Annotated in this window: 97 protein-coding genes, 1 tRNA gene and 1 riboswitch (1 of these 99 running past the window's edge); of the genes, 43 read left to right on the forward strand and 55 right to left on the reverse strand. The window is 57.2% G+C overall.

The genetic code is table 11. The features are described from left to right. Positions 1 to 773 (reverse strand): DUF6270 domain-containing protein (locus ACMXX3_RS08610; protein WP_421084316.1); only part of this gene is annotated, 773 nt, incomplete at its 3' end. A gap of 838 nt (positions 774 to 1,611) precedes the next feature. Here ACMXX3_RS08610 and ACMXX3_RS08615 point away from each other — a divergent pair. From ACMXX3_RS08615 to ACMXX3_RS08625, 3 genes are all read left to right on the forward strand, one after another. After that, positions 1,612 to 3,345, forward strand: a complete 1,734-nt coding sequence (locus ACMXX3_RS08615; RefSeq protein WP_421084317.1) for an alpha/beta hydrolase-fold protein — start codon at positions 1,612 to 1,614, stop codon at positions 3,343 to 3,345. 328 nt (positions 3,346 to 3,673) lie between these two features. Next, positions 3,674 to 6,475 carry a bifunctional glycosyltransferase/CDP-glycerol:glycerophosphate glycerophosphotransferase gene (locus tag ACMXX3_RS08620; protein ID WP_421084318.1) on the forward strand — a complete coding sequence of 934 codons (2,802 nt, stop codon included), beginning with the start codon at positions 3,674 to 3,676 and terminating at the stop codon, positions 6,473 to 6,475. Continuing rightward, positions 6,468 to 7,616 carry a glycosyltransferase gene (locus ACMXX3_RS08625; RefSeq protein WP_421084319.1) on the forward strand — a complete coding sequence of 383 codons (1,149 nt, stop codon included), beginning with the start codon at positions 6,468 to 6,470 and terminating at the stop codon, positions 7,614 to 7,616. The genes ACMXX3_RS08620 and ACMXX3_RS08625 overlap by 8 nt, the downstream gene beginning before the upstream one ends. Positions 7,617 to 8,218: 602 nt before the next feature. Here ACMXX3_RS08625 and tagD read toward each other — a convergent pair. Genes tagD through ACMXX3_RS08640 form a run of 3 tightly spaced genes read right to left on the reverse strand, consistent with a single transcriptional unit; the run spans position 8,219 to position 13,765 of the window. Further along, positions 8,219 to 8,608 (reverse strand): glycerol-3-phosphate cytidylyltransferase, encoded by a 390-nt coding sequence (gene tagD, locus ACMXX3_RS08630; RefSeq protein WP_421084320.1) that lies wholly within the window; start codon positions 8,606 to 8,608, stop codon positions 8,219 to 8,221. Continuing rightward, positions 8,601 to 11,774 carry a bifunctional glycosyltransferase/CDP-glycerol:glycerophosphate glycerophosphotransferase gene (locus ACMXX3_RS08635; protein ID WP_421084321.1) on the reverse strand — a complete coding sequence of 1,058 codons (3,174 nt, stop codon included), beginning with the start codon at positions 11,772 to 11,774 and terminating at the stop codon, positions 8,601 to 8,603. The genes tagD and ACMXX3_RS08635 overlap by 8 nt, the downstream gene beginning before the upstream one ends. A gap of 2 nt (positions 11,775 to 11,776) precedes the next feature. Then, on the reverse strand, positions 11,777 to 13,765 hold the full coding sequence (locus ACMXX3_RS08640; RefSeq protein WP_421084322.1) for a glycosyltransferase family protein: 1,989 nt from the start codon (positions 13,763 to 13,765) through the stop codon (positions 11,777 to 11,779). 265 nt (positions 13,766 to 14,030) lie between these two features. On the opposite strand from ACMXX3_RS08640, the gene wecC reads away from it, so the two are divergent. The 3 genes from wecC to ACMXX3_RS08655 all read left to right on the forward strand — a co-directional run bounded on the left by wecC (position 14,031) and on the right by ACMXX3_RS08655 (position 17,864). Continuing rightward, complete coding sequence (gene wecC / locus ACMXX3_RS08645; RefSeq protein ID WP_421084323.1) at positions 14,031 to 15,290, forward strand: UDP-N-acetyl-D-mannosamine dehydrogenase; 1,260 nt, start codon at positions 14,031 to 14,033, stop codon at positions 15,288 to 15,290. A gap of 3 nt (positions 15,291 to 15,293) precedes the next feature. Continuing rightward, the gene (locus tag ACMXX3_RS08650; RefSeq protein WP_421084324.1) at positions 15,294 to 16,973 is read left to right on the forward strand and encodes a heparinase II/III domain-containing protein; all 1,680 of its coding nucleotides are present in this window, start codon (positions 15,294 to 15,296) and stop codon (positions 16,971 to 16,973) included. A 156-nt stretch (positions 16,974 to 17,129) separates the two neighbouring features. After that, the gene (locus ACMXX3_RS08655) at positions 17,130 to 17,864 is read left to right on the forward strand and encodes a hypothetical protein (protein WP_421084325.1); all 735 of its coding nucleotides are present in this window, start codon (positions 17,130 to 17,132) and stop codon (positions 17,862 to 17,864) included. A gap of 278 nt (positions 17,865 to 18,142) precedes the next feature. Here ACMXX3_RS08655 and ACMXX3_RS08660 read toward each other — a convergent pair whose 3' ends face one another. The 4 genes from ACMXX3_RS08660 to wecB all read right to left on the reverse strand — a co-directional run bounded on the left by ACMXX3_RS08660 (position 18,143) and on the right by wecB (position 23,422). Then, the gene (locus ACMXX3_RS08660) at positions 18,143 to 18,646 is read right to left on the reverse strand and encodes a transposase family protein (protein WP_421084326.1); all 504 of its coding nucleotides are present in this window, start codon (positions 18,644 to 18,646) and stop codon (positions 18,143 to 18,145) included. 633 nt (positions 18,647 to 19,279) lie between these two features. Next, positions 19,280 to 21,484 (reverse strand): glycosyltransferase, encoded by a 2,205-nt coding sequence (locus tag ACMXX3_RS08665; RefSeq protein WP_421084327.1) that lies wholly within the window; start codon positions 21,482 to 21,484, stop codon positions 19,280 to 19,282. Between the two features lies 1 nt (position 21,485). Further along, on the reverse strand, positions 21,486 to 22,139 hold the full coding sequence (locus tag ACMXX3_RS08670; RefSeq protein ID WP_421084328.1) for a hypothetical protein: 654 nt from the start codon (positions 22,137 to 22,139) through the stop codon (positions 21,486 to 21,488). Positions 22,140 to 22,273: 134 nt separating this feature from the next. Beyond that, positions 22,274 to 23,422, reverse strand: coding sequence for a non-hydrolyzing UDP-N-acetylglucosamine 2-epimerase (wecB, locus tag ACMXX3_RS08675; RefSeq protein WP_421084329.1), 1,149 nt, complete (start codon positions 23,420 to 23,422; stop codon positions 22,274 to 22,276). A 300-nt stretch (positions 23,423 to 23,722) separates the two neighbouring features. Here wecB and ACMXX3_RS08680 point away from each other — a divergent pair, with 300 nt between their 5' ends. The 3 genes from ACMXX3_RS08680 to ACMXX3_RS08690 are packed head-to-tail and all read left to right on the forward strand — an operon-like array spanning position 23,723 to position 26,929. After that, entirely contained in the window at positions 23,723 to 24,130 is a 408-nt protein-coding gene (locus ACMXX3_RS08680) for a hypothetical protein (protein WP_421084330.1), read from the forward strand. An 8-nt stretch (positions 24,131 to 24,138) separates the two neighbouring features. After that, entirely contained in the window at positions 24,139 to 26,277 is a 2,139-nt protein-coding gene (locus ACMXX3_RS08685; protein WP_421084331.1) for a glycosyltransferase, read from the forward strand. 22 nt (positions 26,278 to 26,299) lie between these two features. Continuing rightward, entirely contained in the window at positions 26,300 to 26,929 is a 630-nt protein-coding gene (locus ACMXX3_RS08690; protein WP_421084332.1) for a hypothetical protein, read from the forward strand. Between the two features lie 103 nt (positions 26,930 to 27,032). Here ACMXX3_RS08690 and ACMXX3_RS08695 read toward each other — a convergent pair whose 3' ends face one another. The 8 genes from ACMXX3_RS08695 to ACMXX3_RS08730 form a co-directional block, all read right to left on the reverse strand. Continuing rightward, the gene (locus ACMXX3_RS08695; RefSeq protein ID WP_421084333.1) at positions 27,033 to 29,951 is read right to left on the reverse strand and encodes a hypothetical protein; all 2,919 of its coding nucleotides are present in this window, start codon (positions 29,949 to 29,951) and stop codon (positions 27,033 to 27,035) included. Positions 29,952 to 30,067: 116 nt separating this feature from the next. Continuing rightward, entirely contained in the window at positions 30,068 to 31,021 is a 954-nt protein-coding gene (locus ACMXX3_RS08700) for a Stealth CR1 domain-containing protein (RefSeq protein WP_421084334.1), read from the reverse strand. A gap of 8 nt (positions 31,022 to 31,029) precedes the next feature. Then, on the reverse strand, positions 31,030 to 31,863 hold the full coding sequence (locus tag ACMXX3_RS08705) for an ABC transporter ATP-binding protein (protein ID WP_421084335.1): 834 nt from the start codon (positions 31,861 to 31,863) through the stop codon (positions 31,030 to 31,032). Beyond that, on the reverse strand, positions 31,847 to 32,743 hold the full coding sequence (locus ACMXX3_RS08710) for an ABC transporter permease (protein ID WP_421084336.1): 897 nt from the start codon (positions 32,741 to 32,743) through the stop codon (positions 31,847 to 31,849). The genes ACMXX3_RS08705 and ACMXX3_RS08710 overlap by 17 nt, the downstream gene beginning before the upstream one ends. An 85-nt stretch (positions 32,744 to 32,828) precedes the next feature. Continuing rightward, positions 32,829 to 34,400 carry a glycosyltransferase family 4 protein gene (locus ACMXX3_RS08715; protein ID WP_421084337.1) on the reverse strand — a complete coding sequence of 524 codons (1,572 nt, stop codon included), beginning with the start codon at positions 34,398 to 34,400 and terminating at the stop codon, positions 32,829 to 32,831. A gap of 188 nt (positions 34,401 to 34,588) precedes the next feature. Then, the gene (locus ACMXX3_RS08720; protein ID WP_421084338.1) at positions 34,589 to 35,827 is read right to left on the reverse strand and encodes a glycosyltransferase family 4 protein; all 1,239 of its coding nucleotides are present in this window, start codon (positions 35,825 to 35,827) and stop codon (positions 34,589 to 34,591) included. Between the two features lie 156 nt (positions 35,828 to 35,983). Next, positions 35,984 to 37,183: a GtrA family protein gene (locus ACMXX3_RS08725; RefSeq protein ID WP_421084339.1), complete on the reverse strand. Its 1,200-nt coding sequence runs from the start codon at positions 37,181 to 37,183 to the stop codon at positions 35,984 to 35,986. A 5-nt stretch (positions 37,184 to 37,188) separates the two neighbouring features. Beyond that, the gene (locus ACMXX3_RS08730) at positions 37,189 to 38,247 is read right to left on the reverse strand and encodes a phosphodiester glycosidase family protein (RefSeq protein WP_421084340.1); all 1,059 of its coding nucleotides are present in this window, start codon (positions 38,245 to 38,247) and stop codon (positions 37,189 to 37,191) included. A 284-nt stretch (positions 38,248 to 38,531) separates the two neighbouring features. On the opposite strand from ACMXX3_RS08730, the gene ACMXX3_RS08735 reads away from it, so the two are divergent. From ACMXX3_RS08735 to ACMXX3_RS08750, 4 genes are all read left to right on the forward strand, one after another. Next, positions 38,532 to 39,128, forward strand: a complete 597-nt coding sequence (locus tag ACMXX3_RS08735) for a DUF4956 domain-containing protein (RefSeq protein WP_421084341.1) — start codon at positions 38,532 to 38,534, stop codon at positions 39,126 to 39,128. Between the two features lie 207 nt (positions 39,129 to 39,335). After that, a complete protein-coding gene (locus tag ACMXX3_RS08740; RefSeq protein ID WP_421084342.1) occupies positions 39,336 to 40,208 on the forward strand; it encodes a polyphosphate polymerase domain-containing protein in 873 nt (290 codons plus the stop codon). 55 nt (positions 40,209 to 40,263) lie between these two features. After that, positions 40,264 to 41,769: a carbohydrate-binding domain-containing protein gene (locus ACMXX3_RS08745; RefSeq protein WP_421084343.1), complete on the forward strand. Its 1,506-nt coding sequence runs from the start codon at positions 40,264 to 40,266 to the stop codon at positions 41,767 to 41,769. 313 nt (positions 41,770 to 42,082) lie between these two features. Then, a complete protein-coding gene (locus ACMXX3_RS08750) occupies positions 42,083 to 42,289 on the forward strand; it encodes a DUF3073 domain-containing protein (RefSeq protein ID WP_237185107.1) in 207 nt (68 codons plus the stop codon). Positions 42,290 to 42,452: 163 nt separating this feature from the next. Here the strand turns inward: ACMXX3_RS08750 and ACMXX3_RS08755 are convergent, their stop codons facing one another. After that, a complete protein-coding gene (locus ACMXX3_RS08755; protein WP_421084414.1) occupies positions 42,453 to 43,394 on the reverse strand; it encodes a Sir2 family NAD-dependent protein deacetylase in 942 nt (313 codons plus the stop codon). Positions 43,395 to 43,619: 225 nt separating this feature from the next. Between ACMXX3_RS08755 and ACMXX3_RS08760 the strand changes: the two genes are divergently transcribed. Further along, the gene (locus ACMXX3_RS08760; RefSeq protein WP_421084344.1) at positions 43,620 to 43,841 is read left to right on the forward strand and encodes a hypothetical protein; all 222 of its coding nucleotides are present in this window, start codon (positions 43,620 to 43,622) and stop codon (positions 43,839 to 43,841) included. Beyond that, on the forward strand, positions 43,832 to 44,167 hold the full coding sequence (locus ACMXX3_RS08765; RefSeq protein WP_421084345.1) for a type II toxin-antitoxin system PemK/MazF family toxin: 336 nt from the start codon (positions 43,832 to 43,834) through the stop codon (positions 44,165 to 44,167). Before ACMXX3_RS08760 ends, ACMXX3_RS08765 begins: the two co-directional genes overlap by 10 nt. A 99-nt stretch (positions 44,168 to 44,266) precedes the next feature. Here the strand turns inward: ACMXX3_RS08765 and clpB are convergent, their stop codons facing one another. Further along, entirely contained in the window at positions 44,267 to 46,855 is a 2,589-nt protein-coding gene (gene clpB / locus ACMXX3_RS08770) for an ATP-dependent chaperone ClpB (protein ID WP_421084346.1), read from the reverse strand. Positions 46,856 to 47,078: 223 nt separating this feature from the next. On the opposite strand from clpB, the gene ACMXX3_RS08775 reads away from it, so the two are divergent. Beyond that, positions 47,079 to 47,795: a glutamine amidotransferase gene (locus ACMXX3_RS08775; protein ID WP_421084347.1), complete on the forward strand. Its 717-nt coding sequence runs from the start codon at positions 47,079 to 47,081 to the stop codon at positions 47,793 to 47,795. Here ACMXX3_RS08775 and ACMXX3_RS08780 read toward each other — a convergent pair. Both ACMXX3_RS08780 and ACMXX3_RS08785 read right to left on the reverse strand, forming a co-directional pair. Then, a complete protein-coding gene (locus tag ACMXX3_RS08780; protein ID WP_421084348.1) occupies positions 47,792 to 49,021 on the reverse strand; it encodes an ATP-binding protein in 1,230 nt (409 codons plus the stop codon). The two genes, ACMXX3_RS08775 and ACMXX3_RS08780, sit on opposite strands and share 4 nt — an antisense overlap. 132 nt (positions 49,022 to 49,153) lie before the next feature. After that, on the reverse strand, positions 49,154 to 49,747 hold the full coding sequence (locus ACMXX3_RS08785; protein WP_421084349.1) for a hypothetical protein: 594 nt from the start codon (positions 49,745 to 49,747) through the stop codon (positions 49,154 to 49,156). 51 nt (positions 49,748 to 49,798) lie between these two features. Here ACMXX3_RS08785 and ACMXX3_RS08790 point away from each other — a divergent pair, with 51 nt between their 5' ends. Then, positions 49,799 to 50,449 carry an HAD family hydrolase gene (locus tag ACMXX3_RS08790; RefSeq protein WP_421084350.1) on the forward strand — a complete coding sequence of 217 codons (651 nt, stop codon included), beginning with the start codon at positions 49,799 to 49,801 and terminating at the stop codon, positions 50,447 to 50,449. 85 nt (positions 50,450 to 50,534) lie between these two features. Here the strand turns inward: ACMXX3_RS08790 and ACMXX3_RS08795 are convergent, their stop codons facing one another. Then, a complete protein-coding gene (locus tag ACMXX3_RS08795) occupies positions 50,535 to 51,038 on the reverse strand; it encodes a Dps family protein (RefSeq protein ID WP_421084351.1) in 504 nt (167 codons plus the stop codon). Between the two features lie 535 nt (positions 51,039 to 51,573). Here ACMXX3_RS08795 and ACMXX3_RS08800 point away from each other — a divergent pair. After that, positions 51,574 to 52,707, forward strand: coding sequence for a VIT1/CCC1 transporter family protein (locus tag ACMXX3_RS08800; RefSeq protein WP_421084352.1), 1,134 nt, complete (start codon positions 51,574 to 51,576; stop codon positions 52,705 to 52,707). A gap of 170 nt (positions 52,708 to 52,877) precedes the next feature. Here ACMXX3_RS08800 and sucD read toward each other — a convergent pair whose 3' ends face one another. From sucD to pcrA, 4 genes are all read right to left on the reverse strand, one after another. Beyond that, complete coding sequence (gene sucD, locus ACMXX3_RS08805; RefSeq protein WP_421084353.1) at positions 52,878 to 53,795, reverse strand: succinate--CoA ligase subunit alpha; 918 nt, start codon at positions 53,793 to 53,795, stop codon at positions 52,878 to 52,880. 33 nt (positions 53,796 to 53,828) lie between these two features. Continuing rightward, positions 53,829 to 54,995, reverse strand: coding sequence for an ADP-forming succinate--CoA ligase subunit beta (gene sucC, locus ACMXX3_RS08810; protein WP_237195058.1), 1,167 nt, complete (start codon positions 54,993 to 54,995; stop codon positions 53,829 to 53,831). A gap of 215 nt (positions 54,996 to 55,210) precedes the next feature. After that, entirely contained in the window at positions 55,211 to 55,822 is a 612-nt protein-coding gene (locus ACMXX3_RS08815) for a hypothetical protein (protein ID WP_421084354.1), read from the reverse strand. Positions 55,823 to 55,963: 141 nt separating this feature from the next. Further along, entirely contained in the window at positions 55,964 to 58,657 is a 2,694-nt protein-coding gene (gene pcrA, locus ACMXX3_RS08820; protein WP_421084415.1) for a DNA helicase PcrA, read from the reverse strand. Between the two features lie 146 nt (positions 58,658 to 58,803). Here pcrA and ACMXX3_RS08825 point away from each other — a divergent pair, with 146 nt between their 5' ends. Both ACMXX3_RS08825 and ACMXX3_RS08830 read left to right on the forward strand, forming a co-directional pair. Further along, on the forward strand, positions 58,804 to 59,493 hold the full coding sequence (locus ACMXX3_RS08825; RefSeq protein WP_421084355.1) for a hypothetical protein: 690 nt from the start codon (positions 58,804 to 58,806) through the stop codon (positions 59,491 to 59,493). 58 nt (positions 59,494 to 59,551) lie between these two features. Continuing rightward, a tRNA-Arg gene (locus ACMXX3_RS08830) sits at positions 59,552 to 59,624 on the forward strand. 339 nt (positions 59,625 to 59,963) lie between these two features. On the opposite strand, the gene ACMXX3_RS08835 is transcribed toward ACMXX3_RS08830, so the two are convergent. From ACMXX3_RS08835 to ACMXX3_RS08845, 3 genes are all read right to left on the reverse strand, one after another. Continuing rightward, positions 59,964 to 60,206, reverse strand: coding sequence for a hypothetical protein (locus tag ACMXX3_RS08835; protein ID WP_421084356.1), 243 nt, complete (start codon positions 60,204 to 60,206; stop codon positions 59,964 to 59,966). 210 nt (positions 60,207 to 60,416) lie between these two features. After that, complete coding sequence (locus ACMXX3_RS08840) at positions 60,417 to 61,019, reverse strand: C40 family peptidase (protein ID WP_421084357.1); 603 nt, start codon at positions 61,017 to 61,019, stop codon at positions 60,417 to 60,419. A 5-nt stretch (positions 61,020 to 61,024) separates the two neighbouring features. Beyond that, positions 61,025 to 61,172, reverse strand: a riboswitch (cyclic di-AMP (ydaO/yuaA leader). A 446-nt stretch (positions 61,173 to 61,618) separates the two neighbouring features. Next, positions 61,619 to 62,311 (reverse strand): iron dependent repressor, metal binding and dimerization domain protein, encoded by a 693-nt coding sequence (locus ACMXX3_RS08845; protein ID WP_421084358.1) that lies wholly within the window; start codon positions 62,309 to 62,311, stop codon positions 61,619 to 61,621. 359 nt (positions 62,312 to 62,670) lie between these two features. Here ACMXX3_RS08845 and serC point away from each other — a divergent pair, with 359 nt between their 5' ends. Further along, positions 62,671 to 63,765 (forward strand): phosphoserine transaminase, encoded by a 1,095-nt coding sequence (serC, locus tag ACMXX3_RS08850; RefSeq protein WP_421084416.1) that lies wholly within the window; start codon positions 62,671 to 62,673, stop codon positions 63,763 to 63,765. 90 nt (positions 63,766 to 63,855) lie between these two features. Here the strand turns inward: serC and ACMXX3_RS08855 are convergent, their stop codons facing one another. Both ACMXX3_RS08855 and ACMXX3_RS08860 read right to left on the reverse strand, forming a co-directional pair. Further along, a complete protein-coding gene (locus ACMXX3_RS08855) occupies positions 63,856 to 65,217 on the reverse strand; it encodes an MFS transporter (protein WP_421084359.1) in 1,362 nt (453 codons plus the stop codon). 6 nt (positions 65,218 to 65,223) lie between these two features. After that, a complete protein-coding gene (locus ACMXX3_RS08860; protein ID WP_421084360.1) occupies positions 65,224 to 65,718 on the reverse strand; it encodes a DUF3027 domain-containing protein in 495 nt (164 codons plus the stop codon). 109 nt (positions 65,719 to 65,827) lie between these two features. Here ACMXX3_RS08860 and ACMXX3_RS08865 point away from each other — a divergent pair, with 109 nt between their 5' ends. The 4 genes from ACMXX3_RS08865 to ACMXX3_RS08880 all read left to right on the forward strand — a co-directional run bounded on the left by ACMXX3_RS08865 (position 65,828) and on the right by ACMXX3_RS08880 (position 68,946). After that, complete coding sequence (locus ACMXX3_RS08865; protein ID WP_421084361.1) at positions 65,828 to 66,067, forward strand: hypothetical protein; 240 nt, start codon at positions 65,828 to 65,830, stop codon at positions 66,065 to 66,067. Positions 66,068 to 66,180: 113 nt separating this feature from the next. Beyond that, positions 66,181 to 66,891, forward strand: coding sequence for a response regulator transcription factor (locus tag ACMXX3_RS08870; RefSeq protein WP_421084362.1), 711 nt, complete (start codon positions 66,181 to 66,183; stop codon positions 66,889 to 66,891). An 84-nt stretch (positions 66,892 to 66,975) separates the two neighbouring features. Then, on the forward strand, positions 66,976 to 68,361 hold the full coding sequence (locus tag ACMXX3_RS08875) for a sensor histidine kinase (RefSeq protein WP_421084417.1): 1,386 nt from the start codon (positions 66,976 to 66,978) through the stop codon (positions 68,359 to 68,361). Positions 68,362 to 68,655: 294 nt separating this feature from the next. Beyond that, entirely contained in the window at positions 68,656 to 68,946 is a 291-nt protein-coding gene (locus ACMXX3_RS08880; protein WP_421084363.1) for a WXG100 family type VII secretion target, read from the forward strand. Here the strand turns inward: ACMXX3_RS08880 and ACMXX3_RS08885 are convergent. Next, on the reverse strand, positions 68,943 to 69,941 hold the full coding sequence (locus ACMXX3_RS08885; RefSeq protein WP_421084364.1) for an RNase H family protein: 999 nt from the start codon (positions 69,939 to 69,941) through the stop codon (positions 68,943 to 68,945). The two genes, ACMXX3_RS08880 and ACMXX3_RS08885, sit on opposite strands and share 4 nt — an antisense overlap. Before the next feature lie 104 nt (positions 69,942 to 70,045). Between ACMXX3_RS08885 and ACMXX3_RS08890 the strand changes: the two genes are divergently transcribed. Further along, positions 70,046 to 70,861: a 4'-phosphopantetheinyl transferase superfamily protein gene (locus tag ACMXX3_RS08890; RefSeq protein ID WP_421084365.1), complete on the forward strand. Its 816-nt coding sequence runs from the start codon at positions 70,046 to 70,048 to the stop codon at positions 70,859 to 70,861. On the opposite strand, the gene ACMXX3_RS08895 is transcribed toward ACMXX3_RS08890, so the two are convergent. From ACMXX3_RS08895 to ACMXX3_RS08920, 6 genes are all read right to left on the reverse strand, one after another. Beyond that, complete coding sequence (locus tag ACMXX3_RS08895; RefSeq protein ID WP_421084366.1) at positions 70,858 to 71,934, reverse strand: isochorismate synthase; 1,077 nt, start codon at positions 71,932 to 71,934, stop codon at positions 70,858 to 70,860. The two genes, ACMXX3_RS08890 and ACMXX3_RS08895, sit on opposite strands and share 4 nt — an antisense overlap. A gap of 95 nt (positions 71,935 to 72,029) precedes the next feature. Then, positions 72,030 to 73,160 (reverse strand): 23S rRNA (uracil(747)-C(5))-methyltransferase RlmC, encoded by a 1,131-nt coding sequence (rlmC, locus tag ACMXX3_RS08900; protein ID WP_421084367.1) that lies wholly within the window; start codon positions 73,158 to 73,160, stop codon positions 72,030 to 72,032. Between the two features lie 126 nt (positions 73,161 to 73,286). Next, entirely contained in the window at positions 73,287 to 73,439 is a 153-nt protein-coding gene (locus tag ACMXX3_RS08905; RefSeq protein ID WP_421084368.1) for a hypothetical protein, read from the reverse strand. Between the two features lie 217 nt (positions 73,440 to 73,656). After that, positions 73,657 to 75,282: a chaperonin GroEL gene (gene groL / locus ACMXX3_RS08910; RefSeq protein ID WP_421084369.1), complete on the reverse strand. Its 1,626-nt coding sequence runs from the start codon at positions 75,280 to 75,282 to the stop codon at positions 73,657 to 73,659. A gap of 353 nt (positions 75,283 to 75,635) precedes the next feature. Continuing rightward, on the reverse strand, positions 75,636 to 76,610 hold the full coding sequence (locus tag ACMXX3_RS08915; protein WP_421084370.1) for a LytR C-terminal domain-containing protein: 975 nt from the start codon (positions 76,608 to 76,610) through the stop codon (positions 75,636 to 75,638). A gap of 91 nt (positions 76,611 to 76,701) precedes the next feature. Then, positions 76,702 to 76,992: a DUF3263 domain-containing protein gene (locus ACMXX3_RS08920; RefSeq protein ID WP_421084371.1), complete on the reverse strand. Its 291-nt coding sequence runs from the start codon at positions 76,990 to 76,992 to the stop codon at positions 76,702 to 76,704. Between the two features lie 97 nt (positions 76,993 to 77,089). On the opposite strand from ACMXX3_RS08920, the gene ACMXX3_RS08925 reads away from it, so the two are divergent. Next, the gene (locus tag ACMXX3_RS08925) at positions 77,090 to 77,740 is read left to right on the forward strand and encodes a uracil-DNA glycosylase (protein WP_421084418.1); all 651 of its coding nucleotides are present in this window, start codon (positions 77,090 to 77,092) and stop codon (positions 77,738 to 77,740) included. On the opposite strand, the gene ACMXX3_RS08930 is transcribed toward ACMXX3_RS08925, so the two are convergent. The 11 genes from ACMXX3_RS08930 to ACMXX3_RS08980 form a co-directional block, all read right to left on the reverse strand. Continuing rightward, positions 77,696 to 79,240: a threonine/serine ThrE exporter family protein gene (locus ACMXX3_RS08930; protein WP_421084372.1), complete on the reverse strand. Its 1,545-nt coding sequence runs from the start codon at positions 79,238 to 79,240 to the stop codon at positions 77,696 to 77,698. The genes ACMXX3_RS08925 and ACMXX3_RS08930 overlap by 45 nt on opposite strands. Then, positions 79,230 to 81,284, reverse strand: coding sequence for a threonine/serine exporter family protein (locus ACMXX3_RS08935; protein ID WP_421084373.1), 2,055 nt, complete (start codon positions 81,282 to 81,284; stop codon positions 79,230 to 79,232). The genes ACMXX3_RS08930 and ACMXX3_RS08935 overlap by 11 nt, the downstream gene beginning before the upstream one ends. A gap of 63 nt (positions 81,285 to 81,347) precedes the next feature. Further along, positions 81,348 to 82,448: a lipid II:glycine glycyltransferase FemX gene (locus ACMXX3_RS08940; protein ID WP_421084374.1), complete on the reverse strand. Its 1,101-nt coding sequence runs from the start codon at positions 82,446 to 82,448 to the stop codon at positions 81,348 to 81,350. Positions 82,449 to 82,767: 319 nt separating this feature from the next. Further along, positions 82,768 to 83,046: an HPr family phosphocarrier protein gene (locus tag ACMXX3_RS08945; RefSeq protein WP_068169273.1), complete on the reverse strand. Its 279-nt coding sequence runs from the start codon at positions 83,044 to 83,046 to the stop codon at positions 82,768 to 82,770. 126 nt (positions 83,047 to 83,172) lie between these two features. Continuing rightward, positions 83,173 to 84,870 (reverse strand): phosphoenolpyruvate--protein phosphotransferase, encoded by a 1,698-nt coding sequence (gene ptsP, locus ACMXX3_RS08950; protein ID WP_421084375.1) that lies wholly within the window; start codon positions 84,868 to 84,870, stop codon positions 83,173 to 83,175. Positions 84,871 to 84,898: 28 nt separating this feature from the next. Then, positions 84,899 to 86,902, reverse strand: a complete 2,004-nt coding sequence (locus tag ACMXX3_RS08955) for a PTS fructose transporter subunit IIABC (protein WP_421084376.1) — start codon at positions 86,900 to 86,902, stop codon at positions 84,899 to 84,901. Between the two features lie 56 nt (positions 86,903 to 86,958). Beyond that, positions 86,959 to 87,921: a 1-phosphofructokinase family hexose kinase gene (locus ACMXX3_RS08960; RefSeq protein WP_421084377.1), complete on the reverse strand. Its 963-nt coding sequence runs from the start codon at positions 87,919 to 87,921 to the stop codon at positions 86,959 to 86,961. After that, positions 87,918 to 88,709, reverse strand: a complete 792-nt coding sequence (locus ACMXX3_RS08965) for a DeoR/GlpR family DNA-binding transcription regulator (protein ID WP_237188829.1) — start codon at positions 88,707 to 88,709, stop codon at positions 87,918 to 87,920. The genes ACMXX3_RS08960 and ACMXX3_RS08965 overlap by 4 nt, the downstream gene beginning before the upstream one ends. A 101-nt stretch (positions 88,710 to 88,810) precedes the next feature. Next, on the reverse strand, positions 88,811 to 89,296 hold the full coding sequence (locus tag ACMXX3_RS08970; protein WP_421084378.1) for a VanZ family protein: 486 nt from the start codon (positions 89,294 to 89,296) through the stop codon (positions 88,811 to 88,813). Further along, positions 89,296 to 90,411, reverse strand: a complete 1,116-nt coding sequence (locus ACMXX3_RS08975) for a histidine phosphatase family protein (RefSeq protein ID WP_421084379.1) — start codon at positions 90,409 to 90,411, stop codon at positions 89,296 to 89,298. The genes ACMXX3_RS08970 and ACMXX3_RS08975 overlap by 1 nt, the downstream gene beginning before the upstream one ends. Positions 90,412 to 90,484: 73 nt before the next feature. Further along, positions 90,485 to 91,399 (reverse strand): Abi family protein, encoded by a 915-nt coding sequence (locus ACMXX3_RS08980; protein ID WP_237188826.1) that lies wholly within the window; start codon positions 91,397 to 91,399, stop codon positions 90,485 to 90,487. Positions 91,400 to 91,674: 275 nt separating this feature from the next. Here ACMXX3_RS08980 and ACMXX3_RS08985 point away from each other — a divergent pair, with 275 nt between their 5' ends. Both ACMXX3_RS08985 and ACMXX3_RS08990 read left to right on the forward strand, forming a co-directional pair. Beyond that, the gene (locus tag ACMXX3_RS08985; RefSeq protein ID WP_421084380.1) at positions 91,675 to 92,415 is read left to right on the forward strand and encodes an HAD family hydrolase; all 741 of its coding nucleotides are present in this window, start codon (positions 91,675 to 91,677) and stop codon (positions 92,413 to 92,415) included. A 27-nt stretch (positions 92,416 to 92,442) separates the two neighbouring features. Then, positions 92,443 to 92,967, forward strand: a complete 525-nt coding sequence (locus ACMXX3_RS08990) for a hypothetical protein (RefSeq protein WP_421084381.1) — start codon at positions 92,443 to 92,445, stop codon at positions 92,965 to 92,967. Positions 92,968 to 93,289: 322 nt separating this feature from the next. Here the strand turns inward: ACMXX3_RS08990 and ACMXX3_RS08995 are convergent, their stop codons facing one another. The 4 genes from ACMXX3_RS08995 to ACMXX3_RS09010 form a co-directional block, all read right to left on the reverse strand. Beyond that, positions 93,290 to 93,946 carry a methionine ABC transporter permease gene (locus tag ACMXX3_RS08995; protein ID WP_237188945.1) on the reverse strand — a complete coding sequence of 219 codons (657 nt, stop codon included), beginning with the start codon at positions 93,944 to 93,946 and terminating at the stop codon, positions 93,290 to 93,292. A gap of 3 nt (positions 93,947 to 93,949) precedes the next feature. Beyond that, the gene (locus tag ACMXX3_RS09000; protein WP_421084382.1) at positions 93,950 to 95,005 is read right to left on the reverse strand and encodes a methionine ABC transporter ATP-binding protein; all 1,056 of its coding nucleotides are present in this window, start codon (positions 95,003 to 95,005) and stop codon (positions 93,950 to 93,952) included. Positions 95,006 to 95,254: 249 nt separating this feature from the next. Further along, positions 95,255 to 96,106 carry a MetQ/NlpA family ABC transporter substrate-binding protein gene (locus ACMXX3_RS09005; protein ID WP_237208658.1) on the reverse strand — a complete coding sequence of 284 codons (852 nt, stop codon included), beginning with the start codon at positions 96,104 to 96,106 and terminating at the stop codon, positions 95,255 to 95,257. 208 nt (positions 96,107 to 96,314) lie between these two features. Continuing rightward, a complete protein-coding gene (locus tag ACMXX3_RS09010; protein WP_421084383.1) occupies positions 96,315 to 97,124 on the reverse strand; it encodes a FadR/GntR family transcriptional regulator in 810 nt (269 codons plus the stop codon). Positions 97,125 to 97,424: 300 nt separating this feature from the next. Here ACMXX3_RS09010 and ACMXX3_RS09015 point away from each other — a divergent pair, with 300 nt between their 5' ends. From ACMXX3_RS09015 to ACMXX3_RS09045, 7 genes are all read left to right on the forward strand, one after another. After that, the gene (locus tag ACMXX3_RS09015; protein ID WP_421084384.1) at positions 97,425 to 99,032 is read left to right on the forward strand and encodes an ABC transporter substrate-binding protein; all 1,608 of its coding nucleotides are present in this window, start codon (positions 97,425 to 97,427) and stop codon (positions 99,030 to 99,032) included. Positions 99,033 to 99,287: 255 nt separating this feature from the next. Then, positions 99,288 to 100,241 carry an ABC transporter permease gene (locus tag ACMXX3_RS09020; RefSeq protein WP_237201940.1) on the forward strand — a complete coding sequence of 318 codons (954 nt, stop codon included), beginning with the start codon at positions 99,288 to 99,290 and terminating at the stop codon, positions 100,239 to 100,241. Positions 100,242 to 100,243: 2 nt separating this feature from the next. After that, positions 100,244 to 102,304, forward strand: a complete 2,061-nt coding sequence (locus ACMXX3_RS09025; RefSeq protein ID WP_421084385.1) for a dipeptide/oligopeptide/nickel ABC transporter permease/ATP-binding protein — start codon at positions 100,244 to 100,246, stop codon at positions 102,302 to 102,304. After that, positions 102,301 to 103,185, forward strand: coding sequence for an ATP-binding cassette domain-containing protein (locus ACMXX3_RS09030; protein WP_421084386.1), 885 nt, complete (start codon positions 102,301 to 102,303; stop codon positions 103,183 to 103,185). The genes ACMXX3_RS09025 and ACMXX3_RS09030 overlap by 4 nt, the downstream gene beginning before the upstream one ends. 29 nt (positions 103,186 to 103,214) lie before the next feature. Beyond that, positions 103,215 to 104,135, forward strand: a complete 921-nt coding sequence (locus ACMXX3_RS09035) for a dihydrodipicolinate synthase family protein (RefSeq protein WP_421084387.1) — start codon at positions 103,215 to 103,217, stop codon at positions 104,133 to 104,135. A 27-nt stretch (positions 104,136 to 104,162) separates the two neighbouring features. Beyond that, entirely contained in the window at positions 104,163 to 105,098 is a 936-nt protein-coding gene (locus tag ACMXX3_RS09040) for an ROK family protein (protein WP_421084388.1), read from the forward strand. Positions 105,099 to 105,113: 15 nt separating this feature from the next. Further along, entirely contained in the window at positions 105,114 to 105,800 is a 687-nt protein-coding gene (locus ACMXX3_RS09045) for an N-acetylmannosamine-6-phosphate 2-epimerase (protein ID WP_237201945.1), read from the forward strand. Between the two features lie 67 nt (positions 105,801 to 105,867). Here the strand turns inward: ACMXX3_RS09045 and nagB are convergent, their stop codons facing one another. Then, positions 105,868 to 106,668, reverse strand: coding sequence for a glucosamine-6-phosphate deaminase (gene nagB / locus ACMXX3_RS09050; RefSeq protein WP_421084389.1), 801 nt, complete (start codon positions 106,666 to 106,668; stop codon positions 105,868 to 105,870). Positions 106,669 to 106,784: 116 nt separating this feature from the next. Here nagB and ACMXX3_RS09055 point away from each other — a divergent pair, with 116 nt between their 5' ends. After that, positions 106,785 to 107,984: an N-acetylglucosamine-6-phosphate deacetylase gene (locus tag ACMXX3_RS09055; protein WP_421084390.1), complete on the forward strand. Its 1,200-nt coding sequence runs from the start codon at positions 106,785 to 106,787 to the stop codon at positions 107,982 to 107,984. Here ACMXX3_RS09055 and ACMXX3_RS09060 read toward each other — a convergent pair. Continuing rightward, positions 107,961 to 109,682, reverse strand: a complete 1,722-nt coding sequence (locus ACMXX3_RS09060; RefSeq protein WP_421084391.1) for a long-chain-fatty-acid--CoA ligase — start codon at positions 109,680 to 109,682, stop codon at positions 107,961 to 107,963. The genes ACMXX3_RS09055 and ACMXX3_RS09060 overlap by 24 nt on opposite strands. Before the next feature lie 46 nt (positions 109,683 to 109,728). On the opposite strand from ACMXX3_RS09060, the gene ACMXX3_RS09065 reads away from it, so the two are divergent. From ACMXX3_RS09065 to ACMXX3_RS09090, 6 genes are all read left to right on the forward strand, one after another. Beyond that, positions 109,729 to 109,878, forward strand: coding sequence for a hypothetical protein (locus ACMXX3_RS09065; protein ID WP_237201948.1), 150 nt, complete (start codon positions 109,729 to 109,731; stop codon positions 109,876 to 109,878). Positions 109,879 to 109,880: 2 nt separating this feature from the next. Next, positions 109,881 to 110,522 (forward strand): sugar O-acetyltransferase, encoded by a 642-nt coding sequence (locus tag ACMXX3_RS09070; RefSeq protein WP_421084392.1) that lies wholly within the window; start codon positions 109,881 to 109,883, stop codon positions 110,520 to 110,522. Between the two features lie 30 nt (positions 110,523 to 110,552). Continuing rightward, positions 110,553 to 111,392, forward strand: a complete 840-nt coding sequence (locus tag ACMXX3_RS09075; protein ID WP_421084393.1) for a hypothetical protein — start codon at positions 110,553 to 110,555, stop codon at positions 111,390 to 111,392. A gap of 189 nt (positions 111,393 to 111,581) precedes the next feature. Then, positions 111,582 to 112,280 carry a LuxR C-terminal-related transcriptional regulator gene (locus tag ACMXX3_RS09080; protein ID WP_421084394.1) on the forward strand — a complete coding sequence of 233 codons (699 nt, stop codon included), beginning with the start codon at positions 111,582 to 111,584 and terminating at the stop codon, positions 112,278 to 112,280. Positions 112,281 to 112,436: 156 nt separating this feature from the next. Then, positions 112,437 to 113,660: a sensor histidine kinase gene (locus tag ACMXX3_RS09085; RefSeq protein WP_421084395.1), complete on the forward strand. Its 1,224-nt coding sequence runs from the start codon at positions 112,437 to 112,439 to the stop codon at positions 113,658 to 113,660. After that, positions 113,650 to 114,666: a hypothetical protein gene (locus tag ACMXX3_RS09090; protein WP_421084396.1), complete on the forward strand. Its 1,017-nt coding sequence runs from the start codon at positions 113,650 to 113,652 to the stop codon at positions 114,664 to 114,666. The genes ACMXX3_RS09085 and ACMXX3_RS09090 overlap by 11 nt, the downstream gene beginning before the upstream one ends. 388 nt (positions 114,667 to 115,054) lie before the next feature. Here ACMXX3_RS09090 and ACMXX3_RS09095 read toward each other — a convergent pair whose 3' ends face one another. After that, a protein-coding gene (locus tag ACMXX3_RS09095; protein ID WP_421084397.1) for a dihydrolipoamide acetyltransferase family protein crosses the window boundary here: on the reverse strand, positions 115,055 to 115,343 show its end. The gene runs 1,196 nt beyond the window's last position; 289 of the gene's 1,485 nt are visible here — the last part of the coding sequence; its start codon lies off the right edge, out of view; it ends in the stop codon at positions 115,055 to 115,057.

The following is a 115,343-nucleotide window of genomic DNA, read 5'->3' on the forward strand; positions in this document are numbered from 1 at the left end:
ATTTGCTCCTGGTAGGGTTGCGTTTGTCCTTGGATCGTGGGGGTATCGAGGTGGTCGATGATGTATTGGTAGACGCCCTTGGTGTAGTGGAAGGGGGCTAGGCCCCATTGGTGGTTGGGGTCTGCGGTTGTGATGCTTTGGGGCACTTCGATGGTGGGGACGCCGAGGTTTTGGAGGTGTTGGTAATAACGGCTGTAGAGCTTGTTGGCTTTGGCAGGGCTGAGGCCCATGGAGTAGGGGGTTTTGGTGCCGTCGGGGGTGGTTTCGGCCCAGTAGATTTTGATGAGCCGAGTTTTTGGCAGGAGGCCGGTTTCTTTGAGTTTTTGGACGAATTCGGTTGTTTTTTCTGCCCAGCCCTCGTAGTGGGTGTCGGTTCCAAAGGGGATTCGGGTGTTGGGTTCGAGGACGTCGAGGGCTGCTTCTGAGCGTATGAGGTCTACGGAGCGGGTGATGATTTCACCGGTGAGGAACCAGTGGACGCCGATGCGTTCGTCCATGAGGTCCCAGAGGAGAAGATCTAGGGTATCGGCTTGGGCGAAGAGTTGGTCTAGGGGGTTGCCTGCCCAGTCTTGACGGACCATGCGGGTTTGGAAGGCTGATGTGAGGCCGAGGTCGGCGGGGAGTTTGTAGGAGGCGTCGGTGCCTTCTGAGAGGATGGAGTGGCGGGCGGTGTAGCCTGCAATATTGGCTTGTTCTTGCCCTAAAGCAGTTGCAGTATCCCGGGCTACGCAGGAGCCGTAGACATAGACGTTGAGGCGTTTCTGGTGGGCCATGGTCATACTTTCAGCCGGAAGTGAGTAGGATTTGAGAAGTAGGGGCGTGTCTGAAATATGAATCAGATTTTGTGCAATTATCAGGGACCTAGAGGGGTACCTATTCAATGGTATCTATTATAGTGCTTGTCTTTTGAACATCTCCCCGAGGAGGACAATGGCAGTTACTGATAGCTGTTTATCATCCCCTTAGGAATAGTCATTGATACCTACAAGGTAGTTGTAGAGCAGGCTACAGATACCAGGTACGTTGATAAACTGCAACTGGATGATTGAAACTCACACCAGGGTTATAGGTGTTATAGCAGTGCCAGCCGGCCATATTTCGGATGATAAGGGCTGATTGTACAACAAATATTGCTGAACCCCAGACAGTCAAAGGTTGAGGCTAATTTCAGACAGTCAGCGGTGGAAGCCAACGAACACTACCGGCCATAGACGATCCTATTCAGGCGGGCTATTGAATCTAGTGGCTGTTACTAGTGGAAAAGGGTGAAAGTCATCCAATACCTCCATACTCAGGCTTATGAAGGGAAAATGGTTTCAAATGAGGCATCAACCTACAAATCCAGGATAATGACAGCGCGGGGACGGTAACGGCATAAGAGATTTTAAATATAGCAAAGAAGAGAAATAACTGGAATAAACGATCGAGGGTACAAATAAGGAAATTCAATCAAAGCTGACAAGAAACATGTTGGCATCTATACCCGAATTGCGAGAGAATAGCATTTGGAAATCATTTTCAAGTCAATAGAAACCGTATTTGCACAATCCTCAAAATGAGTGATTTAGCAATTTTTATTAAACGATACTTATATAAATCGAAGGAAATTTTATGAACACATTATACGGCAAACAAACAAAAACAATCGACAATATAAAAATTAGCTACACATTACTTCCAAACACACGAGACGTAACACACCTCGTAGTTCAACTAAATGGCTATAGGTTTGGCGGATGGGATTTTGAGAATGCGATAAAGTCCATAAACGCAACTATTTTAGTGATAGACGATAATCTAGACGGCACTCAAGTTTGTTACCTTGGAGAAAACGGAAATCTAGATTTTGCAGAAGCAACTGGAAAGCTGATCAACGAGGTACTTACCGAATTAGGATTAACCTCGGATGACTGCACCCTTATTGGCGCTTCTAAAGGTGGATTTTCCGCCCTCTACCTTGGCCTTACACATGGCTACCGAAATGTAATCGCCTCATCTTTTGTAGGCTATATTGGAACTTGGATGCATGACTATAACAAAGATATTGCAGAAAAAGTCATGGGGCAAAATTACGACACAAAAACCATAGCGCAATACGATGATTTGCTATTTAACGCAATGGAAAACCACCAAAAACAAACAAACATATATTGTGCCATCTCGAACCGAGATAATTTCTTTCTTCAATACGGCCAGCACCAAATTCTTGAAAGAATGAATAAACTTAAGATGAATTGTCAAATATTATATTCAGAAAGTGAAACAATCTATGGACATAACGGAGTGGCAGTATATTTTCTACCCGAAGTACTGTCCTTAGTAAATCTTTTATCCAGGGGTGCAAATATAAATATTTCTAACGACAATATTGGCTATAAACATATAGCAACCCTCGAGTTCCCCAGCAAGCGGGGACAAAGAATTCTATCTGATCGAAAAAGACAGGGTTCAAAGAGTAAGAACATTCCGCACCGTTCAATCTCAGCAATATCCATCGATGGAAGTACTCTAATAATTGAAGGAAAAGCTTATCTAGGGCACAAAGACCTTCCAACGTACCACCACCTAGAACGGGCACTTGTCCTCAAATCAGTACCCCCAAGAACAGAGGAATATCAATACCCGCTAGGCGCAGTTCCCTCAGATGATTTAAACCGAAAATTATATAATGAATATTTTGTAAATTACCGTGCAGCCGAGTTTGCAACTATGGGTAAAAAGGGCATCGATTTAAGTTCTCTTGAAGAAGGCTATTATAGCTTGAATATTCTAATTCAAGAACCAGGAGGGAAAGCAGATATTGGAGCTCCTGATTCATTCCCTGAACCAATAGATTATAGATCCATCAAAGACGGATATCAATATAGAATTTTTGAAGATAATGGTCAAGTTATTCTAGTTAAAAATGACATAATATCTTGGGTAAAATCAGAAAAGATTAATCGGTACTTTAAAATCACAAACACCTGGACTAATCGCTCAAAATTTCATATAGAAGGCTATTTCGTAAACAGAGGGCTAAAATTGAATCACTACACTTCTGGAGACTTCTATCTGGCGATTCAAGAAAAAAATACAAGATATAAAGAAATATTTCAATTAGGCTGCGTCAAGAAAACAGGAACTGGTAAATACATAAAAGAAATGACTTCTGAATATGACTCTGCATATTTTGCCACTCTAGGACTAAAAGGAATCGATATGGGAGAGCGCCCAAATGGAGTATACAAATTAACGATTATTCAGACCGTTGGATCCGAAACAGCATATGAAGATTTGCAATTAGAACTTCACTGGGACGGCACAGACGCCTGCTTGAAAGATGCAGATCCAACAGAATACTAGAACTGCGCGGTAGATCAACACATGGAGCCTGGAGGATATGCACTTAAGGAAAATAATCATGTAAATTAATGACAATTTTGATCATAGTGAATCTAAAGCAGGTAATCCTTTTCCTGAAGTCCACATAGGTGGACGGGATTTTCACACTCTTAGTGCTAGAAAATAAAACTTTGCACGTGCAATGCGTTGAAATTGTAAATTAACTCAACAAAGATACAATCGTAAAATATTACAATCAGCCCACGCAGAGTCCACCCATGGTATAATAATACAACAAAAAATTATAAGACCAAGGCAGATAGCTGCTTGACAGAAATTCCAGCCCATAATGTCATGGTTTACTTTACAACAGGGGGAAGATAAACTCGTGAAACCAAAAATATCAGTAATCATCGCATGCTACAACAATGAAGAGACAATCAGAGATGCTGTAGAATCAGTTCTCAATCAGACTCTAGACAACATCGAAATTGTAGTGGTAGATGATTGCTCTACCGACAACTCTCGAGAGGTAGTAGAGGATATCGTTGCTGAACACCCAACCATCAAGTTTGTATCTACTACAGAGAACTCAGGTTGTGTCGCAACTCCTCGTAACACAGCGCTGCCCTATATTACTGGTGAATATGTACAGTTTCTAGACGGCGATGACACTATTGATCTGAATGCTTGCTTTAACCTTTACTGGAATGCAGTTCAGCATAAAGCTGATGTTTGCACCGGCCATATCGTACGGGAACAGGTAGCCAACGGAAAGCGTGTTGGCTGGCATCGCTGGCTTTTCAAAGAATCAAGAACCATCATGGGAGCGAACGAATTTCCTGATTTGGTTTATGATTCTACAGCAACCAACAAAATTTATAAGGTCGATTTCCTGGAAAAACACGGACTTAAATTTACTGAAGGTGTTTATTTCGAAGACATTGAGTTTACTTCCAAGGTCTATTCAGTAGCATCAGTAATACGAATGATTCCTGATGAGGTATATACCTGGAAGGTGTACCCAGCAGAAAAGCGTCTCACAATGACCGCAGACTGGAAGAATATCAAGTCTTACCATGATCGCGTTCGTGCTTTTCTTTCTGCTTACGCTGCATACACTGAAAATAATGAAAAGCAAATTGCCAGCAAATTAGTTGAAAAAACACTAAAACACGACCTCTGGCTCTTCCTTGACCAAGCTATCGAGGCTAAAGATAACGGAACAATAGTCAAACTCTGGACGGAAGCACTCCCCGTTCTCGATTACGCTACACCTGAAATTCTTACCAATGTTCCTATGCGGCAACGGTTTATGATTGCTTCCCTTCTTGCTGGTGATTTGGATGCCTTACGGCATGCCCAAAAAATCACTAATTCTAATACGTTTGTGGGCAGCATCGAATCAGGCCACTGGTTAGCTCCAGGATGGGAAAATAAAAGCCTCGACCAAGATTTGATTTCTAAATATACTGAAGTTAAACCCCACGAATACCATGACCTAATAAATGCAAAGAAGAACTGGGCACATATAGCAACGAAGATTATTGCTACTGGTCCTTCTGTAGAAATATATGGCCAGACAAATGACTCACTAGGTGTCTTTGACCGCGATTATCCAATTCAGGTAATTGCCAGAATTCGTCGTCATGGAGATGAATATACAGAAGTAATCAAAGGTGAATTCTACAAATGGGTTGGTCCAGAAGCACAGTGGAAGATAGAAATCAGTGACATTCAAAATCAGTCCTGGATTCGCAATAGTCAATGGAGCATCGAGCTCTGCCTCATCCAAGGTGAGCGCGTAGCTCAGGCTCATATCAAGAGTCCAAAGAACTTCAAGACGGTCTATTTTGTACCTGAGAACTCCGGAATTCTCAGCTTGACTCGTGACCGTCTCGGTTTGTTTACAGACAAGGGTTTTATCGTCGTTAAACGAGCGGCTAGAGAAAAAGTCTTGGCATTACCCAGTAAGGCACTTTCGACTCTAGAGCGTAAACAAAATGAGGTAAAACAAAAAGTTCTAACCCGTTTCAGTAAAGACGACCAAGTCAGATTAATTGCAGGGTTGAACCGTCGCCTCCCTCTTAACAAGAATCTGGTACTTGTCGAGTCACATATGGGTAAGCAGTATTCTGACAGCCCACGAGCCATCGCAGAGGCTCTTCGAGCGGTAAATCCAGATGTAAAAATAGTCTGGTCTTTTGCAAATAAATTCTTCGCTAATAATTGTGAAGAGGATGCTGTTGTCCGGCACAGTTTCAAATACATTGCGCTCCAGGCCCGTGCCGCTGTTGTGATTGATAATCAAGGATTCCCTGGATATTTTAAACGGCGACCAGATCAACAGTATCTCCAGACCTGGCATGGTGTGCCCCTCAAAGCTATGGGTAAGGATGCGCCGTTCAAGTCAGCATCTGAACTTGCAACAATGAAAAAGTCAGTTCAGAACTGGTCCTATACATACGCCCCGACAGAATATTATAATCTGCGACTTAATAAGGCTATGCAGTATAACGGCACTGCTATCAGAGCTATGTTGCCTCGAAACGAATCCCTCTTAAACTACTCTGAAGATTACGTTAAGATTCTAAAGAAGAATTATGGTCTAAGTGAAAATATTCGTTACGTCCTCTGGGCACCAACTTTCCGAGAATCTGCCCAATCCAAAGCAAATTATGGCTTCGATTTTGCACAATGGGTCCAAGACCTCCCAGATGACGTTCATTTACTAGTACGGCCCCATTACCTGACTAAGCTTACTATTCCGGCTTGGGCAAAAAACCGTGTGATTGATGTAAGTTCAGTACAGGATGTTTCTACCCTGTACATGATTGCGGATCTTTTAATTACTGACTACTCATCAGTAATGTTTGATTACGCTTACACTCAAAAGCCCATTGTAATTTTTGCCCATGACTATGCTGAATACAGAGATAATCAAAGAGGCCTAAACTTTGACCTTTCGGAAGAAGCCCCTGGTGCATTCGCGCAATCTATGCCTGAACTTATCCAGGCAGTTGCTGAAGCGCTAGATACTAAGGAACCAGAGAAACGGTACTTTGACTTCCTGGAAAAATATTGTGGGGTAAACCTTTCTAGCGGTGTAGAAGCAGCTGTCAGTTCAATCCAGAGGTGGATCAGTGAATAAGAAAATTAATAAAGTTATCCTATGTGCGAATGATGTAACTCAAATTGGAGGGGTCTCTCGAGTTATTCATACCTTAGCCCGTGAGTTTATGAACCAGGGGTTCGATGTTGAGCTACTTGGTATGAATACAGTAAGCCAAGAAATCTCGTTTGATCTTCCTGATGATATTAAAAATCTCCCTGTAACTGTTGCATATTCAGCTCAGCCTCCTGCTAAAAGCGCTAATCTAGAGCTTTGGAGTAAGTTGCGGGGAGAAGCTGTTGGTTACCTCCGCAGATACTTTGAAGAGCAGGACCCTGAAACCACACTTGTTATCGTCCTGCAGGTATATGTAATGGAACATCTTCTAGAAACTGGAATTGATTTTAGCGCGACAACAGGCTTTAAAGTCATCGGTGCTTACCACAGCTCATATATCGGTTGCAAAGCTTCTAACGATTTGAACAGAATAAAAAGAGCTTACAGTGACATTACGCGCTTCATCTGCCTTACAGAGAAAGATCGTGACCTTTTCGCGCTAGAAGGGATGACTAACGGTTCATATTTGTATAACCCGATTGAACTAATGTCAGACGTAGAAATTCCTGACTGGGCTGAGAGAGATACAAAACTAGTATTTGTCGGTCGTCTTTCGAGGGAAAAAAACATTCCTGCAATCATTGATGCTTGGTCTAAGGTGGCACCGGATTTTCCAGAATGGTCCTTTGAAATTTATGGTACAGGCCCAGAAGAGTCCAAGGTCTCAGAAGCTATCCTTAAAAGCGGTCAGGTCAAACGCACTCATCTCATGGGATCTACCCAGAACCCAGAACAGGTCTTTGCTTCAGCCAGGCTCAATGTAATGAACTCAAACTTTGAAGGTTTGCCAGTTTCGATTGTAGAAGCTGGATTAGTGGGTACTCCAACCCTTGTTACGAATACTTTTCCGGGAGCTGAAGTGCTTGTGGAAGATAACGTAACTGGCTTTACCCCTCCCCAAAATGATCCTGATGCCTACGTTTTAGCCCTGCGATCTGCACTTTCAGATCAAGAACAGCTCGCAAAAATGGGTAAAGCATCTCAGACTAAGATGGAACGCTTTTCGCCAAACAGAATTATGCAAGACTGGGATTTTCTATTGAAATCTCTATCGATAATCTAACCAAACGTATGGGGAGGAATGGAATCTTCCATTCCTCCCCTTTATCAAATTTGGAATTACAAGGTGCTCCACCAACGCACCTGCCACTACCGAATATTCAGCTGTCGGCCGTCTTAACACAATTTGCTAAAGTAGCCAGCAACTTAATTTGAGAATGTGAATTTTCAGCTGCCCTCCTTAATCGCTACATGTGCTGCCCGGTCTTATCATCTATTTCAAAGCTACTTCTAAGTTATAAGATTAACATGGGTGGATCGCTCCAAGCCTACTTTGACTTGTAGCAAGAGTTGGAGCAAGCAGATAACGATCTAGACAGCGATTCTTATCAGAATCGATGACTAGCTTAGCCGTTCGCTGTTATTATCCAAATTGTACTTTGCTGCTACTGCGAACGAGCTAGGCTTTATCCTAAATCTCATCGATTTCACAGACCAAAAGCGCTGAAATTTTCTTCATCAATTTTGGATGGAAAGCATTTATATTTTTTATTCACTAATAATTAATCGCTACTTATTCAATTCCCTACCAACGCAACTGAAATACTCTATTAATAGGAATATAAACAAATCACAGCTCAATATAACTTTTTAAATTATATATATTTAATTTTTAAGGAGGGTTTTGATATCAGTTGTAGAAATATTAGGAGTTCGAGGTAAATAAACAATTTCGCACAGATTCTTTAACTGATCATCAAATTTTCCGGCCCAGTCGTCACCCATAACAAAGACATCAATATTCAAATTTTTGATATCGCGTGGCTTCTGCTCCCAGTCGTCTTCAGCTATAACGAGATCAACGTAACGCACTGCTTCCAGCATGCGTCGGCGGTGCTCGAAATCAAAGAAAGATTTCTTACCTTTAATTGCGTTAAACTCATCTGAAGAAATCGCTACTACCAAGTAGTCCCCCAATGAGCGAGCACGCTTCAACAGCTCAATATGTCCATAATGCAACAAATCAAAGGTGCCGTATGTAATTACCTTACGCATCTGTTTTCCCCCTAAAATTGCCCTCAATGAAATCGCAGACCCCATCTAGAAGTAAATCTAGGTTCTCGAGTCCTGCGCTTTCTGGAACAGTATGGTGTGTTTTATGGCCTACTATACCAGCAACAAGGTCTTCTTTATTCCTGTACACACTCCCTACCTCGTCAGCAAAAGGCCACACCTTGTAGAGTCCCCTATCTGTCTTCGAATAGTACTCAAAATCAGGTACATAGAACACCAGATCACCGCCGGTCAACTGGTAGTCATAAGCCAGGGAGGAATAATCAGTCACCAGTACATCAGCAATGGCCAGTAAATCCTCAACAAAACCATACTCTGTACAATCAAGTGCACCGGGAACATCAAGATTCGACATATGGTGACCCCGCACAAGCACCACATACCCTAAATCTTCAATCAGTTCCTGAGCTGGAAACCCCAGCTCCTGGTCCACGTACCGCCACGTAGGAGCCCAAAGCAAGACCTTACTTTCAGGGTTAATCCCCAATGCTGCCTTGATCTCTGACTTCCGCCCTAAAGATTCAACAAGCCGAAAATTTCGCGGGTACTCGCCCACCACAACGTCCCCCTCATACCGCATGGACTGGCATAGTAGTTCAGCTGCCTGCTTATTCTGGGCTAACAGCAAGTCCCACTCAGGCACCTGACGGGCCATCAGCCTACGGTAAACCAAACCAATAAAAGTCTTCTCGGCATCCCATAAAAGTTTCTTAATCGGCGAACCATGCCAGGTCTGGACCCAGGTTTGCCCCATAGCCTTCCTAAACCACACCGGAAGATTATTATTGGTAACCAGTACCTTGGAGGAGCTTAAAACCTCAAACCAAGTGTCAGAACCGTAGAGCACAGGAATAATCCCCGGGGGAACATGCTCCAGCAGCCCCTCATGGGCAACAGACATATAAAGCGGGACTTCATTACAGATATCATTTTCAACCATGAACCGGGCTATCGCACCAGGGTTATCCCAAGCCGTCTTGCCTTCAAAAGACTCAAATAAAACCGCTTCCCGTACAGGGCGCTGCTTCTCAATCAAACGCTGGCCCCACCGCGTCCTTAAAGCAAAGTTCTTGGGTTCTCGAACAAACAGTACTAAGTTATTTTCACGAACCCTCACATCCAGAGTGCGATATTCTCCAAAGATCAAACCAGAAGCTATGCCACTATCTACTGCAATAGATTTGCGCTCACCGACACCTGACACTATCTGCAAAGAGTAGGCAAGATTAGTCTGAAGATCCTCAGCCCTGAAAACTGCCTCAAATCGGCCATCAGGAAGAACGCTCAAAGGTGCCCCTACTGAGTTTTCGCTATTGTAAAACACCAATTTGCTCTCACCAGGCAGGGGGTAAGACGATTGGCGTATTACACCAGAAAACTTAAAATCATTAGATCCCACCAACCTAGAGTCGCCCAGAGCCTCAATGCCATCAATGACACAACAACTCTGGCTCCCAGCCAGAGCAGACGTCCGAGGCAAGACGGCCTTATAAACGGAAGAACCCCAGGAACGAATCGTGCTTAAGCTAAACTTTCGCCTTGTCTTCTGTTCAGCTCTGGACAGTGATAACAAGCCAGCTTGTTCTTTGAAAAGGGTAAGCTTTGAGGCGTCAATATCATTGATAAAGTCAGCAGACCTTTTTACCTCTGTAGAAACACCAAACCCTAGGTTCTCTACGAATTCGTCATTTAAGGTAACACGAATGATATGAGGGTTCTCGCCCAAAGCCTCAGTAGGTACTTCAACTACAAAGCAAGAGTAATCGTAGTCCCACCATTTACTCTGAATTTTCCATTTCAAGAACGGAGATGAAGATACAAAAAAATTTAAAGGGATAACGCTGCTCTGTGATACCAAAGATACCTTAAAATCCCTGAGTGTAAGCTCAGGAGCATTAGCCAGCCAAATATAAGTCTGAACCTCAACGAAACCGTCCTTGCCCGGTTTACAGCTAAAAGCTTCAGCATGCAGTACAATATCTTGAGGCATGAGGCTCACCATGCTACTCACCGACGTTGCCCCCTTTGCTTCACGCAGAAATGACTCAACCTCAATATCAAAGAGAGAAGAGATTGAGCCACTCTGTACGTCCAAAGGAATATTGAACTTTGCTTCACGGTAGACGCCTAAGAGGTCCTCTACCTGTTCTGGCTCACCTAAAGCCGCTACACAAACATTCAAACGTTGACGTAAAGAGGCGAAAGCCCAAGGATCCTCGCAAGAACGAGCAACCTCGATTATCAGACGAGCCCACTCTGAAAGGTGCTCCAGGTAAGGATCCTCAGCCTCCTTTCTGCTGAAGTAATCAACATACATGGGGAAGTCTCGATACACCCAACGTTGGACTAAAGCAGACCTTAGGCAACGGAAAGACTCTCCCTCAAGTAGAGCTGCCAACAACTTCGAAACAGATAACCTAGATTCTGCGTCCGCAAGACTCCCCTTAAAACCTGACCTGGAAGTCTCCTCCTCAGCGATACGCCATGAGTACACCAGATCAGTAATAAAATCACAAGATTCTGCCTGCGTCAGGGCCTTTACAACAGGTGGCTGGTCCTCGTAGTTAATTGTTTCGGGTATGGGAGCACAAGCCTTCTTCCAAAAATCCATACGGAACATCTTGTTCCACAACACTGGTTCCCATATGCCTTCAACAGCCTGCGGTCCAGGAACACCTAGCTTTTCAGCCTTATGAACCCTTATGCTGTCCTTGACCTCAACGCTATTGCCAGATGCGTCGTGTCGTTGGTAGGCGCCAACCACAAAATCGCTACCAGTCTTTTCAAGGGTGGCAAGCATTTTGCCGTAAGCACCAGACAATACAAGATCATCAGCATCAGCAAAAACAAGAAAGCGACCTCGAGCAGACTTTACACTAAGGTTTCGAGCAGCCCCGGGCCCCCGCCCCTCTCCTCTTAGTAGCTGTACCCGGGCGTCCTGTTCCTGTACCTGCTGAACGTACTCCACACTGCCATCTGACGACCTATCATCCACAACAAGAACTTCGAGATCAACCGCTTGAGAAAGAACGGACTCTAACAACCCCTCTAGCCAAGGCAAGGCGTTCTTACAGGGAATAACAACTGAAACTGCAGGAGGAGGCTGTGAGGGGGAACCCCCTGTCCAACTGCCTGATGCTGAATTCATTTCTAGACCTCAGCTCCTTCAAGATTCTTACCCTTATACAAGAAATTAGAATTAGCAAGGAGCTCGTGGGCATCGATGGTCCAGGTATGCTTATTCGAGGAATCTTTAGACTTATCAGCTCTCATTTGCACAAAATTAAAACGATCTGAAGCATAAATTGTGAACCCTTTTGCACGTACTCGGTTCAGAAAGTCAGTATCCTCACCAATTGTAAGCTCCTTAAAACGAACCGATCTGAATACCTCAGCACGTCCTGTAATCGTTGGTCCCGCCACGAAATCAGACCACATATGCTCAGTTCGTGGAGAGTAAAGTAGCATCAACGCATAATCATCAATAAAGATATGCCTGGCATGTTTACCAGTGACATCTGCACCTGTAATTCTTAGAATATTGACCAAATCATAAAGATAATACTTAGCATAATAATCATCATCGTCCATTTTGGAGAAAATTTCACCATGCGCATTATCAATTAGAAAATTCAGACACTCACCAAGGGATTTTGACCCATCAACACTGATAAATTTAACAGGTTTACCCGGCAATAAATTCTGAAATTTATTTATCTCTTCATCACTTAGAGTAAACCCGTGCGTTGCGACAAGAAGCTCTACGTTCGAATACTCCTGCCGAGCTACATTTTCAACAAGATTTTCAATTTGATGAGGGCGAATCGTGGAGCACAGTATCGATACCAGCGGTTCACAAGTAGCACGTTCCTGCACTAAAGAATCAAGCCCAACCGATTTTAATACCTTAGTAGCCCGCTGCGTATATGTATGCTCTTGCCAGATTCTCCGTTGAGCCCGATGAACGAACCTATCTCGAAGCAAACTTGAATTAAGCAGGGCCCGTACAGAAAGCTCCGTATCACGTTCATCATGCACAACTACAAGCTCATCCTCACGGAAAAACTCACCAACCGCTGCCGAAGGAGCCGTCACTACAGGCGTTCCGCTAGCAAGAATCTCAAAGATACGACGGGCACACATAGACGGGGAATCAATAACCGAGTTTACGTTAAGAAAGACCTTATGAGCCTTATAAGCAGTTAAAATCTGCTCATATGGTACAGCCCCAACAACATGTTCTTTATATTCATCGGGGAACTGATACTTATCATCCGAGCCAATAAATCTAGAATAAATCTCGAAATCCATATAAGATTTTCCAGCAGCAACAGAAGCCCCCTTGAGTATAAAATCCATCTGTTGTTTACGTTCAGGGTATTTGTGAGCAAAGTACGAGCCAGCGAATGCCACACCCCTGTCTTGGACACCTGCAACAGGGCGGACAGGGTTGTGAACTGCTGGTTGCGCCGCAAACGGAAGAACGTCGATGTTCTCGTGCCCAAGCTCTTCTACATACCGTGGCACCATCCTCACATCTGTAGTAAAAACCTGATCAAACAATGCTGCGGTCTGAAGAAAATCGTTGAAATGCGGGGGGTCTTCCTTATTCCAAAAGACGGTTGGAATACCTTTTTTCTTGCAATATTCCACCAAAGCAATAATTTCTGATGAAGGAGCTTTAGCGCCTGTGAGGCGACCTCTCCACTTTCCGTTTTGCCCAGCCCATGCAGATTCAACGAACAACAGATCTACTGAAACCTCCGCAAGGGTCTCCTCCCAAGTAGCAGGTTCCAAGGGGATTGCGTTAAACTCATACCCCCAGGCCATCTGTGAGAAATCATCGAGAATAGTAGCTACAGTAACGTGCCCGTAAGGTTTAGGACGATTCAAAGGAGCTGACGGAAGGTAGTCAAGAGCGTAACCTGCAGGTGAGTTAATAGGAATTCGAGCCGGTACAGCAGCAAACGCTTGATCGCTAAGTGCCACACGACCGGCTTCAAGGCTTTTACGATACTCGGTAAGCTGAGGTGAAACTTTATGCCCACTCGCAAGATACCTTCGCAACTGCCTCAAACCACCCTGGCGAGCATGCCAAGCAGCCCTACGGTAATGCTGGAAGATACTGGACATGCTCATGAGTAATGCCTTCCTAAACAAGCTGGCAGTATGATGGAAGAAACCTGGATGTAATGAAAATACTACTCTGTTTCTAACGCATACTGACTATCTGTCCAAAATATTAGACGAAGGATTTCAGAATCATCTAGATATCTCTCTAGGAGTTACAGCTTCACCGACATCGTAGTTATTACCTGCGTAGCTAACACTCAAACTGATGATTTCAGATAAAATAAATTCAAGGTAAACTCTACCCCTCTCGTAGTTTAACCCAAAAGGAACCATGTCTCCCAGATCTGTCGCCTTCGTAGGCCTCGGCTACATCGGCCTGCCCACCGCCGTCATCATGGCCAACCACGGCCTCAAAGTCACCGGCGTTGATATCAATGCGGCCAACGTCGACCGCATCAACCGAGGTGAAGTAACCATCGTCGAGCCCGGCCTCGAAGACCAGCTCAAACAGGCCATCGCCTCCGGCAACCTCACCGCAACCACAGACATGGTCCACGCCGACACCTACATCATCGCCGTGCCCACCCCCTTCAAAGACAACTACGAAGGCGACCTCTCCTACATCATGGCAGCCGCCGGCAACATAGCGCCCCAGCTCCGCGGCGGTGAACTCATCATCCTCGAATCCACCTCACCCCCCAAAACCACCCAAAAGCTAGCAGACTACGTCCTGGCCCTCCGCCCCGACCTCGTAGCCGACGGCGCCCCCAACCCCGACGGCAAGCCCGTCCTCTACTTTGCCTACTGCCCCGAACGCATCCTTCCCGGCAAAGCCATGGAAGAGCTCATCACCAACGACCGAATCATCGGCGGCCAAACCCCCCGCGCCGCTGAACTCGCCACCGAAATCTACGCGAGCTTCTGCAAGGGTGAGCTGCTTCCTACCGACGACGTCACCGCAGAAATGGCAAAACTCACCGAAAACTCCTTCCGCGACGTCAACATCGCCTTCGCCAACGAACTCTCCCTCATCTGCGACAACCTCGGCATCGACGTATGGGAGCTCATCCGCCTTGCCAACCACCACCCCCGCGTCAACATCCTCCAACCCGGCCCCGGCGTCGGCGGCCACTGCATTGCGGTAGACCCCTGGTTCATTGTCTCCACAGACCCGGTCAACTCCCGGCTCATCCGCACCGCCCGCGAAGTCAACGACAGCAAACCCGAATGGGTGCTCGGCAAAGTAGCCGCAGCTGTTGCGGAGGTGGGTAAGCCTGCCCCTGTAATTGCAGCCCTTGGCCTTGCTTTCAAACCGGATATTGACGACCTGCGAGAATCCCCCGCCATGGATATCACCGCCAAGCTCTCATCAGCGTTCCCCCACGCCCAGGTACTCGCTGTAGAACCTAACGTCACAGCCCTGCCTGCAAAGTTGGAGCCACTTCCCAACGTAAAATTCGCAGATGTTGTGACAGCACTTGAGCAGGCAGATATCGTTCTGCTCCTTGTTGACCACAAGGAATTTAAGCAGATTCCCCCTTCTCAGTTATCAGCCCATAGGATAATCGACACCAAGGGCATCTGGGGCTAAAACATGAAGCCTACTGACTACTCTGGTTATCTGGCTGGACGGGCAAAAGACTTCAATCCAGCTTGGACAATTTCCCAAGTTGATGAAACAACCTACACTGCGCGCACTCCTAACCAGGTCCCACTGACCTTAACCACCCCAGATAACTACACCTACGTGCCGGAAAACCAGTATCAAAGTACGATGCTCTGGTATCACTCACTAGCCTGGCTCAAAGTTATTGCCACCCAATATCAGGACTACGAATTCATAAACAAGGCGCTCAAAGACTACTACCTGTTTGTATTTTCAGATGCCTACGAAGAAACACTAGCTACCCTTACGTCTCGAGACCACCTAACTGCTGAACAAATCAGATCTCTAACCTACCTACTTGCTACAGAAAAGGTAGAAGAACCCTGGCTATGCCATCAGATGCTCCTCAAGCTCACCGGGTGGGCAATGGACTCGCAAAACGTCAAAAACAACAACCACGGCATGATGATGATGGCCGCTTTGCTTCATGTGCCCCTCTTCATTGACCTAGACTCACCCAAAGAACTACGTGACTACGCCACACGACATCTCATAAACATCGTTGAGAACGCATTTGATTCTTCGGGGCTCTGCCGTGAGAACTCCCCCATATATCATCGCTTTTACATCACTTACCTCACACGCCTAATCGAAGAACTTCAATTCATCTTCCCAGCAGATGCAGAAGCAGACGTTACCGATACCCTCAAAGGCATCCTAAATCGCGCTGAACGCTCGATACAAGAAATTGCTCTTCCCGACGGGACGCTACCTCCATTTGGAGATGGAAACACCTCTCCTGCCTTCTACGAAATCGCTTCGGGAACAAGTAGCTTTTACTCAGCTGAGAGTGGATTTTTTTGCAGCAAAAAGGGCACAGAGAAGCAAAAATATTTTTCAATCAAATCAGGGTACTCCTCTATAACACACAAACACGCAGATGATACCTCGATTTTCTACTGGTATAACGGAAAACCAATAATCACTGATGCTGGTTTTTTCAACTATGACTGGCAAGACCCCCGCACATTAGCTGTGAAAACCCAGCTAGGCCATTCTGGAGCATTCTACCGTCGCTACGACCATCTGTACCCAGCCGCACTCTACCCCCTAAATAAAGAACCGAGAGTCAGATCAAATCTTTCGCATATAATTGAAGGAAACCTTAATATTCTTACCGCCAATTCTATAGTTGACGACACCTATAGGGTTGAACGGACAGTAAGATTCTCTCATCTAAATAATATTTTGATTGAGGATAAGTTCAGCGTAAAAGATGAATCTGCTGAAAAAGTTGTCCGTTTTCTAATCAACAAAGATTTTGGTCTACAAAAAACTGATACAGGATTACAGGTCACTGGACCTGACTTCACGCTAGATATTATTGTCAAGAGATCTCAAAATATCAGCTATGACTCGGGTGTTGTCGACGATGACCAACCTATCAAGGGTTGGGTCACGGACCGTCCCTTCCATACCCTTAAGCCATGCTGGATTATAGAGATAACACCCCAGGCCAACAGCGTGCTGACCAATCTCATTCTTCAAGAACATCAACCCAATGATTCTCAGTCACAGACGCGTGAAGAGTCCAGAAAAGGTAACGCCTTCGACGAGCTATTCAAAACTTCGCAAATGATTCAGAACATCACACAATTCTATAGCTAAGTAACAAGCTCCTACAGATCTGGACGAAGCATGACCACTGATAACACCACAGAGCAACTCCTTGCAGCAATTGCTCATCTGCGCCAAGAGGTAGAGTAGCTACAGGGTAAAATACTAAAGCACCAAAAAGCTGAAGAACATGCTTGGAAGGATTTTTTGTCTCGTACTGTGCCTTCACAGCACGAAATAGATTCTATCCGAGAAACCATAACTGCCTGGCAGAATGAAAAGGATAATCTTCAAAATGGCATCTGGAACCTTACTCCGGGTCGAGCCACCAACCATGGCTGGGATCAGCTAGTTGATCCTTGGATTGAGTTTTTCCCCACCATCGGTGACAAAATCCCAAGTGCCTACCGTATCTGGCAATCTGCCCACCGTTACTATAAGGCAGGAGACAAAGACCGAGCCGATCGGTGCGAACGCCTCAATTACATCCTTCATAACAGCTACATCCCTGCAGCTCTACAGTTGAGGGGAGAAGTAACTTTTGCCTACGGTGGAATTGGCGTCATTCTCCACCAAGATGCAGATATTTTCCCGCATGTCACCATAGGGGCAAACACCACTATCGATGGTAACGGAAGCCAGGTAAGAATTGACGAACGCACCGGCAGAAAAACGACGGTACCGCTGATTGGTACCCTGTCCACTATTGGTGCTGGAGCAAATATTACTGGAGGAATTGAAATCGGCCCTCTCTCAATTATTGCCCCTAACACGGTAGTTACTAAGAGTCACCCAGCAGGGTCTATCCTTGCAGGTGCGCCTGCCCGCCCCATCGCTCAAATCACCCTAGAAAATTGCCTCCGCTACAAAGCAAAATTCCTCCCAGCTCGGTCTTGGAGCAACGAGCAATTTATCGATTTCACTAAAAACCACTTAGTTTAACGTACTTCACGGGAAAAAACATGACCACACCTTTCATCCCTCACGATGGCCCGCAAACAGATTTTCTCATCACTACAGCAGACTCCCCTCAAACTCGAGAAATACTTACCAGTCTTGGAGCTCATGCTGTCGTACATGCTAATTACACTGCCTACGTATGGGACTCCAGATTCCAGAACATCTTTATCTCGGGAGCCGGTGTTCTAGACTCCCGTTTCTACCTTGGCCCAAGACCGCTAGCAGCAATGTTCTACCCCTCGTAGAAGAAACTATGAGGCTTATTCAAAAGTCCCACCCGCAGCCAAAAACACCAACCCCCGCACCACCGCAAACACCCGCCCATACAACCCCAACGGCCGCCTAAACCCCGTATGAAGAATCCGCCAAGTCTTGATATGAGCGATAACCCGCTCCACCACCGACCGCAGCCGATTCAGCACCCGATTATTCCGCCTCTGCTCCCGACTCAGCCGCTGACCCGGCTTGCGCCTGGCCGGGGTAGCCAACCCCAACCCGATATAGCCCTTATCAGCCACAGTGCTCTCATCAAGATATCTTTCCAAGCCATGATGTTTGAAGGCGTAAGCATCATGCCTGGCCCCGGGCACCGAGTCTGTGATAGCCAGCAACTTTCCATCCAAGGTGCAAATGACTTGGTGGTTGAATCCGGCTCGTTTGTGCTTTCCAGAGAAATTTGTTTTACCAAGTGAACGCCAATTCCACGTGGGTATCAGAGTCCCGTCAACTACTAAGGACCCGGGTGCTTTGAGGCTTTCTTTCAAAGGCTGAGTCAGCGGAGTGAGAATCTTCTCCAGGGCCTTTTCGATGGTGTTGATAGCTCGTGAGACTGTCGATTGAGAGACAGCAAAAAGTTCTGCGAGGAGTTGACGGTGAGGTTGTGGCGGTGGTAGAGCAGGGTGATTTTGAGGGCTTGGTTGAGGGTTAGCGCTGGTGGTCTTCCGCCTGGTTTTGACCAGGTGAGGTGATGGGTGAGGGCTGTGTGTAGTGTGGCGAATTGCGTGGCTGTGAGGCCGGTTGTACGCTGGTGTAGCAACGGTCTTGTCCGGTATGGCTTGAGGTTATTTGTAGAGATTTAACGCTCATATTTTTGCCGCGGGTGGGGCCGTTGTCTAGTTGGTGGGTGTGGGGTGCGTGTCTACTTTTGAATAAGCCTCATTCTAAAAATGATCCCAAGGCTAATCGCAACCTTGAAAAAATCATTACAGCTAAGAAACTGGTTAAACACGCATCAGATGCAGCACACGGGGCAACTTTGCTCTCGAATTGGGATGAAATTTCAGAAATCATCCAACAACAGCACCCGTAAAAAGGGCCTTCCTTAACCTGCATACCAGCACGATTAAGGAAGGCCAATTTATCGGTAGTAGTCTGTACCGTTGCTAAGATCGCTGTAGCTACGAGATCCCCTTGAGGGAGACCATCTCTTCCAAAGCTCGTATCATGCTTGGAACATCTCCTACAGATACTTTATATTTTGTATTCATTTTTGACAGGGGGGAACCCTCATCAACTAACGATAGAATATCCACACCTGCGCCAAGGTAATCTGAATACTTCGAGGGGAGGAAGGGGTTAATAGGAAGATTAGCATCTCGTTGTACATCGTTTACCAGCAAGACATCAAAAAGCTTTGAAGCGTTCAAAAACTCTAGATACGACAAGTAAGGATTACTATATACATTAGGGCCAAGTCCCATCTGTATTACTGCTTCCGAGACTTCATCTGGCTTATTACTAAATACATGCAACCTAATATTTTGGCGAACTCCCTGCGAAGCATTTGCCAAAGCTTGTAATACGTCTCCAATTCCCCGATTACTATAGAAACTTCCAAAATATGCAATATTCACTACATCATCTGGGACCTCGTAAGAAGTCTCTACCAAATCATATGCATACGCAGGCGGGGTCGGGTGATGCCTTACAGTAGCTTTACTTTTAACTAGTGACGTCAGAGAATTATCTTGGTAGAGAGACAGCATATAGTCCATCTGATTCTGGTTCGTAAAAATAAGTTCATCTGCCAGTAAGAACGTCACCAGTTCAATTAAGTCAAAGAAAGTCTTTACCGGTAGATGGCTATAGCCGCGTGCTGCAACACACGACTTCAGATATTGGACCGTTGCATTATCGGTCATCTCAGCGGGGCGTTCCCTACCCTCAGCATCACGTCGCAGGGGATCAGAAAACTCTGCACTCCACCGAACACCCCAGTGCTTATTCTTAAAGAGTGCGGCCGCTACATGCGAACCAACCCATAAAGCCCTGCTATAAATATTCTGATAAGAACCATTGAGAGCATTTTTACGTTCCGCAATCGCCAAAGCTTTCTCAGCGAATTCACAAATCGGATCACAGCCTGCAAAAGATGGTGGACTAGAAACAATATCCCGATCAGCAATCCAACGATCAGCAAGTGCAGACACAGCATAGTCATAACGCCGCACCTTAGACATATCGTTAGTGATAATGTCAGTTACTCGTCCACGTTCTACAATCGCTTTAGCAGCTACAACAGCACTAGTATCGGAGAAAGGCGCAAAGCAATAGACGAACGCCAAGTCTCGAGCTGGCTCCATCTGAACTAACTTCCAGGGGAAAGACTTTACACCGCTTTGCTCAATTGCAGAATAAACACGATCTTTTTCTTCAGGGTTTTCTTTGAGATACCTTCCAACGAAACCAGCCTGTGCAGCCAATAGCTGGTTGAGGGCTACCCTCTGCTTACTTTCAGGGGCCACCTCTATCTCTTCCAAAGACCGCATACACTGCAGACGCTGTTCAACTGCAAAGTTGAAAGTCATAACCTGACGAGAAACCGATTGATCCCTTAGCTGTCTCAGATAGGCGGCCTCATCAAGATCCTGAGGAACAGTGACCTGCAGCTCAGGGTACCTCAAAAGGTTCGAAAAATATACCAGGTCTTCCCCGCTTGCAAGATCGTGCTGATAACTAGAACGACGTGCATATTCCCGAGGGAAAAGCTTGCAAGCGTTAAAACCCAAAGCCCAAGACACCTCTGCCAACGGCAGACTCCGGCCCCTGAGCTGAAGAATACGCTGGTTTAATGTATTGAACTCATCCTGCTCGCCCTCTGAAGTAACATTCACGATAGGGGAAAGGACAAGATTCGTACCAGTTGAATTAGCCAAAGCTACTTCAAGGAACCTAGGTTGTACCTGATCATCATCATCTACAAAGGTAATCCGAGAGTACCTAGCAATATCTAGCCCAAGGTTCCTGGCGCCCCCTGCAGACCCTTCTTCAAGCCAGAACTTCCTGATTCTAATAGTCGGGTAGGCTCTCTGATACTCAGTGATTACCTCAGTTGTCCCATTATCAAGGCCATTGACTACACAGATAATCTCATATCGGGCAGGATCAAGAGTTTGTTGTACAAGAGAATCTAGGGCTCCCCTAATGCGACTAGCCCCGTCATAGGTTGCGATAATGACAGACACCCCTGATTCGAGGTCCCTATCAATTCCTTGGAAGTCTTTTGCCTCCAACTCCCCGATTTTTGCCTGATGTTCAGCTAATAAGGAATGACGTAGCTCTTTGTCTAGCAGGAGTTTACGGCCAAAATCTAAATCCATCATCCTAGTGCGCTCCTGACGTTGTGTTGCGATTCCTATCCCAACGGCCAAGCACAAGCTTCCCCACCTTTGAGTTCGCAAGGGCATCATATTTCCGCTGTAAGGCATCGAGTTTACTTTGGAGAGTCACGATTCTCCCCTCAAGCTCTGCTATATAAAGTTTATTCTTATGATTAAGAGCTTCCGCTGCTTGAGTTGCCTGCGTCTGCTTGGAATTTTTCGGCTGCTCGATAGCTAAAAGATCAACATTGCTGAGCAAAGCCACCAGCTGGTTACGAAGCTCAATCTCTCGGCTGTAGTCAGTGGCTGTGGCAGTTATATCTGTACCAGCAAGAACCATGCCGAACCTCATACCTTGAAAATAAACCTCAGCATCGAGGTCATCAACCTGACAAAGCCCAATTTCCACGGCAATAACCCGGTGAGTCACGATAATATCGCGAACAGCATATCCCTGCACTACAGGCTGGTTAAGTATCCAGCTGATTAGATGGGCTTGGTTCTTTGGAAACACACACCATACCGTATGAGAAGATAGATACCCCTCTAAATCCAGCGCTGCTAGATGATCTTCAAAAGCCTCTGGCCTGGAATCAACAATAGCTAGGGCATGCGCAGGGTGTGTATGTAGGTCGCTAGGGACCTCATGGCTAATCACACAGGAATCGGCTAAGTAGTCAAGCCCTAGATTTTTTCGATGGTAGTCATCAATGATGACTAGGGAATTAATCAGTCCCAGTGTGCCTGGTCCGGTTGGGGTCCTTGTTATTTTCATCGTCAGTTTTCCAGTAGCTAGAGGGTGGGGCTAAAGTCTTCAGTTCTCTGGCCAGCCCCAAAGAAGTGTTCTAGGGCAGCTACAGTTCGTTCAGCGGCTTTTCCATCGCCATAGGGGTTCGTAGCGTTAGCCATACGTTTATAGTGTTCCGGCTGTTCTATCAGGGCAACTACCTCTTCGATGATACGATCCTTAGCTGTTCCAATTAGACGTACAGTTCCTGCAGTGACAGCTTCTGGTCGCTCCGTGTTTTCTCGCATTACAAGCACGGGCTTCCCCAAACTCGGTGCTTCTTCTTGAACGCCACCTGAATCAGTTAATACAATTCGGCTAGCCTGGAGCAGATGAGAAAACTCGGCGTAGCTCAGAGGTTCAATTGTAAGAACATTGCTAAGTCCTTCTAGCTCAGGCATTACTGCCTCACGAACAAGCGGATTCAAGTGAGCAGGAAAAATGAAGGTGTAGTTTGGGTAGCGACGCGCTAATTCAGCGACAGCTCCTCCAATCCTCTTCATAGGGTCCCCTAGATTTTCTCTCCTATGAGTAGTAATGAGAACAATTGGGGCTTGGCTTTCAATGAGGCTACCGAGTTGGGGGTTATTGAAGGTGACCTCTTTTTCAATGGTGGCCAGTAGCGCATCAATAACAGAGTTACCTGTCACGACAATTGATTGCTCATCGATATTTTCAGCTAGCAGATTAGCTTTTGATTCTGCAGTAGGGGCAAGGTGAAGAGCTGTAATCTGGCTGGTAAGCTTTCGATTTGCTTCTTCCGGGAACGGTGAATAGAGATTCCCTGATCGAAGTCCTGCTTCAAGATGAACGACAGGAATGCCTCGGTTGAATGCCGCAATAGCAGCTCCCAAGACAGTAGTGGTATCCCCCTGTACGACAACTGCGTCAGGCTCATACTTCTCGTAGACAGAGTCCAATCCAGAAATAACTTTAGCGACTATACCGTTGAGTCCCTGGCCAGTGGCCATGATGTTCAGGTCTTCAGCAGGTTCAATACCAAAAAGAATATTGACCTGATCAAGCATTTCTCGGTGTTGCCCGGTAACAATGGCTATCGACTCAAAATGAGGGTTCTCTTCAATCGCCTTGATAATAGGCGCGACTTTAATCGCCTCGGGACGTGTGCCGTAGACGGTCATAATTTTTTTCATAGCATGGTTCTCCAATATGCCCTCATTCCCCCCTGAAAATGGGTTGATCCAGAGCAAGCATTAACACCCAACTATTCTACCGGCAGGTTACGCCAAAATAGCAGTAGAATGAATGGCTTAAGGAAAGCCTGTATAGTCACATTATTTCCTGTTCTAAGGTCAAGCGGGTAACCGCTTGATCAATCCTGTCTATTGTGGAGCACCACAAGCAAGAAAGCCACACTTAACCATACTCATGGATAAAATTGAGACAGAGCTTCACAACGCAGTCTGCATGAACCATAGATGAGGAGAAAGCCCATGGAATTTACCTTTACCGTTCCTGCTGGAACTAGTAAGGTACAACCCGCACTTGAAATCATTGAAGCGGCCCCTGAAAAAACTCTTCTCATTGCACTGGAGCTTCCAGGGCTCACCCAAACTGAAGCGAACAATGCTTTCCGGCTCTACGCTTGGTCGCAGAAACTCAACTCCCACTACCATTATCTTGCCCAGACTTCTGAGTTACCCTATATCTCTGACTACCCTGAAATCGCTCTGCCTGACACAGGTCAGCCCTTGACTCTTCGTCTTCAGATAAAGTCTTGGGGTGCTAATGGGCCTAAGCCTCATAAAGTTATCGGCCGTGTGGCCATCAGCTACACGTCGCCCTTCGGCGAAGTTCTTATCTACCCTGATTTTTCCGCCCCTGCTTCAAGCACTAACTAGGTTGTCTCATGCATAACATTGATATCTCCGTCGTCATTGGCTTCCGTAACTGGGGGGCAGAACGTATCAGAATGTCCGCCCGCTCCATCATGGCTTCATTCGGTAACTACAGCGGTGAAATAATTATCTCCGACTACGGCTCAGACGACCCAGTACCCGTCAAAGCAGTAGCCGATGACCTCGGCCTCAAATACATCTACACTCCCGGTGACAAGGTCTGGTCCCGTTCCCGAGCCCTCAACGCTGGGTTCTCGATTGCCGAAGGTAATGTTCTCGTCTCAACCGACGCAGACATGTTGTTTACCCCTGAATCCTTCTCAACGATTTACGAGACCATTTCCCATCAGCCTGGCTCGGCCCTTTTCCTACAGTGCCGGGACCTACCAGAAACAATGAGCGCTGAAGCTCTCAGCCGACTCGACGCCATTAGCTGGGACGCCCTAGAAGACGCAGGACGTCTTCGTCCCCGCTGGGGCATGGGAGGCATGATGGCGATCTCCCGCAGCGGCATGAATGCCGTCAGAGGGTTTGACGAACGGCTGCATACCTGGGGTGGTGAAGACCTCGACTTCGCCCTCCGCGCCAGACGAGCAGGCTACAAAACCGTATGGATTGACGACCCCCGCGTCCGCATGTACCACATGTGGCACCCCTCTTCTAGCGTGAAAGCTAGTCAAGACGAAGTCGGCCGTGAAGCCGTCGCATTTAACAAAAATGTGGTGTACAACGACACCACTACCCTAAGGAACACCCGCCACTGGGCCCACCGCCTCTCCGATGCAACACCTCTTGTCACCGTTGCTCTCGCAACCCATAACCGAGCTGACCTCATCGGAGAAACCATCCAATCAGTCCTGATGCAAACCATGCCAGATTTTGAGCTACTCATCGTTGACGATGGCTCCACTGACGGCACCCGCCAGGTTATCGAATCCTTTGACGACCCCCGTATCCGTTATATCTATCAGGACAATGCTGGAATCTCAGCCACCCGCAACCATATCCTACGAGAATCACGTGGCCTCTACACCGCCGTCATTGATGATGACGATCTCATGCACCCCCGCCGTCTTGAATGGCAGCTAGAAGCCCTCACAGAAGGTGTTGACGGAGCAGTCGGAGCCTTCATCAACTTTGACCACTCAACCGGCGCTTTCAAGCTCTTCTACGGCCAATCCCCCAGCCAGAACCAGCTCACATTCAACAAGACCGCCCCCGGTCACGGCACCTGGCTTATCCGCACCTCCCTCCTTAAAGCAGTCGGCTACGATGAAACCATTAGCTCCGGCATCGACTTCAACGTCTTCACACGTCTAATTCGAATCGGGGCCAACATCAAGCACATCGGCCAGGCAATCCTGCTACGCCGAATGCACGACGGACAAATCACCACAGCTGAATCCTCCAAACAAGAAGAAACAGCCAACCAAACCTGGCGCTTCTACAACTACACCATGCGCCAGGAATCAAAAACCTACCTAGAAAGCACCAAACCTGGCTCTTACTACACCCCCAAAGCAGAAAACTGGGCAGAGGAAGCCCTCCTGGCTTTCCTACCCGATAGTCTCATTACCCGGGACGCCCAGGTAATCGTCACCCCCGAAAACCTCGATGCTGCCCAGGCCCTGCAAACAGATGGCCGCAAGTCTTTCCTCGCCGTGGAAGCCACTGCCCAGCAAGCCTCGCCCCGTCCTCTCACCGTTCACGGTGCAACCTATGCTGACCTCGTCAAACTAGCTTCATTAGGCACCCAAGTTACTGCTACCCTCACAGGCTTCACCGAGCAATCTCTCCAAGCCCAAACCGCAGCGGCAGACCTCCTCGATGGTGTCGCTTACCCCCAGGTGTGCGAGCCCTTCTCTGAAGCAGGTTCCGTCAACAGCTACCAGCTGCTTGTCGATGAGTATAGGGCTCTCTACCCGAATGTCTCCGCAATCAACATCTATACCTTCGCCACGACAAACGACTACCTTGCCTTCAAATCTGCATACGCAGGCTCCACCGTGCCAGGCCTTGGTATCGCCTCAGCAGAAAACTACTATTATGCCCTGCCCACCGACCAGGAACTCCCCAAGAAACACAAAGCCCACCTTTGGATTACCCTTGGCCGCAGCGCAGAAGACCTCTGGAAAGGAGGGGCCTCCTAACTGCTAGGCAGGAAACACCACCATGAAAATTAGAACTGAAACTAACACTTTCTCCCCATTCAGCCTCATCGCAGAACGCGGCGAGTACGATGCCCTCCCCCCGCTAGATACACTCCACATCGATTTCGCCCCTACCAAGGTGAATGCAGACAGGCTTGCGATAGCCAGCTACCTGGTTTTTGGTTCCTATGCTTCAGGCACTATCGAAATGCCAAAGAAGTTCTGCCCGGCTACAGCTGAAGCTATGGAACAGGACGCCCGCCCTGTGCAGCTCCGTCCCTCCCCCATTGAGTACTATCCCCAGCCTCTAGCCATTGGTCAGCGTACCGCCAAAGTATATTTCGGGCTCCCCGGCGAATCCCCCGAGGGCCAGTTTGGAATCCTACCCTCAGATAGCTACAGCGGTATCATCACAGGCCCCAACAAACTCCTGTTAGCTTCAAACGCCTTTGTGTTTGATGCCCTCACGAACTCAGGCCAAGACATCCGAGCCCGCTTAGCCGTAGCCGTCCTTTTCGCCGAAGATTTCAGCATCGACACCTTCATCCTGGACGGAACCGCTATTGACCGCACAGAGCAAAGAACCCTCATCAATCTGCTGGCTTCATGCCGTCTAGGGCTTCAATTCTTGCTCCCGACCACAGACCAATAGCAGGAGCCCAACCGACCTCTTACCTCTCTGGGCAACCCACCCAAAAAGACTCTGGCCTGTAGCACCACACGCTACAGGCCAGAGTTATTAAACCCTCAAGAAACTAATCTTCGAACCGTTCAGGGAAAGTACGGCGGTACCACTGCTCCGCAAAAGGATCAGGCTTGTCCATCAGCGGATCAAAATCTCGTTCCTCATAGTCAAACGCTGCCGTCTTATCACGCCAGCCCAAGTGAGTACCACGAATATGACGCGCCAGCACCTGCTTTGTCAGATCCTGCTCTGTCATAGACACAAGATGGTTCTTAATCTGAGCCTTCAAAGGAATCCGTTGCGGACTGTAAGCAACCTTTGAAGAGAACGGACCCTCAACAATATCCAGGTTCAAATAATCCGTGCATAGACGCTGCTTACGCTCAGGATCCAGACCAGGGCGAGCAACCGGCGGGGCGTCATTCACCTGATAACGCACCACAGCAGACGGTGCCTCATCAATATAATCGGTGAGCGAGCGCCCATCCTCAGTCATCACCATTTCGTCAACGTCCCCCTGCAACACGTGGGCAGAATTGTGGCAAAAACGCCAACGCGCATGTTCCCAGGCAATGTACTGGCCAAAGTCAGACTTCCACCCATTACGCAGAGGACCAAATTTCTGAGGCCAATCCACAATAAATCCAACCTCTAGCCCCTCGATACCCCTAAGCGCATTCAGCAACTGCTCATGGGTATACAGGGTTGACCCGTTATCGTAGATAATGGCCGCAGTCGCCTTATGGTTAACCACCAGGTTTCGGAACCAATCCTGAATCGCCTGCAAATCATTATTACGGTTCATCGTCACAGCTACAGTACGGTCAGCGAACACATCGCGGTAACCCCGGCCAGGATGAACCGTCCAGCGCTCGTCATCTACACGCACAGTCACGGTATCCGGGTACACTTCAACCGGAATGAACATACGCGAAGCCCGGTCAAGCTCTTCCCAAGTATCGTCAGTCAACTCAAGGGGCTGACCATCAGCAAACAAACCGAACTTGCCGATATCTTCCTTGAGGTTTAGTCGCGGCGGACCTACTGCAATGACCTTGCCGTCCTCGCAGAAGATATCCGTGAGCAGCGTCAAACTATCGAACAAAGCCATATAACGCGGATTCAAATCAGCTGCGGGAATTCCCGGCATCCTGAAGTATTCCTTATGAGCGGGCAGAGTCACCATAGCGGGCTTCAGAATCTTCCACAGTCCCCCCTTCTTAAGCGGAACCTGAGAAACGAGAGTAGCACCCAGCTCTTCTGGGTTTGTTTCCTCTTCCTGCTCATTCCGAAGGTCAAGGAGACGAGCAGCTTCCTGATAAACATCCTGAACAACCTTAACCAGGTCCTTCAAGACCTCCTCTAAGGTGCCCTGGTCACGGCCAATCTTAATAAGGAGGTGTTCCTTGTTATAGGGGGCATAAGCAGGAACCGGGTAACCAGCAGACTTCACGGCCTGCCAAATCTCGTCGCTAGAAATCTTCGACGATGCAAAGAGCAGAACTTCCAGGGAACGGAAACGATCCGGGTTCACATGCAAACGGAAACGAATAATTCCACGGTCAGTCGTCAGTTCCTTCGTCTCATACATCAGGGCAGAGAACTGCCACACAAAGACGTTGCTCCACCGGTAACCACTCAAGGCACGAGTCACGTACCCCCGCGCAAACTCACGAGGGTATTCCTTACTCACCTCAGCGCCAAAGGTATCTGCCCAGAGCACAGCAGTGTTAACTTTCCTCATTTCATCTGGGAAAGCCAGTTTGAGGTGGTCAATCCATAGGGGATCTACCCAAAGCTTGTCAGTAACTTCAACAGGGGTTAGCCGCCCCTTGCGATGGCCCCAGCCAGTAGTCAGCGGATGAGCATGGGCAAAACGGAATCGCTCATCTAGGGGCGCAGAAATACCCTGCAAGCCAGCCTCGTTGAGATAGGCAGCTGACTTCTGTCGCAACAACTGAGGACTAAAGACCAAACGCGGTTGCGCACCAATTTGAGGGTCAGCGTACGGCAACTGCCATAACCGGGTTGACCCACCAGCCTCAGAAAATTCCTTGAACTTGGCATTGACGAGCGGGTAGCCAGGAACTCGAACACTAGGCTGATCTTCATCCAGAATTTCGGCCAGGTTATGCTCAGCAGCCAGAAGGTACTCATCAATATTGAAATAAAGGACTAACTCAGAATCAGCTAGAACCGTTGTGCGAGCATGTTCCAGCATACAGGCAGGGCTGAAATAGGACTCCCACGGAGCACGAGCAGGGCCAAAAGGATAATCCCATGTAGCAACAGCACACACGCCCTTAAGGGACTCAGCATCAACACCAGTGCGTTCTGCATAAGTTTTCAGACCATCAGCAAGACCAGTTTCAAGTGCGCTTAGAAGTTCCTGTCTGCTATACAAGGTACTGGCGTTGTCATACAGCAAAATGCCTTCAATGCCATGAGCGGCACCGTAAAAACGAGCCCAGTCTTCAACCCAGCCCAAATCATTGTTTAGGTTCCAGGTCACCAGGACCTTTCGGCCAGCAAACCTATCAAGATAGTAGGAACGCGGCTGAATCTCGTAGCTTTCAGAACCAACCTGAACAGATAATGAACCATCTGCGTTCAATAAAGATGTATCGAGGAATATCTTATGAGTTTTGGGGGAAGACCAGCCCTCTATGCCCTTTTCAGGTTCAGCTCCGGTACGCACACGCGGTAGGGTGGCGTCCTTAGCTAGCTCCTCAGTGAAGAAACCCTCCATAAGGTCGGCTAGCAAATACCCGTCAGGCCCAATGCGTACCTCATCTGCAAAATTCAAGAAAGGAGGGGCTACTACCACTACCTGCCCAGGCTCAGTATGAGCCACATCGTAGAAAACAGTCGCAAAATCATACTCATTTTCGTACTCACGAGGCCGTACCTCTGGTGCGCAGAGATGGTTACGAAGTAGAGAGGCGCTACGCAGCCCCTGCAATTCAATCAAAAAAGAATCAATAGTCATCAGGTACTTCCATCAGGCGAGTTTTTATTTAAGATGAAGTCTACTGCCATCGTGCTCCTACGCCAGGGAATAACCTGAGAAGAAGCACATCGTAGCAAGAGATTACTGGAAGAAAACTAGCGTTCAAACATTGATCGCTGAGGTAGCTTTGCTTCAAAGGCGTCACGGTAAATCTTCTGAAGTTTCTCGTAGTCGCTAATAACCCCTTGGTCATTAATGCAGAGCATCTTCACTTCAGGGTCCTGCAGAAACTCCAAGGCAAGACTCATGCCAGACTCAATATTTACCGTACGGCTTGAGTTGGTTCTAGTATTTGAGAACTCGCCCGAAGCTAACTGCCAATATCTCACTAACCAACTTGTAATGTTAGCTGCTGACCGGAATGGGTGTTTCTGAGTCTGCCGTACCTCAAAAGTACATTTCTCTTGAGTTACCAGATGAAATACAGACCGTTTATAGGGGACCGGGGCATGATGATCCCAGAAACCGTACACCGGTGTTCCCTGCGGGCAAGAGTCTCGTTCTACAATCTCACCAGTCTCTGGATCCTTACAGAAGAACCGATTAATCTGGTACATATTCATCATCTGCATTGCTGCCAGATGAGCGCCCCGAGGATTTATATAAGTCTCTTTGAACATCTCAACAGGTAGACCATCGACAAAGAAATACTCAGGGTCGATAGGCTGATTGATGAAAGTATCATCGTTAAAAAGCACAAAATGCTCAGATAATCCCGGAATACGAGAGACAGCTAGCTCAATGGCATTGGTATTAAAAGTCGGCAGAAACTGGGAATCAATAATCTGGTCATGCCTAACATGTACAAGCTTCTCGCACTCCAGATTAATCCAGTCAGGTAGCTGGCCGTCGGTCACCAAATACACCTTATTGACCCACGGGGCATACTCCTGCACTCCCCGGAACCAATACTTGAAAATCCCCCAATCACGGTAGCGGTGCTCATAAGCAAAGTCGCTCCCCGACTCTGCAACAGCTTTGTTCTTCTTCTCGACCCACTCCGGATCAGAACCATCGACCCAGGTCACAACAAAATCAATGGGTTCCATTGAACTTCCTAATCAACATCAACATCCCCATCCTTGATATAACCGCCCTTGCCTAGCTCCCTGGCTTCAACCAGCAGGGCCGCGGCCTTGGCGTCATTGCCCAGGGCTAGGTTATGCGCAAACCAGCGGTACTTGCGGGACACGACCCGGGCGTCGCCGTCCATAATCAGCTCCCCCTCATCAATCCAGAGGGCCCGCGTACACATCTGCTCAATCGTCTGCGCCGAATGGCTCACCAAAAAGACCGTACCAGCCCGCTCCAGCAGGCCGTCCATAGCCTTCTTCGCCTTCTCCGCAAAAGCCACGTCACCGGCACTCAGGGCCTCATCAATCAACATAATATGCGGGCTGGCCGCCATCGAAATCGCAAACCGCAAACGCGACCCCATACCCGCCGAATAAGTATTCATCGGCCGGTACACCGCGTCCCCAATACCAGAGAGCTCAATGACGCCTTCCCGGGCCGCCTCCACCTCGGCCAGGGACATGCCCATGGCCAAACACCCCAGCGTGATATTGTCATCGCCCGAAAGATCAGGATTCAAAGCAGCCGAAATACCAATCAAGGTCGGCTGATCTGAGGCATACACTGCCCCGGCTGTTGGAGTCTGCAAACCAGCAATGACCCTCAACAGGGTAGACTTACCCGACCCGTTCTTACCGACCAGGCCAATAAACTCCCCCTGACGAGCAGTAAAGGACACGCCCTTCACAGCCTGCAACAGCTTCCGCTGCTGCCGCATACGCCCCCGCTTATAGCGGGTCACATAATCAACCGAAACCCCATCAACAATCACGTTCGGGGTGCGCTCAGCCTCAACCTCACTACTGAACCGAACCATAGCGCTCCTCAGCCTTCACAAAATACATAAACCCAAAGATCAGCAGGCCAAACGCCCAAGCCCCCAGCCCCAGCCACAAGCCCGGCCCAGGAACAACCCCATCAATCAAAATCTGCCGGTACAAGCTCAAAGCCATAAACAAGGGATTTACCTCCACCAGCGCCAGCAAAACCGGGTGATTCACAAACTTCTCCACCGGAAAAATCACACCCGACCCATACATCAAAAACCGGGACGCAAAACTCAACACTGCAGACATATCCGGAATAAACCAGCCCAAACGGGCCACAATCAAGGCAATACCCGTATTCATCATCGACTGCAAAACAAACACCGGAAGCACCAACAGCCAGCTCACCTGCGGCCAGGCATGAGGCGGAATCACCATAATGCCCACCAGCATAATCACCAGCATAGGAACAGCCTCCAACAGAAGCTTCATCGACAAAGACGCCACCGGCAAAACCCTCGGAAAATTAAAGCCCTGAATCAGGCCCTTACTCCCCCGCATAACATTCGCGCTAGCAGTCAGAGACGACGAGGTGTACTGAAACATCAGCACCCCAATAATCACATAGGCCGGGAAATTCGCCATCCCCCGATCTGCTTGGAGCACCACCCCAAAAATAAACCAGAAAAAGAGCACATCCAACAGAGGCTTAAGCAACAACCAAGCAGAACCCAGCCGATTCACACTATTGGTGGAATACACCTTAAACCGGGACTGGTGCCACACAAACCAGCGGTACTTCCAAGCCCGCTTCAGGTAATCCCGGTAGGACCCGGGCACACCAACCTTATGCAACTGCCCCCAAGCCACCAGGTGCTCAAAAGCCCTGAACTGGTTACTCAAACCAATCGGACGCTTCGCCTTAGCCAATCCTGCTCCCTTCACAGGCTCGCATCAACAACGCTGTTTTCGCGCCGTATTCTAGGTCTAGCCTAAGCCTATTTATACCCAATACCTACAAACCAAGAGACCGATAAACGTCACGCACAATCTTGGCGTTGTGCGCCCACGTCCGGGTAGCTGCGAACTCCCGCCCGGCAGCGGCCAAGGACGCGGCGGCGTCGGCGTCCTCGGCAAGAACCTGCAGGGCCTGGGCGAAGCTCTCCACCGAATCAGCCTCAGCTACCAGGCCGGTAGGGGCCGTCACCCCGTTCTGCACCAGCTCAACCAGGGGCGGGACGTCCGACACCACAACCGGGCGGCCTACCGCCATCGCCTCAATGGGCTTGAGGGGGGTGACGGTACGGCAGACAATATCGTCGGTTCGTGGCACCACAAACACGTTGAGCGCCTGATGGGCAATCTTTGCCTGATCAGGTGAAATCCGCCCCAAGAAGACAGCTTTCTCCCCCAGGCCCAGCTCCTGGGCAAGACGTTCCAGCCGGGGCCGGTCGGTGCCGTCACCTGCCAGGAGGACGCACACGTCCTCCCCCCGCTCCCGCAAGAGAGCCGCAGCCCGCAGGAGGGTATCAAACCCCTCATAAGGCACCAGGGAACTCACAGACCCCACCCAGAACCCGTCAGCAGGCAGGCCAAAGCGGGCGCGGGCGTCCTCGGGTGCTAAATCTTCAGCCAGCAGGGCCTCATCAACAGCATTCGGAACCACCGTGATTTTCTCAGCCGGAATACCGCGCTCCACCAGGGTCTTCTTCATGGTGCCCGACAGGGTCAGCACCCGGTCAGCTAAATGCATCAGCTGGTTTTCCCGGGCCCGGGTGCGGGTAAAGCGCTGGCTCAACCGGGCCGTCTCCTGCTGGCTTGCAGGCTGCTTACTCAGCCACGTCTCCTCAAGAACCCCCCGCACCTCATACACCCACGGCACCCCCCAGGCTTTCGCCAGGGCAGAAGCAACCAGGCCATTATGGTAGTGCGTCGTCGTATGCACCAGGGCAGGACGGCCCCCAGGCAGCGCCTGCACTACCTGGGCAGCCCTCTGCGCCCACAGGTTCAGGCGGCCAGTCTGGCTAGACGGCAAAGCCCAGGGCAAGAGGCGGCGGTACGCAATCGACCCAACACGGGCCTCGTCCCGGCCAAAGAACTTACCCACAGCCACCGGGTAACCCACCCGGGTCACAGCCACCACCTCAGTGCCAGCATCAGCAAGCGCCTGCAAGAGCCGCTGGGTACGCAGGGTATACCCAGACTGGGTTTCAGGCAGGGAATTCGTCAGCACATGCAGGACGCCCTTGCCCCGGGGCCCTGCCCCAGGGCCGGTAGCCGGGACTTCCACAGACCAATCGGGGTTGAGGAGATCAGCTTCAGAAGCGAACTTCGCCGCAAACCGCCTACTGCCGGTGGCACGGGCAGCGGCAACAGCCGCGTCCACCATCCCCCGGGACCAAAGAGCCCTAGCGCGTGTTGCAGGGGGCATCTTCTCTACCAATTCGTCAGGAAGAGCACCCGACGAGGCTGCCACCTCCCAGGCTAAACGCACACTCGGCGACCGGGAACCGCCCCCGGTGTCAGCTGCGAGTACAGCAGTAAGCTGGGCATCGACGTCGGCAGTGCCCAAGAGTTTGCCGCCCAAGGCCCTACCCCCAACCCAGGGTGAGCCTTCCAGCACCCGCCCCAGAGGCCCCCGCACCTTCGCCGGAGCACGCTGGGCTAATTGCACCAAAAAAACAGCCGGGTCAGTCACCGCCAAACCAGCAGCAACTCCCCCAGCCAACACAAGATTACGGATCACTTGAACCGCACGAGCCAAGCCCACAGACGCTACCTCCGTGCCAGGCCAGCCAGTAGCTCCAGGTAACGCTCGGCCAGCTCATCAAAATTGAAATTCTTTAAGGCGTACTCCCGGCCCCGCTGGCCCACCGCCAGCCGTGACCTGTCTTGGGCCAGATCAACCAGCACCCGTGCCAGGGCCCGAGAATCCCCCGGCTTGACCCGGATACCAGCACCCGACTGGTCCAAAATGTTCGCAGCTTCACCAGCCACCAAACCAATGACCAAACGCGGAACCGACAACAGCTCAAACAGCTTTGAAGGTACAGTCCACTCAAAAGCAGGGTTCTCTTTCAGGGAGACTAAGGTAGCGTCAGCCCACTCATAGTGCTCCGCTACCTTTTCACGAGGTTGCAGGGGCAGAAACTCCACGGGTAGGTCGTGGGCCTGGACATACTCCTGCAACTTCGGCTTATCAGCACCCTCGCCTACAATCCGCAAACAAACCTGGGTCTCAGGTGCCATCTCCCGGGCCTTCAGCACAGCCTTGACAACCTCATTCAGGCCCTGGGAACGCCCAATAGTGCCCATATACAGCACCTTCAGGGGCTCACCCTCCCGACCATTCAGGGGGGCAACACCTGCAAGGTCGCTCCGTGCCGTCGTCCCATTCGAAATCGTCTCAACAGGGGTTAGCCCCCGCTCACGCAAAACCGTCGCAAAACTCTCAGTAGCCGAAACCAACAGGTCAGCCTTCTGCTGCATGGCCTTCACCGACGGGGCAAAAATCTTCTTCGAAACAACCTCAAGCACCCGGTTTTTACGCTTAACACTTGTAATAACATCGGGCCAGGCGTCCCGCATCTCAACCACCAGGGGAACACCCAGGAGCTTCTTCAAGGCCACGCCAGCGAACAGGGTCGGCACGCCGGGAACCGTAGCCACCATGGCATCGAACTGGTGGCCCCGGCCCTTTAGAAACAGGGAGGCGCCCACTGAACCGGCAGCCACAATCGCCTGATCCACCAGGCGAATCCAGCCGGAATAACCGTGCAAGAGGTAAGGAACCCGAATAACCTGCTCGCCAAACTGGCCGGTCTCAACCTTCATGACGGTGCGTCGCCCGTCCCGCAGATTTGAGGTAGCCTCCACTGCCGGGTAATGCGGCCCAGGGCAACACACAGTCACCTGATGGCCAGCCGCCTGCCAGCGTCGAATCAAAGCAGACCAACGACGCTGCGGGGCTCCGACCTCAGGCAAGTAATAATGCGTGATGACCAGAATCTTCATAAACGTGTGCGAGTGATGTGTGTGATGAGATAAATACTCACACTAACTTTACACTCGCTTCACGCAATTCTGCACACTGGGGGCCAGTTTGCGCCCAGGTGCCACCCCGGGGCCGGGCCGGCTGGGCGCCATAGCGGGGGCGGGGGCACAAGGGTTTTACAGGCTGTGTTCTGCATAGGCAGGGCTGGCAGCTAGGCGCTGACGGACGGGGGCCGGAGCCGGGGCTGAGCCAGGTTCTGGCTGGGAGAAGACCCAGCGGCGCTGGACTGCAAAGCTCACCGGAATCAGGGCCACCTCAACCAGGATCTTAGCGATCAGCAGCGGAACCCCCACCCAGGTCAAAGCCTGTAGGGCCCCGGCGTTGAGGGCCAGTAGGGTCACAGCCAGCAGGCCGTAGCGCACCAGGGAGGCTCCGGTGGCCGGACGCGGAGCCCCGTCGTGCATCACCACCCGGTTCAGGGCGAAATTGCAGAGGGCAGAACAAATCCGGGCCCCAACCACCGCCGCAGCCAGGGGCACCCCGGCAAGTACCAGGAGCATGAGGGTTGCTGTGTCGATCAGGAAGCCTGAAAAGCTCGAAGCTAAGAAAAGCAGAAGGGGCGCGTAGATCCGCAGGGAATCCCGTATAGGCTGGAAGTGGCTGGTGGGGTTGCCCGGCTCATACACCTTCGTGATAGGCACCTGGGCCAGTTCTACCCCGTGGCGGGAAGCTCTGAGGAGCATAGTGAACTCGTACTCGTAGCGGTCCCCTGGTAGATCCTGCGCCCAGGGCAGGATCTGCGGGGTCAGCCCCCGCAAACCGGTTTGGGTATCAGCTAGTTTCTGGCCGGTCGACAGGCGGAAAAGAAAGGCGGTCAGCGCATTACCGACCCGCGAGCGCACCGGCACCTGGACGGTGGGGGCGGCCGGGTCAGCGATGGTTCTTACCCCCATGACCAGGGTTTTGTGGCCTGCGGACGCATGGGCTTCGGTTTCCTGCCCTACGGCCAGGATGTCTGCGGGCAGGTGCTGGCCGTCGGCGTCCGCGGTGACGACAACTTCCCCGGGGGCCTGTTGCTGGGCCCAGGTGATTCCCGCCCGGAGGGCTGCTCCCTTGCCCCCGTTGCGGGGAAGGTTGAGCACGGTAATGGAGGTGAGGCCGGGCTGGTTGAAGCGGCGTTCCAGGGAGGGGGCCGGGGCCAGGCGCTTCCCGAGCTCCTGGACCTGCTCGAAGACGGGGGTGTAGTCGGGGCCTGAGCCGTCGTTGACGACGAGGATCCGGGCAGCTACCCCCTGTTCGGTGGCGCAGGCCTCGAGGCCTTCGATCAGGCCTACTAGCGAGGTGTCGGGTTTGTAGGCGGGAATCAGGATCAGCATGGTTCTTAGGCTCCTGCGATGTAGAGAATATCGCTGGTTTCGCGCTCCTTGCCCTTGCCGAGGGGGTTATTGACGAGGGCGTTGTTGAAGAGCATGACGGAGGAGCCGCCGCCGTCGATGTTGTAGGCGGTGGTGCAACCGGCGTCGAGCATCATTTGGGCGAGTTCGGTCATGGTGGCGCCGCGGGAGTAGCCTTCTGAGCGGCCGTCAACCACCATGAAGAGCAGGTGGTTGGTTCCGATCAGGCCGACGGCGGTGCGGGGCTGCTCGCCCTGGATGGAGTGGTTGCCGAAGTTGGTGTCTACTTCAATGTCTTCGATACCGTCGAGAATCGCGCCGTTTTCGACCAGGGCCGGGCCGAAGGAGAGGGTCTGCAGGACGCCTTCTGCGACGAGAGTCTGGGCGTCAGTGCTGGTTTCGTCGTAGATTTTGGCGGTGCCGTCAGCGTAGAAGGCCAGGCCGGTGCGGGCCGGGGAGTCCCGGTAGACCACGCCGTTGCGGATGACGATGCCCGTTTCGCGGAAGCCGTAGTAGTCACCGTTGATAGCCCAGATGGCGTTGTGGGCAGCTGCCATTTCGCTGGGGTTCTGAACGATGTTCAGGCCGAACTGGTTGTTGGCAAAGGCTGAGCGCAGGATGCTGGCTGAGCCGAGTTTGATCTCGGCGGTGTAGGCGGTGATCTGGTCGCTGGTTCCCTCGTTGAGGACGATGGTGTTCAGGGTAATTGAGCCGTTATCGGCAGTAGCGCCGGTTGCGGTGACCTGCATGTTGGTCAGGGCGGTGTCGTTGGCAGCTGCGGTAGCTGCGTTGGTGGCGCTGGTGGTGCTGTTTGAGGCGGCTTGGGCTTCGTAGGCGGCGACGTCTGCGATTTCCGTGTGGTCGCGCAGGTAGCGGTTGTAGCCCCAGGCTGCCCCGCCCAGGCTGGTGACGCCCAGGACGCCGAGGCCCCCTAGGAGGGCTGAACGGCGGCTGATCCGCCGCGCGGCAGGTTGGCTGGGCTGGTTCTCAGCAGGGGTGGTTTCGATGGACTGGGTCTGGGTGAGGTTCTGGTCTTGGTTCTTCATACCCACCAGCATGGTGGGTCAACCCATGACCGAGGCATGTCTAACCTATGACTGAGCTGTGACTGCCCCCGACGCCGGGGCGGGCCCGTCCTGGCATATGCGGAACATGTTCCGCTGGCCACCATATGTGTAGGCATTGCCGAAACACTTGAAGTTTTCCGGCGCAGTTGCAACCCTGCAACCTTTCATATGTGAAGACTAAACTCAACACAGGGTAAACACAGAAACCGGGAGAACACTGGTAATCACGCAAGACATTGAGTTACCACCACCGGAGAACCCCCGTGAACACCATCATCATTTCAGCTGCCCTGAATCTCGTCGCCATTCTTATCCTGTGCGGAATGTATGTGACCCGCCACCGCCGCCGCGACCTCGTCGTCTCCTACATCATCATTAACGTCGGCGTCTTTGCCGTGACCGTGGCCCTGGCGAATGCCGACGCCACCAGCGCAGGCATGGGTATGGGTCTCTTCGGTGTACTCTCCATCATCCGCCTGCGCTCCACCGAGCTTGACCAGCGCGAAGTCGCCTACTACTTCGCCGCCCTGGCCCTGGGCCTGCTCATGGGCATCGGCCTAGAACCTATCGGCCTGGCTATCGGACTCTCAGCCCTGCTCCTGACCATCATGTTCGTTGTGGACCACTCCAAGCTCATGACCACCCTGCGCAACCAGACCATCATTGTTGACCGGGCTATCAGCGACGAGGAAGAACTCAAAACCTACCTCTCTACCCAGCTGGGCTACAGCATTGAGAACGCCACCATTGCAGAACTAGACCTTATCAACGACAAGACCGTTGCCAACGTCCGTTACACCGTCAATGATTCGAAGAGGATTCTCCCTACCTCAACCTCTGAGCTGGCCAGCCTCCGCTAGGGCCTCAGAGGGGCAGGACGCCCGCACCCGCTTGATCTGCCAGGGGCAAGATAGCGGGGCGGGCGTCCTTATTTTTTTGCTGTGACTAGGGAAAATAAAAAAATTTTTGCATACATAAGTTCAGGCTAAGTTCACCACAGCTAAAACATAGCTTCGCCCACCACACTGGTAACAACAGCCCGAACAAAGCACGAAAGAAAGACCATCATGACTGCTACAGCCTTCACCCACACCACCGCCCCCATGGTACCGGCCCACTGGCCCGGCATCAGCCTGGAGGAGCTGAACGCCAAGGCAGCCATGCAGACCCGCGTTGACCGCAAGTACATCGTCGATGGCCTCTACGCAGCAGCGGTCCTTTCAAATCTGCCAGCCGAGGCCTCCGTCCTTGAGATCAACGGCGAGCGCGACTTTGCCTACGACTCGGTCTACTTCGACACCGAAAACCTCGACTCCTACAAGCTAGCTGCCACCGGCCGCCGCACCCGCTACAAAATCCGTACCCGCTCCTATGTAGATACCGGCGACACCTTCCTCGAAGTCAAAACCGAAGGCGCCCGGGCGGTCACTGTCAAGGAACGTATCCCCTACCCTTCTGCTGACCGGGCCTATCTGAATGCAGCTGGCCGCGACTACGTCGAAGAAGCCCTGCGCGGTGTGATCGATGCCCCGGCCACCGCCTTCGAGCCGATCCTGACCACAGCCTACCGGCGCACTACCGTCCTGCTCCCGGCCTCCGCCCACAACCCGGTCGACTCCCGCATGACCATCGACACCCACCTGACCTGGACGCCCATGAGCGACCGGGCCCTGGGACCGGCCTCCCAGTACGAAGTCGGCACCGACTACACCGCAGCGGGCATGGTCATTATCGAAACCAAGTCAGGCTCCGCCCCCTCAATCGCCGATAAGCACCTGTGGCGGGCAGGCATCCGCCCCTCCAAGATTTCCAAGTTCGCCACCGGCATGGCAGCCCTCAACCCCGATTTGCCCTCCAACAAGTGGAACCGGACCATCGCCCGCAACATGTACCTCCAACCGGTCGAAGCCGAAGCCCGCTTCGCAGAACTCGCTGGCTAAAACCCCAGCAGACCCACCAACGTCCACAACCCAAGACCAGAAACAAAGGAAACCCATGAAAATCCCCGCAAAGTTCACCAAAACCATCAGCTCCGTCGCCCTGGTAAGCACCCTGGCCCTGGCAGGCTGCACCGCAGGAACCAGCAGCGTCAACAGCTCAAGCTCCATCAGCAGCTCCTCGGCAGCCACCTCCTCCGGCAGCACCACGGCAACCGCCGTTGCCACCACAGCGGGCACCACCGTCGCGTCCGTCATCAGCTACGACACCCACTATGATGCAGACGACCTCACCTGGGATTCCTCCAGCGAAGTCACCATTGACCTCTCCAACCCCACCGCCACCGAAGGCGTCACCGTCGATAACGGCCTCATCACCATCACCGCCGCCGGTAACTACCGCCTCACCGGCACCCTGGCCGACGGGCAGGTTGTTGTTGCAGCCGGCGAAGAGGACGTCGTGCGCCTGATCCTCGATAATGCCTCCATCACCAATAAGGACGGGGCGGCCATCGACGCCGAAAGCGCCAACGAAACCATCATCTACACCGAATCCGGCACCACCAACACCATCGCCGACGGCTCCACCTACGCTGCCACCGGCACCGAAGACCCCGATGCCGCCCTCTATGCCCGCACCGACCTGACCCTGGCCGGTGAAGGCACCCTGAAAGTCAGCGGCAACTACGGCGACGGTATCGCCAGCGGCGACGGCCTGACCATTGCAGGCGGAACCATCGAGGTCACCGCAACCGACGACGGCATCAAGGGCAAGGACTACGTCGACATTCTCGGTGGCACTATCGATGTAACCGCCACCAGCGACGGCATCAAGTCAACCAACGATACCGACGCCGAACGCGGCTGGGTCCGCCTCCTGGACGGCACCATCACCATCAGCTCAGGCGACGACGGTTTCAAGTCAGAACGTGAACTTGAAATAGCCGGTGGCACCCTGACCGTTGAAGAATCCGTCGAAGCTATCGAAGGCCAGTACCTGACCATCAGCGGCGGCACCACCAACGCCACCAGCTCCGACGACGGCCTCAACGCCACCATCCCCTCCACCACTACCACCTCTGCTGGCGGCATGAACCAGGTCGTTGACGCCTCCATCTCGATTACCGGCGGCGAACTGACCCTGAACGTTGAAGGCGACGGTATTGACTCCAACGGCACCGCTGAAATCTCAGGTGGCACCGTCATCGTCAACGGCCCCTCAACCGGCGGCAACGGAGCAACTGACGCCGCAGGCGGCCTCACCGTTACCGGCGGCACCCTGATCCAGGGCGACCGCGGCGACATGTTCGAAGGCATGGAGGGGGCCTACGCCCGCTTTACCGCCAGCGTCTCAGCAGGCGATACCGTGACCGTCACTAATTCCAGCGGTGAGACTATCGCAGAGTACACCTCCACCAAGGTTATCTCAGCTGTGGTTGTTGCAGGCAGCGCCGTTGCCGTGGGCGAGTCCTACACCCTGAGCGTCAACGGCTCAGAAGCTGGCACCGCTACCGCCACCTCAGGTGCAGCAGCCGGTGGCATGGGCCGCGGCGGCCGCCCCTAAGGCCCTAACGACTCAACCGGTGCTCTAGCGCTCCGCCGCTGAACCACCGCCGGTTGCCCTCCTGCTTCCGCGTCACCACATTCTGGTCGGGTGACGCGGAAGCATCTTTTATTGGTACCAGGATGGTAGATTCCACCGTAAGGCCCTAGGTTTTTGTGTTTTTAGCAGTTTCTTACATCTCATGTGGCGAACAGACAAGCAAAGACACCCAAAACCATGTACCCTTAGATACAGAAAAGACTGAAAGTTTTTCTGGCACACCCCTGCGCGCACTCGGGTGGCCAGAAGTGAGCGATAAAGAGGGGGTCTCGCCATGGGGCGCGGCCGTCAGAAGGCTAAAGCAACTCGGCAGGCTCGGGAGATGAAGTATTTCAGCCCCGATACCGACTACACTGCACTTGAGCGAGAGCTCAGCAAGAATGCTGGCTCTCAGTCTAAGTCGTCCGGTTATCAGTACGATGACGAGGACGACTACTCGGAATACGCAGATAAGTACGCCGACGATTATCAGGAGAAGTAACCCGCGTAGAACCACGCGGGTTCTTCCCGTCTCTTTTTCTAGCCCGCCACCGCCCGCCGGTGGCGGGCTTTTGTATGGGCGTGCTCTTTAGTGCGCTCTCTCCCCACCTCTCCTAGCCTCCTATAGCCCGGCCCGGAAGCGGCGTCTGTAGGGGCGAGTGGGGCTAGCTGGACTGCGGGACAGGGAGATTCTGGGTGAGGGCAAAGAGGGCGTCGGTGACGTCGGAGCGCCAGAGGTAGGTGGCACGGGCGTCCGCCCGGCCCGGGCCCTGGTTGACGACGGCGATCGGCTTGCCCGCGCGGGCGAAGTCAAGGGCGATTTTGTAGGAGCTCATCACGGCCAGAGATGAGCCCAGCACCAGCAGGGAACGGGCCTGATCTCCCAGTTCTTTCACGGCCTGCTTGCGGGCAGGCGGTACGGGTTCCCCAAAATAGACGACAGCTGGTTTGAGCTTGGTGGAGCCACAGGCCAGGCAGTCGACCATCTGAAAATCTTGAATAAAGCGGGTATCGATCTCGGCGTCACCGTCGGGGTTGACCTGCAAGGTGGTGCTGGATAGGCGTTCGAGGTAGCCGGGGTTGGCGGCCTCGATGCGGGCATCCAGGGAGGTGCGGCCCTCGTCCGCACCGCAGTCTAGGCACTCGATACGGGAGAGATCCCCGTGCAGGGTCAGCACCTTCTGTGAGCCGGCGGCGGTGTGCAGGCCGTCCACATTTTGGGTAATGAGCCCGGCCAGGTGCCCCTGGGCTTCCAGGTCTGCCAGCAGGTAGTGGGCGGTGTTAGGGCGGGCCCGGTTCATCTGTCGCCAGCCCACAAAGGAGCGGGCCCAGTAGCGCTGGCGGGCGACCTCATCGAAGCGAAATTCCTGGTAGGTCATGGGCCGGTGGTTGCGTAAGGAACCGGCGGGGCCGCGGTAGTCGGGGATTCCTGAGCCGGTGGATATGCCCGCCCCGGTGAGCACCAGAACCTGCCCGTCGTCCAAGAGCTTCCGGACGCCGTCCGCCGCCACCTGCGGGTCGGTGGGCTGGGCTGTTTCGGCAACGACCCGGTCGATGGAGCGCAGGGCCGCTGCGTGGGTGGCGGCAATCTCGGCGTGTGCGGTAATGGACGCGGACGCCCCGGCAAAGCGGGTATCAAGCGGGGCGGATGCGGGCTGGGACTGGGACTGGTTCACCCTTCTAGTGTATAAAGCCGATGACCCCCTCACTTCTCTCTTCACCCCCGTGAAAATCTAGGGGGCGAAGAGAGGAGTGAGGGGGTCATGCAGTGCCACCTGTGCAGGGCTCACCCACCCTCGACACTTTCACCCTAAATAACTCATACTTAATGTATGAGTGCCACAACGATTCGAGTAACCCAGGAAGTGCGCGACCGCCTCAAGAGCCATGCTAAAGCCTACGGTCATACCCTCAACGAGCACCTCACGGCGCTCCTTGATGAAGAGGAACGCGCTATGCGCTTTGAACAGCTCGCCCGGGATTTAAAGAAAAGCCCGCCCGATGCCTCTTATCACCGAGAAGCCGAAGAATGGCAGAGTGACGCATGGAGCTAGAGGTTCAGGAAGGTGAACTGTGGTGGGCTAAACCTGACGCCACGGTCGGCAGGGAGCAGTCCGGCCGCCGCCCCGTCCTGATCATCAGCAACCCCTTCTATAACAGGCTGGTCGATACCCTCGCTATTGCTGTGCCCCTGACATCCCAGGAGCGGGGCTGGAGCAACCATGTTCTTGTGCCGCCTGGTTGCGGGCTCGGCAAGGACTCCTGGGCCATGACCGAGCAGGTGCGCACTATCTCCCGACGCCGCCTCGCCGCCCGCATTGGTGCCGTCGACGCGACCACCCTTGCGGAGGTCCGCCGCTGGGTAAAAGATTTCCTTTAGACCCCACCCAAGTTAAAAACTGAAGACCCTATCGCTTCTCTCTTGACCCCGAGATAATCCGTAGGGTCAAGAGAGAAACAATAGGGTCATGCTCCGTTTTTACTCGGCGGTGACAACCAACCCGTCCACGGCAACGTCTGGGTTGACGTCCACGCGGACGGTGTCGCCGTCCTTGATAGCACCGGCCAGGATTCCCTTGGCCAGGCGGTCGCCGATTTCGCGCTGCACGAGACGGCGCAGCGGACGGGCCCCGTAGGCCGGGTCGTAGCCGGCAAGTCCCAGCCACTCGGTGGCGGCGTCGGTGACGTCCAGGGTCAGGCGGCGGTCTTCCAGGCGGCGGGCCATGGAGGCGATCTGTAGACCCACAATGGAGGCCAGGTCATCGGCTGAGAGGGGCTCAAACATGATGACCTCATCCAGGCGGTTGAGGAACTCCGGCTTGAAGCTGGCGTTGACAGTGTTCATGACGGCGCTTGTGCGAGCTTCGTTATCGAGATTCTGGTCAATCAGGAACTGGGAGCCCAGGTTAGAGGTCAGAATCAGGATGACGTTGCGGAAGTCCACGGTGCGGCCCTGACCGTCGGTTAGACGGCCGTCGTCGAGAACCTGAAGCAGGATGTCGAAGACCTCGGGGTGGGCCTTTTCGACCTCATCGAGTAGCACGACCGAGTAGGGGCGGCGGCGCACAGCTTCGGTGAGCTGGCCGCCCTCTTCGTAGCCAACGTAGCCGGGAGGGGCACCGACCAGGCGGGCAACGGCGTGCTTTTCGGCGTATTCGCTCATGTCGATACGCACCAGGGCGCGTTCGTCGTCGAACTGGAACTCGGCCAGGGCCTTGGCCAGCTCGGTTTTACCGACGCCGGTTGGGCCCAGGAAGAGGAAGGAGCCGATAGGACGGTCGGGGTCTGAGATTCCGGCGCGGGAGCGACGCACGGCATCGGCCACGGCGGTGACTGCCTGGCGCTGACCGATTAGGCGCTTGCCCAGCTCATCTTCCATGTGCAGGAGCTTCTCGGATTCACCCTGGAGCATACGGCCGGCGGGAATACCCGTCCAGGAAGAGATGACCTCGGCGATATCGTCGGCGGTCACTTCTTCAGAGACCATGGACTCTTCGGACGCGGTGTTCTCAGCCTGCTGGGCTGCGGCCAGTTCAGCTTCAAGGGCGGGAATCTCACCGTAGAGCACGCGGGAGGCCTCGGCCAGGTTGCCTTCGCGCTGGGCGACTTCTGCCTTGGAGCGCAGCTCGTCAATCTGGGTTTTGAGGTCGCCGACGCGGTTGAGGCCGGCCTTTTCGGCTTCCCAGCGGGCATTGAGGGCGTCCAGCTCTTCCTTCTTGTCAGCCATATCTGCCCGCAGGGCTTCTAGGCGCTCGACGGAGGCGGGGTCGGTTTCGTTGGCCAGGGCCAGCTCTTCCATGGTTAGACGGTCAACGGCGCGGCGTAGGGCGTCGATCTCTTCGGGGGCGGAGTCGATTTCCATGCGAAGGCGGGAGGCAGCCTCGTCGATGAGGTCGATAGCCTTATCGGGCAGCTGGCGCGAGGGGATGTAGCGGTTGGAGAGATTGGCGGCAGCCACCAGGGCGGAGTCAGCGATAGCAACCTTGTGGTGGGCCTCGTAGCGCTCTTTCAGACCGCGCAGAATACCGATAGTGTCTTCCACACTGGGCTCACCCACATAGACCTGCTGGAAGCGGCGCTCGAGGGCGGCGTCCTTTTCGATGTTTTCGCGGTATTCATCGAGGGTGGTTGCACCGATTAGGCGCAGCTCACCGCGGGCCAGCATGGGCTTGAGCATGTTACCGGCGTCCATGGACCCCTCAGAGGCACCGGCCCCCACAACCGTGTGAATCTCGTCAATGAAGGTGACAATCTGCCCTTCGGACTTCTTGATGTCTTCCAGCACAGCCTTGAGGCGCTCTTCGAACTCGCCGCGGTACTTGGCACCGGCAACCATAGCCCCCAGGTCCAGGGAAATCAGGGTCTTACCGCGCAGGGATTCGGGCACGTCACCCGAGACCATACGCTGGGCCAGGCCTTCGACCACGGCGGTCTTACCGACGCCGGGTTCACCGATGAGCACGGGATTGTTCTTGGTGCGGCGGGAGAGCACCTGGATCACGCGGCGGATTTCGCTATCGCGCCCAATGACGGGGTCGAGTTTGCCTTCGCGGGCAACGGCGGTCAGGTCGGTGCCGTACTGTTCTAGGGCGCCGAAGGTGCCTTCGGGGTCGGGGGTGGTCACGGTGCGGTCTCCTCTCACGGTGGGGATGGTTTCTTCGATGGTCTTTTCGGTGGCCCCGGCTTTCTGTAGGGCGCGGGCAGTGGCGTCGTCACCGGCGGCGAGCGCCAGCAGCAGGATTTCAGTGGAGATGAAGGTATCTCCGAACTGGGTGGCCTTGGCTTGGGCTGTTTGAATGGCGGTCAGGACGGCCCGGCTCGGCTGGGCTTGGGCAGCGGAGGCTCCCTGCACCTTGGGCAGTTTTGAAATCTCGGTGGAGGCTGCCAGTGAGATGGCATCGACGTCGAGCCCGGCGGCTTTGAGGACGGCTACAGCCACTCCCTGCCGCTGGTCCATGAGGGCCTTGAGCAGGTGGGGAGTGTCGAGGGTGGGGTTGCCTGCGGTTTGGGCGTTCATGTTGGCAGCCGAGAGGGCTTCTTGGCTCTTGGTGGTGAGTTGAGGGTTCATGGTTTTTCTTTCTGCGAGTAGGTTTTCTTTAATACTTGAGTGTACTCCACTCAGCTTTAACTTGAGTCTACCTCACTCAACTTAAATGCGCCACCAACTTTAAGGTTTTTCTTTAAGCCACCCACCCCCGTCCGCGGCGGGCATGGCGGGCTTTTCCAAACACACTCGCAAAACCCCTCACTCATCAGTAAACTGAGTGCAGTCACTCACCTCAAGGAGAACAATGTCCCGCACCGCCTACGCTATCCGCCACGTCGCCTTTGAAGATCTGGGCATTTTTGAAGACCTGCTCACCGAACGCGGCTTCACTGTTGAATACCGGGACGCTGGCATTGACATTCTGAACGCCAAAGAGGTCCGGGAAGCTGACCTACTGGTGATCCTTGGGGCTCCTATCAGCGTGAACGACACCCACGACTACCCCTTCCTCTTTGAAGAAGTAGAGCTGATCAAGGCCCGCTTTGAGAGCAAAAAACCGGTGCTTGGTATCTGCCTGGGCGCCCAGCAGATCGCTGTTGCCGCCGGGGCCAAGGTTGAACCCACCGGAGCTATTGAACTGGGCTACTCCCCCGTTGAGCTGACCGAGGCGGGCCTGGATTCCGTCCTAGCCCCTCTTGCCCAAACCCCGGTGCTGCACTGGCACGGCGATGCCTTCACCCTGCCCGAGGGGAGCGCCTCTTTGGCCCGCACCCAGCAGTGCGAGAACCAGGCTTTCACCCTTACCGACGACGCCGGCCACCCCTTTGCCCTGGGCCTGCAGTTCCACCTTGAAGTCAACCCCCGCCATATTGAACAGTGGCTGATCGCCTACGCTGACTACATTATTGCCGCCGAGCAAGACGTCGCTGTGATCCGCCGTGAGGCCTCCCTCTACGCGGAGAAGCTGACCGCCGCCGCGTCCGCCGTCCTCACCGGCTGGCTCCAGGCTGTGGAGCTCTAAGCGCCAAGGTTCCCCACGGAAACCACATACACGCCGTCCGGCCTCTGGTAACTTACTGGACCGCCCGTAACAACCAGCAGAGCAGGGGGATCCCCAAAGTCAAACCGGCTAGCGAATTTCTTGAGAGAATGCACCGCTGAATCTACTGTTTCCTGGGAACTGCCCAATTTAATCTCAGTTAGGCAGGTTCGCCCCTCATGGGTAAGAATTGCGTCTACTTCAAGACCATCCTTATCCCTGCCATGATAGACAGGCCCACCAGAAAGAGCCTGCAGGTCATGAACTACCTGAGACTCAAAGAGCTGCCCTGCATACGGAAGATTTCTCAACAGGATTTGTGGCTGAATGTGCAAGGCAGCCACCGCTAAGGCCGGATCAGCCAAATGACGCTTGGGAGCCTTACGCAGAGACGCCCGGGATCTAACATGCGACGACCACGCCGGTTGATCGCACGAAATAAAAATGCGTGTCAAGCTAGCCAGATACTCCCCGACTGTCTCCCTATTGATACCAGCATCAGTTGCTATTTCAGTAATAGCCATTTCTGTCCCTACTCCGCGAGCAAGAGAATTAAGGACCCTCATAGCTCGTGCAGGGTCACGCCGCACCCCATCAGCTACCCCCAGGTCCACATGCACTACCGTTTGCAAGTAATCTCGATTGTTGAGCATTGCAGCAGCTAGTGGCAACTCTAGGTTCGCTGGCCATCCTCCCCTACAGATTCTTTCAATAATTTCTTCCACCGAAAGGTTGCTCTGCAGATACGGAGCTTGTGCCTCCCCCCGCATAAATCCTTTCAGAGAAAAGGTGCCATCTGAGTGGCCAGATTCAACAAAGCTAAAGGTTTGCATGCGTAGGCGAGCAAAGCGTCCCGCCCCAGAGTGTCGAGCCTCATTCTCACCTGGCGCGGTGGATCCTGTGAGGATAAACTGCCCTGCTTGCCCCCTACGATCAACTTCATGGCGCACCAGATTCCATAGGGAAGGGTAAACCTGCCACTCGTCAAAGACTCGTGGAACTTCCCCGTCAAGAGCTAGATGAGGTGCCAATTCAAGCTGTAAACCTATCTGCGGATCAGTATCTACCTGCACAAAGGACTGCGCAACTTGACGCGCTGTTTCGCTCTTTCCACAGCCCTTGGGGCCTTCTAGAAGCACAGCACCGCTGCGGTCAAGAGCCTCAGCGAGTTGCTGGTCAACCAGACGCTCAATATATTCCCTAGCCATCAACGAATCTCCTTCCAACACAGCAGCTATCCGTCACTTTGGATATATTCTATCCAGCATTTTGGCGGCTTATTATCCAGCAAATTATCCCAAGATTATCCGGCATATTATCGGTTCTAGCTGGCTTTCCCTCTAATCCAGGAAGTCGTACATCGACTCTTCGCGTTCGAGCTGTTCGCGGGTGGTGTCGTCGAGCCCCTGGGTGAGGGCACGGGCCCGGCGGTAGTCGCTGATAGCCAGCAGGAGGGTGGCTATGGCGAACGAAAAGGTCAGGATTCCACTGGTGTTCCCGAAGGCTGCCGATAGGCCGATGACGTCCGGGCCCAGGAGGGCAGCGGCGGCTGAGATATTGCGTCCGTCCAGGCGGTCGGGGGCTACCAGGCCAAAGAAGCCAGCCAGAATCCAGGTTGAGGCCGCCACCAGGGCCGTTACCGACGGCAGCCCGGCCTGCCTGCCTGCTTCTTGTAATTTCATTTCCCGGTAGGAGAAGAGGGCCGCCACCAGCAGAATCCCCAGCAAGGCGGGTCCGAACGAGATTGCGTAAATAGGCACCAGCTCTCCTCCAGCGCCCAAGAGAGCCCGCCCTGCCGTAATCCAGGCAGCCGACGCGCAGGCCATGGGCACCAGCAGGTAGGTAAGCAGACGCAGGACGATCCCGCCCCGCCGACGTAGGCGCGGGTGGGTAGTCGGAGATTCAGGGGCTGATGAGGGGTACTGTTGCTTCACCCACCTATCGTAACCAGGCAAAGACCGCCCCGGAGGGGTAGGGTGGTGTCTATGAGCAAACTTGAAGCAATTTTCTTCGACCATGACGGAACCCTCGTAGATACCGAGCCCCTGTGGGCAGAAGCCAAAACCGCCTTGACCGCCGAATTTGGGGCCACATGGACTGAACAAGATACGCTCATGGCCCTAGGCAAGCCCGCTGCGGTCACCTTTGCCCGTATGCAGGAGCTTGGCGCCGATGCCCCTGCCGACGAACTCTATGAGCGGCTTAAGGCCAAAATGTCGGCCCTCCTGAAGAAGGCCCGGGTGGAACTCCTGCCGGGCATTGAGGCGCTCCTGCTTCAGGTAGCCGAGGCGGGCATCCCCGCAGGAATTGTCACTAATGCAACAACCGAGGTAGCTGCCAACACCGCTAAGCTGGCGCCGGAGGGACTCTTCAAGACTCTGGTGACCGACGAGCAGGTTACCCACGCTAAGCCAGACCCTGAACCCTATCTGACAGCCGCCCGCAACCTGGGGGTCAACCCCAAGAATTGTGTGGCGGTAGAAGATTCAGCTTCAGGAGCCCAAAGCGCCATGGCAGCGGGCATGAAGGTTGTGGTAGTTCCCGGGCTGACGGAGGTACCTGCCCATCTGGGCCATGCCCGCTATGCCCACACGGAACTCACCCTGGCAAAGATTCGCGCCCTCATCGAAAACTAGGCGCCAGGGCATAGAACGGCGGCCCCTTCCATTCAGGAAGGGGCCGCCGTGCATGTGGTTCGGTGTGGTTCAGACCGGGAAGAACCTAGTTCAGGTTGCCCTGGCCGTCCTCAAGGTGACCGCGCAGGAACCACTGGAAAAGTTCCAGCTCGGCGGTCTGGCCGATGAGCAGGTCCTCGGTAATGGGGTCAATGTCGCCCACCTTAGCGATAGCTGCGCGGTGGTCTTCAACAACAACCTTGTAGACGTCGTTGAGGGCGCGGATGTGGGTCATGGCATCGGCACGGTCTACGGAGTACTCAGACCAGGTGCGCTTTTCGACCAGGTCGCCGGAGAGGCCATTGGGGGCAACACCCATGGTGGCCATGCGCTCGGCAAGAGCGTCGACGAAGCCGCGTACCAGGTCAACCTGGGGGTCGAGCATTTCGTGGACGGCAATGAAGTTGGGGCCGACGACGTTCCAGTGGGCGTGCTTGAGGACCAGGTGCAGGTCGTTCAGGGCGTGCAGGCGCATCTGCAAGACGTCGGCGACGTGGTGGCCAGATTCTTCGGTGAGGCCGGGGACGGTGAATGAAGCGTACTTGCTCATGGGGAGTTCTTCCTTTCGAGGGGTGCTCACCAGTATGTGGGTTCTGGTGGTTTCCTTACCTCTAGCCTAGGGGCTCTCCGGCCCACTTTCAAGCCTTATTGTGAATAAATCATAATAAGGAAAACCTAGTATGACTAGCACATATACCTACACTCCCCCTTATGTGAGCCTAACCTGACCGGCCCTGACCAGGCAGAATACATCGCGCCCGGCCCCACACAAGCAATAGCAAACACAAGCCTTCCCTAAATAGCGCTCCAAATATTTTTTTGCTTAGAACGACACCGTGTCGGTAAAGTAGAGCCCAGCGAAGGGGAGTAGTTCCCACCGGTGCCCCGGCACCCAAGCGGTTTATCGACATACTGGCCCGCCCAGCACCAACTGAAGCGCCCGGTAAACCACCGCCACCCCGCCCCACTACGGGCAGGGCAAGCGGCGAACGAGACCTTCGGCTAAGAACGCACAGCCATTCTTAAGCCGAAGTGTACGCCCAACCAGCCCCCGCTTCGGCTCCTGACCAGAAGATAACCTCTCCATGACCTCAGAAGCCCCCACGCCCCCGTCCTCACAGACAAACAGCCAGCAGCCCACCCGGGCCCAAATCCGCCGCTGGCGCCGCTACCTGGCCGAAGAAATCTCAGAAGCCCGCATCTACGCGGCCCTGGCAGAACGCACCGAGGGCAAAGAAGCAGAAATCCTCCGAGAAGTAGCCGCCGCAGAGCTCCGCCACCAAAACCACTGGCGCACCCTCCTGGGCGAGCACGCCTACCCCGAACCCAGGCCCTCCGTCTCAGCCAGGTTCCTCCAACTCCTCGCCAAAAACTTCGGATCCGTCTTCGTCCTAGCCCTAGCCCAACGCGCCGAGGGCCGCTCCCCCTACGCGCTTGACCCCGACGCCACCGAAGCCATGGCAGCAGATGAAGCAATCCACGAAGAAATCATCCGTGCCCTCTCAACCCAGGGCCGCGAAAAACTCTCAGGAAACTTCCGCGCCGCCGTCTTCGGCGCTAACGACGGCCTGGTCTCCAACGCCGCCCTCATCATGGGTATCGGGGCGTCAGGTGCTAGCCCCTCCATGATCCTGCTCTCAGGTATCGCAGGCCTACTCGCTGGCGCCCTCTCTATGGCCGCCGGAGAATTCGTCTCCGTCCGGTCCCAACGGGAACTTCTGGACGCTTCCCGCCCCACCCAAGTCACCCTGGACGTCGCCCACGACCTCGACATCAACCAGAACGAACTCGAACTCATCTACAAGGCCCGCGGTATGAGCGAAGAAGCCGCCCGCCACCGCGCCATGGAACGCTTCGGCTACTTCACCTGCGACTGCGACCCCTCCCTCTCCTACCGGGACGAGATGGAAGGCGAAGAAGCCGCCCAAGAACACGGGGCCCTCGGTAGCGACGTCGGGGCCGCAGCCTCCTCCTTCGCCTTCTTTGCCTCCGGCGCTTTGATTCCGATTCTGCCCTACCTCTTCGGGCTGAGCGGCAACTGGGCCATGCTAATCGCAATGGCCCTCGTCGGAGTGGCCCTGCTCTTTACCGGTGGCGTAGTTGGCCTCCTCTCCGGGGCCTCCCCCTTCAAACGCGGCCTGCGCCAGCTAGCAATCGGCTACGGGGCTGCCCTGGCCACCTACCTGCTCGGCCTGCTCTTCAATACAGCGGTGCTCTAGACGCCCAAACGGGGGGGTGCGAAAGGACGCTGCCCAAACGGTGGCGCGTAAGGACACCCTGAAACCGACTGGCTGGGTCTGGCATGAATTGCTTGCCAGCCCTGTAAGCCAGCAAGAAGTTAAAAAATCAGCCCACCACACATCCTGTGGTGGGCTGATTTTATAGCTGCTTACTTGTTAGCGAAGATTTCGCGCATGAGCTGGGCAGCCTCTGACGGAGTCTTGCCGACCTTGACGCCAGCAGCCTCCAGGGCTTCCTTCTTGGCCTGGGCGGTGCCGGAAGAACCGGAAACAATCGCACCTGCGTGGCCCATGGTCTTACCCTCGGGGGCGGTGAAGCCTGCAACGTAGCCGACGACGGGCTTGGTGACGTTGGCCTTGATGAACTCAGCAGCCCGCTCTTCAGCGTCGCCACCGATTTCACCGATCATGACGATGGCTTCGGTTTCGGGGTCAGCTTCGAAGGCTTCCAGGGCGTCGATGTGGGTGGTGCCGATGATGGGGTCACCGCCGATACCGATAGCGGTGGTGAAGCCGATGTCGCGCAGCTCGAACATCATCTGGTAGGTCAGGGTACCTGACTTGGACACCAGACCGATCTTGCCCTTACCGGTGATGTTTGCGGGGGTAATACCGACCAGGGACTCGCCGGGGGTGATGATGCCGGGGCAGTTGGGGCCGATGATGCGGGTAATCTGCTTGCCGTTGGCGTCCACCTTGCTCTTGGCGTAGGCCCAGAACTCGGCGGTATCACCGACGGGCACGCCCTCGGTAATAACGACGACCAGGGGAACTTCAGCGTCGATCGCTTCGATGACGGCGTCCTTGGTGAAGGCCGGGGGAACGAAGACGATGGAGACGTCAGCGCCGGTTTCCTTGACGGCTTCGGCGACGGAGCCGTAGACGTTCAGCTCAACGTCGTTACCGGAGGCGTCCTTGTGGGAGACGGTGGTGCCAGCCTTGCGGGCGTTGACGCCGCCGACGATCTGGGTGCCGGCTGCGAGCATACGGGCGGTGTGCTTGGTGCCTTCACCGCCGGTGATGCCCTGAACGATGACCTTGGAGTCCTTGTTCAAAAAGATAGACATTGTAAAAACCTTCTAGTAATAATCAGCGGTGATTTAGGCGGTGTGGGCCAGCTCGGCGGCCTTGTCGGCACCGGAGTCCATGGTTTCGGCCTGGTGGACCAGGGGGTGGTTGGCTTCGGTGAGAATACGGCGGCCTTCTTCAACATTGTTGCCGTCCAGGCGGACGACCAGGGGCTTGGTTGCCTTGTCACCCAGGATTTCCAGGGCCTTGACGATACCGTTAGCAACGGCGTCGCAGGAGGTGATACCACCGAAGACGTTGACGAAAACAGACTTGACCTGCTCATCGTTCAGAATGATGTCCAGGCCAGCTGCCATGACCTCAGCAGAGGCACCGCCGCCGATGTCGAGGAAGTTAGCAGGCTTGACATTGCCGTGGTTTTCACCGGCGTAGGCAACGACGTCCAGGGTCGACATGACCAGACCGGCGCCGTTACCGATGATGCCGACCTCGCCGTCCAGCTTGACGTAGTTGAGGTCGTTTTCCTTAGCCTTAGCTTCCAGGGGGTTCTCGGCTGACTTATCAACCAGGGCCTCGTGCTCGGGCTGACGGAACTCGGCGTTATCGTCCAGGGAGACCTTGCCGTCCAGGGCCAGGATCTTACCGTCGCCGGTCTTCACCAGCGGGTTGACCTCAACCAGGGTGGCGTCTTCCTTCTTGTAGACCTCGCCCAGCTTGACCAGCACAGCGGCGACGTCCTCGCGCACGTCCTCGGCGAAGCCAGCAGCCTCAACAATCTCAGCGGCCTTCTCGGCGGTGATACCGTCCATGGGGTTGACCTCAACCTTGGCCAGGGCCTCGGGGCGCTCAGCAGCCAGGGTCTCGATGTCCATGCCCCCCTCAACGGAGCACATGGCCAGGTAGGAGCGGTTAGCGCGGTCAAGCAACATGGAGAAGTAGTATTCTTCAGCGATGTCTGCGCCCTGGGCAATCATCACGCGGTGTACGGTGTGGCCCTTGATGTCCATACCCAGAATCTGCTGGGCGTACTCGTAGGCTTCATCTGCGGTCTTAGCGACCTTGACGCCGCCGGCCTTACCGCGGCCGCCTACCTTAACCTGGGCCTTGACGACGGTAACGCCGCCAATCTTTTCAGCTGCTGCCTTTGCTTCTTCGGGGGTGGTAGCTACGATGCCCTGAAGCACGGGAACGCCGTGCTTCTCGAAGAGATCGCGTGCCTGGTATTCAAACAGGTCCACAGGAGTGTCCTTCTTCGTCGAAGTCATGCCGGGCCGCAGGTTACGCCCCAGCGATTACAGGTATGAAGGTTTGCACCATCTGTCTCCCAAAAAGAGACAGAGCGCACAAAACTTCCTAGGTGTCACTTTAGCGCACTTGGCTTGAATGAGGTTAACCGGTTGTGCGCTGGGTGAAACTTAGAGAAAGTGTTACATCTTAGCTGGAGCTACCTGCTTTATTTGACCCTCTCGCAGGCATCGAGGATATTGACCAAGAAGGGGGCTGTATCAGAAGCCCGGGGCACCATCAGATATTCGAGGTCATCAATGCGCCAGAGCATAATGCGGGCTTCAGCAACGGTACAGGACAGGGCCTTGCCGGGATTGAAAAAGTCCGGCGGGAAGTCAAAATGAACAACCTCGTCGATCACCTGCGCGGCAGCCTTACCGCTGAGGTTGAGGACGGTTCGGTTGACGGATACGTCCAAAACGAGCCCTTCGTCCTGGCCCAAGGCAGCGGTGAGGGCCCGGCCGAGCTTGACCGCGTCCACCCTGGTAACCACGAGGTAGACCCCTTCTTCAACGTAGAGGCAGGCAACCACCTGGCGGGTCCCGTAGAGTAGGTGGGCGGCGGTGGCGTCACCGGTGACCTCGCCCCGGGTTGAGGGGAGCTTTGCCCCCATAACCTTTTCCAGGCGACGGGCTGCCTCGCTCGTCGGGTCAATTTCAAGGCGGAAGAGGGAAAGGTCAGAAATTTCCTGGAGTTGGACGGTGGTATCGGTTACCTCATCCATAGCCTCAGCGAATTCTTCAGCAACTGAGGGCACAGGGGTCTCGTGATCCATCATGAATCCTAGGGTGCATTATCTAACAACAGAAGAAACCGACCGGTCGGTGAATTGTTTCACACAACCGATCGGTATTTATACTAGCGGGTTCTGGTGTGCGGTGAAGCGATTGGGGGCTTCCAGCTTGACCTGCTGTTTCTTCTAGCCCTTCTTGGTCAGCGGGGCGTAGCGCAGAAGCAACCGCTTTTCTTCCTTGGCGAAGCGAACCTTCACCACGGTTTTGTCGCCTGCCCCTTCAACGGCAAGGACGCGGCCGTCCCCGAAGGTCTTGTGCTCTACGGTATCGCCGACTGCCAAAGCCGGGATTTCCTTGTTGGGCTGGACCCGGTTGACGGTACGGGCAGCGGCCGCCAGCCCGTAGGTAGGTGAACCGTTGACGTCACTGGTTGAGGGGCTAGAGGACCGCTGGGCTGAGGCTGGTTCATCGAAGCGGGAGGAATAGGTGGAGGACCCGTAGGAGCCAGAGCCGTAGCTGCTGTAGGAGCCTGAGCCGCCCCGGCCGCGTCCGTACCCGCCTGAACCATAGCTGCCCGCCCCGTAGCCCCCGTAACCGCCCGCGGAGGAGCCGGTGCGCTTCCATTCAATGAGTTCTTCGGGAATCTCCTCCAGGAAGGGGGAGGGCGGATTGAACTGGCTCTGGCCCCACATGGAGCGGTTCTCAGCCCGGGTCAGGTAGAGCCGCTCCATAGCGCGGGTGAGCCCAACGTAAGCCAGGCGGCGTTCCTCGCTCATTTCAGAGCTGTCGGTGAGGGCCCGCTGGTGGGGGAAGAGGCCGTGCTCCATACCGGTGAGGAAGACCACCGGGAACTCCAGGCCCTTTGCGGTGTGCAGGGTCATGAGGGTGACCACCCCCTGGGAGCGGGCCTCAGCCACTTCGGCAGCGATTTGGGCAGCGGACGGCCCGCCCTCCTGGTCAGCCTTGGGCTTGTTGGGGATTTGGTCAGCATCGGCCACCAGGGCGACGTGTTCCAGGAAGTCTTCGAGGGTGGCGCCGGGGTTATCGGTTTCGAACTCACGGACGGCGTCCACCAGCTCTGAGAGGTTCTCGACGCGGGATTCGTCCTGGATGTCCTTGGACTCGCGCAAAGCAGCTAGGTAGCCGGTTTGTTCAAGGACGGCCTCCAGGCAGGTAGCTGCCGGTTCGGTAGCCGCGATTTGGGCTAGGTCGTCGATCATCTGGGCAAAGTCGGCAAGTTTCTTGACGGCAGCTGAGCCGAGTCCGGGCACGTCAGCTCCGGCGCGGAGGGCCGCCATAAAGGAGATGTTGGTGGCCCTGGCGAAGTCGGCAACCACCGATTCGCTCTTGGCCCCGATACCGCGTTTGGGTTCGTTGAGGATTCGGCGCAGGTTGATGTCGTCATCCGGGTTGGAGAGCACCCGTAGGTAGGCCAGGGCGTCCTTGATTTCTTTACGCTCATAGAAGCGGGTGCCGCCGACGACGCGGTAGGGCAGGCCCACGCGCATGAGCATCTCTTCAAGGGTGCGGGACTGGGCGTTCGTGCGGTAGAAGATGGCAACGTCGCCGGGGGCCGTGCCGTGGTTATCGCGTAGCCGGTCGATTTCTTGGGCGATGTAGCGGGCTTCGGCGTGCTCAGATTCAGCGACATAACCGGTGATTTTCGCCCCGTCGCCGCTGGCGGTCCAGAGCTTCTTGGGGCGGCGGCCGGGGTTTCGCTCGATCACGGCGTTGGCTGCTGAGAGGATGTTCTGGGTTGAGCGGTAGTTCTGCTCCAGCAGGATCGTGCGGGCGTTGGGGTAGTCTTCTTCGAAGTCGGTGATGTTGCGGATGTCAGCCCCGCGGAAGGCGTAAATGGACTGGTCCGAGTCGCCCACTACCGTCAGCTCGGCTGGCGGGTAGGCGTCCGGGTAGGGGTTTGCCTGGTGGCCTTCTGGTGCGGACGTAGCTCCCCCCACCAGGGCGCGTACCAGCTGGTATTGGGCGTGGTTGGTGTCCTGGTATTCGTCGACCAGAATATGGCGGAAGCGGCGGCGGTAGTAGTCTGCCACCTGGGGGTGGTTTTTCAGGAGATTGACGGTTTCGAAGATGAGGTCATCAAAATCGAGGGAGTGGGTGGCCCGAAGCCGCTCGGTGTAGGCCGTGTAGACCTTTGAGATTACGCCTTCCCAGGGGTCGCTGGGACTGGTTTCAGCCGCGAACTGTTGGGCGCTCACAAGCTCATTCTTGAGGTTGGAGATGCGGTTGCCGATTACCTTGGCGGTGAACTTTTTGCTGTCAAGGTTCATCTGCTTGATGATGAGGGTCAGCAGGCGCTGGGAATCTGCTGAATCATAGATGGTGAAGGTTGATTTGAGTCCGAGGGCCTTGGCCTCCCGGCGCAGAACCCGCACGCAGAAGGAGTGGAAGGTGGAGATCCACATGCTTTGGGCCCGGGGGCCTACGAGAGAGGTAATGCGCTCCCGCATTTCAGCGGCAGCCTTGTTGGTGAAGGTAATGGCCAGGATTTGCCCCTGGTGGGCCCGGCCGGTAGCTAGCAGGTAGGCGATCCGGTGGGTCAGGACCCGGGTTTTGCCCGAGCCTGCACCAGCTACGATCAGTAGGGGGCAGCCGGCGTGTTGTACGGCCTCAGCCTGGGGCTCATTCAGGCCCGCAACCAACTGACTTGGGTCCACCCGGGCCAGGGCGGGGGCGTCCTCATAGTCCGGTGCCGGCCCGCCGACCTGGTAGGCAGGGGGGATGAAGTCGTCGAAGGGCGCGTATTCGTCTACCGGCGGGGCGTCGTAGAAGGGGTCGAAGGGAGGCTCCTCGTCGGGGGCAGGGCTTGATACTTTGCCCTGCGCGGTGGCAGGACTCGGCATGAAATCATCATCAAACATCACAAAAACCTCTCTTCGATCAACCGTCAAACTCCTATTTTATGCGAACACATTTTCGAAGCCTACCCGGGGCGCTTACGCCCTCAGAGAGAGGCTGCTTGCCCGGGAGATTCCTGGTGCCAGTTGCGGGGCCTTAGGATAGGAGTATGGGTCTTTCAAAAGGTCAGAAGAAACGTCTTTACGGCGAGAATACACAGGCTAGTTCTTTCGAGCGGACGGCTCCGTCTGTTGTGCGTCCGTCGGCTCCGGGGCCTCGGGTTGTCACCGATTTTACTCGGGCTGAGCTGGCAGCTGAACCCGGTAAGGGGGGCGGTTCCCGGATTTTTTTGGGGGTTGCTTTTGTGGTGACGGTTCTTTTTATGCTTTATTACTATTTGCTTCTTCTTCCGGGGGTTTCTGTTGTGGCTGGGGCGACGGCCCCTGAGCTGATGGTGGGTTTTTCTGCCCAGCATCTTCAGGAGGTTGCTGCTGGTCTTGGGGTTGATGGGCTCCGGGAGTATCAGATTTTGCACCGGTCTACCGGTCTGATTGTTCCTTTGATTTTTGCTTTTACCTGGTGGAACCTTATTCGGGCCTCTGAGTTTGAGTTGCTTGTAGGCCGGGTCATGTTGGTTCTGCCGGTGGCTTTTGCCCTGGTTTTTATTGCTGGGGGTTTTGCTCTTGATTTGGCGCTTGCTAACCCTTTGAGTACGAGCACTCCGCTTGCTTCTTTTTTGATGTCGGCCCGTTGGGCCCTGCTGGTTTTGTGTCTTGTCCAGTTGGGTTATCTTGTTGTGCGGCTTGTGCGTTCTAAGGTGGACGCTTATGCCCGGGGTGACCTTCCCGGGCAGGTTTAGGGGGTCTGTTCTTCCCGGCCGGTGGTGTAAACTGGTGGAGTTGCCCCCGGCAACGTTGGCCCTCGTAGCTCAGGGGATAGAGCACCGCTCTCCTAAAGCGGGTGTCGATGGTTCGAATCCATTCGAGGGCACAAAAAAGTAGGTAGGCCATAATGCGCGAAGCGCTGGCCTACCTACTTTTTTGTGCCCGGCGTGAAGAAAGGCCCCAGTGGGGCCTTTTAGCCGGCTAAAACAAGCAGGGCCATAATGCGCGAAGCGCTGGCCTACCTACTTTTTTGTGCCCGGCGTGAAGAAAGGCCCCAGTGGGGCCTTTTAGCCGGCTTGAAAAACACAGCCATAATGCGCGAAGCGCTGGCCTACCTACTTTTTTGTGCCTCCTGCATGGCATATGCGGAACATGTTCTACTGAGCTTCATGTGTGTGAGCTTTGCCGTTACATTTGATGTTTTCTGGCACATATGTTGTCGGGGTTAGCGGGTGGGGCGGTGTTTGCGGTTGTAGAGTATTTTGGCGGCGATGAGGCCGAGGACGATGCCGATTCCGCCTGTGATGGATACCCATATGGCTGCGTGGCCGGTAAAGAGGGCGATGATGAGGCCTAGGGCGATGCCGGGGATGGCTCCGGCGACCATGCCTATGGCCATGTAGGTGAATTCTTGGTCGGAGGTGCTGGTGGGGTTTTCGAAGTGGGGGCTATCAAATTTTTGGGGCATGGTTCTTATCCTATCGGGGCTGGGTGTTGGCCCTCAAAGTGGGGATAAAAAAAATGCGCCCCAGCTGGTCGCCTGGGGTGCATTCACAAGCCGTGTGGCTTGTTGTGGTGATCCATACCGTGTTGTGTGTGGTAGGAATTCTTGTTTCTCGCTCTCTGCCGATAAGTGACCAGGGCAGAGGGAGTTGTTGCTCGCTAGGAGCGGTAAGTTTTAGATGCCAGCGGTGTAGTAGCCGTCGACGGGCATGAAGCCGCCGCCGTCAACTGCGGTGAGCTGGGTGCCCTGTGAGGGGTTGAGGGCTGAGATCATCTGGCCGTTGCCAACGTAGATGCCAACGTGGGCGTAGCCGTTGGTGAAGACGATGTCGCCGGGCTGGGGGTTTGAGGTGGGGGTCAGCTCGGTGGCCATGGTGTAGGTGTAGGCGGTCAGGTTGATGCCGGCCTGGGCGTAGACGTAGGAGACGAAGCCTGAGCAGTCCCAAGCCTTGTAGCCCTTGCCGCCCCAAACGTAGGCGCCACCGATGCCGTCGTAGGCTGCTGCCAGGACTGCTTCACGGGCGTTGGAGTTGGTTGCAGCTGCTGCTACGGGAGCAACTTCAGTTGCCTGGGGGGCGACGTAGGTGGTTTCAGCTACGGGTGCAGCTTCGGTGGTCCAGGTGTTGTAGTTGGTGGACTGTGCTGCCAGGACGGGAGCGGTGTAGGCGGGTGCTGATACTTCAGCAACTGCGAATGCGTTTGCGGGAACGACGGATGCGGCCAGAAGGGCGCCTGATGCTGCTACTACTGCTGCGTTACGTGCGGCTGACTTTGCCATGTTAGTTTTCCTCCATTGCCTGACGAGGTGAGCTGTCGGGTTCGAGCATGAAGTTCGCTCGGCCACTTTCGTGACTTAACCCCTAGGGTTCTCTGTGAGAGAGCCCGAAAGGTGGGTCCCCCGCTTCTGCCAAGATTTCTTGTTTTGTTGAACCTTTGAACAGTGGCAGAACTAGGCGGTGCTGTTCGTAGGGTGCTTATCCGACCAGAGATGAGCACGGAATAGAACATTACACACCTCTAGTCGGATTGTCACGTTTTGATTACAGGAATCTGTTTTTTTCTGGGCTTGGGAGGGGCTTTTTGGGCCTGTGGCACCCTTGAGGACGCAGGCCCGCCAGCTTCTGCCAGTGCATAAAGCATGGCTTGACTAGGGATTTCTTTAATATCACTCCGGGTTCTCCATTCAGTCTCATTATGGTTAATCCCCAGGTTATTTTGAGGATTAAATTTTAAGAGAACCGCGCCACTTAAGGCCCTTTAGGGGGCGGGGGATCCCCCAGACCCCCGCCGAGAGGCCTAAAAACACCCCAAAGGTCACGTTTTGATAACAAAAAAGAGGTCCTGGAAGAACCAGAACCCCTTTTTGTTATCAAATTGTTATCGTTTGACCACGATGGAGTCAGCAACATCCCTATCCAAGATCAGGGCACTGTCCTCACCGTCGGCGTGAACCTTCACCGAACCGTCCGGCAGGCCAATGATAGAGACTGTAGCCCCGTAGACAATGCCCGCATCCCCCAGGCTCTTGAGCAACTCAACGTCAGTCTGCAGGTACTCAGGCAGGCGGCTAACAGTGAAACGGTCAGTTTCTTCAGAGTCTCGGGCGGCAATAGTCATGGTCACCGTCCGCATATCGTTCGACTCGCTCTCCCCGCCAATTTCTTCAAGGCCGGGGATTGCATTGCCGTAGGGCGAAAACTTGGGGTCGTTGAGTAGCTCAAGGAGACGCCGCTCAACCCGTTCGCTCATCACATGCTCCCAGCGGCAGGCCTCCTCATGGATGTACTCAAGATCCAGGCCAATAACGTCAGCCAGCAGGCGCTCAGCCAGGCGGTGCTTACGCATCACCTCAACTGCCTTCTGCCGCCCCTCCTCAGTAAGTTCCAAAGAACGGTCAGAGGCAACCGCCAGCAGGCCGTGGCGCTCCATCCGGGCAACAGTCTGGGACACAGTCGGGCCGGAATGGTCAAGACGCTCAGCGATGCGGGCCCGCATCGGAGTGATACCTTCTTCTTCCAGCTCAAGGACGGTGCGCAGATACATTTCAGTGGTATCGATGAGGTCGGTCATGACTTCTCGTAACTCCCTATAGCTCTAGCCCGGTTGGCGGTGAAACAGTTGTTTTCAATTGTAGGGCGTTATCCCACTTTTCACAGGGCTTGCTCTTTACCAGCTGAAATATTGCTCCACCTCCCTGACCTGGGCCACCGGCTCCCCTACCGTCTGGGCTGTCTCACTATATAAATTCTTCCCCGTAATATGGCCTGTTCACTGGGCAAAGCCCCCGGCTGGGTCTGGCCCACCGGCACAATGGTTAAGGCAGGGCCCCGGCGCCCCTTATCCCTCCCATCACGCCTTCGCGCCGGGAGCTAGCACCTGCCTTTCAACTAGGAGATACAGTGACTAACTTCCCCGTCATTCCCGCCGACATGCTACCTGCCGATGGCCGGTTCGGTGCTGGTCCGTCTAAGGTACGTCCTGAGCAGGTAGCAGCAGTTCAGGCTGCAGCAACCTCCCTCATGGGCACCTCCCACCGTCAGGCTCCGGTGAAGAACCTGGTGGGCGAGATTCGCGAGGGGCTGGCGTCCTTCTACGCTGCCCCCGAGGGCTACGAGGTTGTTCTTGGCAACGGTGGCGCTACCGCCTTTTGGGACGCCGCTACCTTCGGCCTGGTTGAGAACAAGGCCCAGCACCTCACCTTCGGTGAATTTGGCTCCAAGTTCGCTTCAGCAACTAAGGCAGCCCCCTTCCTGGCTGATTCAACCGTGATTTCCTCCGCCCCCGGCACCCGCCCGGAAGCCAAGGCAGAAGAAGGGGTGGACGTCTACGCCTGGCCCCACAACGAGACATCAACCGGTGTCTTTGCCCCGGTAGCCCGCCCGGCAGGTATTGCCGAGGACGCACTCGTCCTGATTGATGCCACCAGCGCCGCCGGTGGCCTGGACGTCAAGGTCGCTGAATCTGATGTCTACTACTTCTCCCCCCAGAAGAACTTTGCCTCAGACGGTGGCCTCTGGCTGGGCCTGTGGTCCCCGGCTGCCGTCGAGCGGGCTGAGCGTATTGCTGCCTCTGACCGCTGGATTCCTGACTCTTTGAACCTGGTGACCGCCATCAGCAACTCCCGCCTGAACCAGACCTACAACACCCCTGCCCTAGCCACTCTGATTATGCTGAATGAGCAGGTCAAGTGGATGAACGAGCGAGGGGGCCTGGCCTTTGCAGCCTCCCGCACCGCCGATTCTGCCGGCCGCGTCTACGCCTGGGCTGAGGCCTCCGAATACGCAACCCCCTTCGTTGCCAACCCAGCTGAACGTTCCAACGTCATTGCCACCGTCGACTTCGATGAGAGCATCGACGCTGCTGCCGTTGCCAAGGCCCTGCGCGCCAACGGCATTGTGGACACCGAGCCCTACCGTAAGCTGGGGCGCAACCAGCTGCGGATTGCCACCTTCACCGCTATTGACCCCGACGACGTCTCAGCCCTGCTGGACTGCATCGACTTCGTTGTTGAGAAGATGAAGTAGGCCTTAGTTCCCTCTGTTTCAGGACGCCGCTCCCCCACCCCCTGCCACGCGGCAGGAAACCGGGGCGGCGTCCTAATTTTATATACGGGCCTAGCGGGGTTCTTGCAGGTCAATGGCGGCGGTAACCGGTGGGGGTTCCTCGGGGTACTCCGGCTCTGGGTCAGGCCGGGGGCGCAGCACCAGGCGGGTGGGGGCGCTTCTGTCATAGCCCAGGTGGAGGTGCTTGTATTTCATAATCCAGATCAGGCCAATGAGGGTTGCCAGGAAGCCAGAAGCCGAGGCGACGCCCAGCCCCCAGCGGGCACCAAAATAGTCATTGACAAGACCAACTAGGGGCGAGCCTACCGGGGTTCCGCCGATAAATACAGCCATGTATATGCTCATGATCCGGCCGCGCATCTCAGGGTCGGTTGTCACCTGCACATAGGCGTTAGCGCTGGTAATAATGGTCAGGGCCATAAGGCCAAGAGGGATCAAAGCCAGGGCAAAAAGCCAGAGACTAGGGGCCAGGGCCGCCAGCAGGGTTGCCAGGCCAAACCCGAAACAGGAGGCGAACATAAACCGCATACGAGGGGTATCCCGCCGGGCCGCCAGAAGGGTACCGGCCACCGAGCCAATCGCAACAACCGAGTTCAGCACCCCAAATTCTCCGGCCCCCTGACCAAATTCCGTGGTGGCCATGGCGGCAATATTCATGGCCGTGTTAAGCCCGAAGGTGCCGATGAGGAAGGCAGCCACCATAACGACGATAATATCGGGGCGGGTTTTGAGGTAGGCCAGGCCGTCCCGCACCCGGCTGTTGGCCTTGGACGATCGGGGAAGGTCGCGTAGCTCCTGGCTGCGGACCAGTAGCACCGCCGCAATCATAGCCAGGAAGGTGACGGTATTCAGCAGAAAGACCGGGCCGGTGCCCACCCCCACCACCAAAAGGCCGGCAAGAGCCGGGCCAATCATCCGGGCCACGTTAAAGGACATGGAGTTAAGGGCTACCGCATTGGGCAGGTCAACATCGCCCACAAGTTCAGAGACAAAGGTGGAGCGGACGGGCGCATCCAGGGCAGAAACAATGCCAAGAGCGAGGGCAAAGAGGTAGACCTGCCAGAGCGTAACGTGCCCTGAGATAACTAAGGCACCGAGGCCGAGGGCAAGGGCGCCCATGAGCCCCTGGGTCCACAGGAGAATTTTTCGGCGGTTCCCCCGGTCAGCGAGCGCCCCGGCGTAGGGGGCGAGCAGGAGGGGCGGAGCAAATTGCAGCGCAATGACAATGCCCATTTGGGTGGAGTCGTGGTTTGAGAGGTCGTTGAAGACCAGCCAGTCCTGGGCGGTGCGTTGCATCCAGGTGCCGATGTTAGAGATCAGGGCGCCGATGAACCAGATGCGGTAGTTGAAGATCCAGAGTGATCTGAAGGTTTTTGGTTTACCGGTGACTGGTGGGGGGCCTGATTTCTGCACGGGGGCTTACTCCTGGGGGTCGGTGTCGTCCTCGGCCAGGGGCTCGATCTGCTCGTCGCTCTCGGAGTCTTCGAGGGTGTCGAAGTCGTCCTGGTCGGTAGGGTCTTCGTGGTCTTCGGGGAGGACGCGGTCAGCCCAGGGCACCCAGGCGGGGGCGAGGAGGGCGTCGTCGCCGGGCATGAGGCCGATTTCGCAGACGGTTGCTACCTTGGCTCGGGGGGCGCGGGAGAGGGTGGCGAACCAGAACCAGCCGCGGTAGCCGGGCAGGGTGCATTCAAAGAGGTGGGTGGTGAGGCGGTCTTCTTCGCCGCGGATGTGGTGCACTGGGCCGATGGCGTGCTCGGGGGCGATGTCGGCAAGTCCTGCCAGGGCGACGTCCTTAGCTTCGGCCAGGACGGTGTCTACCTTGGTGGTGCGGCGACGGCGGGTGGGCACGCCCAGGGTGGGCTCGGGCTGCTTGCCTTCTGCTAGGGCGGGGCCTTCATGTACCTGTTCAGTCATACTCTCTATTAAAGCAGGAGCTGAAGGGTTGTGGGGTGTGGGGGCTGCGGGGCTTCGTGTTACGGGGCCGGGTGTTGGGTTGGGGGTGGAGTTTGGTAGGTTGAGGGGTATGGATTCTGATTACTCTGATGAGCTGCCCTACGGCACCGGTATTCGGGTGCTGGGTTGGGTGGCCGGTGGCTTGATGGCCCTTGGTGTGGCAAGTGGCCTGGTGATGTTGTTGTTGAAGTGGGGCAGCGGGCAGGCTCCTGAGATTTTGAGCCAGATTCCCCTGCTGGCGATGCCGCTTGCTTTTCTAGCCTTGTTGGTGGCCATGTTCCTGTCGCTTCTGCGGCGGCGGGCCGGTTAGGGACCTACTCTTAGCGTCCTGTCGGATTGTATTCAGGGCAGGGCCCATTTTCTCCGCTAACCTCCCCGGTTTCACACAGCTTGTACCCAGTTTGGGGGAGCAGAATAAGAACTGTGAATACAAAAGCACCTGAAGCAAAACTACTTGTCGTTGATGATGAGCCCAATATCCTAGAGCTCCTGGCAACTTCCCTGCGTTTTGCAGGGTTTGAGGTTGTTACCGCCGCTAACGGCCGGGAGGCCCTGGAAAAGGCTGAGACCGAGTCCCCTGACCTTGCGGTTCTCGATGTCATGTTGCCTGACATGGACGGTTTTACCGTCACCCGTAAGCTGCGTAGCTCCGGCCGTCTCTTCCCCGTCCTCTTCCTGACCGCTAAGGACGATACCGAAGATAAGGTGACCGGCCTGACCGTCGGCGGCGACGACTACGTCACAAAGCCCTTCAGCCTGGATGAAGTGGTGGCCCGGATTCGCGCTGTCCTGCGCCGCACCCAGCCCCACATCGAAGAAGATTCCCGCCTGCGCGTTGACGATTTGGTGCTGGACGACGACGCCCACGAGGTCTTCCGCGGGGACCGCGAGATTGACCTCTCCCCCACCGAGTTCAAGCTGCTGCGCTACCTGATGCTCAACCCCAACCGGGTGCTCTCCAAGGCCCAGATCCTTGACCATGTGTGGGAGTATGACTTCAATGGCGATGCCTCTATTGTGGAGTCCTACATTTCTTACCTGCGCCGCAAGATCGACAATGATCCTGAGCTGCCCCCGCTGATCCACACCAAGCGCGGTGTCGGCTACCTGCTGCGCACTGCCAACAAGCACTAAGGAGCTTCGAGTTTGGCCTCTCGTCTCTCGGTGCAACGACTGGGTTCGCTGTCTCTGCGGACCCAGTTGGTGCTTTTAACCTCTATGTTGCTGGCTCTGGCTATTTCGGTGATGTCGCTGGTTGCAATTTCATCGATTCGAGCCAAGATGATGGACCAGCTCGATGATGAAATTAGCGCGAGTTACAGCTATCTGGTCAATGCTGTGTATGCAGACCAGCAGCTATCGCAAACCCAGGGAACCTTTATTCCCTATGAGGCCTATCTGCTCGACAGCGATGGTAATACTATCCGGCCGGTTGCGACCCTGGCGGATGAAAGTTCCTCCCCTGTGATTTCTGGGCTGACGAGCGAGAACGTCCAAAAGTTTAATAAGACGGCCTTGACGGTTCATTCGGCCAGTGGCCATATTGAATGGCGGATGATCGCTTTCCCGGTGGAGGGTACCAATACGACCTTGGTGATCGCTGCCCCTCTGACGCAGATTAACCAGACGGTTGCTTTGGTGGGCGGTCTGACCCTGCTCTTTGGTATCGCTACCCTCCTGGCTTCGATAGCCCTGACCTGGGTGATTGTCACCCGGGCCTTTGAGCCCCTGGCTAGGGTTGAGCAAACTGCCGCCCAGATTGCTGCAGGCGATCTGTCCCAGCGTATCGAGAACTACAGCCCTTACAACGAAATTGGCCATCTGACCACGTCTCTCAACACTATGCTGTCGCATATTGAAGAGGCCTTTGACGCACAGAAGCGCTCTGAGGTGAAGATGCGCCGTTTCGTGGGTGATGCTTCGCATGAGTTGCGTACCCCCCTGGTGTCAATCCGGGGTTATTCTGAGCTCTACCGGATGGGGGGCCTGCCCAACGACGAGGCCGTTGCCATGGCTATGGACCGCATTGAATCCGAGTCCAAACGCATGGGCCAGCTGGTTGAAGACCTCCTGACCCTGGCCCGCCTGGACGAACGACGGGTCACCGAAAACGCCCAGGTCGATTTGCTCAAACTTGCCCACGATGCTGCCAACGACGCCTTTGCCTCGGCCCCTGACCGGGCCATTGAGGTGGTGGGCTTGGACGCCGGTGCCGAGCCGATCTCTGCCCCTGTCTGGGGGGATGAGCAACGTCTACGGCAGGTGCTGGCCAATCTTATGACCAATGCCCTGCGCTACACCCCTGAGGGATCCCCCCTTGAGCTGGCAGTTGGTTTACAGCCAACTTCTACCGGCACCTGGTGCTCTGTGATTCAGGTGCGCGACCACGGCCCCGGTATCCACGGTGAGGACGCTGAACGGGTCTTTGAGCGCTTCTACCGGGCAGATACCTCCCGCACCCGGGAAACCGGCGGTACCGGCCTGGGCCTAGCCATTGTGGCAGCTATCATCAGCCAGCATGAAGGCACGGTTCAGGTGGATGAGACTGACGGAGGAGGGGCCACCTTCACTATCCGTCTGCCCCAGTACATGGGCCAGGGGTAGAGTCCCCGCCGGTAGCGAGCGCAGGTGCTTCCCGGTCGTCCAGCGGCCTGGCCAGCGCGTCACAGAACTGTCATAGAAGACCGGTGGTTCACCAGTTTTCTTGTTCCAGGAGGCAGGGTTCTGCCTCTTATGCCTGCCCTAGCAGGGGCCAGCCCCCGTGTACCCTTATCCACAGGTGCGCCGGGGGCTGGTGCTGTTTCTAGGGGCAGGCGTAGGCTCTGGAGGTATCACGGGTCGGCCGATTCGAGAGTTACTATCCAAAGTTTTCCCCTGTGACCGATAAGGAGAGCCATTATGGCGCAGTTCGTTGTTGATTCCGATCTTATTGCAAGCAAGTCCGCCCAGGCCCGCGCCCAGGTTGAGACCATCGTTGCTGAGGTCAATGCCCTGACCGCTTCCCTCCAGGACCTGCAGGGGTCCTGGACGGGGTCGGCGTCTACTAATTTCCAGGGCGTTTTGATGAATTGGCGGAACACCCAGCGACAGGTGGAAGAGTCCATTGCCCAGATCAACGAGGCCCTGTCCCGAGCCGGTGTTAACTACTCAGAGACTGAAATGGCGAATGCTTCGATGTTCATGGGTTAGTTTCTGCTTGCGGTGTCCTGGCGGTAGCGGAGTTTCCAGCTACCGCCAGTTGCCGTCCAGGTGCTGGACCGAAGAACCCTGCCGCGCGGGGTGTCCAGGTTGCTGACGATGAGGGCAACGTCGGGGCTGAGGAGGGTTGTGGTGACTTCCTGCGGCTGGCCGGTGGAGGCGCAGGCCTTGTCACGGTAGCGCAGGACGGTTGCGCGGTCGGTGGTCTGGCCGGTGGGCACGACCCAGGCGAGGTCCTCGTGCAGAAGGGCCCCGAGGAGTTTCTCAGAACCGTAGATAGAGGGGCTGAGCACCTGGTTTTCGCAGGCCCGCACCTCAGCAAGAATATCGGCGGGGCTAGCTTCAGGAGCTACCGGGGCAGGGCTATCCGCAGTGTTCGCCGGAGCGGGGTCAAAGATTGAGTCAAGCAGGCTGCGGTCGCTTGAGGAAAGCACACCGGGGGCATCATCGGTGTGGAGGGCGGAGCGGCTTAGGGCCAGTTCTCCAGCGATTGCACCGGCTGCTGAATCGTGGGGGCCGCCGAAACCCGGCCCGTAGTTGGGGGCCTCGCCGTCTCGGTAGGCCTGGGCAGCCTCATTCGCCCGGCGGTCAGCTGCTTCGTTGAGGGGGTGGCCGGTATGGCCCTTGACCCACTCGAAGGTGTAGTTCCGGCCGGCGATAGCAGCGTCTAGGGCCTTCATGAGGTCGATGTTGAGCACCGGTTTACCGTCTGATTTCTTCCAGCCCTTTTTCTTCCAGCCGGGCATCCACTTCGTGATGGAGTTGATGGTGTACTGGCTATCGCAGATGATGTGGAGACGGGTTTTAGGCAGATGGGCGGTGGCCTCAAAGAGGTCGAGGACGGCCTTGAGTTCACCCATATTGTTCGTGCCGTGCTCCCAGCCCCCGGCTGCCCAACGGTCCTCATCGATATACCAGGCCCATCCGGCGGGGCCGGGGTTGCCCAGGGCCGATCCGTCGGCAGCTGCAATGATAGTCTCAGTCATGGTCTCTCAAACTGTTGGTGGGTACCGGCGTCCTCAATTCTACGCGGTACCGCCCTGCCGGTCAGGACGGCCCTCTGAGAAGGCACCGGGGCTAGAATGGTTTCATGTCTTACCCTGCAGCTGATTCCACCCAGCCGGTTGCCCCGCTGACCCTGCTGGCCCTACCTGCCCTAGCCCTGCGCACGGGCCACGGGGTGAGCTGGTTGGCCTATGTTGGCCTGGCGGAGCAGATGCGGGCTGCTGAATTTAACAACCCGGAGGACGCCTTAGCTTTTGCCGCCCAGCACACCCTCATGCGGTGTATGGCAGCGACCCTGCTGGAGGTGAAGCCAACAGCAGCCTCTGAGATACCGGTGGACCGTAGTTGCCCCCTCTGTTCCAGCAACCAGCCCCACGGTAGACCCCGCATTAAGGGCACGAACCTGTCGATGGCCCGGTCCCTGGGGCTTGCGGTAGGCCTCTCTGCCCCCGTTGGGATAGCCGCCGGGGTCGATGTGGTGCGCTTGCGTGGTAGCTACTATGACAGCTTTGACGGGCTCTCTTTGACCCCGACTGAGAAGCAGAGGATTACAGCCCTGCCCGGCGAATCAGCGGATTTTGCCCGCCACCTGCTCTGGAGTGCCAAAGAAGCCGTCCTCAAGGCTACCGGTTTTGGTCTGGGTATCCCACCCCGGTCCGTCGAGATCGATCTTGATCATTTCCCGCTCTCAGCCCCTACGGTAGGTGACGGGCTGCTCTCAGCCCGGGCCCAGCTGACCCTGCCGGAAGGCACCGGGGCGCAGGTGCCCCTAGAGTTCTGGGTGAGTTGGACGGTCTATGAGGGGCAGTATGTACTGGCTGTAGCCAGTAGCAGCCCGCACCACCTCAACCTCCAAACCGTGCAGACCCCCCTTGCCGTCAAACGGGCTTTTGGCCGCTAGAAGCTCAGGTTGAGGGCCCGGCCAAAGGTGCCGAGCTTGGTGGCGGTTTCAGCGTGTTCGCCAACCGGGGTGGACTCTTTCACGATTCCTGCCCCGGCAAAGAGGGTCGCGTGTTGGTCAGTCACTTCAGCGCACCGGAGCACCAGGTACCAGCGACCTGCGCCGGTTGCGTCCATATAGCCCACCAGCCCGCCAAAAAAGCCGCGGTCGAAGGGTTCCAAGTCTGAGATTAGGTCTAGGGCCCGGTCGGTGGGGGTTCCGCAAATAGCCGGGGTGGGGTGGATGGCCCGGGCTGCCTGAAGGGCATGGACGCCTGCCCGCAGCTGCCCGGTAATGGGCGAGGCCAGGTGCCACAGCTGCGGGGTTGAGATCAGAGAGGGCACCGGCGGTACGGTCATAGAAGTTGTCAGGGGGGCCAGGCGGCCCTGGATGTCTTGAACGACGGTCGCGTGTTCGGCGCGGTCTTTAGCCGAGCGCATCAGGGCTTCACCGATTTGGGCGTCGTCGGTGCTTCCAGCTTCTTCTGTGCGGGCAGCAGACCCGGCCAGCGGGACGGTCCTGAAACCGGTTTGATTGGCTTCAAGGACTAGTTCCGGGGAGGCCCCCATGAGGTAGCTGCCGCCGGGCAGCTGGGCGCTAAAGACAGTTGCCCGGGGTTGTTGGGCCCGCAGGGTTTCATACAGGCCCTGGAGGTTGAGGGGCTCGTCGTAGCTGAGTTCTAGCAGGCGGGAGAGCACGACCTTATCGAGTTCGCCGCGGTTCATCCGGGCCACGGCATCAGCAACAGCTTGGCGGTAGGCGGGGTTATCCCTGCCCATGACCTTGGAGGGGGCAGGCGCCTGCCAGCTACCGGCCTGGGGCGGCCTATGTTCACGCACCAGGGCATCAGGAACAGCCAGGAAGGCGGGGGCGTCGGGGGCAAAGGGGATAAGCCCGATAACAGCTGATTTTTTGGCTGCCGCTAGGTCAAGGGCCTGGTCTTCTGTGACCGGGGTGAGGGTGCCTTCTGCCCGCAACAGGGTATCGCCGTCAGCCAGCATGAAGGGCGACGGCAGTGCGGGATAAGAGGGCATGGTACTTTCTTTCACGACGGTGGGGGCTTATCTACGTTACTCCGCTCAAGAGCGATAACCCAAGTTAAGGCTGGTGGTGGCGGACAGGTTCGCAGTTAGCGTTGCAGGAGCATGATCGTTTCGTAGTGGCTGCTGTGGGGGAACATATCCATGACCTGGCCCTGGACGGGTTTGAGGGAGGGCATGTGCTGGAGGTCAGCTACCAGGGAGCGCAGGTTGCAGCTGGAGTAGATAACCTGTTCGATACCGCTCTTTTCGATCCAGGTAGACAGCTCAGCCCCGAGGCCGCGGCGGGGTGGGTTGACGATGAGCATGTCGGGCACCTGGCCGCTGCCGGTTGCGTAAGCGGGGGCGTCAGCGCTGGTGAAGGTGATGCCGCTGAGCCCCTGTTCGGCCACGGTGCGCTGGGCTGAGGCGATGGCTTCTGCACTGATTTCGATACCGGTGACGGTACTGCCAGCAGGCATGACCTGGGCGGCGTGCAGGGCAAAGCCGCCAACACCGCAGTAGAGGTCCCAGAGGCTGGAGGGCTGGGCCTCTTTGACCCAGTTTTGGCCCTGACGGTAGAGAGCAGCGGCTATGGCGGTGTTGGTTTGGAAGAAGCTTTGGGGTCGCAGGTGCAGGGTGAGATCGTTGACCTGCATGGGTAGGGTTTGCCGGTCGGTTAAGATGATCTCTTCTGTGCCTTCAACGAGGGCTACATGCTCCCTCAGCAGGTTGATAGAGACGACGGCGAGCGCGGGCAGGCGGTCCTGGAGCCAGGGAAGTTCGCGCCGGATGGCGACCAGGTGTTTTTTGGAGCGCACCACGAATCGGATCATAAGCTCCCCTGATTCTGCGGCTGTGACCAGGATGTTTTTGAGTTCGCCCTTGCGGGTAGCTACGTTGTAGGGCTGGAGGCTGGCCCGGGTGATGAGTTCTTTGAGGACGGGTATCGCGGCAGCTACCGGCGCTGCATAGAGTTGGCAGTCGGTGAGGTCGATGCCGGTGAAGTGGCGGTCAAGGATGCCCAGGGTTGGCTGGTTGCTGGTGCCGCCGACGACGAGCTTGGCTTTGTTGCGGAAGGCTGTTTCTTGGCTGGTGACAGGGTCCAACCAGGTGACGCTGGGCCAGGGGGCGAGGAGTTTTTGGGCATCGGCTTGTTTCCCTGCGATTTGACGGTCGTAGGGGGTTTCGATGAGGGTGCAGGAGCCGCAGAGGCCGGCGTCGTAGTAGTGGCAGCGCATAGCTTGTTTAGTTTACCGTCAGGTGGTCTGTCTCAGCTAGGGTACTGGGAGGGAGGGCTGACACAGTGAAACCGGCGCCTCATCGCTGAGACGCCGGTTTCTGGAAAACACAATCACTAAAAACTCTTAGCCACCTGCACCGAAGGAAAGATCGCGATAAAGAGCTTCTGCGCTCTTCTTCTCGAGCTTGGTCCAGCCGTCAGATGCGTAGGCAACGAGCAACATTGCAACCAGGCCTACGATGATTGCGTAGAGTACTAGATCGACAATGGTGAGCATATGCCTCACACCTTTCAGTTTCGCCTTTGATACTGATGAGTAAAAGTAAGAGAAGACCTCTTTAGTGATTTAAAGCATACACCCACTTCTGAGTGAAGCGCAACACTTTTGTACATATTTTTTCTTCATTTCTCCTGACCTCCCCCATAATGAACCCGCCCACCCGGCTACAAGCCAGGTGGGCGGGTTACCAAACAAGTTGTTTGCTCAGGCGTGATTACATCATGCCGCCCATGCCACCCATGTCGGGGGCACCTGCGGGAGCTGCAGGTTCGGGCTTGTCAGCAACAACGGCCTCGGTGGTCAGGAAAAGACCGGCAATGGAGGCTGCGTTCTGCAGGGCAGAGCGGGTTACCTTGACGGGGTCGTTGATGCCTGCTGCCATGAGGTCTTCGTATTCGCCGGTAGCAGCGTTCAGGCCGGTACCTGCGGGCAGGTTGCGGACCTTATCAACAACGACGCCGGGCTCCAGGCCAGCGTTGAAGGCAATCTGCTTCAGGGGAGCGTCGATAGCAACGCGGACGATGTTGGCGCCGGTTGCTTCGTCGCCGGTCAGTTCCAGCTTCTCAAAGGCCTTAACGCCAGCCTGAATCAGGGCGACGCCACCGCCGGGGACGATGCCCTCTTCAACGGCTGCCTTTGCGTTGCGGACGGCGTCCTCAATGCGGTGCTTGCGTTCCTTGAGCTCAACCTCGGTAGCGGCACCGGCCTTGAGAACTGCAACGCCACCGGCCAGCTTAGCCAGGCGCTCCTGCAGCTTCTCGCGGTCGTAGTCTGAATCAGAGTTAGCGATTTCGCCACGGATCTGGGCGACGCGGCCCTCGATAGCCTCGGCGTCACCGGCACCCTCGATGATGGTGGTTTCGTCCTTGGTGACAACAACCTTGCGGGCCTGGCCGAGCAGGTCAATGGTTGCAGCGTCCAGGGACAGGCCAACCTCTTCGGTGATGACCTGGCCACCGGTGAGGATGGCGATGTCAGCCAGCTGGGCCTTACGGCGGTCGCCGAAGCCGGGAGCCTTAACAGCTACAGACTTGATGGAGCCGCGCATCTTGTTGAGTACCAGCAGGGCCAGGGCTTCACCCTCGACATCCTCAGCAACGATCAGCAGGGGCTTGCCGGACTGCATGACCTTCTCCAGGACGGGAACAAGGTCCTTCACATTAGAAATCTTGGAGCCGACAATCAGGATGTAAGGATCCTCAAGGACTGCTTCCTGACGGTCTGCATCGGTGACGAAGTAGCCAGAGAGGAAGCCCTTATCGAAGCGCATACCCTCGGTCAGTTCCAGGGTCAGGCCGAAGGTGTTGGACTCTTCGACGGTGATAACGCCTTCCTTGCCGACCTTTTCCATAGCCTGGGCAATAAGCTTACCGATTTCGGGATCGCCCGCTGAAATGGAGGCGGTTGCAGCGATTTCTTCTTCGGTCTCAACTTCCTTGGCTGAGGCAAGCAGTTCGGCGGTAACGGCCTCTACAGCCTTCTCGATGCCGCGCTTGAGGGAGAGGGGGTCAGCACCGGCTGCAACGTTGCGCAGGCCTTCGCGGACGAGGGCCTGGGCCAGGACGGTTGCGGTGGTGGTGCCGTCACCGGCAATATCGTCGGTCTTCTTGGCAACTTCCTTGACCAGCTCTGCGCCAATCTTTTCGTAAGGATCTTCGAGTTCGATTTCCTTGGCGATGGAGACACCGTCGTTGGTAATGGTGGGTGCGCCCCAGGCCTTCTCAAGTACGACGTTACGGCCGCGGGGGCCGAGGGTTACCTTCACTGCGTCAGCGAGGGTGTTCAGGCCCTTTTCAAGGCCGCGGCGTGCCTCTTCATCAAAAGCAATCAGCTTTGCCATATGGCTTTCGCTCCTTCTGGAACATGGGTTGTGAGTGCGATACCGGTGCCCGCGACGGACGGCACCACCGCAGCTTTCCGCCGTCGGGGCGGGTGGGTGGGCCTCACCGTGAATCGCTTCAGGTGTTTACTCGCCGCTGCCCCTTCTGCTTGATCTAGCACATGATTTAGCAGTCAGGACCCGGGAGTGCTAACTACAATCTTGGCACTTGAGGTAGGCGGGTGCAAACCTTTAAGCCAGCACTGAAATCTTAATCGCCCACAGCGCACAAATCAGCCTGCCTACGGCAAGGCCCCGCCCACCTGGGGAAGGCGGGGCGGGGCCGTCCTCAACTTAAGCGGAAAGCTAGGGGCCTAGCCGAGGCGGTAGGTACCGGTGACCGGGTCGAGGATGTAGGGGCCGGTTGGGTCGAGATAGTAGACGTCGGTAGCCGGATTGTAGTTGTAACGCTGGACGGCCTCGTCAGTGGCCTCAGCCGTGGCTGTGGCGTCGGGGGTGTAAGGAATGTAGGTTCCGGTAGCCGGATCGAGGGTGTAGAGGGCCTGGCCGGTCAGGGCCGCTTGGGCTTCGGTCGCTTCAACATAGGTGGCGGTTACAGGATCAACAACGTAGAGGGTGGGGGTACCAGCCTGGCTGGGAGCCGGAGTGGCTGAAGCGGTAGCGGAGGCAGCGGCGGTAGCCTGGGCAGTTGCTTCGGCGGTGGGCTCTGCGGTGGCGCTGGGGGTCGCAGCAGCTACGAGACCGGCATCTTCAGCAAACTCAGGGAAGTTTGCCGGATCAAAGTCAGGGCCCAGGACAACATAGACCAGGCCCTTGGTTGCCTGGTAGTCCTGGTTGATGTAGGGCAGTTTGAGGCGGTCTGCGATATCGTCAGCTTCCCCGGAGGAGCCGGTGGCGTAGTAGACCATTGACTCTGCCGCATAGGCACCGGCCCAGTTGGCCACGGTAGAGACGGTGTAGCCAGCATCTTCGAGAACGGCAGCGGCAACAGCTGCTGAGCCAGAGGCGGCGCTGGAGTTATACACTTCGACCGTGACAGCAGAAGGATCGGGGGCCGCAGATTCAGAAGCACTGGCTGAGGCCGTAACGGTGGCCTCACCGCTTGCAGAGGCTGAGGCGCTGGCGGAATCTGTGCTACTAGCGGGCCCGGCGGTGCGCGGGGAGAGCACATACATGGTGCCGCCAATCAGCAGGGTCAGCAGGCCGCAGAGAATAATGGTGAGGATTCCTGCGCGAGATCCCTTAGCCGCCCCTGCGGCCCGGTAGGCCCCTCGGCGGGCGGTTTTTTCGTCAATATCGTCGAATTCATCGCGGGGATAGTCGTTCACAGTTGCCTCTTTCATGCGCGGCGGCCCGGCGGGCTGCTTCAGCGGGTAACTACTCTAGGGTACACGTCAAGCCTGCCAAAGGGCAGGTGTCTTAGGCTGTGAGGTCGCGCTGGGCCCGGAGTCTGGCGGTGAGGGCAGGTTCAGCAGCAATAGCCCGGGGATTGTCGATCAGGGCGTTGAGCTGCTGGTAGTAGGAGACGGGACTCAGCCCCAGAACCCGGCTAATGGCCTGCTCTTTGCTGCCCTGGTACTTGAACCGTTTTTTCTCCAGGTTGAGGATGGCCTGCTCGGTCTCTGTGAGGCGAGCGCGGGCGGACGGCGACGTAGCAGGCGGGGTGGGCTCATCTGGCTGGGGGGCGGGGTGTGGTTGGACGTCGCTCATGTCCCTCTTTTTCGGTGCGGTCTTCGTTCTATTCTTATAGGGAGAATACCGCAACCGATAAGGAGTAGCTGTGCCCGCCCGTCCTCTCACTGACATAATGGCCCCCGATTGGGCAGCGGCCCTGGCCCCCGTTGAACCCCAGATTCGGGCTATGGGCAACTTCCTGCGGGCAGAACACGCCGCTGGCCGCACCACCCTCCCTGCGGGTAAGGACATTTTCAAGGCCTTCACCTACTCGATGAGCGAAGTGAAGGTGCTGGTGATCGGACAGGACCCCTACCCAACCCCCGGCCATGCCATGGGTCTGAGCTTTTCGGTGCAACCGGACGTCCGCCCCCTACCCCGGTCCCTGCAGAACATCTACAAGGAGCTCCATGCCGATCTCGGTATCACTCCCCCACCCCACGGCGATCTGACCGCCTGGAGTCGGCAGGGGGTCATGATGCTGAACCGGGTCTTGAGTGTACGGGCCGGTGAGGCAGGCTCCCACCGTGGCCAGGGCTGGGAGGACATCACAACAGCCGCAATTGAGTCCCTAGCTGCCCGTAACACCCCGCTCGTTGGCCTGCTCTGGGGGGCAGATGCCCGCAGGTGCAAGCCCCTGCTGGGCAGCTTCCCCACCGTTGAGTCAGCCCACCCCTCTCCCCTCTCCGCTTCACGAGGCTTCTTCGGATCCCGCCCCTTCAGCAAGGTCAACGAGCTCTTAGCAGCCCAGGGGGCTACCCCCGTCAACTGGAACCTCAACTGACCGCCGCCGCCCTACCTTTGAAGTCACCGCGTCCCACAGGTAGGTGCCCAGCACAATGCCCGTAGCCATTAACAGCACCGTCAGCCCGGCCCCCACCAGCCCCTGCAAACCGTCAGCCACCCCGTTACGGCCCATTAGCACCTGGTAGCTGGAACGGAAAATAGTAAGGCCAGGGAGCATAAACATCATGCCGGGCACATAATAAATCGAGGCCGGGGTATGCAGAAGATAGCCGATCAAAGAGGCCCCCAACCCGACGGTGAAAGCCCCTGCCACAAGGTGCAGGTGGCCAGCTTCTGTACCGGTGACGGCCGCCAGGCTGTAATACACCCCCTGGCCAGCAAAGGAAAGGACGACCACAAGCCAGATATTGGCAAGGCTTCCCTGCCAGGCAGCAGCAGACATAGCAGACCCTATAGCCATACCCGTCATGGAAAGCCACAGGGGTGGCGGGTTGAAGACGGTATGACGGGCGTCAAGGCTGGCATAGTCGAAGTAACTAATGAGGGTCAGGGCAACCGCAATTCCGGCAATAAGGCCGGTGAAGTTCACAGCGGTCATCACAAGTTTCCCCGCGGCTGTCAGGGGAAAGCCGTGGAGGGCGTCCTGAACAGCGGACACCAGCCGGAAGGTGGGCAGGAACATCATGAGCCCGGCTGCTATCAGGTGGGGAGCTGAGACAATGAATCCCTGCTGGAAGAACCAGGACTCAGTACGGGAGACAGTAACAGCCAGGGTGGTAATCACACCTGAGGCTATGGCCATGGTGAAATAGCTGGGCAGGGCAAGTCGGCCTAGGGCAACCAGGGTGAAATTCACCAGGGCAAAAATACCAATGGAGGTAACCGCAGCCCGCCAGGAGCCGCCCACCCCCAAGGTGAAGGCAGCTGCCATGACAAGGTTCCAGGCCAGGAGGGTTGCAGGAGAGTAGGGTTTTTTAGCGTTGTTAATGCGGGCAAGCTGGCGCTCAGCCTGGGTGCGGGTAAGGTCATCGGCGGCGATACTGCGAATGAGGTGGTACAGCTTTTCCAGGGCCCGGTAGTTTTCTGAGGTAGAGCGGACGACCCTCACAAGATTCAGGGCAAGTTTTTCAGTGCCCTCGGTGACATGGCTACCGGAGCCGGCTAGGTCATCCACCTCAGAGACATAGTTGATAATGATGGACTGGTAGGTGATATCAACCTCAACGTCCTGGATGCCGTAGGTAGCGCAGACGGTGACGACGGCAGCATCGACGTCGGCCGCATCTGCCCCGTAGTGGAACATGGTTTCAGCAAGGCGCAGGGCAAAGCTGAGGGTTTCGCGGGCTTGCTCTTTTTGGTAAATGCGCTGGCGGTGTCTGTTCAGGGCCACCTGGGCAAGCTGCCGACCAGCAACTCGGGCAAGGCCCCGCATGGGCTGGGTGAGGGCCTGGCTAGGCTGGGCGAAGTTTTTGAGGTTGGCGGGTATGAGGCGGCGCCCGGCAGCACCCAGCTGGTGTCCGGGCTTTTTAGCGGTCACGGACTTCGATATTTCGGGTATCGATGGTGCGGGTTTCAGGGCCCACATCGGGGCTTGGACGGGCCGGGCTGAGGTAGTGCTGGATGACGTACTGCATGAGGTAGCTTCCCAACACCACGCCGGAGGCCATCGACAGGATGATAGCGATAGCAGAGATCATGCCGGGGACGCCTGCAGCCGAGTTAGCTTCGACCGTGAAGAGGTAGAGGCCCCGGAAGACTGACAGACCGGGCAGGAGGAAGGTCAGGGCCGGAACATAGAAGATCGAGGCCGGGGAGTGGAGCTTGTAGGCCAGGAAAGTGCTCATCAACCCGATAATAAGGGCGGCAAAGGCGGTGTTGGCCCGTCCAGCTCCTGCCCCGAAGGCAAGGCTATAGCCCTGGTGGACCCAGAAGCCGGCCGTGGTGATAACTGTAATCCACAGCAGGGTTTTAGTGCGGGCTTGGCTCGTGACGGCGAAGGCGAGAGAGGCAACCAGGAAGCCCAGATAGGCGGTGATAGGGTGGGCCCCCACAAAGCGGGTTTCGGTGATATCGAGCTCGCTAATCGCTAGGACGGAGAGCACCGCAACTGCTGAGGCAAGGCCGACGACAATGCCGAGGAAGGACATACCGGTGGAGACGAATTTTCCCGCTGCCGTGAGGGGGAAGCCGTTGAGGGCGTCCTGAACGGTTGAGACCAGCCGGGCGGTCGGCAGGAGCATAATCAGGCCGGCTGCCACAATGTGGGGGGCACTGACGTGGAAGCCGACTTGGGAAAAGATAGATGAATCATCCGATATATAGATGGCAGCGAATGTAACCACGCCAGCACCAGCTGCCATGGTAAAAAAGCCCGGCATCTTAAGCCGGGAAATCAGGCTATTGACGAAGTGAATCGCCAGGAAAACAAGACCACCAACGATACCGGCTGAGACAGAGCCACCCAGGGCTAACACCAGGGAGAAAGCCGCCACAATATTAGCCAGCATGATAATCATGGGCGAATAGGGCTTTTTGGCGGTATTAATCTTGTGCAGGCGACGTTCGGCCCGATGGCGGGGAAGGCCACCGGCAGTGATGTCATTAATGAGCTTGTAGATATCGTCAAGGGCAGCGTAATTCTCTGACCAGGACCGCACAACCCGCATGACCGTATGGCTAAATCGCTCCTTACCGGGGCTGCTCTCACCACTGAGATTAATAGCCCGGGTTTGGTCATCTACCTCATCAAGACCCGAAACATAGTTGATAATGACGGACTGGTTGGTGATATCAATTTCAACATCGTCCAGGCCGTAGGCGGCGCAGACAGCAACGATAGCAGAATCAACATCAACGGTATCTGCCCCGTAGTGGAACATGGTTTCGGCCAGACGCAGGGAAAAATTGAGCACCTCGCGGGCGGCCTCTTTTTCGCGGACGTAGTCGGCGCGGGTCGCTGCGATATTGAAGGGCCGCTGGGCCAGGCGGGCAATACCGCGCATGGGCTGGGTGAGGGACTGGTCACTACTGACAAAGGATTTAAGCGACGAACGCACCCGAGAGGGCCGCTTTCCGCCCTGGCGCGGGGCAGAGGGCAGGGTAACGGTACTGGGGCCTCCCGCCGAGGGGTAGGCAGCCTGCTGCAACCCGGTCTCTTCGGACGCGGACGGGCCCGGTTCACCCCGAGCAGGACGGGGCCGGTCAATCACAGGCAGCTGGCTAACCAGCGGTTCTGGCTCAAGACCGGGCTGGGCGGCCGGGGCAGCCCCAAAGGGGCTGGCAGCTGCCTCTGCCACAGACGGAGCCGGGGCGGGGACGTCCTGGACTAAAGAAGCCCCGAAGGGACTGCTCTGGGCCGGGGTGCCAAAAGGATCCTCCTGCCCCCTGGCCAAGGAACCAGCGGCAGCCGGGGGCGGCCCGTCCTGACCGATGCCCTGGTGGCTTTCTGCCTCTGCCCGGGGAAGCAGAACGGTATCCCCAAAAGCACTCGCAGGGCCCGTATCGGGGGCGGCTGAGGCGACATCAAACGCAGAGGCGGAAGGGTAAGCCTTATGTTGCAAGGGGGTAGATGACTTGCTCACGTCAGGGTTTACTCCTTCCGCCTCGATCGGTGAAAGTAATGCACTGTCTTAGTGCAGAAAATTTTAGTAGAAAGGCTGGCCGGTCTTTCGGACCCACAGCTGGCGCATCACCTTTTCAACGCTGCTGTTCCAGGCCTTGTACTTGACCGGGGAAATGACCTGGTCCCAGACGCCAACGTAATCAATGACGTCCTTGGTGAAGGAGGTCTTGAAGAGGCCCAGGCCGTAGTAGTTGTGGTCCTTGTTCTTCAGCTGATCCTTGGGAGGGGTTCCGCAGAAGTCGTAGGACTTGATGCCAAATTCCTTCATGAGGTCGGTCAGGGCGGTCCACTGCACCTGGTGGGAGTCACCGTACTGCTTGCGGCGGGGCTTGGAGCCGCCGTCCTTGTAGGTGCCCTTCTCACCGTAGGCGATGACGTAGGCACCGACGGAGGGCTCGCCGTCCTCGTAGGTGAAGTAGAGGCGGCCCTGGCCGGCCTTTTCAAAGGTGGTCCAGAAGTCGCGGTAGTAGTCGTAGGACCGCAGGTTGACGTTAGCGGTGCCCTGACCGACGGTGTCCATGAGGGCGTACATCTTCTTCATGTTCTCTTCGGTCAGTTCAACCCGCTTGACCTCACAGCCTTCACGGGCGGAGCGACGCACCGCGTTGCGGCCGCGGGATGAGAGGGATTTGAGGACTTCTTCTTCGCTCTTGTCCGTGGACAGAACTGCGGTGGAGTCGTTGGGCTGGATGTTGAAGTTTTTGACCAGGCCGGTCTTTGCCAGGAAGGCGCTGGTGGCGTCGTCGGCGATGATGTCGGGTTCGATTTTGACGGCGAAGACGCCAAGTTTTTCCCGCTTGATGAATTCTTCGTTGGCCTCAAGGATGGAGGGGATTTCTTCGACGGTGTTCACGCCGGGGCCCTTGATCATGTACCAGAGCTTGCCGAAAGTGGGAACGGTCTTTTCGAGGACCAGGTTGTAGCTGGCAAAGGGTACGGTTTCGCCCTCAAGGACGGTGGTGCCTTCGTAGACCAGGTGCAGGGGTTTCCAGCCGTGCTTGGCTTTGACTGAGGCGAAGGAGGCTGACTGGAGCATGTTGCCGCCGCCGGGGCTGGCGATGACGTGCTCATCCCAGTTGGCGATTTCGGCGTCGGTCGCGAAGCGGGCAGTGAATTCTCGCAAGGTCCCTCTTTTACATAGGTGTGAGTTGCGCTCTGGCGCGGGATGGGTTTCAGCTTCCCAGTCTATCTATTCGTACTGGTGCTGTGCATCCTAACAGGCCGTGAGTTTCGTCCAGATACGCTCAAGCCCCGCTCCAGAATCTGGGGCGGGGCTTGAGTCAAACCGTAAGGCTGAGATTACTCGGCTAACGAGATAATTACTCGGCGTCGTGATGAGTCAGCGGGTCACCGCGAGCGGTGACGCAAGAGCTGACGAATGTGGTGCGGTGAGCGGAGCGAACTCCTCACCTGACCACGACGACGCTCATCTAAAAGTGTAATTACTCGGCGTCGTGGTCAGTCTCGAGGATCTTGACCAGGGTGTCGAGTGCTTCTTCAGCGCCGTCGCCTTCTGCGCGCAGAACGACCTTGTCGCCGTGCTTAGCGCCGAGTGACATGAGGGAGAGGATGGAGGCTGCGTCCATTGCCTCGTCTGCGGGCTCGCCTTCTGCTGCGATGGTGACTTCTACGGGGAGGTCGCCAGCTGCTTCAGCGAAGATCGCTGCGGGGCGGGCGTGCAGGCCAACGCGGCTTGCGATGGTGGCGATACGTTCTGCCATGGGGTTCTCCTTACAAAAGGGGGTACGGATTTGTTATCCACTACTGAGTCTAAATCAGTGTGCGTACTTTTGGGGGGTGTTTTCCCTGTGATTCGCTGTGATTTATTCAGTATCTGTGGGGTTATTTTAGAGGCCGAGTTCGTCGAGGATGGGGAGGTGCTTGCGGGCAGCTTCCTTGGCTTCGGCGGATGAGATCTGGTCGAGGGCGTCGATGGCGATCTGCTGGGCCTTTTCGGGGGTGACGGATTTGAGGACGGCGGAGACAGCGGCCATGGCACCGGCGTTCATGGAGAGGGTGTCTACGCCGAGGCCGACGAGGACGACGGCCAGGGCGGGGTCGGCTGCTGCTTCGCCACAGACGGAGACGTACTTTTTGACGCCGGCCTTGGCTGATGCTCGCTTGGCGCCTTCGACGGTCAGTTTGATCATCTTGAGGACGGCGGGCTGCCAGGGGTTATTCAGGTGGGCCAGGTCGCCGAGCAGGCGGTCTGCTGCCATGGTGTACTGGGTCAGGTCGTTGGTGCCGATGGAGACGAAGTCGACTTCACCGAGGATTGCTTCAGCGTTGACGGCTGCTGCGGGGGTTTCGACCATGACGCCGCGGGTCTTCAGGCCTACTTCGTCAACCATTTCCTTGAAGCGGCGGGCTTCGCTGGTGGTTGAGATCATGGGGGCCATGACCCAGATGTCGGCGTCGGAGCCGTCGGCTGCTGCCTTGATAGCTTCGAGCTGGCGTTCGAGGACGCCGGGGACGGTCCAGTCGGTGCGGTAGCCGCGGACGCCGAGGGCGGGGTTCTCTTCTTCCTTGACGTTGAGGAAGGGCAGGGGCTTATCGGCGCCTGCGTCCAGGGTGCGGACGACGATGTGCTGGCCGGGGAAGGCGTCGAAGACGGCCTTGTAGCTGGCAGTCTGGGTTTCGACGGTGGGTTCGGTGTCGTGGCCCAGGAAGCCGAATTCGGTGCGGAGCAGGCCAACGCCTTCAGCCTTGAGGCCGGCTGCCTTTTCTGCACTCTTGCCGTCGCCGACGTTGGCGTAGAGGGGCACGAGGGTGCCGTCTGCCATGATGCCGGTGCCGTCAAAGTCGGGCAGTTCCTTGCGGTTGGCGTACTTTTCAGCCAGGTCGCGGTGCTCGTCGGTGACTTCGGTTTCGACGGTGCCTTCGTTGGAGTCAACGTAGACTTCGGTGCCGTTTTCGATGTCGGTGACGCCCTTGGCGGCAACGATGGCGGGCAGGCCGAGGCCGCGAGCGAGAATCGCGGTGTGGGCCTGGGGGCCGCCGTCGGAGGTGATGAGGGCAATGACCTGCTTGGGGTCAAGGGTGGCGGTGTCTGCCGGGGCCAGGTCAATGGCTGCCAGGATGAAGGGCTCAGCAGAGACGGGGATGCCGGGGGCCTGCTGGCCGGTCAGTTCGGCGACGATGCGGGCGCGGACGTCGTGAATGTCGGTGACGCGCTCGGCCATGTAGCCGCCCAGGGCTGCCATCTGGTCGGCGAAGGCTGAGGCTGCTTCCCAGACTGCCAGTTCGGGGGCCTTGCCCTGCTTCTCGACAATCTTGATAGCGCTCTTGAGCAGGGCGCGGTCGGTTGCCATCTGGGAGGTGGACTTGAGCACGGCCTTGCCGTCGCGGCTAGCGTGCTCGGCGCGTTCGAGCAGGCCGTTCTTGACGGTTTCGGCTGCTGCCTTGATGCGTTCGGCTGCCTGCTCGGGGGTTTCGTCGGCGGAGAGCTTCAGGGATGATGAGGGAGCCTTGATGGGCTCAGGCATTTGAAGGACTTTGCCAATCACACGGCCGGCGTAGACGCCGACGCCCTTGTAAGTAGTCATTTGTGTTTTCCTTTGAGGTTTGTGGTCTTTAGGCCGCCGCGTCAGTCTTCTGACCCGCGAGTGACTTGAGAACAATATACATGAGGCCGCCCGCAATCATGCCAGCAATCGCCGCAACGAGGAACATCAGGGGGTTCTCAACCAGGGCGATGATCCAGACACCACCGTGGGGGGCGGGTGAGGCGACGCCTGCACCCATGGAGATAGCACCGGCAACAGCTGCACCGACAACGGAGGAGGGGATCACACGCAGGGGGTCAGCGGTGGCGAAGGGGATGGCGCCTTCAGAGATAAAGGAGGCACCCAGGAGCCAGGCTGCCTTGCCGTTTTCGCGTTCGGGGGCGCTGAAGAGGCTGGGGCGGATGGTGGTTGCCAGGGCCATGGCCAGCGGGGGCACCATACCGGAGATAATGACGGCGGCCATAATCTGCTGGGAGGCCAGGGTGCCTGCTGATAGGCCGGCAGTGGCGAAGAGGTAGGCTGCCTTGTTGACGGGGCCGCCGAGGTCGAAGCCCATCATGGCGCCGAGGATGATGCCAAGCAGGATCGCTGAGGCACCGGTCATGGAGTTCAGCCAGGTCTCAAGGGAGGTGGTAACCCAGGCCAGGGGGCCACCGAGCAGGAAGAACATGAGGCCACCGGCGAAGAGGGTAGCCACCAGCGGGGTGATGACCACGGGCATCATGGAGGCGAGCCAGCGGGGCAGCTTGAGCAGGGAGAGCCAGTAGGCACACAGACCGGCGAGCAGACCGGCGACGATACCGCCGAGGAAGCCACCGCCGACCATGACGGCAACAGAACCGGCGATGAAGCCGGGGGCAATGCCGGGGCGCTGGGCCAGGCCGTAGGCGATGTAGGCTGCCAGGACGGGAACCATAGCTCCCAGGCCGAAGGCGCCGATAGTGTGCAGGGCAGCACCCAGGTAGAGGGAGAGGGGGGTGCCGTTCAGGTTGGTGAGGGAGGCCCCTTCAAGGATTGCTGCAGGATCTACCTCGCCCAGGTTGGGCAGGGTAATGGCTTCGAGCATGAAGCCGAGGGCCAGGATGATGCCGCCTGCTGCTACGAAGGGAATCATGTAGGAGACACCGGTCATCAAAGCCTTGTAGATGCGGGTGCCCCAGGGGCCGGAGTCGTTGGTTGCTTCAGCTTCGGAGGAGGCTCCTGCGGTAACACGCTTGCCGTTGGGCTTTTCAGCTTCAGCCAGGGCCTCTTCAATCATGGCCTTGGGGTCGTCGATTCCGCGCTTGACGGGGGCTTCAACGTAGGGCTTACCGGCAAAGCGTTCCCGGCCACGCACGGGCAGGGCTACGGCGAAGACGACGGCGTCGGCTTCGTCGATTTCGGCCTGGGTGAGCTTCTCGCCCCCGGAGGAACCCTGGGGTTCGACCTTGAAGTCGTAACCCAGTTCTTCAGCGGCGTACTTGAGGCCGTCGGCTGCCATGTAGGTGTGGGCGATGCCGGTGGGGCAGTTGGTCACAGCCACAATCTTCTTGCGGCGGGCAGGTGCTGCATCGGCAGCGCCAGCTGCTGCAACAGAGCCGGACGCGGCGTCCGCAGCGGGTGCCTCAGCTACCTTTTCGCGCAGGCCGAGGGCTTCTTCCACCAGAACTACAACCTCATCAGCGGTCTTGGCTTCGCGCAGGGCTGCGGTGAAGGTCTTCTTCATCAGAGAGCGGGCCATCTGAGAGAGGATTTTCAGGTGGGCTTCGCCGCCGTCAGCGGGAGCTGCGATGAAGAAGATGAGGTCGGCCGGGCCGTCCTTAGCGCCGAAATCGACGGCGGGGTTGGGGCGGGCCATCGCCAGGGTGGGCTCGGTGACAGCTTCGGTACGGCAGTGCGGAATTGCAATGCCGCCGGGGATGCCGGTGTCGGTCTTCTCTTCGCGGGCGCGGGCTGCGGCGTAGAGGGTGTCGAAGTCGGTGGCGCGGCCAGCACCTACGACGGCTCCTGCTAGGTGTTCGATGACATCGAAGCGGGATTCGCCGAGGTTCTCATCGAGGCTGATGAGATCCGCAGTGATGAGAGCAGACATGTGCTCCTCCTCGGATTGTGTTGGGGTAAAGGGTGTGGTTCAGAGGAAAAATAAGGTTAGAGGGCCAGTTCCCGCAGAGTGACTGCCTCGGGGGTGGTGGATTCTAGGGTGGGTACCTGGGTGCCGGGCAGGGAGGCCGCTGCAGAGCCGTGGGCGACGGCCTGCACCAGGCACTCGGGGAGGGTCTTGCCCTGTTCATGGGCAATCAGGAAGCCTGCCAGGGAGCAGTCGCCTGCGCCCACGGTAGAGCGGACCTTGACCGGTTCGTGGATGGCGTGCCAGGCGCCGTCGGCGGTGACGAGGACGGCTCCGCCGCCGCCGAGGGTGGCGAGGACCATTTCGACGCCGCGGTCTACCAGTTCCTGGGCGGTGCGGGCGGTCAGCTCGGGGCTGGCTTCGAGTTCGTCGGCCATCTCGATTTTGCCGACGAGTTCAGCAAGTTCTTCGGAGTTGGGCTTGATGAGGTTGGGCATGCCGTCTAGGCCGACGAGGGCGTCGCGCAGGGCGGCGCCGGAGGTATCAACAGCGATTCGGGGGGCCTTATCTCCCAGAGATTCGCGGATGGAGCGGCCAACGACGGCGTAGTAGTCGGTGGGGACGCCTGCGGGAAGGGAACCAGCCAGGACCAGCCAGGAGGCGTCGATGGTTTCCTTAATCATCAGGCGGGTCAGCTGCTGCTGGGCGACGTCGTTGAGGGGCTCGCCGGGGGCGTTGACCTTGGTGGTGGTGCCGTCCGGTTCAACGATGGTGATGTTGGAACGGATGGGAGAGCCGATGGGCATATTGACGAAAGGAACCTCAGCTTCTTTGAGGCTGGCCAGGACGGGGTCTTCATTATCACCGGGCAGAACGGCTACGGTCTCAAAACCGGAGACAGTCAGGGCCCGGGCAATGTTGACGCCCTTGCCACCGGGGTCAGAGGCGGCGGCAACGGCACGCTGAACGGCCCCGCGCTTAATTTCGTGGTTCAGTTCCACGGTGCGGTCCATGCTGGGGTTGGCGGTTAGGGTAACGATCATGCGATAAGCACCTCTACATTGGATTCTTCAAGGGCGGTGGCCAGGTCGCCTTCGGGCGCCTTGTCAGTGATAAGGGTGTCGATGTCCTCAAGACCTGCGAACCGGACCAGGGATTCCTGGTCAAACTTGGCAGAGTCACAGAGCAGCACGACGCGGCGGGCTGACTTCACGATGGCAGTTTTGACGATTGCTTCGTTCAGGCCGGGGGTGGAGAGCCCAAAGGTGGCGTCCAGCCCGTTGACACCGATAAAGGCGATGTCGGGGCGGATCGTCTCAAAGTGGGCTGCAGCCCGGGTGCCAACGGCAGCCCAGGTCATCTTACGCAGCTGGCCTCCCACCATATCGAGCACGATACCGTCTGCCTCTGCCAGCTTCACAGCGATGTGGAGGGCATGGGTGATGATGAGGCGGTCAGCACCGGACTTGAGGGAGAAGTCGGCAGCTGCGATGCGGTCGGCGAGGATTTCGGTAGTGGTACCGGCGTCCAGGACGACGGCCCCCGCGTCCGAATCGCGCAGCAGCTCGTAGGCTCGCTGGGCGATCCGCTGCTTTTCGGGGGTATTGAGATTCTGGCGCAGGGCGATGGAGGATTCCACGGAGGTGGACTGCTCCACGGTGACTGCGCCGCCGTGGACGCGACGCAGTTTACCGTCGGCTTCAAGCGCAGCGAGATCGCGACGGACGGTTTCCATCGTGACTTCGTAGCGCCGGGCGAGGTCTGCGCCGTTGACTCGGCGTGCTGATGCGACGAGCTTCGCTATTTCGGCACGGCGTTCTTCAGCGAACATGTGTATATCACCTTGGTTAAAAGAGGAAGCGGGCCGGGCGACCCTATCTATAGTTGATTTTATGTGGGTTTCTGTGGGTACGTCAATGGAAACCCCTAGAATTACACCCTCATTGGTGCTGTTTTTGTGGGTTTTACAGTCAATTTGACCCAAATCAAAGCGAAAACCCAACCGATAACACAGCCTAAGCTGTTCGCCAGGACATCCAGCGCAGACGTTACACGCCCGGGAATCATCAGCTGGGTGGTTTCAATGAGGAGGGTCGCCCCTAGACCTCCCAGGGGCACCGGCCACCAGCGGGTGGGTAAGAACAGCAGGGTCAAAAGGAAACCCCCGGGCCCAAACATGCAGACGTTAGCCAGCCACTCAATCTGGTCGTAACCCAACCAGGTCGGCAACCAGCCTGCGGCGTGGGCGTCCTCAATGAGGGTGAGGAAGAGCTGGCCGGAGTTGGGGTCTTCGCTGGTGGGGGTAAAGACCAGGGCCGCCACCAGGGCCAGGTAGATACCGGTCAGACCCCAAAGGACGGCACGGACGGCCGGGCGCTGCAGATAGGCAGGCCGGGCAGGGGACGGGCCGGGAACCACTAGGGTTTGCCTACGAGCAAGGCTTCGCCGGCTTCGGTCCATGCAAGGAGGCCTGCAAGGTCGATAGCGAAGGGCTCAGCGTTGCCGATGGTGCCAAATTCCCGGCCGTGGGTGGCAGAGAGGGCGCGGCGAATCAGGGAGCCGTGGGAGACGACGATGACGCGCTGGCCCGGGTAGTCGCGGGCTATCTGACGTAGCACCTTGATGCCGCGCAGGTAGACGGAGCGTTCGCTTTCAACACCTGCGTAGAAGGCATCGGGGGCCCGGCGGGCTTCTTCTGAGATGTCGAGCCCTTCGGCTTCGCCGTAGCCGCGTTCGATGAGGTCATCGTAGGTTGTGTGGACGGTGAGGCCGTAGGCGGCGGCAATTATATCGGCGGTCTCCTTGGCCCGGGAGAGCGGGGATGAGACGACGACGTCGTACTCGTGCCCGGCGGCTCGGAGGGCTGCGGCGGTGGCGTGGGCCTGGGCGCGGCCGGTGTCGTTGAGGGGAATATCGCTGGAGCCCTGCATGAGGCGGGCCTTGTTCCAGTCGGTCTGGCCGTGGCGGATCAGCATGATGGAGGACGCCCGGCGGGCAGGGGCCAGGGGCACCACCTCACCGTTATGGGGCACCAGCACTTTCTGGCCCGTGCGGGCGGTTTGCAGGCGGGAAATCAGCATGCCGTGCACCACGATAATCAGGTTCTTACCCGGGTAGTCGGCTTCAACCTGGTCGAGGGCGTCTTCAACGCGGGCGAGGAAGTCAGCCAGGGGTTCGATGTCTGCGGTTTCGTTTTCTACCGTTTCCCAGAGGGCGGGGTTGTTCTGCATGCCTTCGAGGTCTTTGAAGGAACGTTCTGCGAGGCCCGGGTAGGAACCGAGGACGGGTAGGCCCAGTTCGTCGGCGATGATACGGCCGGTTTCTGCGGCGCGGGAGAGGGGGGAGGTGACGACGCCGTGCCAGGTGAAGCCGGGGGTAGCGTCCGCTTGGGCCTTGGCGTATTCGAGGACGTTGTGGGCGGCGGCGAGCGCCTGGGCGCGGCCGGTGTCGTTGAGGGGTATGTCGCTGGAGCCCTGCAGGCGGTGTACGAGGTTCCAGTCGGTCTGTCCGTGTCGAATGAGTACGCTAGGCATGGGCTCTATTATCCCACTTTCTGTGGGTTTGCGTGGGTTTATGTGATAGATGCCCCGCCGTTGTCATGCTGCTTTAGGCCCACAATTCGAACTGCTCAAACCCGTCTGGAATGTCCATTTCATCGAGCATTGCCCCACTTGCGTTGATGAGGAGCTGCCTTAGCCCTGGAATACATTTTTCCCCTGTTCCAAGTTGCCGCGCAATGTAAACAGCTATTGCAAGAACAAAGTTGATTTTAGAGGTATCTGCGCCATCGAGTGACTCACTAAGAAGCTGTGGAGGCTTTCGTAGGGTAACACCCTGCACCGCTGATGCAAGGTTCCACACCCTACTGTGGTGGGCAGCTGCGTTTCGAAAAATAGTGAATACCCTCAGAAAACTTTCAAAAGCGGGAGCCTGTAAGCCCACTTCAAGCGCGATCTTCTTGCGCACAGAGGCATCCTTAATATTTGAATACCATTTCGAAAGGAGACCGAAGCTCATGACCTCAGTTGCGATCCATAAAGGTGGGTACTCCGAGTCATACTTCGAATAGAAGGCCCTCACAAAGGGTAAGGTCTCATTCTTCTTCAAAAGCCGCTTCAGCTCGTGAAGGTCTTGCTCGTGCTTGTTTTCTGCAACATACAGACCAGGCTGTGTCGCGTAGGCAAGGGGGTCGCCATTTGAGGGAAAGTGCCTAATCATTGCGGCCCGTAGCCAGACTTCAATGATTTCAGAGAGCTTCATAATATAGCCTCGAAGTTCAGCATCGAACTCGTATAAATCAAGAATCTCTGCAGCATCGGTTCCAGGAATGAATCGGGCCTGTGCAGTATGGTTAGTTTTATCTTCGAAGAAGAACCAGGCGTAGCCCTTGAAACGGTAGTAATCGACCTGGGTTAGAAAAGCGGGAAGGACCTGGTCTTGGTCGCTTAGCCCTTGACAGGCGAGCTTGGCTCTCAGGACTTGGCTGTTCTGAGCCTGTTTCGCAAAAGGAAGTCTAGACATAAATAAACCCGTCCATTTGAGGATTCCTACTAGGATTATCTTAGTAGAGAACTAGCCTTGACGGGTCTTCTTGCCACCCATACTACAGACTTTTTACGCTAGGTGCAACCTTTCTTGAAAAGGTTTTCCTTCATTTCTCAACACTGCAGGGGCCCTGTAGCTCTACCACCCTTAAATGAGCATAGGAACTGATATGTACTGGTTTTCGGTCATACCAGCCACTCATCCCCCTCCCCATGCTCCCCTACCGGCGCGTCCTATGAGAGCATAGAACCATGTTTGAACTTCACTCAGCCCCCACCCACTTTGCCCCCGCCTGCGCTGTCTTCGACTGCGACGGCGTCCTACTCGATTCCGAAACCCTCTGGGGCGAGATCCAGGCCGAAATGTTCAAGCACTACCGGGTAGACCTCACCCCCGAACTCGAAGCCTCCCTCGTCGGCATCTCCGCTGGCGACCTCGCCGACCGTCTCTCAGCCCTCACCCCGCTGGCGTCCGAATTCGACGGCTCCCCCGATGCCTTCCGCGACAGTGTCTACACCACCATCACCACCACCGAGTTCGATATCATCGACCGTGGCGTCACCGCCATCGACGGCGCCCTCGATGCCATCAAACTCCTCTCAGCAAAAATCCCCGTGGCGGTGGCGTCCAACTCCGGCAGCAAGCTGCTGACCAAAAAACTCACCCACTTCGGCTACGCCCCCTACCTGGATACCTGGGTCTCCTTCCACGACGTCAAAGAAGGCAAGCCCGCCCCCGACATCTACCTCGAAGCAACCCGCCGCCTAGGCTTCACCCCCGAGCAGGCCCTCACCGTAGAAGACTCCGTCACCGGCATGACTGCCGCTACCAATGCTGGCACCAACTGCCTGATTTACCAGGTTGAGCCGGACGCTGCCACCCCCGCTCCCCTGCTGACGGCAGGTATCGGGCGGTTCAGCTCCTTCACCGACCCCGCCTTCCTCGCCCAGCTTAACGCCTGGGTGGGGCACCTACCCGACCGCGACCGCTAACCCCCACCACCTTCTCAAGGACGAGCAGTGACAGACCCCGAGCAGAACGAGCAGAAACGCCCCTCCCGCTACGGCCGCCGCCTCGAAGACCTCAGCGACGACGAACGCGCCTACTACCGCGAATTCCTCCCGCCCCAGGCCCCCACCGGGCAGGAAGAAACCGAGCCCCAGCGTCCCCACCCCACGCCCCCGGCCAAACGCAACCCCTGGATCTGGTTCCCCCACGGCCTGAGCGTCACCGCAGGCCTGCTCGCCCTGGCCAGTTTTACGCTTGTCCCAGCCCTCCTGAGCGAGGCTGACGCCGACCTGCGCCGCAACTACGCCATGCTCTGCGTTGAGGTCGCTTTCTTCCTGCTTGTCTTCGCGGCCCTGCTTTACGGTATTTTCTTCCTGGCCCGCTTCACCGATCACGACGACGAGGACGACGAGAGGCTCATGCGCCCCACGGACTTCGCCGAACGCCTCTACGAGCAAGACATAGAAGGCAGCAACCTGCCCGGCCCAGGCAGCCTCTACGACTCCTCCTGGATCACCGGCAAAAACAAGGACTAGGCAAGGCAAAGGGCCGGTTCCCCTACAGGAACCGGCCCTGAGCCACACCCGGTATTACCCGGGGTACATCGGTAGAAAACTGAAGCCAACTAGCTGGGCAGGTATGCATGCACAGCGTCTTCTGGTTCGGGGCTGGCGTGATGAAGTGCTCGGGTGCGAGCTAGCGAGCACGCAAGAGAGCACGGAATCAGCCGAGTTTACGAGGCTGGACGAGCCCCCGGGCAAGGAATGAGAGGGTCGCAGACGCAAGCATGTATGCCTACCTGACACCTGTCCTTACCAGCCTACTCACCGCCCGGGCGTCCCCACCTGCCTGCCGTCTTTAGCGGCGCATGACCTTGCGGGCCAGCATGTTGCCAACCAGCTGAATCAGCTGCACCAGAACAATGATGACGGCAACAACAGACCAGGTGATGACCTCGTTGAAGCGCTGGTAGCCGTCCACCAGGGCGACCTTACCCAGGCCGCCACCGCCGATGTAACCGGCCATCGCTGACATATCAACCACGCCGATGACCAGGAAGGTGTAGCCCAGGATCAGCGGGCCCAGGGCTTCGGGGATCATGACGGTGAAGAGGATACGCATCTTAGAGGCCCCCATGGCGCGGGCTGCCTCAATGACGCCGGGGTCAATAGAGACCATGTTCTGCTCGACGATACGGGCGATAGCGAAGGAGGCGCCGAAGACCATAGCGAAAATCGCGGCGTTGACGCCCAGGCGGGTGCCAACCACCATCTGGGTCAGCGGGCCCAGGGCCGCCAGGAGAATGATAAAGGGGATAGGGCGGACCACGTTCACGATGACATTCAGCAGAATATTCACGAAACGGTTAGCCAGAATGTTGCCCTGTCGGGTGGTGTAAAGCAGCAGGCCAAAGACCATACCGATGGCACCGGCTATCAGCATGGTGAATGACACCATGTAAAGGGTGTCACCCAGGGCAGGGATGAGCTTGTTGGAGATAAAGGTTGCGTCCATGGTTTACCGGACCTCCTGCACACGGGTAACGGTTTTTAGCTCGGCTACGACGGCGTCCAGGCTGGTGACGTCGCCGCGCAGCTCGAGGGTGAGGCTGCCGTAGGTCTTGCCCTGGAGGGTTTCCAGGCCGCCCTGCACGATATTGAAGGAGACGTTTCGGGCGCCAAGGTAGGAGAGGACCTTACCGATGCCCTGGTTGCCTTCGGTGATTTCGATGTTGATGAGGTAGCCCTTGTGGCGGGCTTTGAGTTCAGCGGCTTCTGCACCCACGGGGAGGGATTTGACGGTGGTGCCGACGAAACGGCGGGCAACCTCAGTTTGCGGGTTGGAGAAGACGTCGTAGACGTTTCCGGTTTCAACGACTTTACCGAGTTCCATGACAGCTACCCGGTCTGCGATGGATGAGACAACGTCCATTTCGTGGGTGATCACGATGACGGTAATACCGAGTTCGGAGTTGACCTTCTTGAGGAGGTCAAGAACTTCAGCGGTGGTCTCAGGGTCCAGGGCGCTGGTGGATTCGTCAGCTAGGAGGAGGGAGGGGGAGGTAGCGAGGGCGCGGGCAATGCCGACGCGCTGTTTCTGGCCGCCGGAGAGCTGGTCGGGGTAGTTTTTGGCTTTGTCAGACAGGCCGACGAATTCGAGGAGCTCGGTGACGCGGGCGGCTCGTTTGGCCTTGTCCCAGCCTGCAACGATGAGGGGGAACTCGACGTTGCCTGCTACGGTGCGGGAGTTCATGAGGTTGAACTGCTGGAAGATCATGCCGATGTTGGTGCGGGCTTCACGGAGCTGGGATTCACGTTTGCCGGCAATTTCGAAGCCGTCGACGGTGAGGGAGCCGCTCGTGATGGTTTCGAGGCCGTTGATGAGGCGAACCAGGGTTGATTTACCTGCACCGGAGTAGCCGATGATAGCGAAGATTTCACCCTTGTTGATGGTGAGGTCTACGCCGTTGACGGCGGTGACGGTTTTCTTGCCGACCTTGAACTGTTTGGTGACGTTGGTGAGCACCACCATGGGTTGGGCGGCCGGGGTTGGCTGGACTCGCTGTTCGGTCATGTGTTCTTCTTCGGTTGGGGGTTTGCTGTGGCTACAGGCTGGTGCCGGTGGGCGCCGGTGGTGAGCCCGGCACCTTTCACGCTGTGGGTCAGGGCCTTGCGGACGCCGGTGGTCAGGTACGCGCACAGCGGCAGCCCGTGCGGGGCTAGAGCTGGCACCGGTCGGGGCCGAAGTGTCTAGCCTACCGCAGTTGGCTGCCGCTGATGGGGGTGAGTGAGCTAGCTCAAGGGTGAGCTTTCACCTAGTGTTTTAGCTGTTGCGCTTCTGCTCTTCCAGGGTGGCCAGGGTGGAGCGCAGTTCGGCGACGTCGGTGGTCACTTCAACAGCGGTGCCCTGGGTGTCTTCCTGAACGACGGCCTGAACTTCTTCAGTGTGGTAGAGCTCTACGATCTTCTTGTAGGTTTCGTTGTCTACGTTCTCAGCGGTGGAGACAAAGAGGTTAACGTAGGGGCGGGCTGACTCGTTGGCGGGGTCGTCCTGGGCCAGGGCGTCCTTGGGGTTGAGGCCGGCGTCCTTGAGGAAGTCGTTGTTGATGACGGAGCCGTCAACGGATTCGAGGGCGAGCACGGTCTGGGCTGCGTCTACGGGGGTTACCTTGACCTTGGAGCCTTCGGCGATGTCGTCGGGGGTGGGGCTGGTGGTTTCAGCCTTGAAACTGACCAGGCCGTTAGCTTCGAGCAGGAGCAGGGCGCGGGCCTGGTTGACGGTGTCGTTGGGGATCGCGATTTCAGCACCCTCGGGCAGGGCTGAGATGTCGGTGTGCTTGTTGGAGAAGAGGGCCATGGGGTAGATGACGGTGGGGCCAACAATACCCAGGGTGTCGTTTGCTTCTACGTTGTAGTTGGAGAGGTAGGCGATGTGCTGGAACCAGTTGAGGTCGATGTCGCCTGCTGCGAGGGCGGGGTTGGGCTGGGTGTAGTCGGTGAACTCAACGATTTCGATGTTGATTCCCTCAGCCTTGGCTACTTCAACGAGCTTGTCGTTGGAGGGGTCGGTGCCTACAACGCCGATTTTGACGACGTCGTCGCTGCTTGATGAGCCGCAGGCTGCAAGTCCGAATGCGAGGGGTACGAGAGCCAGAGTGGCAACAAATTTCTTCACGGCTATGAATCTTTCTGTTGGGGTGATGTGGTGTGGTGCGGCCACAGCGTTGTCTGCACCCTGGTGCTCGGTTCCGTTGTGGTTCGAACGCGGTTTTCGCGTTACGTTCTATTAGACCACTCCCCTTGTGGCTTCCTGGCTCTGGGGCTTGTTTTGGGGGGTATCTCACGTCCGTGACGTTAACAAAAAGTAGCCCTGTAATACGGCGTCATAGTTGGGGGTTGGTGTCTTGGAGCCAGCGGGTTTGCCAGGAGGTGAGGCGGGCGCGGATTCCGACGAAGTGTTCTCGCATGAGTTGGATGGCTGCGGTTTCGTCGTGGGCGGCGATGGCCTCGTAGAGGGCCCGGTGGGCGTCGAGCAGGGTGCAGGTTTCGGCGTCGTCCAGGGGGGCGACGGTATCCAGCATGCCGGCGATGCTGTTGTAGACCTGCCAGAAGACGTCCAGGAGGCGGGAGAGGAGTTCGTTGCCGAGGGGTTCGAAGATGGCGGCGTGGAAGTTTTGGTCGGATTCGGCGAGCCAGGTGCCGTTGTGGACGCTGGTTTCCATAGCGTCGAGGGCGGTTTTGACTTTGGCGAGTTGCTGGTCGGTCATGACGGGGATGACGGCTGGGATGAGTCCTACTTCAAGGGCCTCGCGTACTTCCACGAGTTCGAGGGCTTCTTGGCCGCCGTGGTAAAGGGCCAGGCAGCCGCGGAAGCTGAGGGCTCGGACCATGGAGGTGAGGGCGTTGCCGCCCACGAAGGTGCCGAAGCCGTGGCGTACTTCGACGATGCCTAGGGCTTCGAGGACCTTGAGGGCTTCGCGGACGGAGTTGCGCCCCACGCCCAGGGCATCGATGAGTTCCTGTTCGGTGGGTAGGGGGTCCCCTTGGCCGAGCTGGCGGTCAAAAATGAGGGCGATGATGTCATTTTGGAGCTGGTGCTGGCGGATTTGGGCGGCACTTCTGGACGGAGTTTTGGGCAGAAAGAAGCCGAGGTCAGGGACGGCAGGGGTAAGGTCCGCTGCGGGGTGGTTCATAGCACGCTCTTCTTTGTGGTTCGAGGGGGTGGCGTGGCCTGGAATATGCGACACGGTGGCCTCCAAAGGAGTCGTATTTATTGTAGGCTGTTTGGCCCCCTGGCCTGGTAGGGCGGGGGCTGATTGTTGGGAGTTTGATGTGACGTCATTATTAAGGTTTTTGCTTCAATGCACTTGACCCGATTAGACGTCCGTCACTAGTATACAGGGTAAAGGTAGGACGTCCTACCTCATAACTGCATAGTTCTATATGTCCCCCGCTCCCCCACCCGGAGCCAGCATCTTAGGAGTGAGACACCGATGTCACAGCTCGATACCGTCAAGAACTTTGACACCTCCCGCCGCGGTTTCTTCAAAATTGCCGGCAGCATCAGCGCCGCAACCGCCTTCGCCGCAACCGTAGCCGCCTGTGGTTCCTCATCCCAGGAAACCGGCGCGTCCTCCACCGGAGCAGCCGGTAGCACCAACAAGGACGGCACCATCACCGCCGCCATCGCCTACGACGTCTCCACCACCTTTGACCCCTCCCAGGCTTCAGGTGCCGCCCCCTTCGCCGCCAACCTGCACATCTTCGAAGGCCTCTACGGCCTCGACCCGGCAACCCGCGAGCGCTACAACGCCCTGGCCACCGGCGACCCCGAGCAGGTCGACGACACCACCTACCGCGTCACCCTGCGTTCAGGCGCTAAGTTCCACGATGGTGCTGCTGTCACCGCAGCAGACGTCGTCAAGACCTTCGAACTCTACACCTCAGAAGAGTCCCTCTTCAGCCAGTTCCTCTACTTCCTGGATTCCACCACCGCAGTAGATGACACCACCGTAGAGTTCAAGCTCAACCAGCCCTTCCCCCTCTTTGCAACCCGTATCTCCCTCGTCAATATCATGCCTGCCTCTGCAAGCGACGATATCGAGGCTTTCGGTGCCCACCCCATTGGCTCTGGCCCCTACAAGTTCGTTTCTGCCACCAAGGGTGACCACATCAAGTTTGAGCGTTTCGACGACTACAACGGCCCCCGACCTGCCCTGGCTAAGGCCATGGAATGGCTGATTCTCGCTGATGACTCAGCCCGCGTCAATGCTATGAGCTCCCAGCGCGTCCAGGCGATTGAGTCTGTTCCCTACGACAACATCCCCGTTTTGGAGAACACCAACGGCGTCTCTGTTGAGTCTGTCCAGTCCTTCGGCTTGCTCTTCATGATGTTCAACTGCGAGAAGGCCCCCTTCGATAAGAAGGAAGTCCGTCAGGCCCTCTTCTACGCCATTGACATGGACAAGGTCATCTCAACCGGCCTGCTGGGCAACGCCACCGCAGCCACCTCCTTCCTGCACAAGGAGCACGCAGACTACACCCAGGCCTCCACCGTCTACACCTACGACAAGGCCAAGGCCCAGCAGCTGCTCAAGGACGCCGGGGTTGAGAACCTCACCATCACCCTGCGCACCACCGACCACAACTGGGTCAAGCAGTGCTCCCAGCTCATTCAGGAATCCCTGAAGGACGCAGGCATCAACGTCACCCTGGCTGACACCAAGAGCTCATCCCTCTACTCAGACTTCGTTGACACCGGTGACTTCGAGGTTGTCCTGGCCCCCGGCGACCCCTCCGTCTTCGGCAACGACCCCGACCTGCTGCTGTCCTGGTGGTACCGCGGTGCAACCTGGCCCGAGAAGCGCTTCCGCTGGTCCTCAACCCCCGAGTACGCCCAGCTCCAGGAAGCCATGGCAGCTGCGGTTGCCTCCGACTCACCGGACTGGAAGACCGTCTTCGACATTGTCGCTGACAACGTCCCCCTCTACCCCCTCTTCCACCGCAAGCTACCCACCGCTTGGTCCCCCGACACCCTGTCAGACTTCAAGCCGCTGCCTACCACCGGCCTGTCCTTCCAGAACGTCGGCACCACCAAGTAGCCAGATCCTGCCCCAGAAGGCACCTTCCCCTTTCTCCATCCACACATAGTCTTCTGGTGCAGCCCCGACGCCCCTGTGCGGGCGCACCTACCGGTTGAATACCGGTCAATGAATCACGGCGGCCTACCCGGTGCGCAGGCCCCTTGCTACCCCGGGTAGGCCGCCGCATTCCCTCCATCCAGGACGCCCCCCAACCCGGCGCCGTCCGCCCCCACCTTTGACCACCCCACCTAAGCACTGAGCAGGGAGAACCCCGTGTCAAACTTCCTTAGACTCCTTGGCAGGCGCCTGATAGCCCTGCCAGCCATGATTTTGGGCGTGACCATCCTGGTCTTCGTCATCCTGCAATTCACCCCTGGTGACCCAGCTACCATTGCCCTGGGCGAAGGCGCCTCAGAGGAAGCCAAGGAAGCCTACCGTGATTCCCACGGCCTCAATGACCCGCTCATCGTGCAGTACTTTGCCTTCCTGGGCCGCCTGATCCGTTTCGACCTGGGTATGACCACCCCGCCGGCCCAGCCCGTCATCGACCAGATCAAGCTGGCCTTCCCCACAACCTTGCAGCTCACCTTCTTCGGTGTTCTCATTGCGGCAGTAGCCTCCCTGATCCTCGGCGTGATTGCGGCCCTCTACCGGGACCGCTGGCCCGACCAGGTCATCCGCGTCCTCTCCATGGCCTCTATCGCCACCCCCTCCTTCTGGCTGGGCATTCTCATGATCCAGTACTTCTCCCTCAAACTGGGCTGGTTCCCCACCGGCGGCCTGGCCCCCACCGGCAGCGGCTTTGGAACCTGGCTCAACCACATGTTCCTCCCCGCCGTGGCCCTGGCTGTCCCCGTCAGCGCCTCCCTAACCCGAACCGTCCGCACCTCCATGGTCGAAGAACTCGACAAGGACTATGTGCGCACCGCCATTGGTAACGGTGTCCCCCGCCGCGAAGTTATCACCAAGAACGTACTCCGCAACGCCCTCATCACCCCGGTGACCGTCCTGGGCCTGCGTATCGGCTACCTGCTCGGCGGTGCTGTGGTCATCGAAATGATCTTCTCCCTCAACGGCATGGGCAACCTCATCTTTATCGGTATCACCGGCAACGACATCAACCTGGTCCAGGGCGTCGTGCTCACCATTGCCGTCACCTTCGTGCTCGTCAACATCATCGTTGACCTGCTCTACCTACTCATCAACCCCCGAATCAGGAGCGTCTAACCATGCGTAGCGGACTCGCAGAACGCCTCTCAGCGCCCGGCATCCGATTCAAGGCCCTGCCGCTTGGCTCCAAAGTAGCCCTCAGCTTCATTGCCCTCATCGCCCTGATCGCTATCTTCGCCCCCTGGCTCGCCCCCCACGACCCGCTGGCCTCCACCGGTACCCCCATCGGGGCCCCCAACTCCGAATACCTCTTCGGCACCGACCGTCAGGGCCGCGACATCCTCTCCCGTCTCATGTACGGTGCCCGCGCCTCCCTACAGGTTGGCCTCGGCGCTGTTGCCCTCGCCCTGATTATGGGCGGTATTCTTGGCGCCCTGGCAGCCACCAGCAGCAAGGTCGTCTCAGAGGTCATCATGCGCATCATGGATGTGCTCATGGCCTTCCCCGGTATCGCCCTGGCTGCCGTCCTGCTGGCTTCCCTCGGCAACTCCGTGGGCACCATCATCGTCGCCATCGCTATTGTCTACACCCCGCAGCTGGCCCGTGTCGTCCGCGCCCAGGTGCTCTCAGCCTGGGATGAGGACTACGTCCGCGCCGAGCGGGTCATGGGAGCCCCCCGCTTCTACATCCTGCTCAAGCACGTCGTCCGCAACACCATTGCCCCCGTACTGGTCTTCGCCACCGTCATGGTCGCTGACGCCATCATCCTCGAAGCCTCCCTGAGCTTCCTCTCAGCAGGCGTGCGTCCGCCAGACCCCTCATGGGGTAACGTGATCGCCGACGGCCGCGCCCTCGTGCTGGCTGGCGGCTGGTGGGCCACCACCTTCGCAGGCGCTATCATCCTGCTCACCGTCCTGGCCCTGAACGTGCTCTCTGAGGGTATGACCGACGCCATGGTCAACCCCAAGCTGCGCCGCAAGGTCAAGATTGATGACTCCTCCGCTATTGCTGGCCGCACCTCAGGTGCCGTCACCGCCGCCCCTGCCGCAACCGACGATAAGACCGTCGCCTCCCCCTGGGGCCCCGACGGTGACGCTATCAAGCACGCAGCCTCCCGCCCGGCAGCCGACCGTGATGCTGTTGCCGTAGCCAACCTGGCAGGGGTCCTGGCAGAGCTCAAGGACGCAGAAGCCCGCCGCACCGACCGCCTGCAGGCGGACGCCTCGGCCCGCGTCATCCTGGAAGTCAAGGACCTCTCCATCTACTTCCCTGAGCGCTTTGGCGATACCCCCGTGGTCGACCGGGTCTCCTTCACCGTCACCGAGGGCCAAACCATGGGCCTGGTCGGTGAATCAGGTTCCGGTAAGTCCATTACCTCCCTGGCCATCATCGGCCTGCTCGATAAGAAGGCCAAGATCACCGGCTCCGTCCTCTTTGAAGGCCAGGAGCTGGTCGGGGCCTCAGAGGCTGACTTCCAGAAGCTGCGTGGCTCCGTGATTTCCATGGTCTACCAGGACGCCCTCAGCTCTCTGAACCCCTCCATGCTCATCAAGGACCAGATGAAGCAGCTGACCCGCCGTGGCGGCCGCAAGAGCCCCGAAGAGCTTTTGCGCCTGGTCAAGCTCGACCCCGAGCGCACCCTGGCCTCCTACCCCCACGAGCTCTCCGGCGGCCAGCGCCAGCGCGTCCTCATCGCTATGGCCCTCTCCCGCTCCCCCAAGCTGGTCATTGCCGACGAACCCACCACCGCCCTCGACGTCACCGTGCAGGCCGAGGTCATCAAGCTCCTCAACGAGCTGCGGGAACAGCTGGGCTTCGCCATGATCTTCGTGTCCCACGACCTGGCCCTCGTCGCCCAGGTCGCCCACCGGATCTCCGTCATGTACGCCGGTCAGATTGTAGAAGCAGGCGCCACCAGCCAGCTCCTGGCCAACCCCATGCACGAATACACCCGCGGCCTACTCGGCTCCGTCCTCTCCATTGAGTCCGGCTCCGACCGCCTCTACCAGATCCCCGGCACCGTCCCCTCACCGTCCGACTTTGCCACCGGCGACCGCTTCGCAGAACGCTCCCTGCGGGCCGACGCCGACCCCAACCAGCGTCTGGTCTTCACCCCCGTTCCCGGCGACAGCGACCACCACTGGGCTTCCCACCTTGACACCGAAAGGGGCAACGCATGAGCACCCAGCCCGTCAACCCAACCCCGGCTGCAACCCCTGAATCAGCCAACCTGCTGAATACCACCGGCCGGGCCGCCGTCCGCCGCGTCAGCGAACCCATCGTTGAACTCAAGGACGTCCAGGTCTACCACCGGGCCCGAACCGGCAGCATCCTCAAGCCCAACATCGTCAAGGCCGTCGACGGGGTCAACCTGGCCGTCCGCCGGGGCGAAACCATCGGCCTGGTTGGCGAATCAGGCTGCGGTAAGTCCACCCTGGCCTCGGTGATCGTCGGTCTGCAAAAGCCCACCGGCGGTGACGTCCTCTTCAAGGGCCAAAGCGCCCTCAAGCGCAATGCTGCCCTCCGCAAGGACTTCGGCTCCGACGTCTCCATCGTCTTCCAGGACCCCGCCACCGCCCTCAACCCCCGTATGACCGTCCAAGACATCCTGCGCGACCCCCTGGACGTCCACGGCATCGGGGATAAGGCCGGACGCGACCGCCGCGTCCGCGAGCTGCTGCACCTGGTGGGCCTACCCCAGTCCGCAGCGGACGCCCTGCCCTCCCAGATCTCCGGTGGCCAGCGTCAGCGCGTCGCTATCGCCCGCGCCCTCGCCCTGGAACCCAAGGTGATTGTGGCCGACGAACCCACCAGCGCCCTCGACGTCTCCGTCCGAGCCCAGGTCCTCAACCTGCTCTCAGACCTCAAACGAGAACTCTTCCTGGGCATGGTCTTCATCTCCCACGACATCCAGACCGTCCGCTACGTCTCAGACCGTATCTGCGTCATGTACAAGGGCAAAATCGTCGAAGAAGGAAGCGCCGAACAGGTCTTCGACACCCCCAGCCAGGACTACACCCGCAGCCTCCTGGGCGCTGCTCCCACCCTGCTCCACGTCTAGAACCAACCCACCCAACCAAGGAGAACACCATGAGCAACCCCGCCTTCTCCGGCGTCATTCCGCCCCTGCTGACCCCCCGCCACGCCGACGGCACCGTCGACCTCGCCTCCCTCGCTACCCTCATCAACCACCTCATCGACGGCGGCGTCGACGGCATCTTCGCCCTCGGCTCCTCCTCTGAGGTCCTCTACCTGACCAACGAAGAACGGGAAACCGTCCTCCGCACCTGCGTAGAAGTGATTGACGGCAGGGTCCCCCTCATCGTCGGTATCAACGACATGACCACCGCCCGCGTCATCGACGAAGCCAAGCGTCTGCTGGCCATCGGCGGTGATGCCATCGTCGTCACCAGCCAGTTCTACGCTATCGACAACGCCTTCGAAGAAGAACGCCACTTCCGCGCCATTGCCGAGGCCGTTGACGTACCCGTCTTTGCCTACGACGTCCCCGTCCGCACCAAGCAGAAGCTGCCCCTGGGCCTGCTCACCAAACTCGCCCGCGACGGCGTCATCACCGGCGTCAAGGACTCCTCCGGTGACGACGTAGCCTTCCGCCAGCTCATTCTCGAAACCCGCGACGTCGAAGGCTTTTCTATCTTCACCGGCCACGAAGTCGTCTGCGACGGGGCCATGCTCTCCGGTGCCGCCGGCCTCGTCCCCGGCCTGGGCAACGTCGACCCTGCCGGTTACAAGCGCCTCTACGAAGCCTCCATCGCGGGGGACTGGGAAGCAGCCCGCAAGGAACAGGACCGCCTGGCCCAGCTCTTCAACATTGTCTTCGTTGAGACCCCCAGCGTCTCCGGCGGTGCAGCCGGCCTCGGCGCCTTCAAAACCGCCCTGCAGGTCATGGGAATCCTGGAATCCAACACCATGTCCCAGCCCATGGAAACCCTCGGTGAAGCAGAAGCCGACCGTATCCGCAGCATCCTGGCAGACGTCAACCTCATCTAACCCCACCCACCTCACTCCTAGGCAACCATGACCCCCCAGATCGTCCTCGCAGCAGACCTCGGCGGCACCAAGACTGCCCTCGGTATCATCTCCCCCACCGGAGAAGTCCTGCACCGCGATAAGATTCCGACCCAGGCCCAGATAGGTGGCCGGCCCCTAGCTGAAGCAACCGGTAAGGCCCTGGCAGACTTAGCTGCCACCGCCCGCTCCATGGGCTACGAACCGGTTGGTATCGGAATCGGATCTGCAGGGGTCATTGGCCAGCAGGGAGAGGTGATTACCGCCGCCAACCTCATCAAGAACTGGAGCGGCACCCCCCTGGCAGCCATCGTCTCCGAGGTCACCGGCCTGCCCACCTACGCCGTCAACGACGTCCACGCCCATGCCCTGGGCGAAGCCTGGCTGGGAGCGGCAGCTCGGGCAGAAACCACCCTCATGGTCGCCTTCGGAACCGGGGTCGGTGGCTCCTACATCAGCGGTGGCAGCCAAATGCGCGGTGCCCACTCCCTCGCCGGGCACGTCGGCCACTTCTCCTCCCCCCTCGCAGTCGGGGTACCCTGCTACTGCGGAAGCAGCGGCCACGTTGAAGCAGTCGCCTCCGGCACCGGCATGGTCGATTCCTACCGGCGCCTTGGCGGGCAGGGACAGGTAGCTAACCTCTTTGACCTTGAACAGGCAGCGGACGACGGCGATTCAGCTGCCCTCGAAGCCATCAGGCTCGGGGCCCAGGCAGCGGGCACCGCCTTAGGCGACCTGGCCACAATCCTTGACCCCCACCTAATTGTCGTCTCAGGCGGCGTCATCAACCTCGGAGCCCGCTGGTGGGACACCGTAGCCAGCACCTTCACCCAGGCGGCCCTGGGGCAGGCAGCTGAAACCCCCATTGTCCGCGCCACCCTCGGCGGTGACGCCCCCCTGCTGGGAGCAGCCAGCCTCGTCCCCGGCTTCACCACCCAGCCCTAACCCAGGAGACCCAGCATGTTTACCCCCCAAGAACTCACCGACCTTATCTCAGGCCAGCTCATCGTATCCGCCCAGGCCTACCCGGGCGAGCCCATGCGCGACCCCCGCACCACTGCCCAGGTTGCTGCCTCCGCCGTTCTCGGTGGGGCAGCTGCAGTCCGGGTGCAGGGCCTTGCTGACGTGCAGTTCACCCGCACTGCCGTTGAGGTGCCCGTCATTGGCCTGTGGAAGGACGGCCACGACGGCATCTTCATCACCCCCACCCTGCACCATGCCCTAGCCGTGGCCCAGGCGGGGGCCCACATCGTCGCCCTCGACGGCACCCTGCGCAACCGGCCTGACGGCCTGAGCCTGGCTGAGGTTATTCGCGGGGTACATGAGGGGTCGAACGCCCTGGTCATGGCCGACTGCGATTCCCTGGAGTCAGCTCTTGCAGCGGCAGAGGCCGGAGCCGACTTCATCGGAACAACCCTGGCCGGTTACACCGGGGCACGGCCTAAGACCGAGGGCCCCGATCTTGAGCTCCTCGAAGCGATCGCCTCCCGGGACCTGGGCCGCCCCCTCATTGCCGAGGGCCGGGTCCACACCCCCGCCCAGGCTAAGGCCGCCCTGGACGCCGGGGCCCACGCCGTCGTCGTCGGAACCGCTATCACTCACCCCATTTCAATTACCGGCTGGTTCAAAGACGCAATGGACGCTTAGTAAAACATTTATTGATATAAAAATAGGGGAGGGACTGTCGTAACAGCCCCTCCCCTATTGTGCTTATTTATTCACCGGGCTTTTGAAAGGTCGGAATATTTTTTTGGGCAAAACGGTAATATTCTGAATTCTTTAGTTCTGAAGCTGCCTCTTCATCAATCACGACGGTAACATCAGGGTGCATCTGCAAGATCGAACCGGGGCAGGAAGCAGTCACTGGACCTTCAGCCATACCAGCGACCGCAGCTGCCTTATTCTTACCGAAGGCAACCAGCACAATCTTGCGGGCCTCCATGATGGTGCCAATTCCCTGGGTCAGGCAGTGGACGGGCACCTGAGAGGTATCCCCGGCAAAGAAGCGGGCGTTATCTGAAACGGTCTTGGGGGCCAGGGTTTTGATGCGGGTGCGGGAGACCAGGGAGGAGCCGGGCTCGTTAAAGCCTATATGCCCATTGGCGCCTATACCAAGAATCTGCACGTCAACGCCACCTTCAGCTTTCATGGCCGCCTCATAGCGGGCACATTCAGCAGGAATGTCCTCAGCCATACCGTTGAGTACATGCACCTTTTCAGCCCTCAGGCCAACCTTCTGCACCACCTGATCTCGAATCACACTGTGATAGGACTCAGGATGTTCTGGATCCAAGCCCACATACTCATCAAGGGCAAAGGCACTGACGGCACTTACGTCCAGGCCCGCCTTAACCTTGCTGGCCAGATGGGTGTAGGTGCTCTCAGGGGAGGAACCGGTCGCAACCCCCCAGACACTGCTTTCACCCGCCCGATTATTTCGCTCAGTCACCATTTCAATCAGGGAGGCAGCGTATTCACCAATACGGTCCTCAGATTCACAAATAATAATTTCCATGCAAAAAATGCTATCAGATATGCCAGATACATCACTCATTGCACTAAACATCAAAGAAATATATTTTCAGAGGGCCCAATAATCGCCACAGCCAACCTTCAAGAGTAGTATTTTGAGTGGTAGATTATCCCGACCCAGCACCCGTTAGCCCCCAGGAGAACCCCGTGCCCGCCCCCGTCCTGATTCACTCCCTGCACGATCTCACCGGCAGCCCCACCCCTGGACCTGCCGAGAGTAACCAGGCCTGGATTCTCGTCGAGACAACCGGGGCTAGCACCGTAGGAACCGGGGACAGCTGGAAGTCACTTGCCCCCGAGGTAACCGCTCGGGGCGGCCAGGTGCGCGATGGGTCAGGCACTTTCCTCGCCCCTGCCTTTACCGATATCCACTGCCACGGAGGTGGGGGGCAGGCCTTTGAGGATGCCCCGCAGGTCACCGGTGCCCTCACCACCCACGGGCAGGCAGGAACCGGCCAGCTTGTCGCCTCCATTGTCTCCAACCCCCTAGCTGACATGGGGCAGAGCATGAGCCAGCTCCTTCCCTTCCTCCACCGCCAGCACCCCGGCCAGGCAACCCCGGTAGGCTTTCACGCCGAAGGGCCCTTTATCTCCCCGGCCTACAAGGGGGCCCACGCCCCCAGCGCCCTGCGAACCCCCAGCCCAGACCAGCTCGAAGCCCTCTGGGAGGCCTCCGAGGGCAAGCTCCTGCAAATCACCTTGGCCCCTGAGACCGACCCCGGCCTAGCCACCCTGCGCCGTTGCGTCGAACTGGGAATCAAGGTAGCAGTTGGGCACACCGATGCCACCTACGAGCAGGCCAAAGCTGCCTTTGATGAAGGGGCCAGCCTACTCACCCACACCTTCAACGCCATGCGGCCCCTGCACCACCGCCAGCCCGGCCCCGTGGCCGCTGCCGCTGATTCCCCCCATGTCACCCTTGAAGTAATCTGCGACGGGGTCCACGTCCACGGCCCCATGGTGCGCACCGCTTTCGCCCTGGCCCCGGGCCGTATCGCCCTGGTCACCGACGCTATGGCAGCTGCCGGGTGCGCGGACGGTCCCTACCAGCTGGGCTCCCTCGCGGTAGAGGTCAAAGACTCCGTTGCCCACCTTGCAGGCACCGACACTATTGCCGGGAGCACCCTGACCCTGGCGCGGGCGGTAGAGCAGGCGGTAGCTTTTGGGATTTCCCTACCGGAGGCCCTTGCAGCTGCCACCAGCGTCCCGGCAACTGCCCTGGGGCTAGAGAAAACCCCCAAGGGCAGGTATCTGCTCTTGGGGGCTGACGGCCGCCTACTTGACGTACTTGGCTTCTAGGCTTTCGCGGACCTTACGGCGCAGGGTCTTTCCCAGCATGGAGCGGGGCAGTTCCTCTACCTCGTAGTAGTTCTTGGGCACCTTGTAGCGGGTTAGACGCTCGTAGCAGTGCTGTTTGAGCTCTTCGGGGTCAATCGCATAGCCCTCGGCCGGGATGATTGCTGCGGTGACCTTTTCACCGCCTGATCCATCAGGCAGGCCAACTACCGCGCAGTCAGCTACCGAGTCGTGCTGCTTGAGCACGTTTTCAACCTCAGTGGGTGAGACGTTGAAGCCACCGGTGATAATGACTTCCTTGATGCGGTCTACGATTTCAATGAAGTAGTCGTGATCCAGGCGCACGATGTCGCCGGTGCGTAGCCAGCCATCTTCGATGAGGGTCTTGCTGGTGTCTTCACCGCGCTTCCAGTAGCCGCGCATGACCTGGGGGCCGCGTACCAGCAGTTCCCCCTCAGCCCCGTCGGGAACGTCCTCAAGGGTTTCGGGATCAACGACGCGAATATCGGTGGAGGGGAAGGGAACACCGATGGACCCTGCCCGGCGGGTTGAGTTCAGCGGGTTGCAGGAGACGAGGGGGGAGCATTCTGAGAGCCCGTAGCCCTCTACGAGCAGACCCCCGGTGGCTTCTTCCCATTCTGAGACGAGTTCAACCGGCAGGTGCATGGCCCCGGAGACAGCATAGCGGATGCCCTGCAGAGAGACGCCCCGGCTCTTGGCTTCATCGAGCATCCGGCGGTAGACAGGGGGCACAGCAGGCAGGATGGTGGGCTTGGTTTTCTTCATGGCCCGGAAGATGAGATCCATATCAACGGTGGGGAAGAGGACCAGGCGGGCCTTGCAGACGGCGGCGATGGTCTGCCCCAGGGTCATACCGTAGGCGTGGAAGAGGGGAAGGACGGCGTAAATGACTTCATCGGCCCCGGGCTGGATCCAGGCCTCGCCCATGCGGCCGTTGGATTCTAGGTTGCGGTGGGTGAGCATGACGCCCTTGGGCAGGCCGGTGGTGCCTGAGGTGTACTGGAGCAGGGCTAAGTCGTGGGCGGTGGGCCGGTGGTGGTCTGCTGCCAGGGGCTGGTTCTTCATGAACTGGCGCCAGGGGGTGGTTCCGCGGGCGGGGCCTTCGAGCTTCTCGCGGGATTCCTTGAGCTTGCCGATGGGCAGCTTGAGGGCATTGCGCATGACGAAGGGCATTTCTTCAATCATGTTGACCGCGTAGATGTTCTTGGGGCGGATGTCAGCCGGCAGAGAGGTGATGTTGTCGGCGATTTTGTCCCAGACGATGGCGGCCTTTGCCCCGTGGTCTTCGAACATGTGGCGTAGTTCAGCTGAGGTGTAGAGGGGGTTGTGTTCTACAACGACGGCGCCCAGGCGCAAGATCGCGTAGAAGGCCACAATGTGCTGGGGGCAGTTGGGCAGCACCAGGGCAACGCGGTCCCCGTGCTGGATACCGGCTTTCCGGAGGCCTTCGGCGACGCGAAGGATTTGGTCACCGAGTTCGCTGTAGGTGGTGGTGGCGCCGAAGAACTCGAGGGCGATTTTGTGAGGAGCGGTGCGGACTGCCTCTGCCATGAGGTGGGAGAGGGAGGTCTCGGGCAGGTCTACGTCGCGTCCTGTGCCCTCGCGGTAGTTCTTGATCCAGGGGCGATGGGCCAGGGGGTGGGCCCCCGGGTTATTGGGTGAGTTCTCAGCTGAATGCATACACACGATTGTGCCACAGCGGGGCTGGAGCTGACATACTTAGGGTATGGCTCGACGTAGAAATGATGATATTAGCCCCGAAGAGTTTCGGGCGCTGATGCGAGAGATTAATAAGCGCATGGTGATTGCTGGCCTGGTAGTGGTTGGGGTTGGCCTGGCCATTATTGCTGTCATGACCCTGGTCTATGGAGGTTAACGGTGGCAAGCTGGGATGAGTTACGCGCCGGTAAGAGCGTTTTTGAGCAGATGACGGCAGGCTACGCCTACCGGCCCGACCAGGAGTGCGCCGATGTCCACTACCGGGTGGTGGAGCTGGTTGAAGAATATACCCGGCTGTACCGGGCCCGCGATAGCCGCAGGCAGGACGTCCTGGCCCAGATTGTGGGTTCCCTGGGTGAGGGGTCGATGATCCGCCCCTCGGTTTCCTTTGATTACGGGGTGAATACCCATATCGGGGCGGGTTGTTTCTTTAACTTTGGCTGCGTTTTTCTGGACGTTGCCCCCATTACCTTTGGCGATGCCGTCCTGGTGGGCCCCAACGTGCAGTTTTTGACCCCCACCCACCCGCTGAATCCGGTGGACCGAGAGGCCCTGTGGGAGGGCGGTCTGCCGATTACGGTGGGGCGCAACGTCTGGATTGGCGGCGGGGCTATTCTCTGCCCCGGCGTCACCGTGGGCGAGAATGCCGTGATTGGGGCCGGGGCTGTGGTGACCAAGGACGTCCCGGCCAACGCTGTGGCTGTCGGCAACCCTGCCCGGGTGGTGAAGTACGTTAATGCCGATGAGCGCCCCACCGACCCTGCCCACCAGTACAGCCCCCAGGCCCTGGGCCTGGCCTAAACCTCGTTTCAGCCTCAGAAAGGGGAGCCGGTGACTCAACCGTCCCAGAACCGCCGTGACTTTGATGAATGGGATGCCGTCTTCGAAGACTCCGATCCCACCCGGGTCCTTGATCCCCGCGCCCACCAGCAGGAATACAGCCAGGGGGCGCCCGGTGGGGCAGAAGATCCCAGGGTGCAGCCTGCCCAGGACGCCCCGCTCACCGCAAGCAGGTACGGGCGGGTAGAGCCGGCTGCGGCCCAGTCCATTCCAGAGCCCCTCCCCCAGGCTGCTTCCCCCCAGCTCTACCGGGAAGAGCAGTACCAGCCGGCGCCCTCCGCCCCGCCGGCTCCTGGGCCTGGTAGCAGGCGCCTTCAGTACTCCCGTATCCAGTTCATCCCGGCCTTCGCAGGCGTCCTGGTCGCCTCAGCCCTCTATGGCGGGGCCCTACCGATTCTCCGCTCCCTCTTTACCCTGCTCGGCCTGTCCCACTACAGCGGAATCACCGAAACAGTCCTGGCGGCAACAAGCGCCAGCACCCAGGCCCAGGCCCTCCCCTGGGCTATCGGGGTTGGCCTGCTCCTGCTCACCGCTTTCGGTTTTGGTGGTTATACCGCCTCCCGGATGGCCGTCCTTGCCCCCAGTAAGCAGGCCCTCGGCGTCCTGGGTATGGCCGCGCTCGGCGTCCTTCTGGCTACCCTGCTCACCTGGGCAACCAGTTCCATGAGCTCCCCCCTGGCCCCACGGGTTGCCCTCCAACCCCTGTTAGGCCCCGACCTTGCCGTAGGCACCCTGGTTACCCTAGCCCTTGCCGTCCTTGCCCTCATCGGGGCCCTTATTGGAGCTGCCGCCGGAAGCCGCTACCACAAGGCCATCAACCTAACCGGATAAAAACAGCAACCACCACAATTGTGACTAGGGGCTACTGATACTCACCTCCCATTACCGGCCTCCGAGTGGCCTTAGCCTGTAAAATATTTCAGTAAGAAATATTCACCTGAGGTGCTCCAGCACACCGAAGTACTCCCGTCTGCCCCTCAGGCCCTTATTCCGAATACCGCACATTACAAAGTAGGGAACATGAGCGTAGTACGCGTAGGCATTGTCGACGACCACGAGGTAGTCCGCGAAGGCATGCGAGCTGTTGCAGCTGGCGCCAGCGAAATCGAACTGGTCGCCGCCGCCCCCACCGCCGCTGACCTCCTCGTCGCCCTGGGCCGCGACCTTGCAGACCCCGCCAACGCCGACCTTGGCAAGCTGAAGCGCGACTGCGACGTCGTGCTCCTTGACCTGTCCCTGCAAGACAAGTCCCGCCCCTCAGAAAACGTCGACATCCTCCAGCGGGCAGGCATTAAGGTCCTGCTCTTTAGCATTGGTGAAAACCCCGGCCTGATCCGCGAAGCCCTCAAGGCTGGCGCCCTGGGCCTGGTCCGCAAGTCTGAACCCCTCGAACACGCCCTGGCAGAAGCTAAGAACATTGCCGAAGGTAAGGCCGTTGTCACCAAGGAACTAGCAGCTGCAATCGACGGTGACCACGAGTTCTCCCGGGCCAACCTCTCCCCCCGCGAGCAGGAGACCCTGCGCCTCTACGCCTCCGGCTTCGCCCAGGTCCAGGTAGCCCGCCGCATGGGCATCAAGCAGTCAGCGGTCAAGACCAACATCGACCGAATCCGCGAAAAGTACGCCCGCATCGGCCGCCCTGCCCCCACCAAGATTGACCTGCGTATCCGCGCTATCGAAGACGGCCTGGTCGAATCAGAAGAAAACCCGACCGTCTAGCCCCTCCCCTCCCCCAAACCCCAAGGACGTACCCTGTCAACCCCTACCAGCGGCGCCTCCCGGGACCTAGCCCACGCCCTGCAACCCACCAGGGCTGACCGGCTCCGCGCCTTTTCCCTCAAGTCCCTTTCGCTTACCTCCGGCCAGCAACGGCTCATGGGCCCCAGCTCCTTCGGGCTCTACTGCACCCTCGAAGTGCTCTACGCCGTCATCGCTATCTGCCTGCTCTTCCAGTCCCTCGCAAACATCTCCGAGGGCCGGGGCGGCGACTCCTTCTGGTACCTCATGCTGATTCCCCTGCTGGTGGTCCACTCGGCCCTCCTCATGTTCAACGGGGTGAGGAAGGAAGTTTCGGCCAAGGTTGTGAGCTTCATGCTCTTCTTTGCCTACGGGGCTTACCTCCTCTGGCCCTTCAGCGCAGGAGCCCAGTACACGGCTATTCCCTGGTCCTGGCTCTTTGGTATCTACGCCATGCTGGTTGCGGTCTTCTCTGAAAGCCCCCGCAACGGCATTATCCACAGCGTCATCTTCCCCCTGCTCCTGGTCATCAGCTCCTACACCGCCCACTTCATCACGGGCGCTCCGCTGAATGTCACCGAGCTTGGTATCCGGGTTGCCTTCCTCGGCTTTTGCTGTGCCCTCCTCGCTGGCCTGGCCCGCTTCGCCCTCAATGCGGTACGCGAATCAGATAAAACCTACTACGAAACTCTCTCAGCCCAGCTGCTGCTGAACCGCTCCCGCGACTACGCAAAAGAGCTCCAGGAATTCGACAAACTGGTCCACGACAACGTCATGGCGGCCCTCCTGGACGCCAGCCGCAACCCCGGTGAGCTCCCCCAGCGCACCCGCCTGCTGGCCCGCCGAGCCATCGGCGTCCTGGAAGAGGAAACCCTCAAATCCCAGCCCCAGCGCCCCATCACCTTCCAGGCCCTGACCGAGCACATCGCAGAAGGCGTCGAACCCTGGAACCAGCGCCTCCGCTTTGTCTCCGACACCAGCGAAAAGCACCCGCTAGCCAGCCCTGAATCCACCCTGCCCTACACAGCTGCCCGGGCCTTCACCCACGCGGTAACCGAGGCTGTCTCAAACTCCGCCCGCCACTCGGGCACCCGCACCACGCAGATTTCCGTCCGCACCGAGATGCGTCGTCCCTACAACTCAACCCGCGCCGACGAAGTGCGCCCCTATATCCTCTGCACAGTCTCCGACAAGGGCCAAGGCTTCTCCATGAACGACTTGGACTTCCGCCGTCTCGGGGTGCGCGTCTCCATGATCCGAAGCATGGAAGAGGCCGGTGGCCTCGTCACCATCACCTCGGCCCCCGAAAAGGGAACGACCGTCGTCGTCCAGTGGCCCCATGAGGAGCCCAATGCTGGCTAAATACTACAAATCCAACCTGCTCCTGACGATCCTGAGCGTGGCTGTGCTTCTGATCGTTGCTTCCTTCTTCTTCTGGTACGAGTATTGCACCGTCTCCCGGGCCCCCCACTGGGGTATCCTCCTGGGCAACTACGCCCTAGCCGCCCTCTTGACCTTCATCCCCACCAAGCGGCTTGCCCTGCCCGACCTGCTCATGCCGGTTCTGATGATTCTGGCCCTCAACAGCGTCGATACCACCCTGGGGGCTATCAGCCACTCCATAACCTTCTCGAACCTATCTTGGCCCCTGATGGCCTATACCCTGCTGGCTGTGGGCTTGGTTCTGCGCCGCCACACCTTCTACGGCTGGCTCTTCTTTTCCGGTTTTATGCTGCTGGTACTCAGCTGGCATAACGACTACTTCAACCCCCGGATTTCCCTGGCGACCGAGTTCGCTATTCCCTTCCTGCTCATGCTGGTTGGCATGATTGTGCCCAAGCAGATTGAGCAGGCGGTTTCTAAGACCCGCCAGGCCCGTGGCATGCGGATCATTGCCGATGCCGGCCGCGCAGAAGAAACCGATATGGGCGCCATTGCAACCCAGCGTGTCCAGGAGGTGCGTTCCCTCACCGAGGATATGCTGCACCGGATTGCCTATAACGAGTCTCCAGTGACCCAGACCGAGATGGATGAGTTCCGCTTCACCGAAGCCCAGCTGCGCGATACGATCCGTGGGCGGTATATCGTCAACAAGGAGATTCTGGATGCGGCCTGGCTGGCCCGCCAGCGCGGTGTCAAGGTCGATATTTTGGACGAGCGCGGTTCGGCCCTGCCGGCCAAGGTCGCAGCTGCCCTGACCCTGTGCGCGGTTGACCTCTTCGATAACGCAACCGGCGGCACTATCACGGTGCGGGCTTTCCCGGCGGATGACCAGACTGCTGTGATGCTGGTTCACGACGGTAACTCTGAGGATGAAGAGCCAAGTGCAATTGAAATTTCCCAGAGCGGCATTATTGATCGCTTCTAGGGCAGCAGGCCAATATCTGAACTGTCTGGTCTAAAAACCCGCACCCGGTTCCTTAAAAATTAGGATAGAATTTAATAGCTATTGTTGAGCAATGCCTTGGGTCGGGGGACCCAGGCTTTCGGTGACGTTGGGGGACTGAGCCGAAAGTTCATGGCGCTCAGCAAGAGCAGAAGGTAACCACTAGAGCCTGAATTTTCCGGTAAAACCGGCACCTTAGATCTCTCAGGGGGAGATGATCTGGGGCTTGATCCAGGCCCAGTAACCTTTGCTTGGTGGATTTTCTTCTGTACTTCGCGGTGCAGAAGGAACTCCACATCAAGCACAAAACCCTCCCTGCCAGCCGTTTCCGGTGGCAGGGAGGGTTTTTATTATCCTCGTGTAGGTTTCTCTAGAGGTCGAGGAGCAGGGCGGGTTCTTCCAGGATGGCAGCTACGTCGGCAAGGAATTTTGCCGAGAGATCACCGTCTAGGACGCGGTGGTCGAAGGAACCGCCGAGGGTTGTGACCCAGCGGGGCACGACCTCACCGTCAACAACCCAGGGCTTCTGTTTGATTGTGCCAAAAGCGATGATGGCAGCTTCACCGGGGTTGATGATGGGGGTTCCGGTGTCGATGCCGAGGGAGCCGATGTTGGTGATGGTCATGGTGCCGTTTTGCATTTCAGCCGGCTGGGTTTTG

It is taken from the genome of Rothia nasimurium (assembly GCF_049068285.1).
GTDB classification, from domain to species: Bacteria; Actinomycetota; Actinomycetes; order Actinomycetales; family Micrococcaceae; genus Rothia; species Rothia nasimurium_I.

Bases quoted from the DNA above. Each gene is read 5' to 3' on its own strand.
- ACMXX3_RS09085 (WP_421084395.1), top strand. From the start codon at position 112,437: ATGGGCCCCAGCTCCTTCGGGCTCTACTGCACCCTCGAAGTGCTCTAC.
- ACMXX3_RS08680 (WP_421084330.1), top strand. From the start codon at position 23,723: ATGGAATTTACCTTTACCGTTCCTGCTGGAACTAGTAAGGTACAACCC.
- ACMXX3_RS08765 (WP_421084345.1), top strand. From the start codon at position 43,832: ATGGAGCTAGAGGTTCAGGAAGGTGAACTGTGGTGGGCTAAACCTGAC.
- tagD (WP_421084320.1), bottom strand. From the start codon at position 8,608: ATGCGTAAGGTAATTACATACGGCACCTTTGATTTGTTGCATTATGGA.
- ACMXX3_RS08815 (WP_421084354.1), bottom strand. From the start codon at position 55,822: ATGATGGATCACGAGACCCCTGTGCCCTCAGTTGCTGAAGAATTCGCT.
- ACMXX3_RS09090 (WP_421084396.1), top strand. From the start codon at position 113,650: ATGCTGGCTAAATACTACAAATCCAACCTGCTCCTGACGATCCTGAGC.
- ACMXX3_RS08880 (WP_421084363.1), top strand. From the start codon at position 68,656: ATGGCGCAGTTCGTTGTTGATTCCGATCTTATTGCAAGCAAGTCCGCC.
- ACMXX3_RS08790 (WP_421084350.1), top strand. From the start codon at position 49,799: ATGAGCAAACTTGAAGCAATTTTCTTCGACCATGACGGAACCCTCGTA.
- ACMXX3_RS09000 (WP_421084382.1), bottom strand. From the start codon at position 95,005: ATGACCGAACAGCGAGTCCAGCCAACCCCGGCCGCCCAACCCATGGTG.
- serC (WP_421084416.1), top strand. From the start codon at position 62,671: ATGCTACCTGCCGATGGCCGGTTCGGTGCTGGTCCGTCTAAGGTACGT.
- ACMXX3_RS08800 (WP_421084352.1), top strand. From the start codon at position 51,574: ATGACCTCAGAAGCCCCCACGCCCCCGTCCTCACAGACAAACAGCCAG.
- sucD (WP_421084353.1), bottom strand. From the start codon at position 53,795: ATGTCTATCTTTTTGAACAAGGACTCCAAGGTCATCGTTCAGGGCATC.
- ACMXX3_RS08895 (WP_421084366.1), bottom strand. From the start codon at position 71,934: ATGCCCTCTTATCCCGCACTGCCGTCGCCCTTCATGCTGGCTGACGGC.
- ACMXX3_RS08700 (WP_421084334.1), bottom strand. From the start codon at position 31,021: ATGGAACCCATTGATTTTGTTGTGACCTGGGTCGATGGTTCTGATCCG.
- ACMXX3_RS08705 (WP_421084335.1), bottom strand. From the start codon at position 31,863: ATGGTTCGGTTCAGTAGTGAGGTTGAGGCTGAGCGCACCCCGAACGTG.
- ACMXX3_RS08960 (WP_421084377.1), bottom strand. From the start codon at position 87,921: ATGATCGTTACCCTAACCGCCAACCCCAGCATGGACCGCACCGTGGAA.
- ACMXX3_RS08685 (WP_421084331.1), top strand. From the start codon at position 24,139: ATGCATAACATTGATATCTCCGTCGTCATTGGCTTCCGTAACTGGGGG.
- ACMXX3_RS08745 (WP_421084343.1), top strand. From the start codon at position 40,264: ATGAAAATCCCCGCAAAGTTCACCAAAACCATCAGCTCCGTCGCCCTG.
- ACMXX3_RS08945 (WP_068169273.1), bottom strand. From the start codon at position 83,046: ATGGCAGAACGTATCGCCACCATCGCAAGCCGCGTTGGCCTGCACGCC.
- ACMXX3_RS08760 (WP_421084344.1), top strand. From the start codon at position 43,620: ATGAGTGCCACAACGATTCGAGTAACCCAGGAAGTGCGCGACCGCCTC.
- ACMXX3_RS08875 (WP_421084417.1), top strand. From the start codon at position 66,976: ATGTTGCTGGCTCTGGCTATTTCGGTGATGTCGCTGGTTGCAATTTCA.
- ACMXX3_RS08920 (WP_421084371.1), bottom strand. From the start codon at position 76,992: ATGAGCGACGTCCAACCACACCCCGCCCCCCAGCCAGATGAGCCCACC.
- ACMXX3_RS08620 (WP_421084318.1), top strand. From the start codon at position 3,674: ATGTCATGGTTTACTTTACAACAGGGGGAAGATAAACTCGTGAAACCA.
- ACMXX3_RS08980 (WP_237188826.1), bottom strand. From the start codon at position 91,399: ATGTCTAGACTTCCTTTTGCGAAACAGGCTCAGAACAGCCAAGTCCTG.
- ACMXX3_RS08835 (WP_421084356.1), bottom strand. From the start codon at position 60,206: ATGCCCCAAAAATTTGATAGCCCCCACTTCGAAAACCCCACCAGCACC.
- ACMXX3_RS08975 (WP_421084379.1), bottom strand. From the start codon at position 90,411: ATGCCTAGCGTACTCATTCGACACGGACAGACCGACTGGAACCTCGTA.
- ACMXX3_RS08905 (WP_421084368.1), bottom strand. From the start codon at position 73,439: ATGCTCACCATTGTCGATCTAGTACTCTACGCAATCATCGTAGGCCTG.
- ACMXX3_RS08720 (WP_421084338.1), bottom strand. From the start codon at position 35,827: ATGAAGATTCTGGTCATCACGCATTATTACTTGCCTGAGGTCGGAGCC.
- ACMXX3_RS08825 (WP_421084355.1), top strand. From the start codon at position 58,804: ATGGGTCTTTCAAAAGGTCAGAAGAAACGTCTTTACGGCGAGAATACA.
- ACMXX3_RS08840 (WP_421084357.1), bottom strand. From the start codon at position 61,019: ATGGCAAAGTCAGCCGCACGTAACGCAGCAGTAGTAGCAGCATCAGGC.
- ACMXX3_RS08985 (WP_421084380.1), top strand. From the start codon at position 91,675: ATGTTTGAACTTCACTCAGCCCCCACCCACTTTGCCCCCGCCTGCGCT.
- ACMXX3_RS08640 (WP_421084322.1), bottom strand. From the start codon at position 13,765: ATGAGCATGTCCAGTATCTTCCAGCATTACCGTAGGGCTGCTTGGCAT.
- ACMXX3_RS08725 (WP_421084339.1), bottom strand. From the start codon at position 37,183: ATGCTGATCCTGATTCCCGCCTACAAACCCGACACCTCGCTAGTAGGC.
- ACMXX3_RS08730 (WP_421084340.1), bottom strand. From the start codon at position 38,247: ATGAAGAACCAAGACCAGAACCTCACCCAGACCCAGTCCATCGAAACC.
- wecC (WP_421084323.1), top strand. From the start codon at position 14,031: ATGTCTCCCAGATCTGTCGCCTTCGTAGGCCTCGGCTACATCGGCCTG.
- ACMXX3_RS08695 (WP_421084333.1), bottom strand. From the start codon at position 29,951: ATGACTATTGATTCTTTTTTGATTGAATTGCAGGGGCTGCGTAGCGCC.
- ACMXX3_RS08740 (WP_421084342.1), top strand. From the start codon at position 39,336: ATGACTGCTACAGCCTTCACCCACACCACCGCCCCCATGGTACCGGCC.
- ACMXX3_RS08690 (WP_421084332.1), top strand. From the start codon at position 26,300: ATGAAAATTAGAACTGAAACTAACACTTTCTCCCCATTCAGCCTCATC.
- ACMXX3_RS08845 (WP_421084358.1), bottom strand. From the start codon at position 62,311: ATGACCGACCTCATCGATACCACTGAAATGTATCTGCGCACCGTCCTT.
- ACMXX3_RS08955 (WP_421084376.1), bottom strand. From the start codon at position 86,902: ATGTCTGCTCTCATCACTGCGGATCTCATCAGCCTCGATGAGAACCTC.
- ptsP (WP_421084375.1), bottom strand. From the start codon at position 84,870: ATGACTACTTACAAGGGCGTCGGCGTCTACGCCGGCCGTGTGATTGGC.
- ACMXX3_RS08965 (WP_237188829.1), bottom strand. From the start codon at position 88,709: ATGTTCGCTGAAGAACGCCGTGCCGAAATAGCGAAGCTCGTCGCATCA.
- ACMXX3_RS08865 (WP_421084361.1), top strand. From the start codon at position 65,828: ATGGATTCTGATTACTCTGATGAGCTGCCCTACGGCACCGGTATTCGG.
- ACMXX3_RS09065 (WP_237201948.1), top strand. From the start codon at position 109,729: ATGGCTCGACGTAGAAATGATGATATTAGCCCCGAAGAGTTTCGGGCG.
- ACMXX3_RS09010 (WP_421084383.1), bottom strand. From the start codon at position 97,124: ATGAACCACCCCGCAGCGGACCTTACCCCTGCCGTCCCTGACCTCGGC.
- ACMXX3_RS08775 (WP_421084347.1), top strand. From the start codon at position 47,079: ATGTCCCGCACCGCCTACGCTATCCGCCACGTCGCCTTTGAAGATCTG.
- ACMXX3_RS09030 (WP_421084386.1), top strand. From the start codon at position 102,301: ATGAGCACCCAGCCCGTCAACCCAACCCCGGCTGCAACCCCTGAATCA.
- ACMXX3_RS08650 (WP_421084324.1), top strand. From the start codon at position 15,294: ATGAAGCCTACTGACTACTCTGGTTATCTGGCTGGACGGGCAAAAGAC.
- ACMXX3_RS09045 (WP_237201945.1), top strand. From the start codon at position 105,114: ATGTTTACCCCCCAAGAACTCACCGACCTTATCTCAGGCCAGCTCATC.
- rlmC (WP_421084367.1), bottom strand. From the start codon at position 73,160: ATGCGCTGCCACTACTACGACGCCGGCCTCTGCGGCTCCTGCACCCTC.
- ACMXX3_RS08995 (WP_237188945.1), bottom strand. From the start codon at position 93,946: ATGGACGCAACCTTTATCTCCAACAAGCTCATCCCTGCCCTGGGTGAC.
- groL (WP_421084369.1), bottom strand. From the start codon at position 75,282: ATGGCAAAGCTGATTGCTTTTGATGAAGAGGCACGCCGCGGCCTTGAA.
- ACMXX3_RS08885 (WP_421084364.1), bottom strand. From the start codon at position 69,941: ATGACTGAGACTATCATTGCAGCTGCCGACGGATCGGCCCTGGGCAAC.
- ACMXX3_RS08925 (WP_421084418.1), top strand. From the start codon at position 77,090: ATGGCCCCCGATTGGGCAGCGGCCCTGGCCCCCGTTGAACCCCAGATT.
- ACMXX3_RS08795 (WP_421084351.1), bottom strand. From the start codon at position 51,038: ATGAGCAAGTACGCTTCATTCACCGTCCCCGGCCTCACCGAAGAATCT.
- ACMXX3_RS08615 (WP_421084317.1), top strand. From the start codon at position 1,612: ATGAACACATTATACGGCAAACAAACAAAAACAATCGACAATATAAAA.
- wecB (WP_421084329.1), bottom strand. From the start codon at position 23,422: ATGAAAAAAATTATGACCGTCTACGGCACACGTCCCGAGGCGATTAAA.
- ACMXX3_RS09025 (WP_421084385.1), top strand. From the start codon at position 100,244: ATGCGTAGCGGACTCGCAGAACGCCTCTCAGCGCCCGGCATCCGATTC.
- ACMXX3_RS09080 (WP_421084394.1), top strand. From the start codon at position 111,582: ATGAGCGTAGTACGCGTAGGCATTGTCGACGACCACGAGGTAGTCCGC.
- ACMXX3_RS08665 (WP_421084327.1), bottom strand. From the start codon at position 21,484: ATGATGGATTTAGATTTTGGCCGTAAACTCCTGCTAGACAAAGAGCTA.
- ACMXX3_RS08890 (WP_421084365.1), top strand. From the start codon at position 70,046: ATGTCTTACCCTGCAGCTGATTCCACCCAGCCGGTTGCCCCGCTGACC.
- ACMXX3_RS09015 (WP_421084384.1), top strand. From the start codon at position 97,425: ATGTCACAGCTCGATACCGTCAAGAACTTTGACACCTCCCGCCGCGGT.
- ACMXX3_RS08860 (WP_421084360.1), bottom strand. From the start codon at position 65,718: ATGACTGAACAGGTACATGAAGGCCCCGCCCTAGCAGAAGGCAAGCAG.
- nagB (WP_421084389.1), bottom strand. From the start codon at position 106,668: ATGGAAATTATTATTTGTGAATCTGAGGACCGTATTGGTGAATACGCT.
- clpB (WP_421084346.1), bottom strand. From the start codon at position 46,855: ATGAACCCTCAACTCACCACCAAGAGCCAAGAAGCCCTCTCGGCTGCC.
- ACMXX3_RS08780 (WP_421084348.1), bottom strand. From the start codon at position 49,021: ATGGCTAGGGAATATATTGAGCGTCTGGTTGACCAGCAACTCGCTGAG.
- ACMXX3_RS08635 (WP_421084321.1), bottom strand. From the start codon at position 11,774: ATGAATTCAGCATCAGGCAGTTGGACAGGGGGTTCCCCCTCACAGCCT.
- ACMXX3_RS09035 (WP_421084387.1), top strand. From the start codon at position 103,215: ATGAGCAACCCCGCCTTCTCCGGCGTCATTCCGCCCCTGCTGACCCCC.
- ACMXX3_RS09060 (WP_421084391.1), bottom strand. From the start codon at position 109,682: ATGCATTCAGCTGAGAACTCACCCAATAACCCGGGGGCCCACCCCCTG.
- ACMXX3_RS08750 (WP_237185107.1), top strand. From the start codon at position 42,083: ATGGGGCGCGGCCGTCAGAAGGCTAAAGCAACTCGGCAGGCTCGGGAG.
- ACMXX3_RS09040 (WP_421084388.1), top strand. From the start codon at position 104,163: ATGACCCCCCAGATCGTCCTCGCAGCAGACCTCGGCGGCACCAAGACT.
- pcrA (WP_421084415.1), bottom strand. From the start codon at position 58,657: ATGTTTGATGATGATTTCATGCCGAGTCCTGCCACCGCGCAGGGCAAA.